This is a genomic window from Vibrio cortegadensis (assembly GCF_024347395.1).
GTDB lineage: Bacteria > Pseudomonadota > Gammaproteobacteria > Enterobacterales > Vibrionaceae > Vibrio > Vibrio cortegadensis.
Genome location: NZ_AP025472.1, coordinates 1,952,941 through 2,068,283, shown reverse-complemented (window position 1 = coordinate 2,068,283; position 115,343 = coordinate 1,952,941). Strand labels below are relative to the sequence as shown.

Genomic DNA, 115,343 nt, shown 5'->3' with positions numbered 1-115,343 from the left:
AATTTGTGAATTAATGGTTCAGTCAAAGTTCTGTCAATAAGTTACAAACATTCAAGACATAGTGACAAAGCCTATCTATAATTACGCTCATTACAATATATATCCTGAATTCAATACGTTAAGAGAGTATTCATGAAAAAGGCACTTTTACTTGTTATATCTGTTATCTTCGGTGGCGCATTATTTGGCTGTCAGACTTCGCCACAACCTGAGTTAGAAACCAGTGCCGTACAAACGATTACTGGTAGTGTGGCATATCGTGAGCGTATTGCATTACAACCGGGTGCGTTAGTGACCGTTATTTTAGAAGATATTTCATTAGCTGATGCGCCTGCTAAAGTGATAGCGAAACATCGCTTTGAAACAAACAGCAAGCAAATTCCTTTAGATTTCCAGCTCGATTATGACAGCAGAAAAATTCAAAGTAATCATACTTACAATGTTCGTGCAAAAATTGAAGTGGACGGTAAGTTACGTTTTATTACCGATACGGTTACCCCTGTAATCACTGATAATAACCAAACACAACACGTTGCTTTAATGCTTAAAGGTATTCGTAACTAAAGTTAGAACGCAATTTGTTCGACATTAATCGATTCATTTTCATCAATGGCAGCCAATCAAGGCTGCCATTTGTATAATCTTAGCTTTATTTTTCCTATCGAGCTCACCTCAATTCCTTCCGCTTGCAATTGGCTTTTTTGCCGTTCAAACGCTTCACCCTTCAATGAGATTTCTCCTTTACTGTTTATGACCCTAAACCAAGGTAATTTACTGCCTTCAGGAAGATTCCCGAGTGCTTTACCTACATGCCGAGCATAGCCAGGGAAACCAGCAAAACGGGCCACTTCTCCATAAGTGGTGACTTTCCCAAAGGGAATTTGGTGAATTACAGCAAAGACTTGCGGTAAAAAATGATCCATAATAAAAATTCCTAGTTCAAGTTGCCACGGATTGGTAGAAGGAGGAGCTATGGTATTTTCAACAATTCAGTTCTTGATCACAACAATATTAGCGATTGTTTGTGCGCTTGCCATTAGCTTAAGCGCTGGAGACATTCCTGTTATCGCTTTAATTATCCCTGCTTTATGGGTTTTACCTCAAGGTGGAGTCGCAGGGGTAGTATTTCTCGCCGCGATGACGATTTACGGGCTCACACTTCCAATGCAGTCAATTACACTTTCTGTCAGTGTTTGGGTCCTGTTCCCTCTATTAATGGTGGCATTTTCGAAGCGAAGTTCGTTGGGAATATTACTGACGGCAAGTTTGGTGGTGTTGACTCTTCAAGTCGGGATCATGGTGACACAAAATGCAGGCAAGCTGGACGGAACACCGTGGGTTACGATCATCCAAACACTCGTCGTTGTTGCCATATGGTGGGTAGCGAATTATTGGAAAAGTGAAAACCGAAAAATTGTCAGTCGGCACAGCTGGTGGTCTTTGGGGTTAATTATTCCGTTGTGGGCGGCGGGTTTATCTCATGCCGCATTGGTTTCCCTCTGTATTGTGGGGATCATTGCCTCAATGGAAATGCTGACAAAAGCAACAAAATTCAAGTGGAACCAACTTCTCTGCTGGACGCTACCGACGGTCGGTTTTGCTGCATTAATTATCTCCCCGAATGTGGATGTCCCTAATCCGGTATTTGTTGTCTGGTTATGCTTACTAGGAACCGCTTGGATGACCGATTATATTATTCGTTCAGATGAAGAGCCTAGCGAGCTTTGATCTCGTCACGCCTTGATTTTGGCAGGGTACGGGTCTAGAAAAAGAAGTAATTAAAGCTTGAGCCATAAAGTTCTAATTACTTAGAAAGCTTTAATTACCTAGAAACTGGATTTATTGAGAGATTGGAAACAGTAGAGATTAAATAGTCTAGACGTATACATATCTTCAATATATGGTTAAGTGCATAAGATACCATATGAGTATTCAGTATGGTGTCATCAAAACTATCTTTAGGGTATGTTTAGTGGCGAATATATTTCGAAATCTGCGACCAATCTTATGGTTCGTCGTTTGGGTCTCCATCGGCTTTAGTGGTGTATTTCATGCTACGGCTAGCGAAAGTGTTCCACAAAGCAAAATGCATTACTCCGTGGCAACCGAAGCGGATGATATTGTCACACGTATTCTGTTTGACGCCCTCGCTGAAGAGTTTGAACTCTCTATTCAATATGTCGATTACCCAAGCTTTGATTCAATTTTACGAGCGGTAGAAGTGGGGGAGAGTGACTTCGCCGCGAATATTACTCACACAAAATCTCGTTCGCTACGTTTCGATTTTTCCCGCCCTACCAATATAGAATATACTTTTCTTTATAGTCGGCTAGATACAGAGTTGGCCGACATTTCAAAGCTTGGAGTGCCTAAAAATACAATTTATGGCGATCTGATTCAGGTTAACTACCCACAAATAGAGTTGATTGAGTATGACGGCACCCATCAAGCGTTGGCGTTGCTGAATAACCATTCGGTGGCGGGGGTTGTGGATGCGATAAATCAATTGGAGCCAATGCTGAGTCGTGGGTTCGATGCAAAAATGTTGAACGATAAGATCTCGATTAAGCCTGTGTCTATCGTTTCGATGAAAGGCACTCATGCATCCGAGCTTTCCTATTTTGTCGATTACTTACACTCAGAGAAAATACAGAAACGTTTAAGAGAGAAGGTTGAGCAGTATCAGTTCGATTTACGCCAACAGGCACTAAGGCGCGAAGTCTTCAATAGTGGATTAGATCTTCGTAAACCTTTACTTGTTAAACTAGAAAATATGACTCCTTTTGCTATATACCAACCTGATGGTTCAGCGAAAGGCAACAGTGCGGACGCAATTTTCCAAGCATGCGATATTTTAGGGTTTCAATGCCAACTGGTCAGTTCCGCAGAAGAGACATGGGAAAGCATGTACCAAGATTTACTGATGAATCGAATTGATGTGCTTGCTCCACTGAATATCTCTGAACCACGTAAAGCTTTAGTTAATTTTAGTACTCCGCACTACACAGCAGAATCCCTGCTAGTCAAGCGTATAGGTTACAAACCAGATGTTTACCGAAACGCATCAGAGCTGATTACCGAAAACATTGGAGTCATAAAAGGTGATTTTTTCGATGAATTATTGACTCAACTTTTACCTCAAAAATATCTGTTTCGCTATCGCAACGATGGAGAATTAGTGGATGCATTACTTGATGCCGAGGTTGACTATATTGCGCTTAATAACGCTACGTTAAGCGCTTTATTGAAAGAAAAAAGTTTGCTTCCGATCACAAGAGATCACTCAATCGACAAACTCTTCCGTTCCGATGTTGCTCTCGGTTTCCCAAAAACGGATAGAGGTGAGAAATTAGCGTTTTTCTTCTCAAGAGCGTTACAGGTTATTGATACTGATAGACTGAATAGATTCTATGATCAGGCTCCAGATTGGCGAAGTACTCATGAAGCGGAGCAGAAACTGGCTAGTCGAACGCAAAGTGTTTTTATCGTCCTACTTTGCTTTATGTTTTTGGTGGCGATTTATTTACACACCCAATCGAATACAGATAGCTTAACCAAACTTGGAAATCGGCGCAGTTTACGCCATCGCTACCGAAGAGGATTAAAGCCATCTCAAACATTGGTGTATTTAGACATTAATAAGTTTAAGCAGATTAATGATACTTATGGCCACCATGTCGGGGATCTTATCCTTCAAGAGTACGCTCAGCTGATTAAAAGAGAGTGGCAAGGACGTTGTTTCCGAATTGGTGGCGATGAATTTATTTTGGTTGGAGAAGTTCCCGAACATAAGCTATTCGAATTGCTCAATCGCTTAGGTAGTTTTAACTTTCAACGGCCAAAAGAACAGATTGAATTTGCAGTAAAAGTTTCTATGGGGATCTACTTGCCTAGAGAAGGCGAATGCAGTTTAAGAGAAGCGCTGAGGAAAACAGACCGCTCAATGTATGATGCTAAAAATAGCGAAGGTACTGAATTTATGTTTGTTAACCCTAGAATTGTGGTGAACGATGAGGGCGGAATGGCTTCGAATGTATAGTGATTATACTAAGCGATGTTTTATTGCGCACTTGAACTAAAAAGTTGGCTTTCGTACCTTGTGGGGCTTGCATTAGTGTCAGGGATGCTTGATAATCCTCTCACTCTTTGACGAGACGCTCGTTTAAGAAAAAGAATCTATGGAGGCCCTGGTCCTCCCGCAACACTAACTTGTGAACTCGGTCAGATCCGGAAGGAAGCAGCCGCAGCAGGCGACGTGTGTGCCGGGATGTGGCTGGGGCTTCCACCCATTAGAAAAGCCGCTTTTTATGAGCGGCTTTTTGCTATCTGTCGTTTGTCAAATAACATAGTAGGTGTTTTCGTATCCTTGTACATGATCGTCAACAACACCCCCAATGCGTGCACTCTCACTTCAAATATTAAATACTTTTTCCGTGACAGAATTATTTGGTGCTCACAATGAGCGTAGATATTCTGTAACTCGGAAATGCCCCAAAACGTGTTTAGATGGTACTGAGGCTTTCTTTACCCAATACTGTTATATTGTGTAAAAGAGAGTAACTCCCTTCAACATCAGCATGCTTGAATGTGATATTACCATCAGTATTGACTTCAAATTCTAGCTCACAATAAGACACGTACTCTAAATCAAGTTTATAGGCTGCTACGTTTCCTACATCTTTCTTCTTATCTGCAAAGGCTACAGAATGGCAGTGGACTTCTGCACCTATGGCTACAAAGTCATCACTGAATGACAAAATACTGAACTCTTTGATCCTAGCATCAGGTGTGTGATGAACATCCACATTATAGTAACCGCTAAAATCCAATAACTGCTCTAAAACTTCAGCGAGTTGATTGTTCAGATAACCGTTAAGGTTCATCTTGAAAATGTAGTCTTGAAGAATCTCCCTAACTTTTACTTCACCACTATTATAAGCATCCAGTACATCCTTCAATGATCGTGTATGAAGTAACCCATGATTAGTTTCATTACAGAAGTTCTCTAGGTCACGGTCTTGGGAAACAACATAACAATGGGGAATAGCATTCAAGTCCATATGTTGGATTAGGTTATGCAAGTTAATGGCGTCAGGAAACTCGTTTTTTTTGTGTTTTTTACCAAACGGCGCTGAACCTTTGAAGTAGCTATCTAGCAATACTGAGACATTAATACGATTAATGTCTATGATTTCAGTGTGACAGTCATCTAGGTACTGTTCAAATTCTTTAAATGCAACTTCCTTCAGTCGTTGCTCATACTCATCTAGAGATTGCCCCGTAGACAATATATCTTTTCTTAGAAAAGGACTTTTTCTTAGGTTTGAAACATCATCTTGAGCTTGCTTTTCTATCCATGATTTTACTTCATTAATGACAACATCAGTTGTGATATTATCAAAATTACCTTCTTCACAAAGCTCTTTAAATGCAGAAAACATCGTATTTTCAAGACTGAGCTTACCTTGTATATAACACTGAGAATCAATAAATACGTACCTTGGGATATCCATGGGAAGGCTCTTGGTAAGACTAAATTAAGTACATATTACAATGATTTAAACCTGAATCCACTACAAATTGAATCTATTTTAGTTAAACCGCGCATTTGATTTTTCTAACACGTTTCTGTCCAGAAGTATGCTGCAGGTGGCTTCAGGTAATTTTCCCACTAGCTCTAATAGAGGTTGTGGGAAAGATCTCCTAGGGGGATGATGAGCCTACTGCCATTATGCCCCAGATTTTGCTCTCTTCTCGACAGAGCGACACTTGCCTTTATCCTAGGTTTACCAATCTCATTACTAACAATATACCTCTACACATTCTTGTAATTTCTCTCGTTAAGGTTCAAAATATAACTGTATAAATAAACAGTGATATTTTATGAATGTTATCCCTATTTCTGCGAGTGCAGGCATTACTGGTTTTGAAAGCCCGGCTTCGGAATACACTCAACTGGCTTGTGATTTAGATGAACTATTAGTGGATCATCCAAGCGCGACCTTTATAGGCAAAGCGTGTGGTGATTCGATGGAAGGTGTCGGTATTTTTGACGGGGATCTATTGATTGTCGATAGGTTTGTTACGGCTGTCGATCAAGATGTCATCGTTGCGAATTTGAATGGTGAATTCGTATGTAAACTGCTTGATACCAGTAGAAGGTTACTTGTATCAGCAAAAGAAAAAATACAGCCAGTGCCTATTAATGATTACGATACTTTTAGCATTGAAGGCGTAGTCGTTCGCTCTATACGCTGCCACAGGCCAAGTTATTTATTGAGGGAAAGATAGTGTTTGCGCTTGTTGATGCAAATTCATTTTATTGCAGTGCAGAACAGGTGTTTCGTCCGGATTGGCGTGGAAAGCCGATTATCGTTTTATCCAATAATGATGGTTGTATTGTTGCGGCAAATCGACAAGCGAAAGAGGCGGGTATCCCCAAGTTTGCTCCCTATTTTAAAGTCAGAGAGATGTGTGAGCAGAAAGGCGTGATTGCTCTCTCTTCTAACTATGAATTATATGCCGATCTCTCTAGTAAAATGATGGAGGTAGTCGGCCGTTTTGCCCCAGATCAACACATCTATTCTATCGATGAATCATTTCTCTCTTTCGAACGAAGTCACCTTGCTATCCCTTGTTTAAGAACGCATGGTTTACAGCTCAGAAGATCGGTTTGGAAAGAGTGTCGATTAGCGGTGAGTGTCGGGATGGGCACCACACTCACCTTAGCCAAAATCGCTAACCATGCCGCGAAAAAAATTGAGGGTTATCATGGTGTTTGTGTTCTTGATAATGAACAGGAACGAAAAGCGGTGCTTGCTCAACTTGATGTCGGTGATGTATGGGGAATAGGGCGTAAGTTAACCCAGAAACTGAAACTCGTTAATATTCATACAGCCCTCGATTTAGCCAAGTTTCCGGTGGGTTTAGCCAGAAAAGATTTCAACATTGACGTTGAACGAACCGTGAGAGAGCTAAACGGGCAACAGTGCAAAGGGTGGGATAGTGCAAGGGCAGACAAAAAACAGATTTACTCTACAAGAAGCGTGGGTGAACGTATTGTGGATCTTGAATCTTTGCAGCAAGCACTGAGTAAACATGCCGCCATTGCTTCCCAAAAAGCGCGTAAGCAGGGATCGCTATGTAAAGTGATGCTCTGTTTTGCGGCAAGCTCTCCTTTTGACAATAACCCCGCCAGTTTTCGTGCGATTCATCGCTTTCCATATGCGACATCTGATGTGACTCAAATTACCCACGCGGCAAATCAGTTGGCGATTGAGCTTTATTCTGAGGGGGTTCAATACTACAAGCTAGGCGTTGGATTGATCGAGTTAGTGGATGGCCGTCATGAGCAGAAAGATCTGTTTAACCCGAATCCTAATAATGATCCGTTAATGGCAGTGTTTGATAATGTAAACCAAAAATATGGGAGTGATACTCTGTTTTTAGGCGCTCAAGGTATTGATCAGAAGTGGGGAATGCGTCGTGAAATGCTGACGCCGCAATACACCACAAAATGGCGAGACTTACCAAAAGTTAGATGCTAGCCATGATGGTATTCTGGCAGAATACATGAGACGCGTTGTTATAAATAATGGATGGAATCCGAATGATTGAATCTTTATCACTTGATCAAGCTAGGAAGCTGGTTTTACACGCTCAGAAAATCCCCCCAAGAAAGCAGAAAGTCAGCGGATTAGAGGCGACGTTATCCGTGATAGAGCACTTGGGCTATATTCAGATTGATACTATCTCTGTGGTGCAAAGAGCCCATCATCACACGCTTTGGAATCGCAGTCCGCGATACCAACCTGCACATTTAGATCAGCTATTATCAGACAAGAAAGTGTTTGAGTATTGGTCTCATGCCGCTGCTTATTTGCCGATGAGTCAATATCGTTTTAGTCTATTGAGAAAGAAAGCATTTGCCTCCGGAGAGCAGAGTCATTGGTATAAATGTGACTATCAGTTAATGGATTCAGTGCGACAACGAATTGCGGATGAAGGGCCGTTGATGGCGAAAGACTTTGACGGTGCAGATAAAAGCAGCGACGGGTGGGGAAGTAAGCCAGCGAAACGAGCATTAGAAAACTTGTTCATGAAAGGTGAACTCATGGTGCCAGAGCGGAGAAATTTTCATAAAGTCTATGACCTGACAGAAAGAGTGTTACCGACGGAGGTAGATACCAGTGTGCCAAGTAAAGAGGAGTACGCACGCTTTTTAATTTTGTCGTACATTGCTGCTAATGGGCTTGGGACGGCATCCGAGATGACGTATCTTCTTAAAAATATTAAGCCGCTCCTTAATGCAACCATTAAAGAGATGACAAGCAATGGTGACATTATTGCCGTTGATGTTGGAAAGCAGCGCTATTATACGACTTCAGAATCGCTTGAACTGCTTAATCAACCTCTTAATCGTAGCCAAGTTAAAATCCTTTCACCATTTGATAATCTGCTCATTCAGCGTAAACGAATGAAAGCGCTATTCGAATTTGATTATCTTTTAGAGTGCTATGTTCCTGAGCCAAAGCGTCAATATGGCTATTTTAGTTTGCCAATTCTCTGGGATGGTAAACTTGTCGCCCGGATGGACTGTAAGAAAGACAAAAAATTATCAGTGTTGAATGTTTTGCACTTATCTATTGAGCCTAGCATCCAGAAAAAAGATCAATTCCTCTCAAAGCTATCCCTAGAGCTCACTAATTTTGCTCACTTCAATGGGTGCAAAGCGTTCAAAATCCATCGAACTACTTCATGATCGTAGAAAAGAGAGCGGAGAACTCTTCAATCTTCTTGCGGTTAATGCGATAGCACATTCTAGGTGGGAAAGGTTTTGCAGATATAAACTCGGCCTGCTTCAGAATGCGTAGATGTTCCGAAACTGTAGATTGTGCCAACCCTAGTTCAGAAACGAGATCACTGTTTAAACAGCCCCCTAAGTTATCTAAATTTAAGAGAATTTTTAGGATCCTTACGCGAGCAGGATGAGAAAGTGCTTTCGATAACACAGCAAAATGTTTTTCTTGTTCAAGATCTTGCTCTGTAACAGAGAAAGCTTGAGCGGTTGCTTCTATGCAGCTCATACCCATTATTGTGACTCAAAGTTTATCGTCGAATTGCGATTGAATATACCTATCAAGCGCTGAACGATCAAGTATTGGTTAGATTGATTAGGCGATATCGTGTTTAAGATTAATTTGATATTGAGGTTTGTATCAGCGAAGAAATGCGAAGTAAGGCATTGTTGTTATAAATAGAGTCGCTATCAAAAATAATGAAATACGCCACTTTTTTCTCGAATATTATATTCACTACGTTTTATTTTATTTATTAAAATGAAAATATACAGATATTAAGATTCCATTAACATTTAAATATAATTCTAGTCATTTTTGTCTTGTTTGATGTAAGAATTCATTCTCATTCGTGTTTATCTGGTTGCCTATTGGATACTATTGGGCGTTAAAGTGACTTTCTTTGTTTCCAAAATAAGCTTAATTACCTTTTCGATAAAGTTATAAAAATCACTAACTAACTGTTTTTATTTGCATTGTTGTATTTCCCGTATGTTTTGAGTGGTTTAATGTCACAAATGATACTGCTTTGTTAATTGTTATGAGTATTTAGAGGTAGTCAGACGGTTTTAAATGTCTAGAATATATTTCACAAGAGTGATTATTGAAATGAATTCTTGGTAATAAAAATATTACTAACAGCAAAAAAACAATAACTATTAGTGAACAATATCATGTTAAATTTGATTATCTCTACAATACCGATTGTCCTTTTAATTTGGATGATGACCAAGAAAAATGCATTACCATCCCATTTTGCACTGCCTATCACTGCATTACTGGTCGGAATATTTCAACTGTTTTACTTTGGCGCAAACCTGACGGACCTTAGCGCGAACATCATTGCTGGTAGCCTTTCGGCTATCACTCCAATCTCAATTATCGCAGGGGCTATTTTACTAAACAGAACGATTGCACTGTCAGGGGCGGAGACCGTTATTCGCCACTGGCTAGAGAGCATCAGCCGTAACCAAATCGCGCAACTGATGATTATTGGCTGGGCATTTGCCTTCATGATCGAAGGGGCATCCGGTTTTGGAACCCCTGCGGCCATTGCGGCGCCTATCCTTGTCGGTTTAGGTTTTCCTCCACTAAGAGTGGCAATGCTAGCACTTATCATGAACTCGGTTCCGGTTTCGTTTGGTGCGGTAGGAACTCCGACATGGTTTGGTTTCGGTGGCCTGAATTTAGATGAAGCATCACTGCTCACTATTGGTCAATATTCTGCGTTTCTACATACCGTGGCTGCGACCGTTATTCCTGTGATAGCTCTGAGCTTTGTCGTCGATTGGCGTGCGATTGCTAGGAACTTTATCTTTGTCCAATTGAGTATTTTTTCATGCACAGTGCCATATTTGCTGTTCGCTCAGTGGAACTATGAATTCCCAGCATTAGTCGGTGGAGCCATTGGTCTATCTATCTCAATTTTGCTTGCTCGATTCAATATAGGGATGGAAAAGCAGGACGCGAGTGATGAAGCGCCTGCCAAAAAGATTCCATTTGCTCAAGTTATTAAAGCCATGAGCCCGACATTATTGCTGATTGCTATCTTGATTGTGACTCGAATTCAGCAGCTAGGAATCAAAGCCTTGCTGGTGGATGCCACACCAATGCTGCATTTCAACCTAGGTTGGTTTGGCGAGTTCAGTGTAAGCCATGCGTTGATCATTAAGTTTGCCCATATTCTCGGAACCGACACCAGTTGGGCATATAAAACGCTGTATGTCCCTGCTCTAATCCCATTCTTTCTTGTGGTGATGATTTCAGCTGTCATTTTTGGCATGTCGAAATCACAGATGAAGCAAGTGTTTACCGAAACTGGTAGCCGAATCAAAGTGCCATTTATCGCGCTTGTTGGAGCGTTGATTATGGTTAAGTTCATGATGATGGGGGGCGAAAACTCTCCGATTATGACAACAGGTCGTGCGTTCTCTGATCTTATGGGCACAAACTGGCAATTCTTTGCTTCATATCTTGGTGCTTTAGGGGCTTTCTTCTCTGGGTCTGCAACGGTATCTAACCTGACTTTCGGGGGCATTCAACAGAGTATTGCGCAAAACGTGGGCTTATCGGAACACCTGATTTTAGCGTTGCAATCGGTCGGTGGCTCAATGGGTAACATGGTCTGCATTAATAACATTATTGCGGTATCAACCATCTTGGGTATCTCCAATAAAGAAGGTTACATCATCAAGCGGACTGTCGTTCCTATGATTTTATACGGCGTAATCGTGGCTGTGGTGAGCTTAGCAATCTAAACCAATTTGGCTCACCCACCTGTAGTAGGGGCTTTGGAAACAGAGCGCGAGGGTGAGCTTACTTCTATATTTGTTAAAGAAACAATTTGCTAAAGAAACAATTTATTAAAGAAAAAATCTATTAAGAAAATGGATCTTTTAACTGGAGCAATACTATGAAGGTTAACTTTTTTGTTACTTGTCTTTGTGACACGGTAAAAGCAGATGTCGCGAAAAAAACAGTCCTTTTACTTGAAGATCTTGGCTGTGAAATCATTTTTCCAAAGCAACAGAGCTGCTGTGGTCAACCTTCTATCAATAGTGGTTACATTGATCAGAGCAAGCCGGGAATGAAAAACCTAATTACGGCATTTGAAAGTAACGACTATCCAATTGTGACTCCAGCGGGCTCTTGCGCGGCATCGATAAAAAAATACCCTGAGTACTTGGCTGATGAGCCTGAGTGGGCAGAAAGAGCGCAAAAAGTAGCGGACCGTTTTTTTGAATTAACGCAATTCATTGTTAACCATCTTGGTGTGACGAACGTTGGTGCTCGCTTGAAAGGACGTGGTGTCTATCATCCATCGTGCAGCCTTATTCGTAAATTGGGGGTAAGGGAGGAGCCACTTAAGCTCTTGGCAAATGTGGAAGGCTTGGAGATGGTCCCAATTAAAAACCAAGAGACATGCTGTGGATTTGGCGGAACATTTTCGGTCAAGATGTCTGAAATTTCAGGTGAAATGGTAAAAGAGAAAGTCCAGCATATTAGTGCCGTAGAGCCTGAATATCTTATCGGGGCGGACATTAGTTGCTTGATCAATATTGGTGGCCGTATGACTCGTGAAGGGCAGCCAATTAAAGTAATGCACATTGTCGATGTTCTGTTAAGCCGATAGGAGTTAAGAACCATGTCTATGAAAACCAGTGACGTTAAGTTCAAGCAACGAATTGACGTACAGATGAAAGATGACTTCATGCGTAAGTCTGTCGCGAATGCGCAAGAACGTATGTTTACTAATCGCCAAATTGCCGCAGATAAACTGGGTAACTGGGACCAATGGCGTGAGATGGGGATGGACGTCCGTAATCATGTGCTCGAAAATTTAGATTACTATTTGCATCAACTCAGCGAGAAAGTACTCGATAATGGTGGGCATGTTCATTTTGCGAAGACAGCGCAAGAAGCGACGGATTACATTGAACAGATCATCAAAGATAAAAACGCTCAAAAAGTCGTGAAATCAAAATCGATGGTGACTGAAGAGATCGGCTTGAATCAGATGATCGAACGTAATAACTGCGAAGTGATCGAGACGGATTTAGGCGAATATATTTTGCAAGTGGATGATTGCGATCCACCCTCGCACATCGTGGTGCCAGCGCTGCATAAAAACAGAACTCAAATTAAAGATATTTTCAAAGATAAACTGAATTATCAAGGCAGTAATGATCCTGAAGAGATGACGCGCTTTGTTCGCGACCATATTCGTCACGATTTCTTAGAAGCGGATATTGGCATTACGGGTTGTAACTTTGCGGTCGCAGAGTCAGGCACTGTCGCCTTGGTGACCAATGAAGGCAATGCTCGCTTAGCGACAAGTTTGCCGAAAACTCATATTGCCGTGATGGGCATGGAGCGAATTGTTCCAACATTTGAAGAGTTAGATATTGTTATCAGCTTACTGTGCCGCAGTGCGGTTGGTATCCCTCTGACGGGGTATGTGACTGCACTTACAGGGCCAAGAGAAGATGAGCAGTGCGATGGGCCAGAAGAGTTTCATCTGGTGATTGTCGATAACGGTCGCTCGGATATTTTAGGTTCTGAGTTTAAAGATATTCTACGCTGCGTTCGATGTGCGGCATGTGTGAATACGTGCCCTGCTTATCGCCATATTGGTGGTCAATCTTATGGTTCGATCTATTCAGGCCCAATTGGAGCGGTGTTGTCTCCTCTGCTGGGTGGATACGATGATTTCAAAGATCTTCCTTACGCATGTAGCTTGTGTAAAGCCTGTCATGACGTGTGTCCGGTAAAAATTCCGCTTTCCGATCTGCTGATGAAGCACCGTGAAAAAATGGCGGAGCAGGGCATCACACCATTAAGTGAACGAGCGGTAGTTCGTGGATTCAATATACTAAATGCTACCCCGATGTTGTGGAATACCGGGGTGAAAATTGGAGCCTCGGTAGCCGGTAAAATTATCAAAAACGGAAAAATGCCGCTGAACGTTGGTGCTATTGGTAAGTGGGCACAAACCCGTGATCTACCAGAGCCGGATGGACAATCATTCCGAAGCTGGTTTGAAACAAGAAATAAGAAGTAGGAGCGGTGGTTATGTCATGTGATAAAACAGTAGATAGAGAACAACGCCTCCATAATCGAGAGTCGTTTTTAAGCAATATTGCGAGCAAACTTGGTCGGGATAAGCCATTAGAGCAGGTCGAACGTCCAGAGTTAAAACATACTTGTCACAAAGAAGTGATGGCAACGTTAAGTCAAGATGAGCTGAAAACAGAATTACTGCATTACACTCAAACGGCTCTTGGTGCAAAAGCCATCGTAACAACGGCATCGCAACTAGAAGCGACTCTAAAAGAGGTCTGTTTGTCGTACTGCGAAGATGATCAAGGTGAACCAGTCGAAGGCGACACACTTTTTTCTGCATCTGAGCGTTTATTAGCGTTGATTTCACCTCAAGCGCTGGAGACCGATCGGCACCATGTTCATGTTTGGGACCAAAGCGCAGGCTATGATGCCAACATTTTGATTGCTGAACGCGCGAAAGTAGGGGTGGTGTTTGCTGAACAAGCGCTTGCTGAGTCTGGAACGATGGTGTTGTACAGCCATCCAGCGCAAGGCCGTGCGATAAGCTTGTTACCTGAAGCCTCGGTTTTTGTCGTACCGAAAAGTACGCTGGTGGCGCGGCTAACTCAAGCGACCGATGTGTTGCACGAAAAAGCCAAGCGTGGCGAACGCTTACCGTCATGCGTTAATTTTATCTCTGGACCAAGCTCAACGGCAGATATTGAACTGATTAAAGTGGTTGGGGTGCATGGGCCAATTTACGCCACTTATATCGTAATTGATGACATGTAATCGAATGGTCTGGCTCATGATTGCTTATTTGTAAGATGATCGATCCATTCGATGAGTAAGAATTTACCTTTCGGGAGCAGGGTAAGTGGGCACATTCACTAGAAAGAGAGAATGTGCCCTTTTTATTGGCCGAGATGAAGATTTCGTAATTTTTCGTGAAGCCAGAGTAAATCTTATGCGGGTATCGCATCGTCTAAAATGACAGAAATGTATATACTCAGTTCATCATTACAAAAGCTAGAGATACGTCAATGCCACAGATAGATGACCTTGTTTTGTTTACTCAAGTTGTTGAATTTGGTTCATTTAGCAAGGTTGCTGAAGCGAACAACATTACAAAATCAATGGTAAGTAAGCGGGTGAGTAAATTAGAGGCAGATCTAGGTACTCAACTTTTGTACCGTACTACAAGAAAACTTACATTAACTGAGGCGGGAGAGGTTCTCTATTATCGAGCGAAAGACATTAACTCCGCAGCGAAAGCGGCTTTTGATGCGATAACTGGGTATAACGAAAACTTATCTGGCCACATTCGCATGTCTGTTCCTACGATATCGGGTGAGTTATTGTTGGCGAAAGCGATCTCAGACTTTTGTCAGGAGCATCCAGGGCTAACCGTTGATATGTCGATGGATAATAATTTTGTCGATTTGGTGGCAGATAACTATGATCTCGTCATTCGAACGGGATACTTGGAAGATTCAAGCTTGATTGCCCGCTACATTTTTAATTCACACTGGATAATCTGCGCGTCTCCTGAATATATACAAGAGCATGGCACCCCTGAAACACCCAAAGATCTACGTCATCATAACTGTATTGGTTACACCCATGAAAGCAGCGGGACTTTTGATTGGCAATTCAAAAATAATAGCGATGTATACACATTAAAAGTGACGGGTAATTTCTCGTCTGACAACTCTGCGGCACTAAGGCAGTGTGCTCTTGCCAATAATGGGGTGGCGTACCTTCCAACCTGTTTGGTGTATGACGATATTCAGCAAGGAAAGTTGGTTGAAATATTAAAACCATACAGCAATAAAGTGGTTGGTATTTATGCGGTATACCCTTATACAAAAAAACCAGCTAAACGTATTCAGGCGCTCATTGAACACATTCGTCAGCGCTATATCGATATACAAGAGTGCTTTTAATTGATAAGTAACGACAAATACAGTGAATCATCAATCATCAATCATCAATCATCAACTATAGCCAAGTGATTAACCCCTAAAAGCCACACTATCGATTAACGCTTTAAATAAAGATTGAGCCGCAGGGCCTGTCTTTGCACCTTTCGGGAGAGTGAGATGTAAAGGGACTTGGTAGCGTTGTGCATTTTCTACATTGAGAATGACAACACTGTCATCGTTTTTGGATTTAATCACATGCTCAGGTAGGCGACAAAACCCTACGCCTTGTTGTACGGCTTGCCAAGCGTGATCGAAATTGTCTACGGTAATTCTCTGGCGTGCTTTTAACCATCCAACATCTTGCGCAGTATCTTCCCCTAAATCCCTTACAACAATTTGGCACGTGGTTGTGAAATCATTTAAGTTAAGCAGCTCCTTTTGGGCTAACGGGTGATGTTTTTCTATTACCGGCAGCATGGTCGCGATTCCAAAAGCTTCAGATGAATAGTTGGTGATAGGCAGAGTAATGATCGCAATATCGGCTTGTTGAGTCACCACCATCTCTGTTGTTTTGGATAGCGATGTTTCGACGACTTGAATAGAAGTACTGCTATTTTGTTCAAGGTAGCGCGAGAGCGGTTCATAAAGCCATTGCCGATCGCATAGGTGATCAATCGCAATGGTGATCTCCGATTCAATGCCCTGAGCCAATTGAGTGCTGATCTCTTCTAGCTCTCGTGCTTGCTCAAGCATTGAACCAGCCCGACGTAATAAAGACTTTCCACTATCCGTGAGCACGGCTTTTCGTCCTACGATTTGAACAAGGGATACCCCAAGCTGATCCTCAAGTTTACGTAATGCATAAATCAGGGTGGTGTGGCTTTTATTGAGTTGCGCCGCCGCTGCTTGAATACTTCCAGCACGGTCAATCTCATATAAGGTTAGCCACTGATCTAAGGTGGTTTTTAATCTCATCGGTCTAATTTATCCACAGTAATGTGCAGTTTTATGAACTTTAATGTTTAATTTATACAGGTATTATTGTTGCACACCGAGTCAATCAACGGATGAAAAATATTCTGATTGGGCGGTTTTGTTCAGTATTGATATTAAATTTGGAGACACATGATGAATAAATTACTACAAGTTGATTTTGATTACTCAGGCCCATTTGGTGAAGAGATGGCGACAATGCTAGTCGGGCTTGCTGAATCCATCAACCATGAACCAGGAATGATTTGGAAAATCTGGACTGAAAGTGAAGTGCTACAATTAGGCGGCGGTATCTACCTGTTTGAAGATGAAGCAAGCGCAAAAAATTATTTGGAAATGCACAGTGCTCGTTTAGGCGAAATGGGTATCACAAATATCGTTGGTAAAATTTTCGACGTAAACGAAACGCTTTCCTTGATCAATAAAGGCCCAATTAGCGCGCGTTCATAAATGTGCTGGTTGAGGTAAAAAGGTTGATGTGAGGAAGAGGAGTAACAGATGAATAATAAAATGTTTTTAACAGTGCACGGTGCTATCTATACTGTATTTGCAATCGCACTGTTCGTGGTCCCTAGCATAATGTGGCCAATGTATGGCTTGGAAATTAATGATCAATACGCCTATTTTCTTTCCCAACATACGTCGATATTTCTGGGTGGGATTGGTGCAATAAGTCTATTACTACGAGATATTGAAGTCGGAAAATTGGCGAGGAATCTGTTTCTTGCTCTGACTATTCTCAACCTGTTAGGCGTTGCGATTACTTTGTACGCTGGCATTATCGGCATTTTCACCGGTTTTGGTTGGAGTGATCCAGCATTTTTTAGTCTGTTATCGCTATTTAGCTATCTCCAATTTAAAAAGCAGTAATGAAGAGTAGGCACCTAGAATGCAAAAGAGGGTGAGAGTAGATGATACTCTCACCCTCTTTTTGTATGTGTCATATACAAAGAGAACTGTTTTTGCTTTTAAATATGACAGATACAAAAAAGGCCGCTCAATGAGCGACCTTTTGAAATTCTTTACTTAAAGTAAGAATTACTCAGCAACAACGTTTGCTGCTTGAAGACCTTTAGGGCCTTGCTCTACTTCAAAAGACACTTTTTGGCCTTCAGCAAGAGTTTTGAAACCTTCAGAAGCGATTGCACGGAAGTGTACGAATACGTCAGCGCCGCCGTTGTCTTGAGTTAGGAAACCGAAACCTTTAGTTTCGTTGAACCATTTTACGCTACCAGTTGTTTTAGACATATTATGTCCCTTATATAAATTCGTTGAGGAAAAAAATCGCCAATGCGATTTGCTGAGATTCGAATTATCGATGTTACGATGAAGCCAAGGGAAACTCTTAAAACACAAACGGTTACGCAAATGAATCTAGGTCTTTCTTTACTTACTTGTTTCATTAATAACTCTGAACTACAGAGTGAGCGCTATCATATAGAGTTTTCGAACCGTGTAAAGCTTTTTGGTAAGTTTTTTCAAAAGATACGCAGTAAAAAAGCGAATAAATCAGTGACTCTTTGTATTTGCTCAGTTTATAAAATTAAGGGTTGAACAAATTCGTCTAAAAATATTCAACCCATTTCAATCGACTAGCGGACTTGTGCTGCAATCACTGAAATTTCGACCAGCAGTTCTTCTCTTGCCATACTCGCTTCTACACAAGCACGAGCAGGAGCATGACCTTCTGGTACCCAAGCATCCCATACTGCGTTCATTTCAGCAAAGTCAGCCATTGTTTTCACATAGATAGTGGCAGAAAGCATACTTTCACGGTTTGAACCGTAGTTCGTTAGCAATTCATCCACTTTGTCCAACATGGTTTGAGTTTGCTCTGTAATGTCTTTTGTTGAGTCTTTCGCTACTTGCCCACAAAGGTAGATCACTCCGTTATGCACAACGGCACGGCTCATACGCTGTTTGGTTTCGTTTCTTTCAATTTTTGTATTTAGTTCTGACATCATTTATTCCTATGCATAGCGTTTGAATTGAACGTAGATGAATGGCACAAACTTTCAATTCCACTCAATCGGCGCAATCATCCCTGTTTACTATGGGAGATTCAAGTGGCTTAAAATCAAATTGATTCCTTTGTGATAATAAGTTGTTTGAGTGAGCTTTTCGCCATAGCATGTTGTGATAACTGGGTACTTAGATCGTAGAGGAAAGGATGAGCATAATTTTAGAGTGCATACGAGCGGTTGGTCGAGGTGAGCGAGGGAGAAAACCTCTCTCATTTGAGCAAGCGTATCAAGTCATGGATGAATACCTTGATGGCCAAGTGGGCGATGACCAAATGGCGATGCTCCTTATGCTGATTAGAGTGCAGAATGAGACCAATGCTGAAATTGCTGGTTTTGTTAAAGCGTTTCAATCAAGAGTGCCAAACATGGGTGTCGATATTGATTGGCCATGTTATGCCGGTAAGCGTAATGATAAAAGCAGTGCGAAACCTTGGCATCTGTTGGCTGCTAATATCCTTGCTCATAATGGCTTCAGGGTCTTAATGCATGGTTATATGGATAAACCGAGTGGGCGTGAACACGCTGAGAGCTATCTACATTTGTTTAATATTGTCCCTGCTGAATCGGTAGAACAAGCACAAGAGCATCTGAGCCAATCCAATATTGCTTATTTACCTTTAGACAGTTTTGCTCCACAAGCGAAAACAATGTTAGGTTGGAAAAACCGCTATGGCCTACGTACGCCAATTAACACAGTCGTAAGAGCACTGAACCCAGGCGGGGGGCGTTTGGGGCTTCGTGGTAGCTTTCATCCCGGTTTTCAACAGCTTCATGCAGAAGTTGAGCATGTGATTGGGATTAAGTCACACTCAGTTATCTCTTTTAAAGGTCAGTCCGGTGAATCTGAATATAACCCTAAAGTGAGTCAAACGGTGTGGATGAGCACGCCTGAAGGTGTTGAATCGTACTACTGGCCAGAAATGATGTCAGAGGATATCCCACTGCCGTCTTCATGCATTTTAGGGACGCCTGACAGCGAGTTGGTATTAATGGCGAATGCCGTGGTTGATACGATGAGTGCGGTTTTGTTTGCAGATCTGCACGATAGAGAATTGGCCTATAAACAGGCTCTTGAATATTGGCAGTCATATTGCCAATCAAACGGATAAGACTTTGAGCTGATTATCCACATTGCACTTATTTTTAAGTTAGTAAGTAAATAAGCAAGTGCAATGTGCCTACCTACTTTACTCGCATAAGTTGGTGGTGTTGATCGCCAAATTGGAAGGAATTCACCTGCGATATTGTCATTTTTTCTACTTGTTCTAACATTTCGACAGAATAATTACGCTGTTTCATCCACTGTAGAGATTCACTAAAACTATCTTCATTAATAATGAATGACTGATCTTTAAATGTACTTTCAGTAATACGGATAACCCAGATCCTAGATTGAAAGTCTAAAGCGTCCATAATGTGGTGAGATATCCCTTGGTAGAGCTTAGTGAAATAGTGTTTCATGGTATTAGTCAACTTTCTTAGTTTCGTCGTGGAAGGCGTCACATTGTTCATTCAAACGTTTGTCACCATACTTACTCTTATTGGCAAATACAATTAATGCACCAATGCCATTGAGCATGAGTGACACCAGTTAGCCGTTTACAAACAAATGGAGAAGACTATGCCGAAAGTGCTATATAAGCGGGCGTTTATCATTGCTTTGGTGGTAGGCAGCATTTTGAATGTAATCAATCAGTATGATGCAATTTGGGGACTAGGGGTTTTTAGTTGGACCAAAGCGCTGTTAACTTACTGTGTGCCCTTTATTGTTTCACTCGTGAGCGCAGTGTTCACCATGCGAGATGTAGAAAAAACACGATGAGAAAAAAATAAATTTCTCTATTAACCCTCCTCAAGCCCTTTTATTTCAACGTTCTTGCTAGTGATAGGTTTTGCCTATTAATAAAATTGTTGTAATCCATTTAGTAAAATCAAGAAATTAGACAACAATTACTCTATAGGCAGCATAATGTGGCTGTATAAGGAGATAGATATGGAATCATTGAGAGTTCGAGATTATATGACTCAGCGCGCGGTAACATTCACCGTTGATATGCCTTTAAGTGCCGCTTTAGACAAAGTCATGAAAACGGACCATTTAGGCGGCCCTGTTATTAATGATGCCGAAGAGGTAATCGGTTTCTTATCCGAGCAAGATTTACTCGATAAATTGGTGAAGGTGAGCTATTTCTGTCAAGACACGCATATTGTTGGTGACTGTATGCATGCAGAGGTTTTGTCTGTGAGCCCTGATATGACTATTATCGATTTAGCGGGGATGATGAAAGTAGGAAAGCCGAAAGTGTACCCAGTGATTGATAATAAAAAACTGGTTGGCATTATTACTCGTCGTGATGTTCTAAGAGCGATAGGTAAAAATCTCGAAGAGTGTTTCAAGCACCCAGTGTGATGGATTTATTCTGTAGAGAAATAGAGAAATAGAGAAATAGAGAAATAGAGAAATAAGCAAGGGGCGCCAAGAGCGCCTTTTGTTGTTCAAGCGATATAATGATAGTGATAAAAACGATGAAGACGGAGAGTCAATGACCACACAGAACGCTAAGTTTGTTGAAGGCTCAACAATGAAACACATTCTAGTAATGACAGGGTCAGGCTCTATCGGCTTGATGGCGCTGTTCGTGGTTGATCTATTAGATATGCTGTTCATTAGTATGTTGGGACAAGTGGAGTTAGCGGCTGCGGTTGGTTTTGCTGGAACATTGACCTTTTTTACCACCTCCGTTTCAATCGGGACTTCAATTGCGATGGGGGCGTTGGTTTCAAAGTCCATCGGAGCAAAACAGGCACAGACCGCTAGGCAATTAAGCGTCAGTATATTGATTACTGCATTTTTTATTAGTGTCTTAGTGACAAGTGTGATGTTCACTTATATACCTGAGCTGTTGTCTGCAATAGGCGCAAAAGGTCTTGCGGCTGAAAGAGCAGAAGCGTATTTGCGTATTTTATTACCAAGCAGTCCTTTTATTGCATTAGCGATGGCGGCAGGAGCAGGGCTAAGAGCGGCAGGCGATGCCAAGCGGTCAATGTGGGCGACGCTGTCTGGCGGTATTGTTAATGCGATCCTTGACCCCATTTTTATTTTTGGTTTTGGTTGGAACGTTGAAGGTGCAGCATTGGCATCTGTATTTGCAAGAGCAACGGTTCTCTTCTTTTCCCTATACCCTCTTATTCGTGTTCATAACTTAGTCGCGGTCCCCAATTTTTCAGCATGGCAACTGCATATCAGGAATATTCTGGCCATCGCATTGCCCGCCATTCTGACTAATACCGCGACACCTATTGGTAATGCCATAGTGACCTCAGCCATCGCACAATTTGGAGAAGACTTTGTGGCTGGCTACGCGGTTGTCGGGCGTCTGACTCCTGTCTGCTTTGCGGTGATATTTGCACTGTCTGGTGCTGTTGGACCGATCATTGGTCAAAACTTTGGTGCCGATAAAATCACGCGAGTGAAGGAAACATTGAGTAACTCTTTGGTGGTGACCACTGTTTATACGATGGTGGTTTGTAGCGTTCTTTATTTGGTGCAAGATTTCATTGTGGCAGCGTTTAGTTTGCAAGGGGATGCCGCTGTCATGTTAAAGGCCTTTTGTACATACGTTGCGATCACTTTTGTGTTTAATGGGGCACTGTTTGTTGCGAATACGTCATTTAATAACTTGGGCAAACCCATCTATTCAACGGTTTTAAATTTGGGGAAAGCGACATTAGGCACGCTACCATTCGTTACTCTTGGAGCGTATTGGCACGGAGCCCTTGGTGTACTATATGGTCAAGCGATAGGGAATGTTCTATTTGGTTTAATTGCGATATGGGCCTTGCGTCATCACATTGCTGAAATAATGAAAAACAGTGACGTTCCTGATGAAGACGACGATGATCCCGCCATCATTTGTATCAATACACAGCCATTTTGTTCACATGATGCCATTTTGATTGATGAAGTTGCGATTGATGAAGACGAAATCGAAAAAACGAATGTAGCACGATAGTTTTTCTTGACCTTGGAGCTAACTCCAAGGTGTATGATTTATTCATACTTTAATAAGGATAACTATATGTGTACTAAACATGATGCGTGCTGTTCAAGCAAAACAGGTGTTAATCCCCCTAGCAAGGGAAGTTGTTCAAGCCCAACCATTACGACGATTTCTGCTGAAGGCACGGCACAAACGGCAGGTTGCTGTGAAACAGAAAGTGGTGGTTCAAGTTGCTGTGGTACAGACCCCGCGGAAGAGGACAGTCAGCCCTTAACATCAAATAGTCACTACTCTCAAAGCTGGAAAGTTTCAGGGATGGATTGCCCATCTTGTGCTCGAAAGATTGAAACGGCGATTCAGAACGTTGAAGGTGTCGTTAACGCTAAAGTCTTATTTGCTACAGAAAAACTGGTCGTCAACTTTGATGATCCATCGCTTGCCGAACATATCGAAAAAGTGGCGAAAAAAACGGGCTTTCCTCTGCGGTCAACAACCGCTCCCAGTTCCGAACCTCAAACTTCTGGTTGGCAGTCTGTATTAAAGGCCAATGCTCAAATTATTGCGATAGCCTCAGCGATGGCAATAGGTGCTTTGATCAAACCTATTGCTCCAGAATTTAGCCAGTGGGTCTTTATCCTTACCTGCTTACTCGGCTTGTTCCCCGTAACAAAGAAAGCGATCACTTTAGCCAAGTCAGGCACGCCATTTGCGATTGAAACCTTAATGAGTGTTGCAGCGCTTGGTGCACTCTATCTTGGTGAAACCGTTGAAGCGGCAATGGTACTGCTACTATTCCTTATCGGAGAACGACTTGAAGCCTTTGCCGCTTCGAGGGCGCGTAGTGGTGTACAAGCATTAATGGCATTAGTGCCAGAGTCGGCAGTGAAAATTGTTAACGGTGAGCGAGTTGAAGTCTCAGCTAGTGAACTAACACCAGGTGATGTCATCGAAGTTTCTCCAGGCTCGCGTTTACCCGCAGATGGTCAGTTACAAGACAGTAACGCCAGCTTTGATGAGAGTGCATTAACAGGTGAGTCGATCCCTGTTGAGCGTTTTAAAGGCGAAGGTGTGATGGCAGGTGCCGTAGTAGTCGATAAAGTGGTGCGCTTTTCTATCACTTCCAAGCAGGGCGAAAACGCGATAGATCGAATTCTGCACCTAATAGAAGAGGCGGAATCTCGTAAAGCACCTCTTGCGCGATTTTTAGATAAGTTCAGTCGTTGGTATACGCCACTCATGATGTTGGTCTCACTGCTGGTTATCATTACGCCGCCACTATTGTTTGCTCAACCTTGGGAAACTTGGGTTTATCGCGGTTTAGCATTGTTATTGATTGCATGTCCTTGTGCACTAGTGATTTCAACACCGGCGGCGATTACTTCAGGGCTAGCGGCAGGGGCGAGACGAGGTGCTTTAATTAAAGGTGGCGCGGCGCTGGAACAGCTAGGAAAAATTGAAACGATTGCTTTCGATAAAACCGGTACTTTAACGAAAGGCAAACCAGAAGTAACCGATGTGATCACTCTGAATGGCTGGCAAGAGGAGGCTTTTTTACGGGTGGTTTCGGCAATTGAAGTCGGTTCAAGTCACCCGCTTGCAATCTCTTTAGTTAGAAAAGCGGAGATCTTGGGGATTGATATTCCTGAAGCCATCAATAAGCAGGCTTTGGTTGGAAGTGGCGTTCGAGGAGAACTCGATGGGGCGGAATATTATATTTTAGCGCCAACGAAAGTGAACGTTGAGCTAGAGAGTGATGTTCTAGATAGGATCCACCAGCTTGAAGAGCAGGGTAAAACCGTTGTTGTCGCCAGTTCAGATACCGCGGCGATTGGTATTATTGCGTGGCAAGATACTCTTCGTGAAGATGCTCATCAAGCTATTGAAGCACTGAAAAAATTGGGTATTAACTCCGTTATGTTGACAGGAGATAATCCGCGTAGTGCTGCAGCCATTAGTCAGAAAATCGGGATTGATTTTAAAGCAAGCCTACTGCCTAAGGATAAAGTGACCTATGTGGATAAGCTATCGGCAGACTCTGTCGTTGGTATGGTCGGTGATGGGATTAATGATGCTCCAGCAATGAAAGCCGCGAGCGTCGGTATTGCGATGGGCGGGGGGACTGATGTCGCCCTGGAAACGGCAGACTCAGCCTTGACTCATAATCGACTGATTGAGCTTGCAGGTATGATTGAGTTATCACGTGCGACACTCAATAATATTCGTCAAAATGTCATTTTGGCGCTGGGCTTAAAGAGCGTATTTCTGGTCACAAGCCTGTTAGGTATAACAGGGTTATGGGTTGCAGTATTGGCAGACAGTGGCGCAACGGCTTTGGTGACACTTAATGCTTTACGTCTTCTTAAATTTAAATCGAAAATAGATGAATAAAATAAAACTACGGTTTTGAACTTACTGAAAGTATAACTCAATCATAGTTATTCAAAGGTGTTGAACTTCTTGGGTTCAACACCTTTTTTATGTTCGACGATAAATGCCTAGGAAAATAAATAGATAAGCAGATAAAAGAGGCTTTTTGTCATATTCAGTGCCTATACTTTGTTCGGTTTAATGTTTTTCTATCTCAAATTTATGCAACCTAGTTTTCTTTGTATGATAAAAGTGTGATGCCAACCGATTTTATGTGAAAGCGCATGTTACATCTTGCTATTGGTTGTGATGTATATCACTCTTTATTCTTCTAAGGTTGGTTAGAGTTGTTGTGTACCCCAACCAATTTAATACGTGCTTAGCCAGCGAAGCGAAGAACTCGTTAACTAAGCCATAAAGGAGTGACTTATGTCTCAAGCTGTTTTCCACCTAGGTATTACTGAAGCTGATCTAAATGGCGCTACTCTTGCTATCATCCCTGGCGATCCGGCTCGTGTACAAAAGATTGCTGAAGAAATGGAGAACCCAGTTTTCCTAGCTAGCCACCGTGAATATACTCTTTACCGTGCAGAGCTTGATGGCAAGTCTGTTGTTGTATGTTCAACTGGTATCGGTGGTCCTTCAACTTCTATTGCTGTAGAAGAACTAGCACAGCTTGGTGTTCGTACTTTCTTACGTGTTGGTACTACTGGTGCGATTCAATCTCACGTAAACGTAGGTGACATGATCGTTACTACTGGTTCTGTTCGTTTAGACGGTGCAAGCTTGCATTTCGCTCCTATGGAATTCCCAGCTGTGGCTGATTTCGAAATCGCAACTGCAATGAAAGCTGCCGTTGAAGAGTCTGGCGCAGCCGTTCACATGGGTGTAACTGCTTCAAGTGATACTTTCTACCCAGGTCAAGAGCGTTACGATACGTTCTCTGGTCGTGTAGTTAAGCGTTTCCAAGGTTCAATGCAAGAATGGCAAGATATGGGCGTTCTTAACTTTGAAATGGAATCAGCAACATTACTTACAATGTGTGCAAGCTCAGGTCTTAAAGCGGGTTGTGTGGCGGGTGTTATCATTAACCGTACACAAAAAGAAATCCCAGATCACGCAACGTTGAAAGAGACAGAAGCGCGCTCTATTAAAGTCGTTGTAGCAGCGGCTCGTAAAATGCTTTAATTTTCTGTCCTCCGATAGATAAATAAACACGAAAAGAGCAAAGGGAAACCTTTGCTCTTTTTGTATTTTTGGACCAAATGTAAATAACTTTTAAAACAATAACTTACATTGATTATTTTATAAATTTGAACTGCCTCGAAAGTTTATTATAACTACAGATTATAAGTTAATAGCAATTGGAATATGAATCGCTTGAAGTGATGTGAGTAATTATGCTGATAAGGTGGGTTTATTTTTCTTGTGAGGTTTTCTGATTACTTGTTATTACTGGATTGGTTAATGTTATGGGTTCTTTTTTCTGACTAAAATGTGAGTAGTAATGTGTTTTTTATGTGCTGCTAGAAAATTAAAGGTATGCGAGTCATTTAACTGTTTTTATTGAGTTTTCTGATTAATCATTCTGAAAGAGTCATTTGTGACTGAAATTAATTCCTGTTAGCTTTTCCCGGCGCAGCTAGGACGGCGTGCGCTATTAAGGATAATAAAGTCACAGGACAGTAAAATGAAAAAAACACTTCTAGCAGTAATCATCCCTTCTCTTTTCGTCGCTGGTGCCGTATCAGCCGCAGAAATCTATAAATCAGATGAGGGCAAAGCTGAATTTTATGGTCAGCTTCGTACAGAATTAAAGAAAAACCCAGATAAAGACATCACTCTTGGTGCCGGTTCATCAAGAGCGGGTGTAAAAGCAGAGTACCAGTTGGTTGAGGGGATTAATGTTTTTGGTAAAGTTGAATTTGGTCTGCAAGGTAAAGGCGACTATACAATGAAAAACCGCCTGCATTATGCGGGTGTGAGTGGCGATTTCGGTAAAATTACCGTAGGTCGTCAGTGGGTTGTATCGGATGACACTTGGGGCGCGGATTACTCGTACTTCTTTGGTGGCACTGGTTTACGCCATGCGACACTTTCAGGTGCCCGTCATGACTCGTTGATTAAGTATAACTATGAAAGCGATAGCTTCTGGGTAGCGGCGAACCACGGTTTAGATCAAGACGATACCAACCAAGAGCTGACAGAACTTTATGCTGGAACATCAGCGGGTGATCTATCTCTACACTTTGGTGGTGGTACCAATACATCAAAAGGTCATGTAGTCGGAGATAACTCAGGTACAGATATCGTTGCTGATTTAAAAAATACTTTCTTCGAAGGTACGGTCGAATACACAATGGGTGATGCGCTTGTCGGTTTCACTTATTACAACGCACAGCTTGAGGATCTTAACTCATCTGGGAAAATTAAGGAAAATGCATTCAGCTTAGGTGGTACATATGCCTTTACAAAGAAAACGAGTGCTTATTCTGGTGTTGAGTATGTAGAGCAAAAAGCTGGCCGCTTAGAAGGCGACGGAAAAAATGCTTACTTAGGTGCGGTACACAAGTTTAATAGCTGGTCACGCATTTATGCAGAAATGGGTTATAGCAAAGGTACAACCACAGGTTACACCAATCAAGGATCTGACGTTTTCGTTGGTCCAACGAAGAATGATGGTGAAAGTCGCTTTGCTATTGGTGCCCGTGTTTACTGGTAAAAACGTTTAAAAGATTATGCCTTTTCTTTTGCCCAACCATGATTGATGGTTGGGCTTTTTTCTGTGACTGGCTATTGTGACCAGGCTTTGTGATTAGCTATTGTGACGCGTTACTGCAAATCATCGTATCCGCCAGCTTCTTTAAACCAAGCGGTCAGATAATGTTTTAAGTTTTTAAGTTCATCAGGGCCGATCAGCGCAAGTCCTAAATCTTCTGCACGAGTGATATCGTTATGGCGTAAAGGGCGGAAACTGACAAGCATTGCACGAGCTTGCAGGCCGCCGAGGAGATCGCGTAATGATTCAAGTTTGTAGAGGGTGTCATCCCCATCATCTCGCATGCCCTTGGTTTTACACTCGATAATATGCAGTTTGTTATTGACCACTGAGGCAACGTCTAATTCATTGCGAACTTCGCGCTCACCAAGGTTGCGATAAACTTGAACATTTAACGAACGGTCTTGGATTGTAGGCATTTCATCTTGGATCTGTTTCACCGTGCTATGAACTAGAGTTTCTAGCCATTCACCATTTGAGAAACGACGCGCATCCTCATTGGCAAAGGTAAGAATACCATTTTCATAGGTCGCGATATTGGCATCCACTAAGTCAGTCAGAAGCATGTTGAGCTCACGATAGCCTTGTTGCTTTTCCGATAGTGGCACATCAAGCTTCTGTTCTTTACGACAGGTTGTCGCTAAATAATTAAGCGTCGCTAATCCTGGGCCTAGCTCTAACGCATTTCCCGCCCAACGTTCACCAAGTTCGTAAAGTTTTTGATCAAGCTGCGGAGGCAGTTCGTGAGAGTTAAATTCACCACGAGCACCGAAAACAGTCAGGTAGTCATCAATGGTGATTCTATCTTGAACTTGTGCTTCTTCTTTTCCATCAGGGTAGAGCCAGCATAGCTTGTCGCTGTTTGGTTCAACAACAAAAATCGGCCAGTGATAAGAACGGAAAACTTCATAGACAGAAAGCAGGCGATGGCGTAGGCCACAACTCGCGTTGAGTTTCACTTCTCCGCCACGGGCTTTTAGATTTTGAGCCAGTGTTTGAATTGAGGCTTTAATGGCAGATGTATCGACTGCGGTCGGTATCTCAAAAAATTCAGAAGTGATCGAACGTTTCTCTAGAACGGCGTTTAGTCGATCATAGATATGTCTTTGATCATCATCTCCAATGAACACAATGTGAGTACTGATCGTTCGGTTATCAAGAAGCGGAGTGAGCAAGCGAATAGGGTCTTGATCGATGATGCCAACATGGACAGCCATAGGTATTCCTTAATGTCATATGGCCTGCCTAGAGTGAGGTATCAAAAGAAATTCGCAAGCCTTAGTAGACATATAATGCCGCAGCGTAAAAAAAACAAGGGCGACTTCATAGAAAAGTCGCCCTTAGTCAATAATTTACAGAACCTTTACAGACTTTATGTTTTTAATCGAACAATTGGTTCATACCAGTTACATTGAGCCCATTGTCGATTGATTCTCTATTACAGCTTAAATCGGTGCACTAATTCACCTTGTTGGTTGGCAAGCCCTGCTAGATTTTCACTGGCTTGGGCTATCGATGACATCGCTTGGTAGCTGGCATCGGCGATGTGATTAATATCTTCAATGTTTCTTGCAATGTCAGATGTCGTCTCATTTTGCTCTACCGCCGCTTGTGAGATATGAGTACTCATTTGGCTAATTTCCATAATCAGAGCTTGGATCTCTTCCATCGCACTATTAGCATTTGAAGCCTGTTCGACAGACATATCCATATCGTTCATACAGCCTTCAATCACCTTACCAGCAGATTTTGACGATGACTGAAGATTGCTGATCATCGTTTCAATCTCAGACGTAGATTCCGTTGTACGTTGCGCAAGTACCCGAACCTCATCCGCAACAACTGCAAAACCGCGTCCTTGTTCGCCCGCTCGAGCGGCTTCAATCGCGGCATTTAGAGCCAGAAGGTTGGTCTGTTCTGCAATGTTACGGATCACATCCAAAATAGAGCCAATTTGACTGCTCATTTTTTGCAATTCGCCAACAGCTTCTACAGACTCATTAAGGCGAGATTCTAATTGGTTAATAGTGGTGATGTTGTCGTTCATGATTTGACGGCCAGATTCAGATGCCGTTTCAACTTGTTGAACCATCTGTAAAGAGCTTTGCGCACTGCTCGCCACTTCTTGTACCGAGTGCGCCATTTCTGTCATCGCAGTGGCAACATTCGCTGTCTGTTCTCGCTGGTTGTTGAGCTGTTGCTGGGCATTCGTCGATGTTGTTTGGTTGGTTCCTGCCGTGTCGGTGAGGTTATCAGAGGCATCATTAAGCTTAACCAGAATATCGTGCAGGCTATCAGCAAGAGTATTAATGTGGCCGCTGACACGACTAAACTCTAGGCTGAATTTACCATCAATACGTTTGGTCATGTCACCTTCAGTGAGGCATTCCAGTACACTTAAAATGCTATTCAATGGAGTGCGAACGCTATGTGAAATATGGTAGCCAATTGCCGCAGCAAAGATGGTAACCAGAACACCAATACTGATGGCCTTTATTACACCTTGGTCATAAACGTCGCCTGCTTCAGCTAATGATGAATTCAGTTTTTCTGAAGCCGTGACATTGAATGAATCTAAAATCAGCATGGCATTATCAATTTCAGCCGCGAGATTAGCGATATTTTCATAAAGAGCCTGCTTTGCAAGAAGGTAGTTATTGTGCTGATCAAGCACCCCACCTTTTTGGCCGACATCGCGTGTGAACTGCTTTACCGATTCATCAAAGGCATCTTTAAGTGATGGAAGCTGCGCGGTTAAACCACGGTATGCGTAATTAAGGTGAGTCACTGCTTTTTTGTTTTTCGTTACCGCCTTTTGAACAAATGCAGTATCTGAACTTGCTAAAGCATCTGAGGTGATCACTTCTGCATCTTTCAATTTAATGAAATAGCTCTTCGCCATCACTTTAACTGAGATGCTGGTTTGGTCGCTCACATACTCTTTCATACCGACACTCAGTTCTGAATGTAGACGCTGGAAGTTGCGCGAAGACTTTTGCACTTTTTCTTGAGCAGAGAACATCGATTCATAATTGTTCATAGCATCAGCGGCTTCAGCGAAGTAGCGCAATTCCATTTCTCGTAATTGCGTGATTCGCTCTGTTAATGAAGGATCTTTGTTACTTGCGGCCTCTAATTGGGAGAGAACCTGAGAGAATTGATCTTTTGCCGTAGCGAACTCACCGCGAATGACGGTCATACGCTCATCACTTTGAGTCGTTAAGAAATCCTTAAAAGATTTATCTGCAGAAAGTAACTGCACACTGGTTTGATTAGATAACGAAACTAAGGGTAATGCTGTTTTCGATACAGTTTGAAAATTGGAATGAATCTGACTCATGCCATCCATCATTATCGCAATAGTAATGGCTAACATGAGGATTATCAGTGCAAAACCAGCGTACATTCGCTTTATCACTGAGCCTTTCATAAAACTCTCCCTAGAAATACAAAAAATAAAAAAGACCAACAGTCTTCAAAATAACAAAATTGTTAGCATTGTATTGATAGTGAGACACACGTTCTTTGACGCACACGTCAAAAATATCCTCGCACTATTGATGTGATAGCGATTATTATAAATGAACAGTGTTTTCTATTGAGATTTATTAATGCTTGGCGCATACTAACTAAGAGCAAATAGCATACTAATTGCGTAATAAACTTAAATATCTTGGAGAGCTTCAATGGCGGAAGAAACCATTTTCAGTAAAATCATTCGTAAAGAAATCCCGACAGATTTGTTGTACCAAGATGATCTCGTTACCGCATTTCGTGATATCAACCCACGTGCGCCAAGTCACATTCTGATCATCCCTAATAAACTCATCCCTACAACTAATGACGTCGAAGTCGAAGATGAAGCGATGATGGGGCGTATGTTTACGGTAGCAAAAAAACTCGCAAAAGAAGAAGGCATTGATGAAAAAGGTTACCGCTTGATCGTCAACTGCAACTCTCATGGTGGACAAGAGGTATACCATATTCACATGCATTTAGTGGGTGGTCGCCCATTGGGTCCGTTGTTGATGAGTTAATTTTTTAATGGTTGCCTAACTTTTTTGTTTTTTGACGGTCTCAACAAATCATCAGTCAACATAAACAATTGGCAACTATTATTCTTTAATGACCATACGAATAGAACTACAAATACAAATACAAATAGAGCTACAAATACAAACAGAACAATGGCGTGATAAGCCGGTAATTTGGAGAAGTAAGTGAGACGACAGATTCGACTATTAGCAGTTTCGACAATGTCGATCATGATTTCAGCTTGTTCGACCTTGTCGGCTGGTAATCTTTTTAGTCATTACAGCGCTCAAAATAATGCGGTTCATCAAGCTGTCGCGACCGGACAGTATCAAAAAGCTGAAGACGCATTACCTGACTATGCCGCAGGTGACATTTTGGATAATTTTGAGAGAGGGCGAGTGCTCTTTCTTAATGAACAATTTCCAGAAAGTAAATCGAGTTTAGAGCTAAGTGATCGAGCGGTAAGAGTTCAGCAAGATAAAGCGGTGATATCGGTGAGCGATTCGGTCACGAGTGTCGGTGCATTAGCGGTTAATGATAATTTGACGGAGTACACCCCAGCAGATTATGAGTTGGGCTTTCTACATCTCTATCTTGGTTTGAACTATTTGAAAGAGAATAGCTTAGAAGGCGCATTGGTTGAAATGCGTCGCGCAAACCAAGTGCAAGAGCAAGCAAAAAAAATACGAGAAAAAGAGCTACAGTCGGCACAAAGCGATATTAGATCTAAAGGTTTGTCACCAAATTTAGGCAGTGTGCTGTCTAATTACCCAGACGCAGGGAAAAAGTTGCAAGCGGTGCAAAACGGTTATTTGCTGTTTTTGTCAGGCCTTCTTTACGAAGCGTCAAATGACCCCAATGCCGCCTATGTCGATTATCGACGAGCATTGGCCGTAATGCCTGAAAACACCGAAATTATTAATAATACGATTCGTTTAGCAAAGCGCCTAGGTATGAATCAAGACCTGGCTAAATTAACGAAGCGTTACGACTCAGTTACGAAGTTAACCAGTAATCAAGGGCGAGTTATTGTCATTGAAGAGCAAGGCGTTGTTGATGCGATGCAAAGTTGGCGTTTAGATTTACCCATTTATGACAGTCGAAGTAATGGGGCGATCTACTCTTTAGCCTTGCCTTATTATCCTAAGCAAGCGTCAGAGCGATTTTCTGCCATGCATTTGGATAACAATCGCGTAAATACTAGCCAATTAGCTAATATTAACTTAATGGCGCAAAACGATCTTTCTGAAAGGCTGCCGAGCATCGTGATTCGCCAAGCACTCCGAGTAGTAGCTAAAGATAGGATCCGCAAAGAAGCTGCAAAAGGTGATGATGTTGGGAATTTATTGTTCAATGTTTGGAATGCGTTAACAGAGCAGCCAGATACGCGAAGCTGGCAAACTCTGCCAGCCGAAGTGAATAGTGCAAGCCAAATTGTTGCGGCAGGTGAGCACTCACTACAGGTTGATGGGCAGAGCTATCAGTTTAATGTACCTAAAGGTCAAACGACTTTGGTATGGGTATCTCGCCAAGGTGGAAATGCCATTATGTGGCATAAACAACTAGGGAGATTAAAATGAAGAGATGGTTATTGGGCATGCTAACAGCACTCATGTTAGTGGGCTGTGCGGATAATACTGCTGGGTTGCGAGTGGATGGCTTAACGCAGAAAGTGCTGTTTAGCGATCATGTACTGGGTGGTCGTTTGATTATCGATGATATTGCAACGACACAAGTTGATGGGCACACGCGAGGTGTCGTAAAACTCAGCAGTCAGTATAAAGGCGATCAGCATATTTTGTACCGCTTCTATTGGTATGACGATTCAGGGCTTGAAGTCAATTTGAAACAAGGTCCTTGGCGTCAGGCTGTTGTTCGAGGCTTTGAAAGCTTTTCGATTTCAGAGGTTTCTGTCAACCCAAATGGCACCCAATATCGAGTTCAAATTCGAGCTTCAAACGACTAAATGTTTAAGGCGTTACCTTTAAATGTAACGCTTTAAGCCGTAATTATTTAGATAAATGAGTACCCTTGGTGGATAAAGGAACCAATATGAAAAAAAGTGTGATTGCATTACTAGGTTTGGCCGTAATTCTTGGTGGCTGTTCAAATAAAGTTAGCTACGGTGATGCGCAGGCTACTGAAACAACAACCATTGATTTTGGTTCTACTGATTTACAAAAAATTGCCGGAGAAATGGTTGATAGCATGATGACGGCTGGTTCTGTCGCGGTTATTACACGTGACCAACGTCCAATCGTTTTTGTTGAGCGTATTAAGAACAAGACTAGTGAACATATTGATACTGAATCGATTACCGATACCATCAGCACCAAAATGCTAAATTCAGGTAAATTCCGTTTTGTTGATATGGACCGTGTTGAGTCGGTACGCGAACAGTTGAATTTCCAAAACAACGATGAACTTGTGAATCAAAGCAATGCGATTCAGTTTGGTAAAATGGTTGGTGCGCAGTACATGATGTACGGAAACCTATCGAGCATTGTTAAAAATGCAGGTAGCGATAAAGATGTTTACTACAAGATGACCATGCGTCTGATGGATCTAGAAACCGGTCTTATCGAATGGGCAGATGAAACTGAAATCCGTAAGCAAGAATCAAAAAGCTTACTGGGATTATAGTTAGAGATAATTCAAGTTAGATCCTACCTAAAGGAAGACATCTAGTGGCTAGATTTGCGTGGATTGAAGCTAAACAGCTCGATAATACCTTACAGTCACTTGATGACTTCTTTGTTACTCCGCCAGTGACGGTTCATACCTTAACTGGCGGATTGACGAATCGCTGCTGGAAGCTGATTACAGAGTCTGATCAGTCTTACGTGTGGCGTCCTCATACCTCCATTTCTCAAGCATTCTCTATTTCTCGTCATCAAGAGTTCCAAGTTCTTAGTGCTATTGAATCGACGCATTTAGGTCCAAAGCCTGTTCTAGTGAATGAGCAAGGGTTATTGGTCTCATTTGTTGAAGGCGAATGCATGTCTGCAGGCGCTTCGTTTGATTCCATTTTAAAAACGGCGGCAAGTATTCATCGATTTGATACTTCGGCACTGCCTCTGATTCCATTTAGTTTTACCGCAAGAGTGGATCACTACTGGATGCAACTTAGCCAAAATTTCAGAACGCCAGAGTTTGAGTCCGTCTATCAGCAGTGGCGCGGTGCACCGAATATTCCTGCTATCGAGCTTTCACTTTGCCATTTTGATTTAGGCTGCTACAACCTAGTTAAAACAGTAGAGGGAATAAAGGTTATTGACTGGGAGTATGCGACGATCTCAGATCCGAGGTTAGATTTAATGCTGACGATTGAAGCGGCGGAAGAGCCTGTGCTTGAGAGCGTTTATCGCTATTGTCTATTTAGGCAAATAGCGGATGTAGATGGCTGGGTAGAAGGAGTTCAAGCTTGGCAGCCCCGAGTAAAAATGATGGGAATGCTATGGTACTTGCTTGCTCATCAGTTATGGGGAGATGAGCATTATTTGCACCAAGCTAATAAGTTAAGGCAAACATTCTGTAGTTAGGATCACTTTTCGAGATACTTATAGAGTAATTATTTAAGCTATCCCTTTAAAACCCTAGCTTTCATGGTAGATTGATATGAAGTGTACCAATATGGAACGGGAGAGGTACTATGATTATTTACCTACATGGCTTTGACTCAACAAGCCCAGGTAACCACGAGAAAGTGTTGCAGCTACAATTCATTGATGAAGATGTTCGTTTTATTAATTACAGCACGCAACATCCAAAACATGACATGCAACATCTGTTGAAAGAAGTGCATAAAGTCATTGAACAATCAGACGATCCACATCCTATTATTTGTGGGGTAGGGCTTGGTGGCTTTTGGTCTGAACGCATCGGTTTTCTCTGCGGGATCAAACAGGTTATTTTTAACCCTAACCTGCACCCAGAGAGAAATATGGTTGGTCGCATTGACCGCCCAGAAGAGTATGAAGATATTGCGACAAAATGCGTTGAGCAATATCGGATGAAAAACAAAGATCGTTGCTTAGTTATTTTGACCAGTGAAGATGACGTACACGATAATAAGCAGACTGAAGCTGAGCTTAAAGATTACTACTCAATCATTTGGGACGAAACTCAAACGCATAAGTTTAAGAAAATCTCTCAACATCTACAAGCGATGAAAGCGTTCAAAGAAGCTTAGTTTAAGTTCTTAGGCTTGAAGCTTGGATTGTCCGTTTAGCTTTTAGCAAACAGAGAAGCCAGCGATATACAAATAGAACCTCAGATAAAGCGGTGCTTAACGGGCATCGCTTTTTTATTAGCCAAAACCATGCAAATAATAATGAAATACAGTTAATCACTGGTTGCGATGAAAATTTGGCTCTATATAATGTCTAAACTATAAATATTTTGATAAATATCAAAAAAAGTTGAGAGTAAGTAAAAAACTTACCCATTTATTGTTCTTACCCCTTATTTTGGGTGTGAGAACCTTTGAAACCCAAACGTGAACAGTTTAAGAACAACCTCTAAACCCATTTCTGTGTGACAGAAAGACAAATAAAGAATTTATCGGTTGGAGTAATCGAGCCGAACACCATTTATTCATTTTTGTAGAGGATTATATCGTGACTCGAATTATCGTTGTTGGCGGTGGCGCTGGTGGTCTTGAATTGGCGACCAAATTGGGCCGAACTTTAGGCCGTAAAAATCGTGCTCAAATCACCCTTGTTGATCGCAAAGCAAGCCATTTGTGGAAACCGTTATTGCATGAAGTTGCAACAGGTTCACTTGATGCAGGTGTTGATGCTTTAAGCTATCGCGCACATGCAAAGAATCACCATTTCGACTTCCAAATGGGTAGCCTCGCGGATATTAATCGTGAGCGTAAAGTGATTGTATTAAGCGAACTCACCGACGAACATGGCGAACTATTAATGCCAAGCCGTGAAATTGAATATGACATTTTGGTGATGGCGATTGGCTCAACATCAAATGATTTCAATACACCAGGTGTTCGTGATAACTGTATTTTTCTTGATAGCCCAGAACAAGCACACCGTTTCCGTACCGAAATGAACAATCAGTTCCTAAAATTGCATGCTAAAAACGGTCAAGGCACGGTAGATATTGCTATTGTCGGTGCTGGTGCTACTGGGGTTGAACTGAGTGCTGAGCTTCATAACGCAGTCAAAGAGCTAAGAACATATGGTTTTGGCGATCTTGATTCAAGTAAACTAAACGTCAATTTAGTGGAAGCGGGCGAGCGCATTCTGCCAGCATTACCGCCACGAATCTCATCGGCGGCACACCAAGAGCTTGTTAATCTCGGCGTGACAGTGCGCACCGCAACTATGGTGACTGAAGCTGATGCAACAGGCTTAACAACCAAAGATGGCGATAAAATCTCGGCACAGATAATGGTTTGGGCTGCTGGTATCAAAGCACCTGATTTTATTAAAGATATTGGCGGGCTTGAAACCAACCGCATTAATCAGCTAGTAGTAAAAAATACCCTACAAACGACTCGAGATGACAACATTTTTGTTATTGGCGACTTGGCTCAGTGTACCCAGCAAGATGGTAAGTTTGTGCCACCTAGAGCGCAAGCGGCTCACCAAATGGCAAGTATGGCATTTACGAATATCGTCGCTAAGTTAAATGGAAAAGATCTTAAAGACTACGTTTATAACGATCATGGTTCGCTTGTATCGTTAAGCCGATTCTCAACGGTTGGCAGCTTAATGGGAAATTTAACCAAAGGTTCTATGATGGTTGAAGGACGCATTGCGCGAGTGGTTTATATCTCACTGTATCGGATGCACCAAGTGGCATTGCACGGATTTGTTAAAACTGGATTAATGATGCTAGTAGGTCGAATTAATCGAGTGTTACGTCCTAACTTAAAGCTGCATTAAGCGGTTGATCAAACTGGATCTTAATTGAATGAAGAGCTCTCTTGTGAGCTCTTTTTTTATTTTTATATTTTCAGCTGAAGTGACCTTAAATATGTAACGAACTTACCTATCTCTCGGGTATGAGTGAGTATACAACGCCAGCTTTAGGTTTGCCGTTAAAGAGGAAGCGGTTTCTAGCGACTCCTTCTTTTATTCCACCACATTGCTCAATTAATGCTTGGCTAGGCATATTATCTGGATCACACACTATCTCTAAGCGGGTAAGCATTAATTTTGCAAAGCAGAACTCTGTTAGTGCGTTTAATGCTTCTTTCGCGTAGCCATAGCGCTGGTGTTTATCGAGAACCCAATAACCCATACTCGCCATATTAAAGGTGTGGTAGAACTCATTAATGGCAACCATACCGATAAGCGCTTGATCGGACTTTCGAAAGATACCAAACCCAAAAGAGGTCGCTTTCGCCCAGTTTAATCGTGTTGCCAGTAAAAATTGTCGGCTATCTTCGACTGAAAAGTGAGGAGTACACCAATCAATCCATTGATGTAGGGAGGGGGAGTGGGCAACCTCGGTAGCAAAAATTTCTTCTTCCGAGTGATCGATTAACCTTAAACATAACCTTTGGGTAATGATCTGAAAGTCAGGGCTCATACCTCTCCTTTTAAAAACAAATGGTCAAAAGGTATCGCCCTCAAAGTGTGAGGGCGATAGCGGAATACTTAAGTTTGGCTTGAGTCGAAATGTGGTGCCTATCTACGAGTCTGTTTGCGCCACTTTTCTTACTTGAATAATCACGCCTAATAATGGGTTGTCTAAATAGTGAGTTTCACTGCTACGCATGCGACGTTTTTGCTTCATACGGTAGCTTTTCAAGAACTCCTCAACTTCAATCGTAGGTGAGATATTCTCTAAATTGCCAATTTGAACATTTGACTCTACTTCTAATGGGTCATCCGAAGTGAGGTCAACTTGTTTAGCTTCAATCGTAACCTCTCTGACACTCGGTGCTTTTAGATCTAAGGTTGTATCGGCATACAAGTAATGCTGCACATAAACTTGCAGCTTTCCATCAAGCTCATAGAGTGGTTGGTCAATGGTCTCTTCAGTTATGCTGTCAGAAGACAAGCTTTGATCAACAAAAGCGATTTTTTCAGACCCATCGGTATTAAATTTAGCAGAGTAATCTTTGCCACCTTGAATATGGAAAACAGGGGCTGCAGATTTGCCTTCATCACCTTGTCGCCAAGCGGTATGCAGCAATACTTTAAAGCCCGCATGTTTTTTCAATGCGTTACGTTGGTCGGTGAGTTGATATTCACTCGCTGGCAGCATGGTTACGCCTTTTTTGCTGCGGTACTCCGAATTTTGGAAATCGCCAACGTTATCCATTTTGATTGAGGGTAGTTGATTTGGCCAAGATTCATTGACCTGTTCAGCATCTACCGCACGTTTAAAAATGATCACTTCTATGTCAAATTGTCTCTGAGCCAAACTTGGCAAAGAGACAAAAAGAAGCAGTAGTGGGATCAGTATTCTCATTTTGACTCCAGTCATAGATACATACTCTCTACGTATCTCGTTTCAATAGTTTAATTACCGTGAGGCTTGCCGCTCTCGAATCACGATAAGCGCAAGCCTCTGGATTGCAAGCCATTAACTTAAGCTGGTATTGACTTAAGCTGGCATTAAATTTTGCCGAAATTCATTTAACAGATCTGCGATGAACTGAATTCGTTTACGTCTATCAACCAATGGTATCGTAAACTTCAGTTTAGTGGGTCCTTCCATTGCAAATTTTTGTGGTTGAGACTGCAATAGTTTAACCAAATACATTGGATTTATGTCAGCGTCTGGATAGAACTCAATGTATCCACCTTTGTCGTGGGCTTCAATTTTCTTCACTTTAATTGGGGCCGCTGCGACTTTTAGTTCAGAAACTGAAAGCAGGTTCTTCGTGGCATCAGGAAGCAGTCCGAATCGGTCGATCAGTTCGACTTTAAGCTCTGAAAGATCGGAGGCAGACGACACACTTGCGATTCGTTTATACATCGAAAGACGAGTATTCACATCGGGAATATACTCATCAGGTAATAAGGCCGGAATCCGCATCTCCACTTCTGTTTGTTCACGAAGCAGATCATCGAGTGATGGCTCTTTCCCCTCTTTTAATGCTTCAACCGCTTGTTCAAGCATTTCCATATATAAACTAAACCCAATGGATTGAATTTGACCACTTTGCTCATCACCGAGGAGTTCACCTGCGCCACGTATCTCTAAATCGTGAGTTGCCAGAGTAAAACCAGCCCCGAGATCTTCAAGAGAGGCGATGGCATCTAAACGCTTAATGGCATCTTTTGTCATCGCTTTAGGGTGAGGAGTGAGCATATAAGCATAAGCTTGGTGATGTGAACGCCCAACACGACCACGAAGTTGGTGCAATTGAGCTAAACCTAAGCTATCAGCACGATCCATGATGATGGTGTTCGCGGTGGGAACGTCGATTCCAGTTTCAATGATCGTTGTACAGACCAATAAGTTGAATCGTTGGTGGTAAAAATCATTCATGATCTTTTCCAATTCACGTTCACGCATCTGCCCATGAGCCACGGTTACGCGTGCTTCAGGGATTAACTTCTCTAAATCGGCCGCCACTTTCTCAATGGTGTCGACTTGGTTGTGCAGGAAGTAAACTTGACCACCGCGCATTATTTCACGCAAAACCGCTTCACGAATCACGGTGTCGTCGCTTTCACGAACAAAGGTCTTAATGGCGAGACGCCTTGCGGGTGGTGTCGCGATGATGGATAGGTCACGCATCCCACTCATTGCCATATTCAGCGTTCTAGGGATTGGCGTTGCGGTGAGTGTTAAAATATCCACATCAGCACGCATCGCTTTGACTTTTTCTTTTTGTCTTACACCAAACCTGTGCTCTTCATCGACGACCAACAAGCCTAAATCTTGGAATGAGATACTGCTTGAAAGTAATTTATGAGTGCCGATCAAAATGTCGACTTTACCTTCTGCGGTATCCGCGAGAATTTGTTTCTGTTCTTTAGCACTTTTGAATCGAGATAATACTTCAACTCGAATCGGTTGGTTAGCAAAACGGTCCCGGAAATTTTCGAAATGTTGCTGAGCAAGCAGGGTTGTAGGAACTAATACTGCGACTTGCTTGTTGTTGTCTGTGCATACAAAAGCTGCACGCATGGCGACTTCTGTTTTACCAAAACCTACATCACCACAGACTAGACGATCCATTGCTTTGGCTTGGCACATATCAGACATCACAGCGTTAATCGCCATCGCTTGATCTTCGGTTTCATCAAATGGGAAACCAGCTTTGAATGTGGCGTACTGGCCTCGATCTAATGCAAATTTGTGACCGGGTTTAAGTTCTCTTTTTGCGTATACATCAAGAAGCTCAGCGGCAACATCTCGCACTTTTTCGGCGGCACGTTTTCGAGCCTTAACCCAAGCATCACCACCTAACTTATGCAGTGGCGCGGTCTCTTCTGCACCGCCTGAGTATCGCCCAATCAGATTAAGTGAGGCGACAGGTACATATAGCTTGGCATCATTTTGGTACTCCAGTGTTACGTACTCGGTGAGCATTCCGCCCGCTTCAAGAGTTTGGAGGCCAATAAATCGGCCGATACCGTGATCAATATGAACGACGGGTTGGCCTGCTTTGAGCTCGGCTAAATGACGAATGACCGTATCGCTATTGACCGCTTTTTTATCTTTTTTGCGTCGTTGAATGACTCGGTCACCCAGTAAGTCACTTTCGCAAATAAAGGCAGTGTTCTTTTCTGGTTGAGTGTCGTCACGGTAGGAGAAACCATGTTCAGCCGAGCCTAATACTAAATTGAACTTATCTTTTGAGGCCAGCGCGTGAGCAAAGCTTTCTGTGGCAATCGGACGTAACTTTATCTGCTGCAATAACTCGGTAAGCGCTTCTCGTCGACCTTCCGATTCAACGGAAAAAATAATCTTACCTTGATAGGTCTCACTGAATTTACGTAAAGCCGCTAGAGGTTCTTTGTTGTTGTGCTGCACGGCTAAATCGGGAAGTGATTCAATTGGCAGGTTGATACGACCCTGTTTAGCTGTGATTTCATCAATGTGAAGCTGAGCTTGAGGATGAAGTTTAAAGCGGCTGAAAAGCTCATCTTTCTTCATCCACAGCTGGGAAGGTTCAAGCAACGGTCTTAGCGGATCTATTTTCCGTTGATCATAACGGTGATCAACATCCGCTAAGAAAGTATCAATGGACGTTTCAAGATCGCCGATAGTGATGAGTTGACTGCCTTCGGCAATGTAATCAAATAAGGTTTCTGTCTCATCGAAGAAGAGTGGTTGCCAATACTCGATGCCCGCTGGCCATGTTCCTTTTGATACTTGCATATAAATGGATTCAGGTTCACGACGGGTTTCAAACTGTTGACGCCAGCGAATACGAAAATCTTCGATGGCCGTTTCAGTGGTCGGAAACTCGTGCGCTGGCAGCAGTCTTATTTCGCTGATGTCCTCTTTTGAACGCTGGTTTTCTGGGTCAAACGTTCTAATCGTGTCTATTTCATCATCGAAGAAATCGATTCTGTAAGGGTCGTGACTGCCCATAGGAAACAGATCGATGATCGAACCTCTGTTTGCGTACTCACCGGGACCGAAAACTTGATCAACGTGGCGATAACCAGATTTCTCAAGCTGTAAGCGCAATTTTTCAAGAGAAAACAGATCGCCGGCTTTCACCATCAAGGTGTGCTGCATTAAGAAATCACGCGGAGATTGTCGCTGAAGTAATGTGCTGATTGGCACTATGGTGATACCAGACGTTTGGGTCGGTAACTGATACAGGTGCGCAATGCGGTCTGAAATTATCTCTTGATGCGGTGAAAAATTGTCGTAAGGAAGCGTTTCCCAATCAGGAAAAAGAGATACTTGCGCAGAGGTGAACTGCTCAATTTCAGCGAGTAATTTAAGTGCGATTTGGGGATCGGGCACCGCAAGCAAAGTATGGCTATCGTGTTGCTCTGCAAGCTCCGCAATGGCAAGGGCGAGTGCGGAACCTTGTAGGTTGCCTATGTGTTTTTTATCGCCCATCCCTTTCGGGTTAATGAGAGAAAGAAGTGCTGATTTTGTCATGATGCTGGATACTTATTTGTTTTCTCGATCTAAAGAACGTTGGCGCAGCAATTTTTGCTGTTGATATAGTGCAGCTTTGATGAGTAAGTCCTGATCTGAATCTCTAAGTAGATCATATTTCATCTGAATTTCATGGGTACCATTGTCTGCCTCTTTTACGCTGGTGACACTAGCATAACAGTAGATTGCAGCAGGAGGGTGTTCAAGAAAGAGTTTTGCTCGGACCACTTGACCAACCGCAAGAGGCTGCTGTGCTAAATAGGTGAACTGACTGGCTCCAAAGCTTAATGTTTGACCACGAAATTCTGCTTGGTCTTGCTGAGACAACATAAATGTCAGGAGCAAGTTGAGTTTGGTATTTTGTGTATCAAGCAAATTGATTACATGCTTAAAGTCGTTATTTTTTAGTTCAGAACGTGCATTCTCAGTTAGCTGATCAAGCTGGCTAAATTCACTCGCAACAATAAATGGTGCGGGAATTTCTGCAACAAACTGCGTCATTGATGGCAGAGTATAATCCGCAGCCAGTGGCTCTATATTGACCGTCAAGCTGTGATGAACAGTAAAAAAATCGTTTTGTGTCATACTCTACTTCCTTCTAGTTAACCTATTGATTATCGTCATGTAGGCTAACTAATCAAGATAAGTTACATTTATCAGCTCGATATGAGTCGTTTTGATAAGAAGTTAACAAATTAGAGCTACACTCATCGAGCGTTTACCGTTACATTATCTCGCATAACTTATTGTTGGTTTTGACTATGTTTCACCCCATTTCCCTATTTATCGGCTTGCGTTATTTAAGAGGTCGATCTGGAGACAGATTTAGCCGTTTTGTCTCTTATATGTCTACTGCGGGTATCACCATTGGTGTGATGTCTTTAGTGACGGTACTTTCCGTTATGAATGGTTTCGAAGCTCAGCTCAAAGAACGAATTTTAGGGGTTCTGCCACAGGCTGTAATTTCCCAAACAGATGGAAAAACGCCGCGCTTGGATGAGTCTCCTGAGTTTATTCGCCAGTTATCTAAGGATAAGCATGTTGAGCCGATTGTTCGCAGTGAAGCGGTTATTCAGAGTTCATCTCAGCTTTCTGCGGGTATGTTGATTGGTATTGAACCGACGGATAATGATCCGATTCAAGACTATTTGATTGCAGGCCGGTTAAGTAACCTGAAAGCGGGCGAGTATCGAGTCTTCGTTGGTCATACTTTGGCGCGTTCGCTCAATGTGTCGGTAGGAGACAGAGTTCGTTTGATGGTGACAAGCGCAAGTCAGTTTACGCCTTTAGGTCGGATGCCGAGTCAACGTAACTTTACGGTTGCGGGTATATTCAATACAGGATCTGATGTTGATGCTCAACTAATGGTTTCGCATATACAAGATGCGGGTCGATTGATGAAGTTTAAGCGTGACACGATCTCAGGCTGGCGTCTGTTTTTTGATGACCCATTCTCAGTTTCAGCGCTTTCCAATACGCCATTGCCTGACGGTTGGGTGTGGAGTGATTGGCGTGAACAACGTGGTGAGCTATTTCAAGCGGTTCGGATGGAAAAAAACATGATGGGCTTAATGCTCGGGCTGATCATCGGTGTCGCAGCGTTTAATATTATTTCTGCGTTAATTATGGTCGTTATGGAAAAACAAGCCGAGGTCGCGATTTTAAAAACCCAGGGTATGACCAATGGCCAGATTCTGTCGATATTTATGGTGCAAGGTGCGAGTAGTGGTGTCATCGGTGCATTAACCGGGGGGGCCTTAGGTGTCTTGCTTGCTGATAACTTGAACCCACTGCTGGAAGGTATGGGTGTGGCTCTATTTACATTTGGTGGGCAGTTACCCGTTCTTATTAATCCTGTTCAAATTATGATTGTAGTGGTGCTTGCGATTGTACTCAGTCTGCTTGCGACGCTTTTCCCATCTTATCGTGCATCTTCTGTTAAACCTGCTGAGGCCCTCAGATATGAATAATCTTTTACAATGTCGTGCTGTTCGTAAAACCTATCGTGAGGGTTCGTTAGATACAGAGGTTCTTAAAGGGGTCAGTTTTGATATCGAAAAAGGGGAATTAGTCTCTATTATTGGTACATCCGGCTCTGGAAAAAGTACGTTGTTGCATGTCTTAGGGGCTCTAGATGATGCGACTGAAGGCAAGGTGACTTTTCTGGATCATGACCTCGCGACGTTAAGCTCGAATAAGCAAGCGAAAGTGCGAAATCGTCATTTGGGGTTTGTTTATCAATTTCATCACCTTCTTTCTGATTTCTCTGCGTTAGAAAATGTGGCGATGCCGTTATTAATTGGTGGCATGAAGTCGTCAGAAGCTAAAGCGGCGGCGCAACAACTGCTGGAGAAAGTAGGATTAAGCCATCGTGTTGATCACCGTCCATCAGAGCTCTCTGGCGGTGAACGTCAGCGTGTTGCGATTGCCAGAGCATTAGTGAATAAACCTGATTTAGTCTTGGCAGACGAACCTACGGGTAATTTGGATCACAACACGGCGTTGGCGATTTATGATTTGATGCGAGAGTTGAATAAAGAGTCGGGGACGGCTTTTCTTGTCGTGACTCATGATGGCGAATTAGCCGGAAAAATGGATCGCCAACTTCATATGCGTGACGGCCTTTTGGTTGACGTAAATCAGGAGGCGCAATAGGTGTTTCCTTCTTTATCGTTACTGATTGGCGGTCGATTTAGCCGCGCCAAACAACGTAATAAACTTGTGTCATTTATTTCTCTCTCTTCAACCATTGGAATTGCGGTGGGTGTCGCGGTGATCATCATTGGTTTATCGGCGATGAATGGTTTTGAAAGAGAGTTGCAATCTCGCGTGCTGTCAGTGATCGCCCATGGTGAGCTGGAAGGTGTAAATAAGCCCATTGGTGAGTGGCAAAATGTCATTAAACAGGCGACGAGCCACGACAAAGTGCAAGCGGCAGCACCATACATTCGTTTAACGGCTCTGGCTGAAAAAGGGCAACAGTTAAAAGCGATTGAAGTGCGGGGTATTGACCCTCAAATGGAACAAGCCGTTTCAAGTTTACCGCAATTTATCGAACCACAAGCATGGGCTCATTTTGTTGCGGGAGAGCAGCAAACTATTTTAGGTAAAGGAGTGGCTGATAAGCTGGGTGTTAAGGTTGGAGATTACCTGACTTTGCTGATCCCTACGGCTAACGGTTCGATAAAGGTGCAAGCGCCAAAACGTGTGCGAGTAAAAGTGACAGGATTACTTTCACTTAATGGTCAAATTGATCATAACTTAGCCTTAGTGCCACTTTCCGACGCACAGCAATATGCAAGCCTTGGGAAGGGCGTAACGGGTGTGTCTTTAAAAGTCAGTGATGTACTTAATGCGGCTTCGATTGTGCGTCAAGTCGGCGGGTCTCTTGATGTCTACGTTTATCTACGCAGTTGGCAGCAGAAATATGGATTTCTTTATCGTGATATCCAGTTAGTGCGAACCATTATGTATTTAGTGATGGTATTAGTGATTGGTGTTGCCTGCTTTAATATTGTGTCTACATTGATGATGGCAGTTAAAGATCGAGCAGCAGAGATTGCCATTTTAAGGACAATGGGGGCAACAGATGGCTTGGTTAAACGAATTTTTGTTTGGCAGGGCGTCTTTTCCGGCGTTTTCGGTAGTCTGATAGGAAGCGTGGTTGGTGTGATTGTCGCGTTGAATTTAACGCCACTGATCAAAGGGCTAGAGTCACTTGTGGGGCATCAATTTTTGTCTGGTGATATCTACTTTGTGGATTTTTTGCCATCCCAGTTAGTTTTCCAAGACGTACTATTAGTGTCAGGTACTGCGATTGTGCTTAGTTTACTGGCAACTTGGTATCCGGCATCGCGAGCGAACAAATTGAATCCTGCGTCTGTATTAAGCGCGAAGTAAGCCTTGTATACCGAGCTCAATTATAATGCTCTTAACTGGTATGCCTTTACTTGGTATGCCTTTACTTTTTATGAACAAAGGCATTAGAAGCGAAAAGTCGTCGATCAAAAAAGGACCTAAATAGGTCCTTTTTTCATTTCGGTTAGACAGTGGCTTTCATTTGTATATCTAGATGTCTCGCATTTCTAACACTTCATTGGTTTTAAATACGATGTCAGCCTGAGTTGATACATGAATAGCTTTATAGTTGGCTTATCTTGCTTGGCGTTTGCGCCAACTTCTGACAACAGAATAGCGCCATAAACCGCGAATACCAAAGTAACCAGCCATAGCAGATAAGACACCACATACCATGCAGCCAAGTAAGAATGGAGGACCGATAGTATGCATCTGTGCAATGATGAAGTCCCACGATAGCTCAAAATGAAACGCTTGTGGCGGTACGTGCATTAAAAATGCTCCGAGCTTGTAAGCGAAATAGAATAGAACTGGCATCGTTATTGGGTTACTGATCCAAACGAGAGCAACAGCGAGTGGAAGATTCACTCCACACAAAATCGCGAGCCCAGCCGACATGATCATTTGGCTTGGTAATGGTACAAACGCCATGAAAAGTCCTACAGCAAATGCACCAGCAGCAGAGCGTCGGTTCAGACACCACAGATTTGGGTTATACAGAACGTTACCAAAAATTTTTAGCGCTTTCTGGCGTTTAATCACCTCATGATTTGGCATAAAACGCTTAATGAATTTTCTTGGCATAAGGGAAAATGACTCTCTTTCAATATAGTTGGATTCTATTTTCATTTTCGGCAACGGCAGTTTCAGCGGTTCTTTGGCTTGAGATACCCGCTTGGATCTGGCTTGTTCCGAGCATCATTGCCATCTTAAGCATACGCTTTAAGTATAGGCAGTGGTGGTTCGTTATCGGTATCTTATTAGGGGTAATATTAATCATACTCCATGGAAATGCCCTAAAGTTGCAGACAAATGTGCTTTTCCAAAGCAGCGAGAATATTACCATAAAAGGGCAAGTTGACAGCTCTTTTAAGCAAATAAGTTATGGTTATGAAGGTTCCTTTGTAGTCAGATCAATTAATGGTCAAACTTTAAACTATTTGCAGCGGCCTACTATCCGTATTCTGACGCCCATTAAGCTTCAACTTGATGATGTCGCTAAGTTTCAGGTCACGATAAAGCCTATTTACGGCCAGTTGAATGAGGCTGGGTTTGATCAAGAGTCGTACTACGTGAGTCAGCGTTTAGTTGCAAAAGCCGTAGTTAAAGCAAACAGCGTTTATATGGTTCATTCACAGACATCGATGAGAAGTTGGCTGCTTCAACGGGTTGAAAGTCAAATCGAGCGTTTGCCTAACTTTTCTCTAATCATGGCTTTAGCATTTGGCGAACGAGACGATATCTCCAATGATTTATGGGAAAAATTAAAAAATAGCGGCTTAATTCATTTAGTGGCGATTTCAGGGCTTCATATCGGAATTGCTTATTCAATAGGGTACTTTGTCGGCAAAGTGTGCCGACTGTTTCATTCTCGGTGGTTGTGGCTCCCAGTATTTATGGCTATCAACTTTGCATATTGTTATGCGTGGCTCGCGGGTTTTACACTCCCGACTCAAAGAGCTTTTCTGATGTGTCTTATCCTGAGCTTATGTTTGTTGAGCCGAGTGCAATTTTCCTCATGGCTGTTGTTACTTACAACTTTAGCGATTGTGCTTACAGTGAATCCATTTGCGGCATTGTCCAATAGTTTTTGGATGTCTTTTGGGGCAGTCATTGCTATCTATTTGGCGTTATCTAAGCGCCCTACCCAGAGCAATGTCATTATCACTCTTATCTTTGCTCAGCTGTATTTATTGATATTTATGACACCCATAACCATTTTCTTCTTTGGCGGTATGAGTGTGAGCAGTGCGCTATATAACCTCTTTTTTGTACCTTGGTTTAGCTTGGTCGTTGTTCCGCTGTTGTTCGCTTGCTTGATGCTAACGGTTGTCGCGCCATCTTTCAGTGATGAAGCATGGTGGGCTGTTGATAAAGCATTAGAATTGATGATTTGGGCCATTCAATACGCAGATCTTACTTGGTTATCTGTTTCGCGAGAAGTGGCTCAATTGATACTGTATTTAACGCTACTGTTTACGTGTTCAACGCTATTTTCGGGTCGGGTTAACGTTCTATTATTGGCAGTATATCTATCATGGGTTAGCTTCAATGATGATGATTTACGCTGGCGGATGGACATTTTAGATGTGGGCCATGGGTTAGCCATTGTTATTGAAAAAGAGGGCAAAGCTATTCTTTACGATACTGGAAAGGCGTGGATAGGTGGCAGTATTGTTGAGTCTGTTGTTCACCCCGTTCTGACGTCTCGGGGCATTTCAGGTATTGATGGGTTAATACTCAGTCATTTAGATTCTGATCATGCTGGTGGCCGATATCAGGTTGAGTCAAAGCTGTCTCCGCTCTGGCGTCGAGCAAGCCAAAATATAGAGGGTTATCAGAGTTGTAAGAAGGGGGATCATTGGCAATGGCAGGGTTTGATGTTTGACGTTGTCTGGCCTCCGAAACAAGTGAGCCGATCATTCAATCCTCACTCTTGTGTGATTAGAATCTCAGATGAAAGAAGTGGCGTTAAAGTGTTACTCACTGGTGATGTGGATGCTGTGAGCGAATGGATATTGCGGCGTAACCCCGATCTACTTGCCAGTGATATTATGATTGTCCCACATCATGGCAGTATCACATCATCGACAATGGGCTTTTTGAATGCAATTAAACCTCAACTAGCGGTGGCATCCCTAGATAAAGGAAGTCGATGGAAAATGCCAGCCGATCAAGTACTAGCCAACTACCAAAAAATAGGGAGCGACTGGCTCGATACTGGACATTCAGGGCAAGTATCGCTGTTTTTTTATTCAAACGGATGGAAAGTCAGGAGTTTAAGAGGGGAAGGTAACCAAGCATGGTATAGGCAGATGCTGCGTAAGGGAGTAGAATAGAAGGAATATTCTCAGTAAATAAAGTATATCCATGTCTGAACTACAAGATGAAAACACTTGGCACACCTTTAAACGACTTTGGGCTTATATTCGTCAATATAAGACAGGGCTTGCTGCGGCCGTTGTCGCGCTTGTTATAAGTGCCGTTGCGGATACCTACATGATTTCACTGCTCAAACCTTTACTTGATGAAGGGTTTGGTAACGCTGAATCTGATTTCTTGAAAATATTACCTTTTATTATTTTCGCGATGATGTTTATTCGTGGTTTAAGTGGGTTTGTCTCAACATACTGTTTGAGTTGGGTTTCGGGCAATGTGGTCATGCTTATTCGCCGTAAGGTTTTTAATCATTTCATGCATATGCCTGTGAGCTTTTTTGATAAAGAATCAACAGGCGGTTTGCTTTCCAGAATTACTTACGATACCGAGCAAGTCGCTGGAGCCACGAGCCGTGCATTGGTGAGTATTGTTCGCGAAGGCGCGAGTATTATTGGTTTATTGGTTTTGATGTTTTGGAATAGCTGGCAGTTATCTTTAGTTCTGTTAGTCGTTGCGCCTATTGTTGCTTGGGGAATTGGATATGTCTCAAAACGTTTCCGTAGGATCTCAAAAAATATGCAAACAGCGATGGGTGAAGTGACATCTTCAGCAGAACAGATGCTAAAAGGCCATAAAGTTGTTTTGAGCTATGGTGGCCAAAATATAGAGAAAGAGCGTTTCGATGCGGTGAGTAATCAGATGCGCCAACAATCGATGAAGCTTGTTGCCGCCCAAGCCGTTGCAAACCCAGTTATTCAGATGATTGCTTCTATTGCTTTAGTGAGCGTACTGTTTCTTGCCAGTGTCGATTCGATTAAAGACGAACTCACGGCGGGTACCTTTACCGTTATCTTCTCGGCAATGTTTGGTTTGATGCGTCCGTTAAAAGCGTTGACCAACGTAACGTCAATGTTCCAACGCGGTATGGCTGCGTGCCAAACACTGTTTTCTTTGATGGATTTAGAAACTGAAAAAGATGACGGGAAATTGGTTGTCGATAAGCCTAAAGGGATTGTTGAAGTTAAGAATATTGACTTTACATACCAAGGAAACGAAAAACCGGCGTTATCAAATGTAAGCTTTGTTATCCCACAAGGGAAAACCGTAGCATTGGTCGGACGTTCTGGTTCTGGTAAAAGTACAATTGCGAATTTGTTTACCCGTTTTTATGATGTCGACTCTGGTTCAATCTGTTTGGACGAACACGATATTCGAGATTATAGCTTGAAGAATTTGCGTGAGCACTTTGCTTTGGTATCACAAAACGTACACCTGTTTAACGACACGATAGCTAATAATATTACTTATGCCGCTGATGTAGAGTATTCACGTGAGCAGATAGAACATGCTGCTAAGCAAGCTCATGCAATGGAGTTTATTGATGGTATGGAACTCGGACTAGATACCATTATTGGTGAAAATGGTGCAAGTTTGTCTGGTGGGCAGCGACAACGTATTGCCATCGCCCGTGCATTGCTGCGTGATGCTCCGGTTCTTATTCTTGATGAAGCAACGTCGGCATTGGATACGGAATCTGAACGTGCGATTCAAGCGGCGCTAGAAGAGTTACAGAAAAACAAAACCGTGTTGGTGATTGCTCACCGATTGTCGACGATTGAAAGCGCGGATGAAATTCTTGTCGTGGATGAGGGTGAAGTTATCGAACGTGGTTCGCACCATGATCTGATTAGCAAAGATGGTGCTTATGCACAATTACACCGCATTCAGTTTGGTGATTAACAGCAATGGCGCAAAATGTGATTGAAAAGGTATGGTTTGAAAATCATCCACTCAAATATCTGTTATGGCCTTTGCTATGGCCTCTGAGTCTTGTATTCAAAACGATTAGCTCAGCACGTCGGAAAGAATTTTCAGACGGTAAAAAGCAATCCTATAAAGCGCCTATCCCTGTTATTGTGGTTGGAAATATCACGGCTGGTGGGAATGGAAAAACACCAGTTGTCATTTGGTTAGTTGAGCAACTTCAACAGCTAGGTTATAAGCCCGGCGTCGTTTCTAGAGGTTATGGGGGTAAGGCTCCAAGTTACCCTTTAACTGTTGAAGGTTCTACCCCGGCAGAGCATAGTGGCGATGAGCCTCGATTGATCTACCGACGCACAGGTGCTCCTGTTGCCGTTGCGCCAATTCGGTCTGATGCTGTGAAAGCATTGTTACCGCTCGATGTGAATGTCATTGTCACCGATGATGGATTACAGCACTATGCGTTGGAGCGAGACATCGAGTTTGTAATTGTCGACGGTATGCGACGATTTGGTAATCAGCAGTTAATCCCATTAGGTCCGTTGCGTGAAGGTATTGAGCGGTTAGATGAGGTTGATTTTGTCGTTACGAATGGTGGTTCAGCTCAAGAAAGTGAAATGGCAATGACCTTAACACCTAGCTTGGCTGTTAATTTAGTTACTGGGCAAAAAATGCCAGTTAGTCAGCTTAAGAAGTTAGTGGCGTTTGCTGGAATTGGTCATCCCCCTCGTTTTTTCGCCACTCTTAAAACTCTGGGTGCAGATTTATGTCACACCCAAGGTTTTGCTGATCACCAAGATTTTAAAATTTCAGAATTAGAAGCCCTAGATAGAATGGGTTTGAACGTTATAATGACAGAAAAAGATGCTGTGAAATGTGATACTTTTGCGAAAGAAAACTGGTGGTACTTACCGGTTTCTGCGCAATTTAAAACTCATGATGAACAGCGTATTTTGAACAAAATAGAAGAGGTAATGGAACACTATGGATCATCGTCTGCTTGAGATTGTGGCTTGCCCTGTTTGTAAAGGTAAACTCACTTTTGATAAAGAAAACCAAGAATTGGTCTGTAAAGTTGACCGTTTGGCTTATCCGATTAAAGAAGGGATTCCGGTTCTATTAGAGCCTGAAGCTCGTACCATGTCTATGGATGAGGGGCGTTAATGTCGTTTACCGTTGTAATACCAGCTCGTTACCAATCATCTCGCTTACCGGGAAAACCGTTAGCTGATATTGGTGGGAAGCCGATGATTCAGTGGGTGTATGAGCAGTCAATCCAAGCTGGTGCAGATCGCGTGATTATCGCGACGGATGATGCGCGAGTGGAAGCCGCAGTCAACCAGTTTGGTGGCGTGGTGTGCATGACCTCACCAGATCATGAGTCGGGCACTGAGCGCTTAGCGGAAGTTGTTCAACGAATGGCTATCCCTGATGATCACATTATTGTGAATGTGCAAGGTGATGAACCTCTGATCCCACCAAGTATTATTACTCAAGTTGCGAATAATCTGGCAAACAGCACGGCACCAATGGCAACCTTAGGTGTTGAAATCACTGAGGAAGCGGAAGTTTTTAATCCAAACGCAGTAAAAGTGGTAACGGATAAAGATGGCTACGCGCTATATTTTAGCCGAGCAACGATCCCATGGGATCGTGATAACTTTGCTGACAGCGAAAATCAGACGATCGCACAACCATTATTACGACATATTGGTATTTATGCGTACCGTGCAGGGTTTATTAACACTTACATTAACTGGCAGCCTAGCGCACTAGAGAAAGTTGAGTGTTTAGAGCAATTACGTGTGCTTTGGTATGGAGAGAAAATCCACGTTGAAGTCGCAAAAGAAGCACCAGCAGCGGGCGTTGATACGCCCGAAGATTTAGATGCAGTAAGAGCTATTATCGCAAACCGATAATTTTCGCTTCGTTCTTTTTGATTGAAATATTTGAATAGCGAAAAAACCTCGGCAGTTATGATCAACTGTCGAGGTTTTTTGTTTCATTACTTTAATAAGTTAATGGGGAAAATCCTTTACATTAAATTGCAACGAGCAGGCAAAAAAAAGAGCACAAACAGTGCTCGAAAATTGTAAGGAGAGGGTGGTTTTAGTTATTGTTATTATTGAACTCCGAACGAGGAGGGCAGGTTGCTAATATCTCTCGTCTACCCGTATCTTTCACTTCTTCTAGAATGACATCAAACCCCCATAATCGGTGAAGGTGCTTCAATACCTCTTCATACCCTTTATCAAGAGGAATACGTTGGTGAGGGACATGTTGAATCGTCATCGACCGATTACCGCGGACATCAACATTAAATACTTGCAGGTTAGGCTCTAAGTTGCTCAGGTTATATTGAGAAGCTAAGCGCTCCCTGATGGTTTTATAGCCGGACTCATCATGAATGGCGCTCACTTCAATGAAGTTTTTTCTATCGTCATCAAGTACTGCAAATAATTTAAAATCACGCATCAACTTGGGCGATAAGTACTGACTAATAAAGCTTTCATCTTTAAAGTTATGCATCGCAAAATGAACGGCATCGAGCCAATCACTTCCCGCCAAATCAGGGAACCATTCGCGATCTTCATCGGTTGGCTCTTCACATATACGGCGAATATCTCTGAACATTGCAAAACCAAGCGCATAAGGATTGATCCCACTGAAGTAGGGACTGTTGTAGGCCGGTTGTGCAACCACACTGGTGTGACTATGTAAGAATTCTAGAATGAATTTATCCGAGACTAACCCTTCATCATAGAGATGATTCAAAATGGTGTAATGCCAGAAAGTTGCCCACCCTTCGTTCATCACTTGAGTCTGTTTTTGTGGATAAAAGTATTGACTGATTTTACGAACAATTCGCACACATTCTCGCTGCCAAGGCTCTAAAAGCGGGGCATGCTTTTCGATGAAATAGAGAATGTTTTCTTGAGGCTCCGTTGGAAAGCGTATTTTATTGATCTCCTCTTTTTCCTCTGTTTTCGGAACCGTTTTCCATAGCTCATTAACTTGGGATTGCAGGTACGCCTCACGCTCTTCTTGCCTTGCGGTTTCTTCCGCGATGGAGATTTTTTCAGGGCGTTTGTATCGATCAACGCCGTAGTTCATTAGAGCATGACAAGAGTCGAGTAGCGTTTCTACTTCAGATACCCCATATTTTTGCTCACAATCCATGATGTAGTTTTTGGCAAAAAGGAGGTAATCGATGATAGAGCTTGCATCGGTCCATGTCTGAAATAAGTAGTTTCCTTTGAAAAAAGAGTTATGCCCATAGCAAGCATGAGCCATAACGAGAGCTTGCATTGTGACGGTATTCTCTTCCATCAAGTAAGCAATACATGGATCAGAGTTAATGACTATTTCATAAGCCAGGCCCATCTGCCCGTGCTTATAATTCTGTTCGGTTTGGATGAACTTTTTACCAAATGACCAGTGATTGTAATTAATCGGCATCCCGATACTAGAATACGCATCCATCATCTGTTCCGAAGTGATGACTTCGATCTGATTTGGGTAGGTGTCAAGTCGGTAATGCTGAGCGACACGCTTAATCTCAACATGGTATTTTTCTAATAAATCGAAAGTCCAATCAGGGCCGTCAGGCAGTTGTTTGGTCTTTGTCGATGCTTGATTATCAGTTTTAGTCGTCATGGCTTACCTCCCTAAGCTGTCTCTTTGTGAAACAATTCCCTAAATACGGGGAAGATGTCATCGACGGTACGAATATTTTTCATCGCAAAGTTATCAAAACTCTGTTCCAATTTTTCATATTCATGCCATAACGTTTGATGCGAACGACGAGTGATTTCGATGTAAGAGTAATACTGACAAGTTGGAAGCAGTTTATTGACCAGTAACTCTTTACATCTAGGTGAATCATCAGCCCAGTTGTCCCCATCAGAAGCTTGAGCGGCATAAATGTTCCACTCCGCTGCAGGGTAGCGTTTTTCTACGATTTCATTCATCAGTTTTAGAGCACTAGACACAATGGTGCCGCCCGTTTCCTGAGAGTAGAAAAACTCATGCTCGTCTACCTCTTTGGCTTGAGTATGATGTCGGATAAAGACGACCTCGACATTCTCATAGGTACGAGTTAAGAAGAGATAAAGCAGTACATAGAAGCGTTTTGCAATGTCTTTCGTTGCCTGATCCATTGAACCCGATACATCCATTAAGCAAAACATAACCGCTTGGCTGGAGGGGATAGGACGGCGTTCATAGTTTTTAAAACGCAGATCGAAGGTGTCGATATAAGGAACACTTTCAATCCTTTTACGTAAATCGGCAATCTCCTGTTTTACGCGCAGTTCTTCAAATGGTTGAGCGGGTTCTTGGTTATGAATGCGCTCCAACTCTTCTTCTAACTCATTGAGCATGCGACGTTTACCCGCAGTCATTGCGGTTCTACGAGCAAGGGACTGTTGTAGTGAGCGAACAATCGCAATGTTGGAAGGCACTCCGGCTGTTTTGAAACCTGAACGGTGCGTTTTCCATTCAGTGATTTTATTTACTTGGTTTTTTTCTAAATTCGGCAGTTCAAGATCTTCGAAAAGAATATCCAAGTATTCATCTTTGGATATTTGAAATACGAATTCATCTTGTCCTTCACCATCAGGGCTTGCGTCACCTTCGCCAGAGCCACCACCTTGACCGCCACCTTTAGGGCGCTCAATTTTGTCTCCCGTAATGAATTGATCATTACCAGGATGAACTCGTTCTCGGCTACCACCTTGCCCCTGATGAAAACTTGGCTCTTTAATATCTTTATGTGGAATAGAGATATCTTCACCAGTTTCAGTATTGGTAATAGAACGACGGTTAACCGCGTCAGCAACCGACTCTTTTATCTGCTCCTTATGGCGTTTTAAAAAGCGCTGTCTATTCACTGCGCTCTTGTTTTTGCCATTGAGCCTCCTATCAATAAATTGTGCCATGAGTTACCTCCTATAAACTTCACGTCACCTGACACGTTGCTACAGCTACAGTATTGCTTAACTGTAACAACGTGTGGCTTATCACTGCTATATCGTTGGTCTCTGAATAGACAGCTAATCAGGCTTGATTGGTTTCTTTTATATTAAGAGGACTTACGCACTCGTAAATACCACTCAGACAGCAATCGTACTTGTTTTTCTGTGTAGCCTTTCTCCATCATACGGGCCACAAAGTCGTCATGTTTCTTCTGATCATCAGATGAAGTTTTCGCATTAAATGAGATGACAGGTAGTAGCTCTTCTGTGTTCGAGAACATTTTCTTCTCAATGACGGTGCGGAGTTTTTCGTAACTCGTCCACACTGGATTTTTGCCGTTATTATTTGCCTTAGCACGTAAGACGAAATTAACGATTTCATTACGGAAATCTTTAGGGTTGCTGATACCCGCAGTTTTCTCGATTTTTTCGAGTTCACCATTGAGCGATGAACGATCAAATAGTTGTCCAGTTTCTGGATCTCGGTACTCTTGATCTTGGATCCAGAAATCAGCGTAGGTAACGTAACGGTCAAAAATATTCTGACCGTATTCAGAGTAAGATTCCAAATATGCGGTTTGAATTTCTTTACCAATGAACTCTACATAACGAGGTACTAGATACCCTTTTAAAAATTCAAGATAACGTTCTGCCTGCTCTTGAGGGAATTGCTCTCGTTCGATTTGTTGCTCAATGACATAGAACAAGTGCACGGGGTTAGCAGCCACTTCGGCTTGGTCAAAGTTAAATACACGAGATAGAATCTTGAATGCAAAACGAGTAGATAATCCAGACATGCCTTCGTCTACACCTGCATAGTCACGGTATTCTTGATAACTTTTTGCTTTTGGATCGGTGTCTTTAAGTGTCTCACCATCATAGACTCGCATTTTAGAGAATAGAGATGAGTTTTCTGGCACTTTTAAACGTGACAAAATGCTGAACTGTGAAAGTAAATCTAAGGTACTTGGTGAACAGGGTGCTTTGGATAGTTCACTGTGATCAAGCAGCTTTTGGTAAATCTTAACCTCTTCGGATACTCGTAAGCAGTATGGTACTTTTACGATATAAACCCGATCGAGGAAAGCTTCATTGTTTTTGTTGTTACGGAAAGTTTGCCACTCTGACTCATTGGAGTGCGCGAGGATCATGCCGTCAAATGGCAATGCTGATAATCCTTCAGTACCGTTGAAGTTACCTTCTTGAGTCGCCGTTAGAAGAGGGTGAAGCACTTTAATTGGAGCTTTGAACATCTCCACAAATTCCATCAAGCCTTGGTTGGCTTTACATAATGCGCCCGAGTAGCTATAAGCATCGGGGTCATCTTGAGAGAAGTGCTCAAGTTGACGAATATCAACCTTACCGACCAGTGAGGAAATGTCTTGGTTGTTTTCATCACCCGGCTCAGTTTTAGCGATGGCAACTTGATCTAGTATTGAAGGACGAACTTTCACAACGCTGAATTTAGTAATATCGCCACCAAATTCATGCAATCGTTTTGCGGCCCAAGGGGACATAACAGAACGAACATAGCGTTTCTCTATACCATATTCTTTTTTCAGTAAGTCACCATCTTCAGTGACGTCAAAAAGGCAGAAAGGGTGATCGTTTACAGGGCTGCGTTCACCATTTGCTGACAGCACATAAATAGGCATCTGTTGCATTAGCGCTTTAAGCTTTTCAGCTAGAGAGGATTTACCACCCCCAACAGGCCCTAAAAGGTACAGTATCTGTTTGCGTTCTTCTAAGCCTTGAGCAGCATGTTTAAGGTATGAAACGATCTGTTCAATGGCTTCCTCCATACCATAGAAGTCTTCAAAAGTTTTGTATCGTGAAATCACTCGGTTTGAAAAAATTCGGCTTAGTCTTGGATCTTGTGCGGTGTCAATGATCTCTGGTTCACCAATCGCGAGTAAAAGTCGCTCTGCCGCATTTGCGTAGGCGCTCTTATTGTCTTTACATAGACCGAGAAAATCTTGGATGGATAACTCTTCATCTTTCGCGGCTTCGTAGCGCGCCTGATAATGATCAAAAATACTCATAGTAAATTCCCCTCTCAATCTGTCACCCATGAATGACAGCAAAATGTACAGCTTCCTTACAACATAAAGCCTAGACCTAAACTTGGTATTTTGCTTAACAATTATGTATTTATTTGTAAAAAATGAGCAAAATACGCTTTGAATTCGTGGATCAAATAGGTTTAGATTTAGCTATATCTAATATGAATCATAATTTATATAATTAACGAGCTTTGCCAATCAACGAAAGCCGTGGTGGAGGGGGGCTATGAAAAAAGCAATGCTAGGTTATTCGTAAAATTAATAAAATGACCACCTAAATAACAGGAGATTATAGATTTAACATAAAGCAGCTTGAATGATGGTACGCCGTGCTATATCATGGCGACAAATATTAAATAGATAATGAACTAGTAAGGTTTTAACGTGAAAAAGTTGTCTACATTGATGCTAGCTAGTGCGCTTATTGCTGCGCCATCGTTAGCGTTTGCAAAAGCTGGATCGTGGTCACTTGGTGCGGCCGTCTCTTATTCTCCTGCGGTATATAAAGATACTCCTTCGAATGTAGTGGCGATTCCAATGGTTGGCTATGAAGGTGAGCATCTTTTCCTACGTGGTTTTACGGGTGGTTACCGTCTGTTTCCTGCTGGCTCAACACAGAATGTTATTTTCCGTTTTGCATACGATGCTCGTTCATTAGATCCTTCAGATTCTGATGATGAAAATATTAAAAAATACATTGATGAACGTAAAGCCGCAGTGTTAGGTGGCGTGAGTTACCAACTAGTGACTTTAGCCGGCGTTTTTGAAGCGACTGCGGGTAGCGATATTGGCTCTACGCATAATGGTTTGTACGCTGAAGCGGCTTGGCGTTTACCGATTAACCGTGGCGTGTGGGGTATTACACCTTCAATTGGTTACGCTTATAACAGCGATAAGTTGAATAACCACTTATACGGTGTATCGTCTAGCGAAGTCGCGAAAGCAACGGCTGGTGGTGGTACGTTGACTGAATTTGATGCCGATTGGGATGGACAATACTTCGTGGGTCTTTCTGGTTACATGCACCTAACTCGAAGCATTCGTGTAACTGGTGGTATTCGTTACACTAACTTGGAAGGTGATATTGAAGGTAGCCCAATACTTGAAAGTGGGGTGAATACAACAGCTAATGTGGGCATAGTATACGTGTTCTAACTATCTGAACTGATTCAGAAAAGGGGTTGATGCATTACATCAATCCCTTTTTTATTTTAGCTGAGATAGCATGGGGTTAAGCATTAAAAATTTGGGTGAACTCAGCGGCAGATAAATGGTATTGACGTGGACATTTACCCCAAGTTACTAGCATTCTACGGTACTTCTCTAACATTGGCATTTGGCTGTTAAAGTGATGGTCGTTCTTTTCGAATTGAGGATAAAGTCCTTCAGATTCAGTAAGGAAGCGAACATAATGTACAACTTGCGCTTCGGTCGCAATATCAAAGCCTAAGAACTGTAGGCGGCGTTGATCGACATCTTTACGCTCAGCTTCAGAAAGCATTTTGTTTGACTCTTGCATCGCATGATACATTTCCATAATGGCAATCACTTCACGGCACTCTTCTTCCGTTAAGCAGCCAAACTCTTTATTCAGTTCGTTCATTTGCAAAGCGTATCCGCGCTCTACAATGGTCTGCAAACGTTGGTACTTTGCAGCGTTGTCTGGGTTCATTTGCGACATTAGGTAGTATTGATTTGAAAGGATCAAACGTTGAGCGTTTGTCATATCCATTGGAGCCTCACTAGATTTAATTTGATTTTATTGTTGAAACTAGATTAACAGTGTTTATTCATATTGAAACATGATCTCAACACCGATTTAATATCATTCGTCGATTTTTTCATCATAGTCGTTCTCTCTATTTTTAAGAATAAACGAACGGGAAAAGGATGAAAAAAATACCAGCGTTTAAGCTGGTATTATCATCAAATGTACAAGAGATACTATTGAGTTTAGTATTTTACATTATCATTATACTGGCTAAGGATGCTGACCATTTTATCCATCGTCTCTTTCGATGGTGGATTTGTCCCTTCCAGCGGATAATCGTAACCGAGCGCTTCCCATTTATGAGCGCCTAGCTTGTGATAAGGCAGCAACTCAACCTTTTCGATATTGTCCATATCTTTGATAAATTCGCCAAGCATGTGAGCTGACTCTTCATCATCCGTATACCCTGGAACAATCACATAACGGATCCACGTTTTTTGACCAAGTTTGTGTAAGTAACGAGCAAAGTCGAGCGTTCGCTTATTTGATACACCAATAAAATCATGATGGATTTCATCTTTCATGTGTTTTAGATCTAGCATTACCAGATCGGTAGCGTCTAAAACTTCATCAACGACATCAGTGTGCTTACGAATATAGCCATTGGTATCAAGGCAGGTGTGGATACCTTCAGCTTGTGCCGCTCGGAAGAAATCACGAACGAATTCTGGCTGCAACATGGCTTCACCACCAGAACAAGTAATACCTCCACCAGAAGCTTTCATAAAGTGGCGGTAAGATTTCGCTTCTTTGATAATTTCTTCAACAGTGACTTCTCGGCCATCATTAACATCCCAAGTATCACGGTTATGACAATACATACAACGCATTAAACAGCCTTGTAAGAACACAATAAAACGGATTCCAGGGCCATCGACGGTGCCACATGACTCGAATGAGTGAATACGACCAGATGTTGACATAAGCTCATCTCAAATAGGTAATTTAATGACTATTTTATTACAAATAGTAAGGGATATATAGCCCTACTTCAGTGCTAGAGCTGTGTATTTGTAAGGAAATAGGTAAGAAATCATAGATACGAATTTGAGGTAAAATTTTGTTTGAGTGATAAGGAAAAAGAGTATAAAAAATCCACTGTGGAATACCATCAGTGGATTTTTAAAATAAGGCATATTAACTCTCTAGAGTACATTGCATAAGTTTAGAAGAAGCCAAAGAGCGTCAGTGCGCCTACCCCATAGGCTGACGTCTCATCTTCCTTGAAATCAGACGTTTTAGCTGAGAATGTGAAAGATGCGCCCAGCGTTTGATTATACCAAACAGCGCCTAAGCTTGCGGTGGCTTGAGTATTTTGTAAAGTCACTGGATAAACTTCATCAGGAACTGGCCCATCGATAGTGATGTCATTAAAACGGTAGCGGCCTTCTATGCCAGCGAACAGGTAAGCACTACTTGAACCTTGCATGATCATACCGGGCAGAAATGAGTTTTCCATTGAAACCCTTGCGGCACCAATACTGCTATCTAAACCTGAGCCCCAACGCCACATCATCCCAGTTGCGATTTCACTACGGTAATTACCCGCCATCACTCTAGAGATGTTTTTTATCTCGTGTTGAGTACCGCCACTTGATCGGCTACGAAACAGGGCATTATGAGTTTCAAACTCAAAGTTGCCTAGCATTTGATCTTCGACTTGATAATCCCAGCCTTCAGGTTGAGTTGACCCTGTAATGCTGTGAATGAAATCTTGAGCGACATCGGCTAAAGAGTTTGGACCTGTGGAGCCAACCAAGAAGCCGTACCGATCAGCTCTATAGGCTGAAATATTAGCAATATCCGTTTGGAAAAAAAGTACACCAGCATAAGGGCGCTGATCGACTTGAGGTGTGGACTCTTCAATTTTCTTTGGAGTATAAATGGTTTGCCCAAGCGTAAAACCTACTTTATGGGCCGCACCACCAAAGGTTCCAAATGAGCTAGTGATAGGAGTCAGAACAGGTGAAAGGCTAACCTCATCGGAAAAATAAGAAAGGAATAGACCATTGGTGTAGTCTTTATCGACACCGAATATGCCATCATTATCTAGGCTAAAGGTGAAAGTCCCCGCATGAGTAAGAGGAGTAGACAAAGAGAGTAAGGCTAACAAAAGCGATTTTTTTAAATTCATCGTAATAACAGCTTAATATTATTTTGAACCTATCGTACCTGAGATTAAAAAAAAACCCACTCCTAAGAGTGGGTTTCGATACCAAATCTATAATAAATTATAGAGATTCAGTGAAAGTACGTGCGATTACGTCTTGTTGTTGCTCAGTCGTTAGAGAGTTGAAACGCACAGCGTAACCCGATACACGGATAGTTAGCTGAGGGTAGTTCTCTGGGTGCTTAACTGCGTCTTCTAGAGTTTCACGGTTAAGAACGTTCACGTTAAGGTGTTGACCACCTTCAATACCAGTTTCGTGGTGGAAGTAACCATCCATAAGACCAGCAAGGTTAGAACGTTGGCTATCTTCTTCTTTACCTAGTGCATTTGGCACGATAGAGAAAGTGTAAGAGATACCATCTTGAGCATCAGCAAACGGTAGTTTACCTACAGAAGTAAGTGAAGCTACAGCGCCTTTTTCGTCACGACCGTGCATTGGGTTTGCACCAGGAGCGAAAGGAGCACCAGCGCGACGACCATCTGGAGTGTTACCCGTTTTCTTACCGTACACAACGTTAGAAGTGATAGTAAGGATAGACTGAGTAGGGATCGCATTGCGGTACATAGTCAGTTTACGGATTTTGCCCATGAATGTAGAAACAAGTTCACATGCGATGTCATCTACGCGTGAATCGTTGTTACCAAATTTAGGGTAGTCACCTTCGATAGCGAAGTCAGTAGCAATACCATCTTCATCACGGATAGGAGAAACTTTAGCGTATTTGATTGCAGATAGTGAGTCAGCAGCAACTGACAGACCAGCAATACCACAAGCCATAGTACGACGAACGTCACGGTCATGAAGAGCCATTAGAGACGCTTCGTAGCTGTATTTGTCGTGCATGTAGTGGATGCTGTTTAGCGCAGTCACGTATTGCTTAGCTAGCCAATCCATGAAGTGATCTAGACGATCCATTACTTTATCGTAATCAAGAACTGCATCAGTCATTGGCGCTTCTTTAGGGCCGACTTGCATTTTCAGCTTCTCGTCCATGCCGCCATTGATTGAGTAAAGCATTGTCTTAGCAAGGTTTGCACGAGCACCGAAGAACTGCATTTGTTTACCAACAATCATTGGAGAAACACAACATGCAATTGCGTAGTCGTCAGAACCAAGGTCAGGACGCATTAGATCATCGTTTTCGTACTGGATAGAAGAAGTATCGATAGATACTTTTGCACAGAAACGTTTGAAGCCGTCAGGTAGTTGCTCAGACCAAAGAACAGTGATGTTTGGCTCTGGAGAAGGACCCATAGTGTATAGGCTGTTTAGGAAACGGAAGTTTGAACGCGTAACTAGAGTACGACCATCAACACCCATACCACCCATAGATTCTGTAGCCCAGATAGGGTCGCCAGAGAACAGCTCATCGTATTCAGGAGTACGTAGGAAACGAACCATACGTAGCTTCATTACGAAGTGGTCAATCATTTCTTGAGCTTGAACTTCAGTGATGATGCCAGCAGCGATATCACGTTCGATGTAGATGTCTAGGAAAGTCGAAGTACGACCTAGAGACATTGCAGCACCGTTTTGAGATTTAACTGCAGCTAGGTAGCCGAAGTAAGTCCATTGGATAGCTTCTTGAGCAGTTTGAGCTGGCTCAGAAATATCACAGCCGTATTTCGCAGCCATAACTTTAATTTGGCCTAGAGCGCGGTGTTGCTCAGCAATTTCTTCACGAAGTTGCATTGTAGCTGCTAGGTCTTCGCCATTTTCAAAACGCTCTTGTAGAGAAGCGAATTGAGCTAGCTTGTCTTTCATTAGGTAATCAATACCGTAAAGTGCAACACGACGGTAGTCACCGATGATACGACCACGGCCGTAAGCATCAGGAAGACCAGTCAAAACACCAGACTTACGACATTTTAGGATATCAGGAGTGTAAATATCGAAAACGCCAGCGTTGTGTGTTTTGCGGTATTCTGAGTAGATTTTTGAAACCATAGGGTCAAGAGTTTCGCCGTATGCTTTACAAGAACCTTCAACCATACGCACACCACCGTTAGGGATGATTGCACGTTTTAGCGGTTTTTCAGTTTGAAGACCAACAATAGTTTCTAGGTCTTTTTCAATGTAGCCTGCATCGTGAGCAGTGATGGTAGAGATAACAGAAGTATCAAAATCAACAGGAGCTTTTGTTGCGTTTTCCTGTTTGATACCTTCCATTACCGAAGCCCAAAGCTTGTTAGTTGCTTCAGTACCTTCAGAAACTAGGAAAGATTCGTCACCTTCATACGGTGCGTAGTTCTTCTGGATAAAATCGCGAACGTTAACTTCGTTTTGCCATTCACCTTCAACAAAACTTTCCCAAGCTTTAGCAAATTGCTCTGCCATGACATACCTACCTTTTTAGTAGTAAAAACACGTACCGATTCACTGTAGAGACAGTTATCCCAGAAACGGGAAAGGTACACTCTTATTAAATAACAATATCTATATTTACGTGAACTAGTCACATAACGATATATATTGTCACTATTCAACATATGGTGACTTACTAAGTTGAAATCAATAGTACACTAAAATTTTTTTGCAAACCTTAAACTAAATCAATAAATGCTAAAAAAATTTGAAACAGCTAAATAAAATTTGAGTGACGGGTTGCGTCACTCAAATTTACTTTACTGGTTCTTACTCAATTATAAGAAACCAGGGATGCCGTATTGACCTTCAAGCATACCAACTGCAAGCATGGCAATTAGACAGATAACAAGAACGCCACCAGGGATCACGATACGGTCAACAAAAGAAAGTTTTGCTGCACGAGTCTTATCACCAATTAGGCCATTGTTATCTAACAGCATTGTTAGAGCCCAAGCTAGAACAGGGTTCACTACTGCAGAAGCAAAGATACAAATACCAGCAGATTGTGAATCCTTAGTGTCCTTAACCATTTGCATGCCCGCTTCAAGTAGAGGTAAGAAAACACCTACTAGAAGAGCGATACGCATTACAGGTGGCCATACTGCTACATCCATTGGGAAACCAAGAATAGCAATAGTCATAACTAATAGACCAAGAATGATGGCACCGCCAGGAATTGGACGTTTTGCAATCGCAGCTGGGATCATGTAAGTACCCCAAGATGAAGTGATGTTACCACCACCAACCGCTGTACCAACGATTTGACGGATAGAACACATAGTCATCGTGTCATCAACGTCCATTAGAACTTTTTCAGTTTTACGTGGGTAGTTTAGCTCTTGGAAGATACGGTGACCTAGGAAGTCAGGAGACCACATCGCAACCGCTAGAATAGCAAACGGTAGAGAAGCAATGAAGTGCTCAAGGTTAGGAAGACCTAGCATCCAACCTTCACTTGTAGAGCCCCACCAGTAAACAGGGTTTAGATTTGGAAGACCCATTTGAGTTTCAAATTGAAGATCGAAACCAGTACCGAAAATTAGTGCAACAATAAGACCTGTTACCGCACAAGCTGGAATCGCTAACCAACGTTTGTTGATACGAGCAAGGAAAGCATAAAGAACAATGTTAACCGCTAAAACAACAAGACCGACGTAGCCCATGCTGCCTTTTACGACTTCAGCTGACTCTAGGCCAGTTGCCCAATTTTGGATTTGTCCAATTTGGCTCATTGCACCGGTAAAACCGAGGAAAACTAAGAGACCACCAGCCACCCCTTCACCAGTCAAATTAACCAGTTTGGAGCCACCTTTAAAGTAACTAAGCAGAAGACCAAAGACACCCAGAAGGATTGCAAGAGCAAGAGGGTGAGCACCGGCAAGCGCGATTGTGCCGATTAATGGGATCATTGGACCGTGGTTACCCGCAAGGTTTGCTCGAGGGTTAATAAAGCCAGAAGCTAACACACAGAATAGAAGTGCAGGAATAAGCATTTCAACACGTGCCACTTCGATTGCAAACTCTTTACCAAGATTAACGTGGTCCCAAGCCGCAGTTAGGCCATCTGCCCAAGACATCATTACCGCAGAGTACATCGCGATGATACCGATAGTACCAGCAAGAGCAGGAACTAAATCTTCAAGTTCAAAGCGGAAGTCACGACCGGGTAAGTTTAAACCAAAACGACGTGGCTTCATGATTTGAAGTTCGTGGTCAAGATATTCAGAACGGCTTGCAAACTCAGACGCCGGACGGTGTAGCTCTTGATAGCTCTTCTCGTCCACTTCTGAGTGCTCTTTGTTTACGTCTGACATAGATTCCTCATATTTTTAAAAGTTAGTAATTCTATTTTGAATTCTATAAACCCGCGTCCTGCGGTAATTCCTTGTGCTAAGGCATATAATGTAACACGTCTATTATGTGCCTGTGCATAGCCAATGAAAATTTGTAAAGCCTTAAACCGCGCTTTATCTTTGTCGCGAGTCTACCAATCTTACCCTTTTGGGTGATTGATCTTGATCACTTTAAATTATGGATGTGAAAGAAAACAACAAAAAGTATCATCTATGGTTATTGCCGAGGATATTGCGTGTAATTTGATTACATAAAGTGAACAAAGCTAGATGTGCTGTTTGGTCTCACACTTGTGTGATGAACCGTTTACAAGCTCATGTTTTTACCATGCAAAATTGATTTCTGGCGCTAAACTTGCTTAAGATTCAGCAATGACTTTTAAATGGCGATCACTTGCCGCTTCAGGATAATAAAATGAAAAATAACAAAGTATTGCCGTTAGTGGCGTTAATATCTGGCTTATTAGTAGGTTGTGGCGGTGGAGGCGGCGGCGGTGGCGGCGGAGCTCCGGCAAAAACAGAGCTGGAGTTCAACTTTGTTAAAGCTGAGCAGCAGGACATCGGAACTAGCACGGCGAGTTCGTGCAAAATATATGATCGTGAAAGGACTAAGACTTCTAATAACGGTGTAGAGACCACGAATACTAAAATTTTGATCGCTAAGCCTATTAAAGACTCTTTGAATAGTTTTTTATCGATTGTCTATTCAGATAAAAATGGCGTAGTTCAGCCTGATTCAGAAACTTATGTCAGTAATGGTAAAGTTAAGTTTTACTTAGAAGATATCCCTGATGGTGGCTATTTAAGCATTAAAGAGCTATTCGGAGTGAACAATACGTATGTAACCTCTTTTTCGAAAGAGTTACTAGAAGCACATAAAAATGAGCTTGATGACATCGTACTAACAGCAGTAACAGCAGTCCCTGGCCTGTCGTGTACGGCTGCGGGATCGTCAAATCTTGTAGAACAGACGAAATCAGGAATTCGTTATCTTAATACTAAAGATGATACGCAAGGCGACTCTGCTGTACTGCCATTCTTTTTTACGTCGAATATAGAACAAGAGCAGTCTAATGATTCGGAAATCACGAGTGGTACAGGCGGAACTAATTTCCAATCATTGAGCAATGATATCACTTTGGTTACTCAATACCGCCAAGCAAATAGCTCTGCATCATTATTTCAGTATGGCTTTGATGATTGGGCTTCAGGGAATATTGAAATGAGCTACACAGGTGATAACCAAGCAATTTTACGACCTTCAACTATCCCATTTACCGACACGGAAATTGGCATTGTATACAAAGAGACAAGTAAAATAATTTCAACAATACCTAATTCTGATAATCAATATTTCCACCCTTCTACTCTCAGAAATGGCGAACAATGGTTTGCTCAGACTGCTGGAGTCCCACAAACACATTGGACTTCAAGCTTCACAAAACCGATTGATGATTCTTGGAATCTTAACTTAGATGAGTCGGATTTATTTAATGTTAGCTCACTTTCAACGCCTGAAGTGACATTAACAAATAACAGTAGTGGAGCTCTTCAAATAGATCTATCTGATAATATATCTATTCAAGAAAGCGAAAATGGAATACAGAGAATCAGTATCACACCAAATACGAACTTATCTGCAATTCAGCTCCATACAATGTATTCATTTGTAGATGAAACAGTGATTTTACCTAACATTGCAGCCACTGATGCTAGTGATTTAACTGCCTTTGGTTTGCAGCAAAATTACTGGTTCTCAAAAAATGATGATGATGTGAGTGTTCTATTTGTTATGGATGGGTTTAATTCTACGGCCGCAACTGACGAATCTGTGGATTCACATGGTGCTATGATCACAGAAGCAGAAAGAGACCGTATTTATGCACAAAGCAATACCGTTGAACATTTATCACTTCAACGTAGACAATAACTAAGTTTGTTTCTATTTGTTAACATTTAAAAGCCCCTTAATAGGGGCTTTTTTACGGCTTCTATTCACCATAAAAAGATGAAAATGCCATTTTATGCATATTAATTTGGATAAAATGACTAGTTATTTGTCGTTTTATAAGTTAATAATTTGTTGCATGTTTTTTCGTTGAGTGCTAATTTGTATTGCAATTAAAGGTCGGAGTACCTTAGCAGTAATAATAAATTAGGGAGCAACAGCGCATGAATGAAGTACCAGCGCTTGATATAAAAGAACTGCACAAGACATTTGGTCAAAACGAAGTCTTAAAAGGCATCTCATTATCTGCACACAAAGGAGATGTTGTGTCTATCATCGGCTCTTCCGGTTCAGGCAAGAGTACCTTTCTACGCTGCGTCAATTTACTCGAAACCCCAACCGCGGGTGAAATTTGGGTGAATGGTGAACTTATTCAAATGAAAAACAACCGCGCAGGAGAGGCTGTTCCTGCCAATGAGAAGCAGGTTCAACGTATCCGCTCTCGTTTGGCGATGGTATTTCAAGGTTTCAATTTATGGTCTCACATGACGGTATTGGAAAATATCATTGAAGCACCTGTTCATGTCCTCGGCGTTCCAAAAGCTCAAGCATTAGAAAATGCAGAACTTCTGCTGCAAAAAGTAGGGTTATACGAGCGAAAAGATTACTACCCTGGCCACTTATCTGGTGGGCAGCAACAGCGAGCAGCAATAGCAAGAGCCTTAGCGGTTGATCCTGAAGTGATGCTATTTGACGAACCAACCTCAGCACTTGACCCTGAATTGGTTGGTGAAGTATTAGGCGTTATGCGTGATTTGGCAGAGGAAGGCCGAACCATGCTAGTGGTGACTCACGAAATGGCTTTTGCTCGCGATGTATCTAATCACGTGATGTTTCTACACCAAGGCTTAGTTGAAGAGCAAGGTAACCCTGCGCAACTCTTTACTAATCCAGAATCTGAACGCTTACAACAGTTTATTTCGTCAATTTACTAACCGTTATTAACGTTCAATAAAGGTTAATTCGTGGCGATGAAAAGTAAAACACAACACAACGAAAGCAACATAAAATAAGTAACAATCCACAGGAGTATGGAAATGAAAAAGTGGTTATTAGTGGCAGCGATTGCTGCAACAGCAGCAACTGGAATGGCACAGGCTAAGGAATGGAAAACAGTACGTTTTGGTATTGAAGGTGCTTATCCTCCATTTAGTTGGACAGAAGCGGACGGCTCGCTTAAAGGCTTTGATGTTGACATGGCAAATGCGCTTTGTACTGAGATGAAAGTGAAATGTAAGATCGTCCCTCAAGATTGGGATGGTATTATTCCGTCACTTCTTGCTCGTAAGTACGATGCAATCATTGCGGCAATGTCGATTACTGAAGAGCGTAAGAAAAAAATTGATTTCACAGGCAAGTACGCACTAATCCCAAATAAATTCATCTCGAAAAAAGGTGCAAACTTAGACTTCTCTAAAGAAGGGCTAAAAGGTGTGAAAATTGGTGTTCAACGTGCAACAACTCATGATAAATACCTAACAGATAACTATGGCGATGCCGTTGAGATCGTTCGTTACGGTTCATTTGATGAAGCATATTTAGATCTCGCTAATGGTCGTATTGTGTCAGTACTTGGTGATGCATCAGCGCTAGAAGAAGGCGTATTGAACAAAGCTGGTGGTGAAGCTTATGAGTTTGTAGGTCCATCATTGACAGATCCAAAATGGTTCGGTGAAGGTTTTGGTATCGCTCTACGCAAACAAGATAAAGCACTAACTAAAAAGCTAGATGCGGCTATTTTATCTTTGCGCGACAAAGGTATCTACCAAGATATTGCAGCGAAATACTTCAACTACGACGTATACGGTCAATAATCTTCATGCGAGAGGCTGTTATTTAACATAACAGTCTCTTACCTACCGTTAGACACTTTCATTCCACAAGCGACTTACTCAATTATTACAGGTGAATACCTGTTGTGGTGGTAACCATATAAACCTAGCCGTTTGTTGAATGATGGTATTCCTGACTAGCCGTTTTTGCTGGGAATTATTATGCTGGATTTACAAGGATACGAAGCCTCAATATTTAATGGGGCCATACTGACGATACAAGTGGCGATACTGTCACTGATTCTTGCCATGATACTAGGGATGTTAGGTGCACTTGCAAAACTGGCTCCTTATCGCTGGGCTAGAGCTATCGCGACTCTTTATACAACTGTTATTCGCGGGATCCCTGATTTAGTTTTAATGATGCTGATCTTCTTCGGTGGTCAGATCTTATTGAATAACAGTTTATATGCCATCAATGAGTGGCTGAATGAGTGGTTTACTTCAAGTGATCCAAGCCATGAGTGGGTAGATTATCTGCCAGATTATATCGATGTTAGCCCATTTATTGCGGGTGTTTTAACCATTGGCTTTATATTTGGTGCTTACATGGCTGAAACTTTCCGTGGAGCGATTATGGCGGTTGACCGTGGCGAAATGGAAGCGGCAAAAGCGTATGGAATGAGCACAGCTTTGGCATTTAGACGTATTTTGCTTCCTCAAATGATCCGTCACGCATTGCCTGGTTTTGGTAACAATTGGTTAGTTCTTCTGAAAACAACGGCATTGGTATCGATCATTGGCTTAGATGATATGGTTCGAGTTAGTTCATTGGCTGCCGGTTCAACCAAGATGCCATTTACCTTCTACATGTCTGTAGCATTGATCTTCTTATTCTTTACCAGCGTTTCGACAGGCTTGCTTAAAGTGGTCGAACGTAAATTTAGTATTCACGCGAGGTAATTATGGATTTTTCATTAGTGATTGAAAGCTTGCCCATATACCTTGATGGATTATGGACGACCGTTTGGATGGTGCTATGTGCCCTAATCATTGGATTGACGGTTGCGATTCCGCTGGCTGTTGCACGAAATAGTCATAATTATGCGTTCAGTGGACCCGCTTGGACATTTATATATTTTTTCCGTGGTACGCCATTACTGGTTCAGTTGTATTTGATTTATTACGGAATGGATCAATTCTTTCCTGTAAAAGGGACGCTTTGGGAGCATGCTTGGTTCTGTGCATTGATTGCATTTGTACTCAACACTTCCGCATATACAGCAGAAATCATCCGTGGTGCGATTAACGGCTTACCGAAAGGGGAAGTGGAAGCGGCAAAAGCTTACGGCATGAGCACGTGGAAAACTTACCGCAGAATCATATTGCCGAGTGCTCTAAGACGCGCATTGCCAGCATACAGTAATGAGGTGATCTTCATGCTTCATGGTTCAGCTGTAGCGGGTATTGTGACCATCATGGATCTCACTGGCGCAGCACGATTAGTCAACTCACGTTACTACGCACCATTTGAGTCATTTTTAACTGCTGGGCTATTTTATATGTGCTTAACGTTTATCATCATTGCTTGCTTTAAGTTTGCAGAGAAACGCTTCTTAGCTTATATGAGACCGTTAAGCTAGAGTTAAAAACTTGGTTATTCGAACAAACGAAAGAGGGAGGCCAAATTGCATCCCTCTTTTTATGGATCGTGTCTTTATTTGTATCGACTTGAGTTGTTTTGACTACTTAAAAGTAGACCAAATTGGTGCATGATCTGATGGCTTTTCAATGCCACGTAATTCATAGTCAATACCGGCATCGGTACATTGGCTCGCTAAACTTGGGGTTGCGAGAACCACATCAATACGTAGGCCACGGTTATCAACGAAACCTTTCGAACGATAGTCGAACCATGAGTACTGATCAGTGACTTCTGGGTGCAGTTTCCGGAACGTATCTTCAAAGCCCCAATCCATCAAGGTTTTCAGCCATTCACGTTCAATCGGCTGAAATGAGCATTTTCCTGTTTTTAGCCAGCGTTTTGCATTAGGAGCGCCAATCCCGATATCGGCATCAATTGGGCTGATGTTAATGTCACCCATAACGATGATTTGCTCATCATTACTGTGGTGATCATTTAAGTAAGACATCAAATCTTTGTAGAACTGTTCTTTATACGGGAACTTTGTTTCGTGGCTAACATTGTCGCCTTGAGGGAAATAACCATTAAGTACCGTTACTTTCTCTCCATTCTCATCTTTAAAAGTGCCGATAATCATTCGTTTTTGATGTTCATCGTTATCGGTTGGGAAACCTTTCTGGATAGACAGCGGCTCTTGCTTACATAGCATTGCGACGCCGTAATGGGCTTTTTGGCCATGAAAGTAAACTTTGTAGCCCATCGCTTCAACATCTTCGATCGGAAATGCTTCATCATGAACTTTAATTTCTTGGAGTCCGATAACATCAGGCTGATGCTTGTCAATGATAGCTTGAAGCTGATGTAGGCGAGCTCTTAGGCCATTGATATTAAAGCTGATAACTTTCATTGGGTATCCTTTAAATGAGATGGATTATCTTTCAAGAATGTTACCACTATCATAATAGAGAACAAGTAAAATAGGGAATAAGTAAAATAGAGAGTAAGCGCCAAGTCGCTCTGAATGCTTGGTGAAATGCGCGGTGAAAGAATGTCACTAAGAGGTGTAAAAATCTTATGACAACACATTGTTAACATTTACTCTAACTTTCGATTGATATCTAAGGTAATTATGGTGTAATTGATAACTAAGCTATTCACATGGTAGTGAAAAAGTTTTTGGCTTAAATATAAGGAAGTATCATGCGAACCCTATCTGTTCAGTGGAAGATAACTTTATTAGCAGGATGCTGCTTGTTGGTTACTTCTCTATCCCTTATCGGCTTTTCGGTCTATAACGCTGTCAACAATCAGAAAATCATTAAATCTCAAAGTTCAGAGTCTGTGATCAATAAATCTCAGCAACTTCTGGAGAACCGTGCTCAATTAAATGCGACAGAAGTTCAGGCCTATTTAGTTGAAGCGGTGCATCGTGCTGAAATGCTCGCGTCTACCGCCTTGTTTCTAAAGCGTAATGCAGAAGATAACTTTACAGCGAGTGAGGAGCTTCGAACGGCACTCGACGAGATGGTTCGTCAATCGGTCTCGGAGTTTGACGCCATTCAGGGAGCTTATTTGGTCTTTAACCCCGACTCATTAGATGGTGAGGACTCTAATTACACCGATGCTGATTACGTTGGATCAAATGATATTGGCCGCTTTGCCCCATATTGGATCGTTTCAGAAAATGGGGAGAATATTTTAGCTAATGTCCTTAGTGAACAGACATTAAAAGAGCCAAGTAATAGTGAACGCTTTTTTTGCCCGGTAGCAAGTGGTGAAACGTGCGTGACCACGCCACGGTTTGTTAAGAAAGATAACGGCCAATTTCTGACATCTTCTATTTCTGTTCCGATTAAAGTTGATGGTGAATCGATAGGTTTCATGGGGATTGATTTAAAGCTCGATGGTCTTGCCAATGTTGCAACCGCTTCAGATTCAAGCCTATTTAATGGAAGCGGGAAAGTCTCAATTATTAGCCTTGATGGAAGTGTCATCGCTTCAGATGATCGAACGGTAAATGTTGGTTCTATTTTTGAAAATGAAAACCTCTCACGTGATGACGTAACCGATCTGCTATTTAGTGAGAAAGTTCAAACGAAATGGAGCACTTCAGGTGAGCAACTGATTGTCTTCTCCCCAGTTAAAGTTGCCAACCAAACGTGGGGTGTGGTTTTTGAAATGCCACGGGATAGCGTATTAGCCGATGCGGATCTGCTTGACCAAGTGATCACAGAACAAGTGGAACAAGGTGTAAAAACGGAATTGTTTGCTGGCGCTCTTTTTGTCATTTTTGGATTGGTGGTGATTGCGCTGGCGTCGTTAAGCATTGTTAAGCCAATTAGGCTGATGGTGGCAAGGTTGCAAGACATCGCGTCGGGAGAAGGGGATCTGACTCAGAGGATCCCAGTGTCAACAAAGGATGAAATAGGGCAATTAGCCGAAGGTTTCAATCTGTTTTTAGATAAGCTTCAGAATACGATAAAGCAAGTGGTGCAAACGACCAGCCAAATTGTGGGTACGACCGATCAGGCGAAACTGGCTGCGACCGAAACTCGCGGAAGCAGTGACGCTCAATTTAGAGAGGTTGATCTTGTTGCAACTGCATCTGAAGAGATGACTCAAACCGCAAGTTTAGTGGTTCAAAATGCAGAAACAGCAGTGAAAGCCGCGCATTTGGCCAATGAGTCTGCAAGTAAAGGGCAGCAAGTGATCGAACTCTCCTCTTCTGAGATGGTTAAGTTAGTTGATCGAATGACAAGCGCTGTGCCTGTGGTAGAAGAGTTGGCTAAAAATAATAGTAACATTACAGAAATTCTCGCTGTGATCGAGGGAATATCAGAGCAGACTAACTTGCTTGCGCTTAATGCCGCTATTGAAGCCGCTAGAGCAGGTGAACAGGGAAGAGGCTTTGCTGTAGTTGCAGACGAAGTGCGTAATCTGGCCAGTAGAACACAAGCATCGGTAGGCGAAATTCGTGGTGTGATTCAAAAAGTCCAGCAGGGAACTGAAGATGTGGTTGAAGCGATTCAAGAAGGTAACGACTTAGCGAATGGTACTGCGCTTCATGTACAAGAAGCAGTGGCTGAGTTAAGTGCTATATTTGAGTCTATCGCAGCAATTAGTGATATGAATAGCCAAATAGTTCGAGCAGCAGAAGAGCAGCAGTCTGTGTCTGGCGAAGTTAACCAAAATGTGTCTAATATTCGTGATTTAAGTGCAAGAATTTTAGAGCAAGCTGAAGCCTCGGAAAGAGTGGCAAATCAAATCAGTGACTTTTCTTCAACCCAGCAAACGCTGGTGGACCAGTTTAAAGTGTGATCTTATTTTGATCCTTAAGAGCAATGATTGAACAAAAGGAGCTGAATTCAGCTCCTTTTTTAATGGTTTAAATATTGAGTATTCTCGTTAATACCAACGCGAGAATTACCTATGGCTGGTTAAGGTTACTCATAACTGCTGAGAATTACTCTTCGATGAACCAGTAACCTTTATTGACCAGTTCACAGATGAGCGCCACGTTCGCAGAGCTGATTTCTTGGCCGAGATTCTCTATTGCTAACCAATCTTGATCGCAAAGCAGCGTTATGATCGCTTTATCTTGCTCGGCAACTTTGATCACTTCGCCATTGATGTAAGCAATACCGCTGTCTTGCTCATGATATAACGCGCGTAAGCCTGCTACTCGGTTAATGACACCACCATTCATGATGTGCAGTTGCACTTCTTCCGCTGTCCATAATTGCTCTGGAGCGACAATATCAAGTTGATGGCGAGATTGGCTTAACATACAGCCCATAAAATCTTGAATGATCTCTGGGTTTTGCAAGCTAGAGTTCAACATAGTCGTTAAATGCTGTAAATCAGACGTTTGGATCTTTCCGTTTCCATCTTGCGTCGTCAGAGCGGGGTTATGCATATGCACATCGCCCATATCATGTGCTAATACGTAATCGGCAAAATTACTAATCAGCTCTTGTTCCTTTGGTGAACGGAAGCCGACAGAGTAGCTCATTGATGGCTCTAGTGCATAACCATCATGTGGGAAGCCTGGTGGAATATAGAGGATGTCGCCAGGTTCTAGAATATCATCAATAATGGGCTCAAAGCCCTCAATTTGTCTCAGTGCAACGTGGCGACTGGTCTCCTTGTATTGACCTTCGTCAAGTGCTCCAACACGCCAGTGACGCTGACCGCTCCCCTGAATGATAAAGACATCGTATTGGTCGATATGTGGGCCGACACCGCCATCTTTTACTGAGTAGCTGATCATTAAATCATCGAACAACCAATTAGGCATGCCTAGAAAAGGTTCGACTAACTGAGCCGCGCCTGAGTGCCAATGATTGGCTGCTTGTATAATGAAAGACCAATTGGTTTCGCCTAACGATTCGAATTTATCAGCGGAAAACGGGCCATGCTCGGCTACCCACTGGTCGTTTAAGTTGGAAACAAAGCGTGAATCAACGTCCTCTTCCATGGCTAACCCTGCAATCTCATCGGGGCTAATTGGGTCTTCAAAGTTTTTGAATCCCCCCTTGATGATGATTGGTTTTTTCTGCCAATATTCGGCAAGAAACTCATCGAGAGACACAGTCAGTTGGTACATTTTACAGCCTTGATTTAATGATATAGGGGGAGGGTTAAGCTTTCTTTAATTTGGCTTCACAGTCAGATTTGACAATTTTAAGCGCTTCAATAGCAACCTGAGGGTCGATGTCATTTTGTTCGAGTAAACAGATGAGGTCGACGGCCAATTTAACTTCTTCAGGTGCTTGTTCAAGTGTTTGTTGAGTCATAATTATTGATTCTTTTCACGAAACGTAATTTGTTTTTCAATTTTTAACATTGCTTCTTCACAGCGCTTTAAACGTTGCTCAGTCGCCAATAAGGTTTTTTGGGTTTGCTGTTGATAAAAAGAGGGGGCATTTTTCAATTCTTGCTCTTTTTCTATCACCATTTCTTTGAGGCGGCGAGTCCACTCTTGATGTTGTGCCAGCTCTTGATACAGCTCATTAATGGGCTTTCGATAATAGCTGCTGTGTTTGATCTCGCCTTTCCGAATTTTTTGAGTGGAAAGCTCACGCTGAATCGCGCCAATTTGAGCTAATAATAGCTCGGTAAGATATTCTGCGCGTGCTGGTGTTAATCGGTTGTGTTTCTTTTCTCTAACGATGCTCTCATAAGTACTTTTTGCTTCTTGTACACAGGGTACGATCAAGCGAGCTTTGCCATGAAATAGATGCTCATCAAATAGAGGGAGATGATGCTCGCCTCTGCGACGATCAAGCTGCGCAGCCTGTTTGGATAAATCATCAAGAATAGTGGCTAATTGAGAGAAATTGTTCATAGATTCACGAACCACGCATTGTAAGCCAGCTTAACCGCTAATACGCTCACGACTGTGATGAACACAGGACGAATGAATTTAGCGCCGAATCGAATGGCAGAGTGAGCCCCCACGAATGCTCCGGCCATCAGACAAACACCCATGGTTAAGCCAAGTACCCAATCGATATGTCCAAGTATAGCGAAAGTGACCAGAGAGGTAATATTGCTGGTAAAGTTCATCGCTTTTGCAAGACCAGAAGCCAGCAAAATATTCAGTTTGTATAGCGCCATTGAACTCACCGTCCAAAAAGCACCTGTACCAGGCCCAGCGACTCCATCATAAAACCCTAGTGTTAAGCCTTGAAATACCTGTTTCTTTTTTAGTTTAGAGCATGGTGTCGGAGTGACATTCTGGCTGGCAGTCGGTGTTTTTTGGAAAATAGTATAGATAGCCGTAGCTAAAATAATCAGTGGCAGCACTTTCTCCAACCATTCTGTGCTGATCGCATCAACGACTAACGTACCAATAATGGCTCCAATAAGAGTTGAGATGAACGCATTCCGCCAGCATTCTGGTTTAAATAGTCGTTTTTTGTAATACGTTACCGCAGCCGTAAAAGAAGCAAACGTTGCGGCTAATTTATTTGTGCCTAATACAATATGAGGTGGTAAGCCAATGGATAGCAAAGCCGGAACGGTTAACATCCCGCCGCCACCAGCAACCGCATCGATAAATCCCGCAACGAAAGCCACAAGTGCTAAAACAACCAACATCGTCGGTTCAACAAATTCCATATAATTCCTAATGAGGCACTTTAATACTCACTAAACCTAATGGCTCATGTGCGTATATTGCTTGCCGTTCTAATATTTAATCGTTCTTTTAAAAGGTGGAAGCGAATCCAAAAGTGATTTGCCGTAGCGTTTGGTCACGATACGACGATCAAGGATGACGACTTTACCAGAATCTCTCTCTTTACGCAGCAAACGTCCTACAGATTGGATGAGCTTTTTACTCGCCTCAGGAACGGTAATTTGCATGAATGGGTTACCACCTCGGGACTGAATATATTCAGAATGAGCTTGCTCAACAGGTGATGTTGGTACACCAAATGGTATTTTAGTGATGATTAAGTTCTCAAGTAAATCTCCCGGCAGGTCTAATCCTTCAGAAAAGCTACCAGTGCCAAACAGAATGCTTGTTTTCTGACATTGAACGAGTGTTTTATGTTTTTTTAGAATTTCCCCGCGTGAGCTATCACCTTGAATTTGCAGTGCCCAACCTCTTTTAACGAAATCTGTGGATAGAGCTTCGGCTACTTGATTCATCTGCCAGTAGGACGAAAACAAAATTAAGTTCGCTTTTTTATCTTCAATCAAATCAGGCAAAATTTCGATTAAGTGATCGGTAAACTGAGGCGCTTGAGGTTCATATTTGACCGCTGGCACAATGAGTTCCGCCTGGTTTTCATAATCAAAAGGCGAAGCTAATGCGAGGAACTGTGTTCCATTCTCAGCTTTTTCGCTGATCCCGGCTTGATGGCAGAAAAAGGTAAAAGAGTTGAGTGCTCTCATGGTCGCAGAGACTAAAACGGCACCAATACAACGACTCCAAATCTGTTGGTCGAGTTGCCAGCCGACTTCTAAAGGGGAAACATTGACGATAAAGTCGCCCTCTCTATCTGGGCTAAGTTCTAACCAGCGGGCGAGAGGAGCTCCTTTCTCTCGTTTTGGTTCAGCCATCAGGTTCCACACTTGAGCTAAGTTTTCCATTCTTTGAACGTAGAAACCTAATTCAGCAAGAGCAGGTTCCGCAAGGCGAGAGGATATTTCACCATCTTTAACGCGCTCTGCTATAAGATCGGCAATCTTAGCAACCGCTACGCTTCCCTTCTTGCTGATCGTTTTTAGCTCTTTAGATTGATTTTCTAACCATTCAGGCAGTTCACCATGTTCAAATCGGTAGCGCTTATCTTCAAAATGCGATGCATCAAATTGCTGGCATAGTTGACTCAAGCTTGGAACCAGTTGCTGTACTGAGTCTTGCAGTTCATTTCTAAAGCGGCTGACTCGTTTCTCTTCTGCAAGAGCAGAGAACTTAGAAATAGATTGATTTAACTTCTCTAGCCAGCTAGCAGCACCTTTTAGGCTAGTGGCAGCGGATGAGTGATCTCGTGCAACATGTGGAAGGTGATGAGCCTCATCGAAAATATAAATGGTATCTTCAGGTTCTGGGAGTATGACACCGCCACCTAAATCTGCATCAGCCATAACCAGACTGTGATTAGCGATGATGACGTCCGCTTTATCTAACTCAGAACGTGCTTTTTGAAAAGGACAGTCACGGTGTGAAGGCATGCTGTTATTGCAACTGTGCTTATCACTAACAATAAGTTGCCAGATGTCGTCTTTGAAAGATTTAGGCCATGAGTCTCGATCCCCATCCCATTTTCCTTGAGTCAGGCTTTTATGCATGGTTTGTAAAAGTTCGATATCTTTTTTTTGTGGTTTAGTCTCAAACATCGCCACCTGACCTTCATCTGCCCCACAAGCCGCAGCAAGCTTCTCTGCACAGCAGTAGCGTTGACGACCTTTCGCCAATATAAAAGAGAACTCGCGATCGGTGATCCTTCTATATAGAGGTAGGTCTTTATTCACGAGCTGTTCTTGCAGTGCAACCGTCGCTGTTGATATCACTATTTTCCGATTATTGACTACGGCAACAGGAATGGCCGCCATTAGATAGGCGAGCGATTTACCAATACCAGTCCCTGCTTCGGCAACAATAAGACGGTTTTTTTTATGGTATTGCCCACAAAGCGTTTTTGTTATTTCCGCAACGAGATAATTTTGAGCGCGGCGAGGGACAAAGTTTTCCAGTTGAAATTGGAGGTTTTGATAACTCTTGCGAATGGATTGTTGGATTTTACTAGTAGACATATTGTGACCTGCTTAACGGGAAATGGATGGTAGCACATCTTGCTAAGCTTTTCTTTTTTACCAAAATGGTCTGCTTTTTAGGCAAAGATGGATCTTGTTCACAAAAAAAAACTGAACCTTTAGGAAACTGACATTAATTCATATGGTGAAATATATAAAGCCTTAAATTGGTGCTTTATGTGGTTTTATGTTCTGTTTGGCTGTGTTTTTTAGTTAATTTGTAGTCTTTAATTTCAAATTGTTGTTATTTTATTTATTTTGATTTTTTATGTTTTTGGTGAGATATTAGTCGGAAATGTGAATATAAAACCATAAGGCATTGATTTTTAAGGGTTTGCTTGAGGTGTTAATATTTTTTTATGTTATTTGACACGCAGAATAATCTTTTGCAATCTAGACCTCGAAATTTAGAGGTGCTGATAAGTTTTCAACATAGAAAACGTCAGTGCTATCAAACTAAGGGAACCGGGCAAGGATTTCCCAATTATAGAAAAGGCAGTGGATTATTATGAAAAAGACTCTATTAGCATTAGCTGTAGTAGCAGCGGCTGGTTCAGTAAACGCGGCAGAAATTTACTCTGGCGATAACTCTAAAGTTTCTCTTAAAGGTGAAGTTGATATTCTTTTAACAACTTCTGAGCAAGATAATTTTAATGGTTCTACTTCTAAAGCAGATGCTGACATTTCTACTTGGGGTAAAATACAATTAGATGCTGAGCATAAAATTAATGACTCACTAACATCTTTTGCATCTTTTGAAATTGAAACAACTAAAATTGCTGACAAAGAAAACGTTGCACGATTTGATGATGTTCTAGTTGGTGTTAAAACTGATGTTTGGGGTGTAGCGTTTGGTGAAGTTGGTGACTTAGCAGAGTCTATGGATGCAATCCAAAAAGACGATATCACTAACGAAGGTAACTACATGGGCTCAACTGGTGGTAACCATAAAGAGTCTGATGGTCACGGTGCTGTATTCAAAATTAAAGCTGCTGAAGGCCTAGTTCTTGTTGCAGATGTTAACACTGATGCTGACGAAAACGTTGATAACACTTACGGTGTATCTGCTGATTACACAATGGGTGATTACTCAATTGGTGCTTCTTACCTAACTGGTGATGCTGCTGCTGATATTGATTACTCAGTAATGGGTGTATCTGGTTCTGCTCAATTTGGTGACCTATTCTTAGCGCTTACTTATGCAGAATATGAAGGTAATGACGGTTACGGTTACTGGGATTCAGCTGACAAAATGTCTGGTGATACTTTAGGTTTCGCTGCTGCTTACCAAATCGAGAAGCTACGTCTATATACAACTTACTCACTAGCAAAAGCTGATGAAATTACAGCTACAGGTGCTGACGTTGATGTAGAATCAACTAACCTTGTTGTTGGTGCTGATTACGAAGTACTTAGCAATGTTACTGGTTTCCTTGAGTACCAAACAGCTGATTACGATAACAATGTTAAAACATATGATGCTGATACAGTAACTGCTGGTGTTTACTACACGTTCTAATTAGCGTTTACATGTTATAGTCAAAAGCCAGCGTGGATACGCTGGCTTTTTTAATTCTAGGGGAGTTCAATGAATAAGTTCATTATTGCGTGCATTACGTTGCTATCCAGTAGTTTAGCTTTTTCTGCTACGATCAATTTAGATTCGGGGATTGATTTATTGGTTGTAAATGGCGAAAAAGTTGAAGATGTAGACAATATTTCACTGATCGGCGGTGAGAATCAACTTGTGGTTGAGTTTGCTGGGCGATTAAGTGAAAAAGGTAAGCGCGAGTATTTTAGTTCAGTACCATATATTGCAGTGGTAAAAGCTGAACAAAACAGTGATATCACTATACAGTTATTATCGAAAACTTTTAGCGAGACAAAGCAACGCGTTGAAGATAAGCAGCCAATTTTTGAATTCATCATTGATGGTGCGTCTACACAGGGTGAGCAAGTTGTGCTTCCTCCCATAAGTGATGTATTCCCGTACTCTAATGTTCCGGCCTTAGTCAAAAGTTATAACCAAACGCATGGTTTAATTTTTGAATCAGGTAAGATTCGCTCACTGAAAAAAGAGCTTGAGCAGGTACAGCTACAAGAGTCAACGACTGTTAAACCTGAAACAGTTGCAGTAGAAACTGAAACAAGCCTTCAAATGAAGCTTTGGTATTCAAGAGCGACACCTGAAGAGCGTAAAACGTTTAGAAAATGGCTAATCGACCAAGAATAACATGAATTCGTTCAAGCCCATCAAACCTTAAATGGGCTTGAACAACCTCTTGGTACCTTTTAATTACAGCTCTTTCCATTCACCTGGCTTCAAATCTCCCACATTCATGTCACCCATCGAATAGCGTATCAGACGCAGTGTCGGAAATCCGATATTAGCCGTCATGCGACGCACCTGTCGGTTTCGGCCTTCAATGATAGTAATAGCTAGCCAAGTCGTTGGTATTGCCGCTCTAAAGCGCACTGGTGGCGTTCTGTCCCACACTGAAGGTTCTTGCATCACTTCAACTTGAGCGGGTAGTGTCATACCATCTTTTAGCTCTACACCTCTTCTCAATTTTTCTAAATCTTCCTCAAGCGGCGCACCTTCAACCTGAACCCAATAGGTTTTTGGCGATTTAGAGGATGGCTGAGTGAGTTGCGCTTGATAAATACCGTCGTTGGTCAACACCAGTAAACCTTCGCTGTCACGGTCTAATCGACCAGCAGCATAGACATCTTTAATGGGGATGAAATCCGCAAGTGTCTTGCGTCCATCACCATCAGTAAACTGACTTAAGGCATCAAATGGCTTATTAAATAAGATGACTTTTCTATCTTCAATTGCGATTCTAGGTTTCTTGTCTGCTCTATGAGATTTTGATGGTCGCTTTTTGAATGGCTTAGATGTCGCGCCATTTACTGCTTTATGTTTGAAATGAGAAGGTTTATCTGAAGTGCGATTATTATTATTTGCGCTTCTAGAACGAGAAGACATGTTAAGTACCTTGCAAAAATGTAAATGGACTGTATTCAAAAGTTTTCCCGAGAAGGGATTTGAGATATCATTTGCGCGCCTAAATGACACAACAACGAACAAGATAATAGACTATTCGTCATGTTTTGTTTAATTATAAGTGGTATACCAATCTACATATATGTTTATTGACTTGAATATCGAGTTATTAAGACTGGTACTGCCAATGCACTCATGGATTTGAACAAGCATTGCTCAGGCGGAGAATGCTTCGTTTAAAAAATATAAAGAGTGCAATTATGCGAGTAGGTTAGTGTTTCGCTAGCTTAGGAGCGCAATTCACATTGCTCTAATGTTACTAGAGCTTGTTAGAACTATAGGGAAATTTCATGCCTACAGAAAAACCAACCATTATCTATACCATCACAGATGAAGCACCGGCTTTGGCGACGTACTCTTTACTGCCAATCATTCAATCTTTTACGGCTTCATCAGGAATCAATGTAGATACCCGCGATATTTCATTGGCTGGGCGTATTATTGCTAACTTCCCAGAGCATTTAAAAGAAGACCAACGTATCTCTGATGCCCTTGCTGAGTTAGGTGAATTAGCGAAAACGCCAGAAGCGAATATCATTAAGCTTCCCAACGTATCCGCATCGGTACCACAGTTAAAAGCGGCGATTGCTGAACTTCAAGCGAAAGGTTACGCACTACCTAACTACCCTGAAGAGCCAAATACATACGATGAAAAGGCGATTCAAGCGACTTACGACAAAATTAAAGGCAGCGCAGTAAACCCAGTATTACGTGAAGGTAACTCGGATCGCCGAGCGCCACTTTCTGTTAAGAATTACGCGAAGAAAAACCCTCATTCAATGGGCGCGTGGTCTGCAGATTCTAAATCTCATGTTGCGAGCATGGATGATAAAGATTTCTTTGGTAGTGAAAAATCAGTCACTATCTCTGGTGAAACACAAGCTCGCATTGAATTTGTAGCCCAAGATGGAACGACTAAAGTACTTAAAGATGCACTAGCACTTCAAGATAAAGAGATTATTGATGCGTCGGTTTTGAATCAATCAGCTCTCGTTTCATTCTTTGAGAAAGAGATTGAAGACGCGAAAAAACAAGATGTTCTACTTTCGCTGCACATGAAAGCAACCATGATGAAAGTGTCAGATCCGGTTATTTTTGGTCACGCTGTTAAAGTGTACTACAAAGATGTGTTTGCTAAATATGGCGACCTATTTGAAGAGCTAGGTGTTGATGTTAATAATGGATTAGGGGACGTTTACGCAAAAATCGCGTCATTACCACAAGCTCAAAAAGAAGAGATTGAAGCGGCAATTCTCGCGGTTTACGAGACTCAACCAGCACTGGCAATGGTTGACTCAGACCGAGGTATCACAAACTTGCACGTACCAAGCGATATCATCGTTGATGCTTCAATGCCTGCAATGCTTCGCTCTTCTGGTCAAATGTGGGGCCCAGACGGTAAACAAAAAGATACTAAAGCACTGATCCCAGATCGCTGCTATGCAGGTGTTTACCAATCGGTTATCGATTTCTGTAAAGAGAATGGGGCATTTGATCCAACCACCATGGGCAGTGTTCCAAATGTTGGCTTGATGGCTCAAAAAGCGGAAGAGTATGGCTCGCATGATAAAACATTCATCTTAGATGCTGCTGGTACCGTTCGTGTTGTTGATGCTGAAGGTTCTGTTTTGATCGAACAAATCGTCGAACAGGGTGATATTTTCCGCATGTGCCAAGTGAAAGATGCGCCAATTCAAGATTGGGTGAAACTTGCGGTTACTCGTGCCAAAGCATCGAATGTGCCTGCAATTTTTTGGTTAGATTCACAACGCGCACACGATGCAGAGTTGATTAAGAAAGTTGAAACTTATCTAGCAGATTACGACTTGTCAGGCTTAGAGATTAAAATCCTATCTCCTGTAGAAGCAACAGAATATTCGCTGGTTAGAATCTTAGAGGGCCTAGATACGATCTCTGTAACAGGTAACGTATTGCGTGACTACCTAACCGATCTGTTCCCAATTTTGGAGCTGGGTACTTCTGCGAAGATGTTATCCATTGTTCCATTAATGAACGGTGGCGGCCTGTTTGAAACAGGGGCGGGTGGTTCTGCGCCTAAGCACGTACAACAAGTTGAAAAAGAGAACCATCTACGTTGGGATTCTTTAGGTGAGTTCTTAGCACTAGCGGCTTCTCTGGAGCATTTAAGTGTTGTTTCGGGTAATGCGAAAGCTCAGGTTCTAGCGGATGCTTTAGATAAAGCGACAGGTGACTTTTTAGATAATAACAAATCGCCATCTCGTAAAGTGGGTGAGCTTGATAACCGTGGTAGCCACTATTATCTTGCGACATACTGGGCTCAAGCACTAGCAGATCAGAGTGTCGACGCTGATCTGGCTGCTGAGTTTGCGCCTATTGCTAAGCAGTTAGCAGACAACGAGAGTGCTATTGTGGCTGAATTGAACGATGCGCAAGGTGTTGTTGGTGACCTTGGTGGTTACTACTTCATTGATGATGCGAAAACATCAGCGTTAATGCGCCCAAGCTCGACGCTGAATAGCATTATTGAAGACTAGTGTTATTGAAGAAAAGCGCCATTGACAGACTTGCGCTATTGAACGTTAATTGTTGCTAATGCGTTGTCCAGTAAAAAACCCGCTAATGAATAGCGGGTTTTTTTATGTAACCATTTAGCTGTCGAGTAAGCATTGTTGAGATGGGTTGCTTACATTACGTATTTTTGGCTATTTTGTTGCTTCAATGGGCATGACGGAGCTGGCGTGTGAGCCTTTTGGCCCTTTTTCAACTTCGTACGCGACTTGTTGCCCGGCCTTTAAAGTGCGGTAACCATCCATTTGAATAGTGGAGTAATGTGCGAAAATATCCCCTTCTTCATCCTCCGGACTAATAAAACCAAACCCTTTAGCGTTGTTAAACCATTTTACTGTACCTGTAGCCATGCTATACGTCCTTAATGCATTTTATTACTGATATTGTTGTGGTGTAGATGAGTGTTTCTTTTCCCTAACACTCAATGAATTACCAACTGGTAAAAAATTGACCACTACGCACCAATGTAGCCAATGATTTCATCTAGTCAATAGTTCGATAGTATAAATAACAACATATTGGTAATTAAATCACCTTGCAATTAACTTGGCTGTAACTTTTTTGCAAACTGATATACTGTTAAGGCGAGATGGGAAATTTTTACTTGCTGTCTTTTTAATCAACAAGATACCGAATTAGTAGCAATCGCAATCTTTTATTTGCAGCGTTACCAATGGTGCATTAGTCTTTAGATGTGAAATGTTTTTTATAAGGATGTTTTGCAGTGTGCAAGTTCAAAGATTTATACGTCATTTTGTGAAATGATAAGTTTAGAAGTCCTACAAACATTGATGGCCATGAGTAAAAATTTTGAATGGGTAACTCCAGACTCAAACCTACTGGAGAAAGAGCGGACACAGATAAAACCGCCGGCAATGTATAACGTTATATTAAACAACGATGATTACACCCCGATGGATTTTGTCATCGAGATCCTAGAACGTTTTTTTTCATTGGATATTGATAAAGCAACACAAGTTATGCTTAAGGTTCATTATGATGGAAAAGCAGTTTGCGGTACATTCAGTGCTGAGATTGCTGAAACAAAAGTAGCCCAAGTAACGATGTACTCAAAAGAAAATGAGCATCCGCTACTATGTACAATGGAGCAAGCGTAGTCGGCTTGCTTGAGCAACCAAAGTTGTTCCTATAGGAGGTACATATGCTGAATAAAGAATTAGAGTCGAGTCTCAACGGTGCATTTGCTCGCGCGCGCGACAAACGGCACGAATTTATGACTGTTGAACACCTCCTACTTGCGTTATTAGAAAATGATGCAGCTAAGGATGCGTTGCTTGCCTGCCAAGCAGAATTAGACGCCCTTCGTCAAGAGCTCGATATTTTTATCGATCAAACCACCCCGCTTATCCCAGAAAATGACGAATCGCGTGAAACGCAGCCAACACTTAGCTTTCAGCGAGTGCTGCAGCGTGCTGTGTTCCATGTTCAATCGTCTGGTCGCAGTGAAGTCACAGGGGCAAATGTACTCGTTGCCATTTTTAGTGAACAAGAGTCCCATGCCGCGTACCTGCTTAAAAAGAATGATATTAGCCGTTTAGATATTGTGAATTTCATCTCTCATGGTATTAGCAAAGCCGCGGATTCCCATGAAGACTCTTCTTCTGAGTCATTTGGAAGTGAGGGCGCTGAAGAGGCGAATTCGGATGAACGCTTAGAAAGTTTCGCGACCAATCTCAATGAAGTGGCGAAAAAAGGCCAAATCGACCCGCTTATCGGACGTGATAAAGAGTTAGAAAGAACCATTCAAGTATTGTGTCGTCGCCGTAAAAATAACCCTCTATTAGTCGGCGAAGCTGGTGTCGGCAAAACGGCTATCGCAGAAGGTTTAGCGTGGCGCATTGTTGAAGGGCAAGTTCCTGAAGTCATTCAAGACAGCATTATCTACTCGTTAGATATTGGCTCACTTTTGGCAGGCACTAAATACCGTGGTGACTTTGAAAAACGCTTTAAAGGTATTTTGAAGCAGCTAGAAAAAGAAGATGATGCGATCTTATTCATTGATGAAATCCATACAATCATTGGTGCAGGTGCCGCGTCGGGTGGGCAAGTGGATGCTGCAAACTTGATCAAACCGCTATTGAGTAGTGGTAAGTTACGCTGTATTGGTTCAACTACCTACCAGGAGTACAGCACTGTTTTTGAAAAAGAACGCGCACTTTCTCGTCGTTTCCAAAAGATTGATGTGGTTGAACCTTCGATCGATGACACGACTAAAATTCTTATCGGGTTGAAGCCTAAATATGAAGCGCACCACGATGTTCGTTATACCAATAAGGCATTGCGAGCAGCGGTAGAACTTTCTGCCAAATACATTAATGAACGTCATCTGCCAGATAAAGCGATTGATGTGATCGATGAAGCAGGGGCTCGTAGTCGCTTGGCTCCCGTTAGCCGTCGTAAGAAAACCGTAAGCGTTGCCGATATCGAGTCGATGGTAGCAAAAATGGCTCGTATCCCCGAAAAATCGGTCTCTTCTTCTGATAAAGATATTTTGCAGAAGCTCGATGACAAAATGAAAATGCTGGTGTTTGGACAAGATCCTGCGATCGACGTTCTTAGCGAGGCGATTAAATTGACTCGTGCTGGCTTAGGCGCTGATAACAAACCTGTCGGTTCATTCCTGTTTGCTGGCCCTACAGGGGTGGGTAAAACGGAAGTGACAGTGCAATTATCTAAATTGATGGGTATTGAGCTGTTGCGATTTGATATGTCTGAGTACGGTGAACGCCATTCAGTCAGTCGTTTGATTGGTGCTCCTCCTGGTTATGTTGGGTATGACCAAGGCGGGCTATTAACGGACGCGGTGATTAAGCATCCACATGCTGTCGTCTTGCTTGATGAGATTGAAAAAGCGCACCCAGATATTTTTAACTTGCTTTTACAAGTGATGGATAACGGTACATTGACGGATAACAATGGCCGAAAAGCTGATTTCCGAAACGTGATATTGGTGATGACAACCAATGCTGGTGTGGCAGAAACTGAGAAAAAATCAATGGGGCTTATTCAGCAAGATCATAGCCCTGATGCGATGGCCGAAATCAAGAAAGTATTTACGCCAGAGTTCCGTAACCGTTTAGATAACATCATTTGGTTCAATAGTCTTGATGAGAGTGTGATCCATCAAGTGGTGGATAAATTCATCGTTGAACTTCAAGTACAGTTAGATGCGCGTGGCGTGTCGCTTGAAGTTTCAGAGGATGCTCGCCACTGGTTAGCTCATAAAGGCTATGACAAAACGATGGGGGCAAGACCAATGGGGCGTGTGATTCAAGAGCGTCTGAAAAAGCCTCTTGCTAATGAGTTGCTGTTTGGGTCATTAGTTGATGGCGGTACGGTGAAGGTGACACTTGAAGATGAAGAGCTTAAGTTCAAGTACATTGGAACAAAAGAGAAAGCGATTCATTGATGAAGGTGACGTTTAGCGGCTTAAAAATTAAAGACTAACGCTGAACGTTTATAGTATAAAAATAAAATACCCACTAGACATAGTGGGTATTTTTTTAATCGTAAAACATAAAAAACAGAGCAATTAGGCTCTGTTTTTTATTGCAGTCGTAAATTAGATATTAACGAGCGCGGAAGACGATGCGGCCTTTGGATAGGTCGTATGGAGTCATCTCTACAGTTACTTTGTCACCAGTAAGAATACGGATGTAGTTCTTACGCATTTTACCTGAGATATGAGCTGTAACTACGTGACCATTTTCTAGTTCAACACGAAACATTGTGTTTGGTAGAGTATCAAGTACAGTGCCTTGCATCTCAATTACGTCTTCTTTAGCCATTTAATCCTCTTTAGAAACTTGGCATCCTTTAGCGGCTAAGTGTCGCCACTAAAATCTAGATATGTAAACTTGTCGCGTATTCTACCCTTGCCATCGCTGATTTACTAGCCTTTGATGAGGTTGAAAGCGTACTTTATAGTTCATCGCTGAACAATCGTCGATTTGATAACCTAAATATAGCCATTGTTTGTTAAGTTTTTGGCAATATTGAATTTGGTATAGCACTGCTAACGTCCCAATGGAAAGATCAACATCAGGATCGAAAAAGGTGTAGAAAGCACTGGCGCAATTATTTAAGTCATCAGTGACCGCAATCGCTACCAGCGTTTCTTGATCGTAGATGTGTAAAAATCGACAATTTAGCCACTTCGCTTGAGAAAATTGGAAAAACTCTTTCTGCTTTGGTGGGTACATAGTGCCATGCTTGTGGCGAGCATTAATGTAACGGCTATAAAGTTCAAACCACTGCTCATCCATGCTGCTTTTGAGCTCCCATCGAAGGTGGTTCGCTTTATTTAACACTCTTTTCTGACTTTTCGATGGTTTGAAATTAGGAATGTCGACACGTAAAGCTGTGCAGGCTTGGCATTTGTCGCAATGAGGCCTGTATATCGTATCGCCACTGCGACGAAAGCCATTCGCAAGTAAAATTTCATAGCTTGCCGCGGTTTGCATTTCATTATCAAGTGCAACCGCAACGCGTTCTTGTCTATCGGCCAAATAGCTACACGGGTGATTATCGGTCAATCCAATTTTTATTTGTTGCAAATCTGAACTCATTATTCATTTCCCTCAATAGGCCAAGTTAACCACTGAGTTTTAAAGCAATTCATTGAAACGGGCTTGTCTCTATAGGATAGCAGTCTCTGTAAGAAATCGTCTCGTTCAATCTCAACTGCGCCTAGAGAAGCTAAGTGAGGATTCATGACCTGACAGTCGATTAATTGGCCGGAGTACGTTGAAAAATGGTTACAAAAATACCACAGAGCGATTTTAGAGGCGTTGGGCTCAATACTGAACATGGACTCGCCACAGAATATTTTCCCTCTTAATATCCCATATAACCCGCCAATGAGCTCATCATCCTGCCATACTTCGACCGAGTGACAATGCCCTTGCTCTGCTAAAGTTATATAGGCAGCTCTCATCTCTTCGTTTAGCCATGTCTCTTCTGCAGGTCGCAACTGGGCACACAACTGAATCACTTGAGAGGTAGCTCGATTGATGCTGATGCTATAGCGATGTTTTTTTTGAAACTTTTTTACACTTTTCGATGGTTTGAAGGTCTTAGGGTTAAAGACGGCTCGCGGTGAGGGGCTCCACCAAAGAATAGGTTCTCCGGGACCATACCAAGGAAAGATACCGTTACTATAAGCAGTTAGAATGCGTTGTGGATGTAAATCACCTCCGAATGCGAGCAAGCCGTTAGGTTCTTCTAGGGCTTCGTACGGGGAAGGAAACCGATTATTGTCGCTTTCTAACTCAGTGAGATATAGGGTCATAAATACTTAATGTGAAAGATGGAGAAATAAAATGAAACGCTGGTTATTAATCTTACTTGTTTTACCCATGTTCGCCAATGCAGGATACCAACGAAATCAAGCACGTCCAGTAAACTCTGTCGTGTATGGAAAAGTTGATTCCGTTCGATATATCACTGAACAGCAGATTGTACAGTCGCAGGCTAACGGATGGGAGACATTGTTAGGCGGTGTCGTTGGTGGGCTGATTGGCAACCAGTTCGGTGGCGGATCAGGAAAAGAGGTCGCGACAGCGGTTGGGGCAATAGCTGGGGCTGGTGTCGCACGAAATCGAGCAACTAGCCAATATAAAATTGAATATAAGCTGGTGGAGATTTTAATTAAGACTGATTCTGGAAAGCTTGTCGATGTGATCCAAGATGTTGATAGCACTATGCTGCTCAATCGTGGTGATTCTGTTCGTATTCTCTATTTTGATGATGGGGTGCGTGTCGATTTGGTTTACTGATGCTGCCATTGAATGACTAAATATCCTTTAATTTGAATTAGATTAGCTCTGGAGTTCAGGATTAATTTTAGATAGTCTGACTAGACGAACAATTTTACATAGTTGGTTGCTGAATATGACAGCGAGTACAACTCAAGGACAGATTATCTCAATGGAAAGCCTAACGTTACAACCCATACAAAAAGTGAATGGTGAAGTGAATTTACCAGGCTCGAAAAGTGTTTCGAATCGAGCCCTGCTATTGGCTGCTCTCGCGACAGGAACAACACGTTTAACGAACTTGCTCGATAGCGATGATATTAGACATATGCTTAATGCTCTTACATTGCTGGGTGTGAAGTATCAATTATCGAATGATAAGACCGTATGTGAAGTTGAAGGGTTAGGGAAAGCGTTTGATAGCTCTCAATCGGTAGAGCTATTTTTAGGCAATGCAGGTACCGCGATGCGACCTCTTGCGGCAGCGCTTTGTCTTGGCAGTGGTGAGTACGTACTTACTGGTGAACCAAGGATGAAAGAGCGCCCAATTGGCCATCTAGTGAATGCTTTGCGTGAAGCCGGAGCTCAGATTGAATATTTAGAGAATGAAAACTACCCACCTTTGAAGATTGCAGCGCAAGGGCTCAAGTCGGGCACTGTTTCTATTGATGGATCTATTTCAAGCCAGTTTTTAACCGCTTTTCTAATGTCTGCGCCTCTAGCTGATGGAGAAGTGCGGATTAAGATTATTGGCGATTTAGTATCCAAACCGTATATCGATATCACTCTTCATATCATGGCGCAATTTGGTGTTAAGGTGGAAAATCTTAACTACCAAGAATTTGTGATTCCAGCGGGTCAATCTTATCATTCTCCAGGTGACTTTTTAGTTGAAGGAGATGCTTCTTCTGCCTCATATTTTCTTGCGGCAGCCGCGATTAAAGGTGGTGAAATAAAAGTCACCGGTATTGGAAAAAATAGCATTCAAGGCGATATTCAATTTGCGGATGCGCTTGAAAAAATGGGCGCGGAAATTGAGTGGGGCGACGATTATGTCATTGCTCGCCGCGGTGAACTGAAAGGCGTAGACCTTGACTACAATCATATTCCAGATGCGGCGATGACCATTGCAACAACTGCGCTATTTGCTAAGGGCACTACAGCCATTAGAAATGTCTATAATTGGCGAGTAAAAGAGACCGATCGTCTATCGGCAATGGCGACAGAATTACGCAAAGTAGGTGCAGAGGTGGAAGAGGGTGAGGATTACATCATTGTTAAGCCATGCTCGGAAATTCAACATGCTGCAATTGATACCTACGACGATCATCGTATGGCAATGTGTTTCTCTCTCGTTGCGTTGAGCAATACCCCGGTGACGATTAATGATCCGAAATGTACGTCAAAAACGTTTCCAGATTACTTCGAACAGCTGCAACGTTTGAGTCAATAAGTGTTCAACTAGGCCCTTGAGGTTAAGGGCCTTAATTCGCAATATGTTGATTTATTTTTCTAAAGTGAACTCTTTAGATAAGTTTATGGCAAGGTATTTAAACATATTAAAAACGGCAGTTGTGTTCTGGGTTGGAAGCCCATTGTCATCTAAAAAATATTCACCTTTAAATACTAAAACTTCTTCTTTTTCTTCTACTGAATCAGCGCGCATTCCTTCGATGTAATCATCGTGTTCTTGAATGATTTGATTGGCAATGAGTAGAAGGTCAAATGAAGAAATAGATTTTTTAGTGGTCATGATTTTTGTCCAATTAAATAGCCAGTACCGAGTAAACAGAGAGTTGTTGAGAAACGAACGCCTGTACTTACAGGGCAAATTGAATCGACAGTGTATGTACCTTGTGGTGAATTTCAATAGTTTTGCTAACTTAACTGATGCCGACAACAAAAAGATCGTGGTTATTCTGTGATTTATGGCAAAAAACGCTTAAGTCCGTTAGGTATTAGCAATATCACATGTTTACTATATGCCGCGTTTGCTTGGGGTCACTGATTTAAAGGATAATAGTTATTGTTCATCTTTTACTGTAAATGAATTAGTAAGTGTCATAGTCGATGATTTGTCGAGCAATCAGAGTCAAATTTAAAAAAACAGGTTGATCTTCTTGTAATCTCGCTCAATAGTAAAAAAAGAAGCAATAATTTCGAACATCATGCGAAATCGCGAAAGATGCTAATTAAGATGCAATAGTTGTTATCTGATTCAGCTCTCTTTTTCCAATCGCGTCGTGATTAAGGACGTTAGAGTCAATTATGGGTAAATCGCTCGTTATAGTGGAATCGCCAGCCAAGGCAAAAACCATTAATAAATATCTTGGTAAAGATTTCATCGTGAAGTCTAGTGTGGGTCACGTACGTGATCTTCCTACTGCCGGTCAAAGTACGGGTAAAAAAGCCGCTGCTATTTCTACCAAAGGAATGAGCGTCGAAGAAAAAGCTCGTATCAAGAAAGAGAAAGATCGCAAAGCACTTATCAAGAAAATGGGTATTAACCCTTATCAAGATTGGGAAGCCAATTATCAAATTTTGCCGGGCAAAGAAAAGGTCGTGGCGGAATTACAGAAACTAGCAGAAGACGCTGATTTCGTCTATCTCGCAACCGATTTGGACCGCGAAGGAGAAGCTATCGCATGGCACCTTCGTGAGATCATCGGCGGCGATGAAGAGCGATACAAACGCGTTGTGTTTAACGAAATTACCAAAAACGCAATCCAACAGGCATTTGAAACGCCTGGTGAACTCAATATGGATGGCGTTAATGCTCAACAAGCGCGTCGTTTCATGGACCGCGTTGTTGGTTTCATGGTTTCACCGCTGTTATGGAAAAAAGTGGCGCGTGGTTTGTCTGCGGGCCGTGTTCAGTCTGTGGCAGTTAAACTTCTGGTGGAGCGTGAACGTGAAATCAATGCGTTTATTCCAGAAGAGTTTTGGGATATCCACGCAGATACACACACTAAGGATTCTACTGATTTCCGCTTGATGGTCGCTCAAAAAGCAGGTGTTGCATTTAAACCTGTCAATGAAGCTGAAGCGAATAGTGCGTTGTCTGTGCTGCAAAAATCGCAGTATGAAGTGTGTAAACGTGAAGATCGTCCAACGAAGAGTAAACCTTCAGCTCCTTATATTACATCGACGCTGCAACAAGCGGCGAGTACACGCTTAGGCTATGGCGTGAAGAAGACGATGATGTTAGCTCAACGCTTGTATGAAGCGGGTTACATTACCTATATGCGTACTGACTCAACAAACTTGAGCTCAGAAGCCGTGGATGCTGCTCGTGAGTTTATCGGTAGCGAGTATGGTCAGAATTACCTTCCCGAAAAACCATTAGTGTATGGCAGCAAGGAAGGCGCACAAGAGGCGCATGAAGCGATTCGACCTTCAAGTGTTGAAGTGAAAACAGATGACCTAAATGGTGTTGATGCTGATGCACATAAACTATATTCACTGATTTGGAATCAATTCGTTGCGTGTCAGATGACACCAGCGCAATACGATTCAACAACCGTGAGTGTGAAAGCCGACGAGTACACATTGAAAGCGAAAGGCCGTATTCTAAAATTTGATGGTTGGACACGTGTTCAGCGTCCAATGGGTAAAAATGAAGATACCATCCTTCCTGCGGTTCAAATTGGCGATAAGCTGAGCCTTGTTAAACTGGATCCTAAACAGCACTTTACTAAGCCACCAGCTCGATTTACTGAAGCTGCATTAGTTAAAGAGCTCGAAAAACGTGGTATTGGCCGTCCATCTACTTACGCTTCTATTATCTCGACGATTCAAGATCGTGGGTACGTAAAAGTTGAACAGCGCCGTTTCTATGCTGAAAAAATGGGTGAAATTGTTACTGATCGATTAGACGGCAGTTTCAATGACCTGATGAACTATGATTTTACCGCGCGCATGGAACAGAAATTGGACCAAGTCGCTGAAGGTGAAACGAGCTGGAAAGGTGTGCTAGATAACTTCTTTACTGATTTTACCGGTGATTTAGAAACCGCTGATCTCGATGAAGATGCTGGTGGTATGAAGCCTAACCACATTGTAGAGACCGATATTAAGTGTCCTACATGTGAACGTCCGATGGGTATTCGCACCGCTTCTACTGGTGTGTTCCTTGGCTGTTCTGGCTATGCACTGCCACCGAAAGAGCGCTGCAAAACGACCATTAACTTAGGCGATGAAGATGGCGTAGTAAACGTGCTGGAAGAAGACGTTGAAACCGCGGCATTGCGAGCTAAAAAACGTTGTCCAATTTGTGAAACGGCAATGGACGCGTACTTAATTGATGAAACGCGCAAAATGCATGTTTGTGGTAATAACCCGAACTGTGAAGGCTACATTGTTGAGCATGGCGAATTCAAAGTGAAAGGCTATGACGGACCGCTTGTTGAGTGTGACAAGTGTGGTTCTGATATGGTTCTTAAAAATGGTCGTTTCGGCAAATATATGGATTGTACGAGTGAAGAGTGTAAAAACACGCGTAAAATATTGAAAAATGGTGAAGTCGCGCCACCGAAAGAAGATCCAGTTCATTTACCTGAACTTCCTTGTAGCAATTCGGATGCTTACTTTGTACTACGCGATGGTGCTTCAGGTCTGTTTATGGCTGCGAGTAACTTCCCTAAATCGCGTGAAACAAGAGCACCTTTAGTCGAAGAGTTGGTTCGCTTTAAAGATCGAATTTCACCAAAATTCCAATACTTGGCGTCTGCTCCTGTTGCTGATCCAGATGGATTACCAACGGTGGTTCGTTTTAGTCGTAAATCGAAAGAGAACTACGTTCGTTCGGAAATTGATGGAAAGCCATCAGGATGGACAGCACTTTATATCGATGGGAAATGGGAAGTTACGGATAAACGTAAGAAGCCCAAAAAAGAGACAAAATAAATTTAAAAGCAGCTTTCGAGCTGCTTTTTTTATACAAGCATTAAATCAATCCGATATCTATATTTGTCAAATTTGTTAATAAATCAACACTGGCCCTTTTCTCTCTTTGATAATTGAATCCGTTTTATTGATTCATTTAATTAGTGTGGTGTTTTGTAAATATAAGCAAAATCGCCGAAATAATATCCAGCCATGAAATAATAAAATATGCCGAAGTCAATAAAATAGGTAGTTTGAGCTCAGGGGCTAACTATGCAATTCATTCGTGAAGTGATTGTAAATTCATATAACTGTCACCTGAGATTATTATACTGCTCAAGGTGAACAAATTGCGTGTGTGGTTTATGTTGATTGCATGTTGATTTATTGTTTGGTCTTGGCGGTGTAATGTGACCGAACCTACGACTTGCGCACACAAAATGTATAGTGTCGAAGAATAGGATTTTTTAAATTGGTATTCTCTTCTAAAAAAGATAAGTTATAAGAAACAAAGTGCAATAAATATAGCACTCAACCTGCGCGAGGCTTAATAAATAAGTACACCATACTGGGATCTTAATTGGTGTATTGATGCGCATAAAGTATACAGAATCGATGTTTGCTTCCCCCGAAGTATTTCTTCACAAGTAAATATCGAGCATTCTTATAAGCTATATATGGAGAATAAAATGGCTGGTGTATTGGGTATGATTCTTGCTGGCGGTGAAGGTTCTCGTTTAAGGCCTTTAACCGAATCTCGTAGTAAGCCTGCAGTTCCGTTCGGTGGAAGTTATCGCTTAATAGATTTCGCATTGAACAATTTTGTTAATGCAGATCTGATGAAAATTTACGTGTTAACTCAATTTAAATCTCAATCGTTATTTCACCACATGAAAAAGGGCTGGAATATTAGTGGGATCACGGACCGATTTATAGATCCGATTCCTGCTCAAATGAGAACAGGTAAGCGTTGGTATGAAGGCACAGCAGATGCTATCTACCAAAACTTACGTTTTATGGAATTAGAAGAGCCAGAACACGTTTGCATTTTTGGTTCTGATCATATTTATAAAATGGACATTAAGCAGATGCTTGATTTCCACCAGAAGAAAGAAGCGTCTCTAACGGTTTCAGCTCTTCGCATGCCTGTTGCCGAAGCAAGTGAATTTGGTGTTATTGAAGTGGATGAAGAGGGCCGCATGATAGGTTTCGAAGAGAAGCCAAGCAACCCTAAATCGATTCCGGGTGACCCTGAATTCGCACTTGTATCAATGGGTAACTATGTATTTGAAGCTCAGAATCTGTTTGCTGAATTGAACGCCGATGCTGAGAAAGAAGATTCTAGCCATGATTTTGGTAAAGACATCATTCCTAATATGTACCCACGTGGTGATGTATTTGTTTATGACTTTAGTACAAATAAGATCACTGGCGAAAAAGAGGAAGTGTATTGGCGCGATGTAGGTACGATTGATGCGTACTGGCAGGCTCATATGGATCTTCTTGCTGAAGATGCTCCTTTCTCACTTTATAACCGCAAGTGGCCCCTACATACTTACTACCCACCACTACCGCCAGCAACTTTCACTGATTCAGTGAATGGTCGAGTACAGATTATTGATAGCTTGGTATGTAACGGTAGTTTTGTTCGTGGTTCGCGTATTGAGAAATCAGTACTTGGATTTAGAAGTAATATCGCTTCGACGTGTGACATTAGCGAAAGTATTCTACTTGGTGATGTGAAGATCGGTGAAGGGTGTGTATTACGTCGAGTTATTGTCGATAAAGATGTCGATATTGCACCTGACACACAGATTGGCGTAAACCTCCAAGAAGATAAAAAGCATTATCATGTATCGGATGAAGGCATTGTTGTTATCCCTAAAGGAGCGCGCATTGGCTACTAAAACTCTTTCTATTCTGTTTGTTGCATCAGAGGTCGAAGGGTTAATTAAAAGCGGTGGCTTGGCAGATGTTGCCAAGGCACTGCCTTTAGCGTTAAAAAACCTAGAGCAAGATGTACGAATCACACTTCCAGCGTACAGAAAAATTCCAGGTGTTACAGAAGCAAAAGTTCTATTAGATACACAACTTGAGCATTGGCCTCATACGCCATATATGGTGCGAGAGTTAACGTTAGAAGGTACATCGGTGTACGCCATTGACTGTCCTCAGTTTTTTGACCGTGCTGAAATGTACGCAGAAAATAACCAAGCGTATGCTGACAATGGTGAACGTTTTGCTTTCTTTAGTGCTGCTTGTCTCGATATGCTGCCGAAGTTATCGTTTCAACCAAATATCGTTCATGCTAATGATTGGCATACTGGGTTTGTCCCATACTTTTTGAAACACCGTTATGCGAAAGAGGAATTTTACGCTCAAATGAAGAGTGTCATTTCGGTGCATAACGCGGTATTCAAAGGTGTGTTCAGTTACGATGAGCTGCAAAGTAGCGTACACGAATTTCATGTTCGGTATGCCCCAGATGCTGCCGTAAGTGAAACTCATATCACCATGCTTAAAGCCGGTGTCCTGAATGCAGACAAGATCAATGCAGTAAGCCCTAGCTACGCGAAAGAGTTACTCACTGAGTTAGGTAGCCACGGTATGGCTGCTGAATTTCAACAGCGTAGTGATGATCTGTATGGGATACTAAATGGTTGTGACTACGGGGCATGGAACCCGGAGAAGGACACTTTAATCCTTAAACAGTATAAAGCCTCTCATCAGAGTATGGTTCGCGGCAAGAAAGTGTGTAAGCAACAACTCCAATCTGAAGTGGGGTTACCAGAGAAATCGGTTGCAGTTTACGGCATGGTTTGCCGGTTAACTCATCAGAAAGGCGTGCACTACTTATTACCAATTCTGTCTGAATTTTTGAAAAATGATCTACAGGTTGTGGTGGTTGGAACAGGGGATCCTGTCCTAGCAGAACAACTGAAAGAGATCATGTCACTGCATTCCGATAAGTTTGCTTTTGTAGAAGCGTACGACAACACATTGGCTCATTTAGTTGAGGCGGGCTCTGACTTCTTCTTAATGCCATCTGAATTTGAGCCTTGTGGCCTCAATCAGATATACAGTATGGCTTATGGAACGCTGCCGATTGTTCGTTCAGTTGGTGGGTTGAAAGATAGCGTTGTTGATTACGATAGTTCTCCATTTGACGCAACAGGATTTAGTTTCAGTGAGCCAAGCTCGAATGCATTGCTGCTTGTGATGCTACGATCTCTGCTGGTTTATACACAACAGCCTGCGGAAATTAAACGTGTTCAGTTACAAGCCATGAAACAAGAGTTCTCTTGGAGTGAAGCGGCGAAAACCTATCTCGCTATGTATCGAGACGCTCTATAAATAAAGGTGAAGGCGTGATGGCGTCTTCACTTTATTTCTATAATGTGGTGCTTATCGATAGTAATATCATTAAATTAGCTTATAAGACCGCTAATCTCACACTTTTTTACCCTAATAGCTAATATCTGACATTAGCTAAACTCCAATCCGCTTGATCTGTGTTAATCTTCCATTCCACTTTTAAATCCCATTGATATATAGCGAACCTCCTAATTTATGACTGAGTCTCTTTTATTCCATAAAACTTATACTCATCCCACAAGTGAAGAATGGGTGGTGTTTGTGCATGGTGCGGGCGGAAGTTCATCCATTTGGTTTAAACAAATCAAAGCGTATAAAGCTCATTTTAATCTTTTACTGATTGATTTGAGAGGACACGGAAAATCGAATCAACTTCTGAAAGAGCTGATCAGTAATCGGTATACTTTTAAAACGGTGACTATGGACATCCTTAGAGTATTAGATCACCTTAAGATCCGTTCAGCACATTTTGTTGGCATGTCGCTAGGGACGATTATTGTTCGAAATATCGCGGAACTTGCCACCCATCGTGTTCGTTCTATGGTGTTGGGTGGTGCCGTTACTCGTCTTAATACTCGATCGCAAGTACTGGTGAAGCTCGGTAACATGAGCAAGCACATTATCCCTTACATGTGGCTGTATAGCCTTTTCGCTTACATTGTTATGCCGCAGCGAAATCAGAAAGAGTCGCGCAACCTCTTTATCCGAGAAGCTAAGAAATTATGCCAGAAAGAATTTAAACGCTGGTTTATGTTGACCTCTGAAGTTAACCCTTTGATGCGCTATTTTAAAGACAGTGAATTACCCATCCCTACACTTTATTTAATGGGTGAGAAAGACTACATGTTTATCCAACCGGTAAAAGAGATGATTGCAGTGCATGAGTCGAGCGAGTTGTGTGAGATTCCCGATTGTGGGCATGTATGTAATGTCGAGCGACCTGAGGAGTTTAATAAGCACTCTATAGAGTTTATTCAAAAACAAATTAACGAGTAGATTATCGGGGAAGAGTACTACTCGTTAACGGTGCGAGTTATATTTATAGAGCTATCATTGCTTAGTAGTTAAATATCGCGGCTATGACTACAACTCCAGCAAACTCCAAATTGCGGTTCATTCTCATTATTACAGTGCTGACAGTGCCATGAATGTTGTTGGTGACTACTGCATTGTTGCTGGTAGTCATCAATAATGGCTTTCGCTTTTAGTGCTTGTTCAGGGTTGTGTAACCAAATATAAGCATCTGTATCATCATTTAGTGGTAACTCGCCACGAAGACCAAACAACCCCTCACCTCGAACTTCACAGTCGATGCGTTCGCTCTTCAACCATTCACACACGATATGCGCTTCAGTTGGTGTGCTCGCAATAAATGCTTTCATGATTCATTCTCTGCATGAGTTGTCGGTTTAAATTTTGCCATTAACCATTTTGCGATGATAGGAAATAGACCGAGTAGTGCAAATGACGCCAATACGGAGGGTGAAACAATGCCAGAAAGCGAGTCTATTTCGGCAAGCTGTGTGCCTGCATTTAGGTAGACCATGGTACCAGCGAGCATACCTAATTGACTAGTTAGGTAGAATTTTAAGGTGGTGATTGGAGTTAGGCCCATCAATAGATTAATTAAGAAAAATGGGAAAACAGGGATCAAGCGTAATGAGAAGAGATAAAACGCCCCATCTTTTTCAACACCATTATTAATCGCCTCTAGTTTGTCTCCAAACTTACTTTGCACCCAATCTCTTAATAGGAAGCGACTGCTCAAAAACGCTAACGTTGCTCCAATTGTGCTAGCAAAAGAGACCAAGAACAGGCTAAACCAGAATCCAAAAAGAGCAGCGCCTAAAAGTGTGACGACAGCGGCTCCCGGAATTGAAAACGCGGTGATCAATACGTAAGCAAGGAAGTAAATTAGGCCAGCAACGACGAAGTTGTTTTGGATATATTCGTTGAGTACGGCTTGTTGGGCTTTTGCGTTTTCAAGGGTTAGGTATTGACCAAAGTTAACGCCTAAAAAAAGAACAACAGCGACTAAAAGGATACCAATGATTAGTTTTTTACTCATGGAAGAAGCTCCTTGCAAACGTTTATGGGAACAAGTTTATGGAAACAATATGACAAATGTTTTATCGACTTACAAAGATAAGACAGGGAAGCGAGGAGAAATATTTCATATAAATCAAAGAATATAAAAAAACCGCAGCAGAAACGCGGCGGTTTTTTTGATGTGTCGACTAGTTTAGGTCGCTGATTAACTCATTTCGCCTTTCTTGCGGAACGACTGACCAATGAGTGCCATTTATTGCGCCCTCAAGAGCCCATAACAGCTCAACGCTGACAGATGATGAGTGAGTTTGTCTAATTGCTTGGAAAGCGGTTAGAGAGCCTTTGCTGTGCAATTCTTCAACTGTTGCGATACCCGCTTTTTTAAGCATGCGCTCGGTAGCAAGTCTAAGATTAGGTAAATCTTTTAATCGATTTGGCTTAGCCGATGATTGCTGGCTTTTTTCTTGCTGTGCGAATTCTAATGAAGCAACTGCAGTTTTTAAGATTTGCTCAGGTGTATCCCAGCAATTTTCAGGCAAAGCAAAATACTTAGTAACAACGGGGAAACCACGCTTTTTGTAAATGTATGGCTGATAACCTTGTTCTTGGAATTGCTTAGTTGAATCTTTATCAGCACGAATATGTAGTTGATCATTAACTACTAGTGCGAACATTGTGTCATTGGCAAAAATACCAAATCCACCAAACATTGAGCGGGACTTGATAGCGCCAAGTTGCTCAAATAACTTCATAGAGTCTTTTAATACTGGTTTATCCATGCTGTATAGTCTCGGTGTAAAGGATTACGCCACCAAATTTCAGGTCCGAGATAATAGCTAAGTGATGCAAATGTACTGTCAACGAAACGTTAAACTTTGTTTGCATACTTGCCATCGGTAACCCCGCTACCTACCAAATGGTTTAGGCCGGAGGCTTTGCGTCCTATTTTTTCAAATAGTTTGCCCTGTGCGTGACACTCATAGCATATAGGAAAATATTGAATAGGTATCACATTTTAGGTTTTAAAATGAGACATTGGTCCAATAATTCATGAGCTTGATGTGGGTTGAGTTGCAGTTTAGGTGTTGTGAATGCGCACTGATTAATACGCATTCATTTGAGTATTTTAATTAAATAAGTTTTTTTACCGTATCCCGAACTACGATTTCAGGGTGCATTTCAAAGATGCGTTTATCGTGCTCTTTGTCTTTGATTCGTTCCAATAAAATCTCAAATGCAGTTTTACCAACACGTCTTTTTGGTTGGTGGACTGTAGTTAGTGGTGGAGAGAAATATTCTGCTAATTCAATGTTGTCGTAACCAATAACAGAGATGTCGTCAGGGATTCTAATCCCTTTCTGCTGCAAGCGGCTCATCAATCCTAAAGCCATTGTGTCATTGAAACAGAAGACAGCCGTTGGGCGATTTTCCATATTCACAATTTTATCAGCAGCAAGTACTGCAGTATCACATTCAAAATTGCCTTCGATGATCCAATCTTCATTCACATCAATATCGGCACCCTTGAGAGCTCGTCGATAGCCTAAAATTCGCTCTTTACATGCAACCTTATCGAAATGACCACTTAAGCATGCAATATCGGTATGACCGTTATCAAGCAAGTACTTAGTCGCAAGGTAAGCGCCTTCTTCAGAATTATCGATGATCTTATCGGCTTGCGAACTTTCAGGGCCCCAGTCCATGATCACTTTAGGGATATCAGAGTGACGATCTAACATCTCTTTTAGCTCTTCAGTTAAATCTGAACACATGACTAACATGCCATCAACACGCTTTTCGGCAAGCATGCGGATATAATCACGCTGCTTTTCGTAAATTCCACCAGTATTACAAAGAATCAGCGTGTAGCCCTGTCGATAACAGTAACTCTCAACGCCATCAATTACTTCTGAAAAGAATAAATTGGTAGATTGAGTCACGAGCATACCAATGGTGCGTGTGGTATTACATTTTAAACTTCTCGCAACGGCACTTGGAGCATAGTTTAATTCGTCTACCGCTTTCATTACCTTTTCTTGAGTCGTTTCAGCAACAAATCGAGTTTTGTTGATGACGTGAGAAACGGTAGTTGTGGATACGCCTGCTAAGCGTGCGACATCTTTTATTGTAGCCATGGTGTTATCCTGTCGAGGTGCTACTTAATACAGTGGTTAACTCATATAATAGTCAACCAAGTAGCGTAAATACTATCTCTTAATAGCAATTGCCGATTCACGTTACTTCACATCGTGAATCATCGAGAGATAGCAAGGTATTAAGAAACACAAAAACCGCCTTATATCAGCGGTTTGCATTTGTAATCATATTTTATCGTTTGCGGTCACAATTTTAGACCGCAAACGCTTCACTGGCAATGGATATTGGACCAGTTTAGTGGGTGTTGTCACATTTAATTATAAGAGGGTCAATACAAAACTACCAAGTGAAGTGAACCTAGTCTCACTTGATAGTTTAAAATGTGATAAATAACCACGAATTACCGATGGGAATTATAAATTTGAGAGGTTATTCGCCTGTTAGGTATTGGCAATCTAATTGGCAGAAGGCGACTAATACTTGAGCTACGCTTGCATAAAAACCAAACTCATCATATTGATCGCATTTAGCACTAAACTGTGGGATCCAAGAAAGGATATGAGTTTGAATGAAAGATTCTTGCTCAATTAATGCATCATCAAGGTGTTTCTCTTGCTCAAGCTCATTTGAACGAATAATTAAATTACCTAAAAAGTCGAGTTCAATGGCAATGTGGTCTGCTGGTTCATTCAATGATTCACTCACTGCAATGCCGTGCTTTGACATTAATGCTGCCATCTCTTGAGCCGGAACATCATTCAATAAACCTTGCTTTCCAATGTACATAGAAGCGTATGGAAGAGCGGCGTTCTTATCTGATTTTAAAAATAGATCACAATAGTCAGCGGAAAGCTCTAATTGAGCGTCTTCACGGTTTTGTAAGCGATTAAGGGCGTCAACTAACTTGTCTATTGAAGGTTTAAGTGTTTCGTTTTCACCTAAGCCAGTCAGAAAAGTGCGAATCTCTTGAGAGTTATAGCTGTCTAACTCTTGTTGAGTTAACTCTTTTGCGAAAAGGCTAGATAGCCACCAGTAAATCTCTGCACGCTTTTCATTGAATGCTTTTGTTTCGATCATCGTTATTGCTCCGAGTATTATTCTCACTATAGTCTAACCAATAAAAATGAATAACAGTAACTACATTAAATAAGAAAAGTGACTGAATATGACTAAATATTAACGCGTGAGCTATGCTTGTCTTGAATCAAGAAAAAATGATCTTTCCTGATTTTAAACCATCTATTGCTAGAAATATTACTATTTATGAATAGAATAGTAAGCATAGACGAAATAACTAAAAGAAAAGGGTGTAGATGAGCTATCACGTATTGGTCGTTGAAGACGATGTAGTAACCCGTAGTAAACTTGTTGGTTACTTCCAGAATGAAGGGTATGCCGTAAGCGAAGCAGAAAATGGCGCTCAAATGAGAGAAGTACTACAGAGCAATCTTGTAGATTTGATTATGTTAGATATCAATCTACCTGGAGAAGATGGCTTAATGCTAACTCGTGAATTACGCAGCCAATCGGATATAGGCATTATTTTAGTTACTGGACGCACGGATAGCATCGATAAAATTGTAGGCCTTGAAATGGGGGCTGATGATTACGTGACTAAACCCTTTGAACTTAGAGAGCTTTTAGTTCGAGTTAAAAATTTATTATGGCGAATTTCGGCAGCGCGTAACGCATCTAGCGTGGCGGTGGCTGAGTGCGAAAATGAAAACTTAGTTCGTTTTGGTGAATGGACGTTTGACATACAACGTCGCGCATTAAGCAAAAATGGCGAGCCTGTAAAACTGACGAAAGCAGAATACGAACTGTTAGTTGCGCTGTCCTCATACCCTAACCAAGTATTGAGCCGTGAGCGTATCCTGAATATGATTAGCCATCGGGTTGATGCTCCAAACGATCGAACTATTGATGTTCTTATTCGTCGAATGCGTGCCAAAATGGAATTTGATCCTAAGAACCCGCAAATTTTTGTAACGGTTCACGGTGAAGGTTATATGTTCGCTGGCGACTGATATTACTCACAGTAACAGATTGATATAAAAGAGCCGAAGGTATTCCCTTCGGCTTTTTTGTTGAGGTCTATTTTGGAAAGGGACGCTAGCATAGCGTTTAGAAGATTAATGTAAGGTTTATCGCCTCTAGAGTGATTGAACGGGTTTCGGTTCCATCTCTTTATAGTCCCCGTCAATCAAATCTCGAGCTTTTTGCCAAAGTTGTCCCATCGTTTCATGCCAATAGCGCTCTGTTTGTTCCAAGTATTTGGCTTTAGGGGCGTATTTTTCCCAAGGTTGGTTAATGTTGTCATAAGCAAGGTAATTAGTTGGAGCTGGAAAAGGGGTGATACCTGCTTGATTAAATTCATACAAGGCACGCTTCATATGGCTTGCAGACGTCACTAAAACCATTTTCTTCACCCGAACAAAAGCCGCCGCTTGTCTTGCTTCTTCCCACGTATCTTTTGCTGTTTCTAACAGAATGATATCGGGTTTAGCGACACCTAATGCCAGCGCGACTTTTGCCATCATCCGGGCATTACTAAATTCAGACCCACCGGCATAACCAGAAAGAATCAATTTCGAGCCAGGGTATAGGCGCATAATTCGAATGCCTTCATTAAGACGCATTAACGCGGTGCGGCTTAATTCTGATGTCGGAGGTATGTCGCTATCCACGACATGGCCACTCCCTAGTACCATGACATAATCAATGGACTCATCAACAGGAAGAAACCCGCTGAATTCTCTCTCCATAGGCATTAATAGACGTGTAGAAACTGGTTGGAAGGATATAAGGAAAATACCACATAGCGAAAATAGGATAATCAGAGATCCTGTCTTCCTACGGGCGGTAAACATAATTAACAATAACCCCAAAAAACCTAGGATTAGCATTGCCGGTAGCGGCATTAACAACGATGAAACTACTTTTTTCAGTTCAAACATACATAAATAGCCCGAAAAAACATCACTTGATAATAAAAAAGGCATAAGCTTCTTTATTCCTGCATTCCATGTGACAGAATAGCAGCACGATTTACTATGATAACCTAACCTGCCGTGACTGAAGATCGCAATTTCGACGATATTGCCCACAAATTTGCAAAAAACATTTATGGTTCTGACAAAGGCGATATTCGTCAGAGCATTTTGTGGGAAGACTTAGAGCTCGCATTATCAACCTTTGATGAGCAACAGAGATCACTTAGCATTCTTGATGCTGGTGGCGGTCTTGCTCAAATGTCGCAAAAGATTGCTGAACTCGGACATCAAGTCACATTATGTGATCTATCTTCTGAAATGCTGCAACTTGCTAAGGTTGATATTGCAAAAAACGGTTTGCTTGAGCAGTATCGGCTGATTCATTCTCCGATACAGGCAATCGGCAGTCATCTTGATGACAAAGTCGATGTTGCTATGTTCCATGCTGTAATGGAGTGGTTGGCCGATCCGAAAACAGCGTTAGATATCGTTCTCGATCAGGTTAAGCCTGGTGGAGTGGCCTCTATCATGTTTTATAATCACCACGGTCTGGTTTTTAAGAATGTGATTTGTGGCAATATCCCTCACGTGCTTGACGGTATGCCACATAGGAAAAGATTTAAATTACAGCCACAAAAAGGGTTGAAGCCAGAAGAGGTGTATCAATGGATAGAAGATGCTGGCTTTGATATTTGTGGTAAGTCAGGTATTCGCTCATTTAGTGACTATATCGGAAATATGGAATATATGGGCGATTACCAATTTGAAGATGTGTTAGCACTAGAAAAACAGTTGTGCAGACAAGAGCCATACCTTTCATTAGGCCGTTACATTCATGTGTGGGCTAGAAAAAATGTATGAGCTAGCAAGCAAAAACAGGACTAACAATGAGTGAGATGACTCAAACTGCAGAAGATCAATCAATTGATGAATTGGTTGGCTGGGTAAAGCAGCATGACTTCTCATTGAATCTTTCCCCTGAGCGATTGGCATTTCTGATTGCTATCGCGGTACTAAGTAATGAAAGATTTGATGAAGAGTTAGGTGAGGGTGAATTGCACGATGCATTTACCATTGTCACTCGAATGTTTGAAGAAACAGGTGATGCATCCGCTTTTCGCGCAAACAATGCAATTAATGAAATGGTTAAACAGAAATTAATTAGCCGTTTCACAAGTGAAATAAATGATGGTGCGAGTATTTATCGTTTATCGCCACTTGCTATCGGGATTTCTGATTATTACCTACGTCATCGTCAGTTTTCAAAGCTAAAACTATCGATCCAGCTGTCAATGGTAGCAGGGGAGATGGCAAGAGCGATTGAAGCGGCACAAAAAGGTGGTACTCCGGGTCATTGGAAAAAAAATGTTTATGGGGTCTTGAAGTATTCTGTTGGTGAAATATTTGATCAAATAGATTTAAACCAACGAGTGATGGATGAGCAGCAACAGTCGGTCAAACAAAAGATTGCCGATTTGTTGAATAACGATTGGCGAGAAGCGATCAATAACTGTGAATCATTACTGTCCGAGACATCCGATACATTAAAAGAGCTGCAAGACACATTGCAAGCCGCTGGTGATGAACTACAGACTCAAATTCTAGACATTCAAGAAATCGTTTATGGCGATGATGAATTAGAGTTTGTCGGCGAAATTTTGTTTGGCTTACAGATGAAGCTAGACAGAATAACCAGTTGGGGACAGCAAGCTATCGATCTCTGGATTGGCTACGACAGGCATGTCCATAAATTCATCCGTACCGCTATCGATATGGATAAAAACCGCGCGTTTAGTCAGCGTTTACGTCAATCTGTTACAGATTACTTTGATGCCCCTTGGTTTCTTACACATGCGGATGCGGAGCGTTTAAGCGACCTTCGAGATGAAGCGCTGGTCTTGCGTGACGATGAAGTGATGGGACAAGTGCCACTTGAAGTGGAATACGAAGAATTTAAACAAGTAAATGATGAACTCTCTGAGCGAATTGGTTCAATGTTGCAAATTCATAAGCAGCAAGGGACACCAATTGATTTGGGAATTGTACTACGCGATTACCTGACTGCTCATCCAAGAACTCATCATTTCGATTTAGCTCGAATTGTGGTCGACCAAGCCGTTCGCTTGGGTTATTCCGAATCTGATTATCAGGCAATTCAACCTGATTGGCAGGCGATCAACGATTTTGGCGCAAAGGTACAAGCAAATGTCATCAACAAATACTGACGATTACATGCCAGAGAATCTGGTTAAAGCCATCTCCAATCCACTATTTCCGGCTTTAGATAGCGTATTACGCTCAGGTCGACATATCTCTAGTGAAGATCTCGATAATCACGCGCTATTGTGTGATTTTGAGATGGAATTGGCGCACTTCTATCAGCGTTACAACACGGAATTAGTGAAAGCACCTGAAGGCTTTTTCTATTTACGTCCTCGCTCTACCTCTCTTATTGGTCGTAGCGTACTTTCAGAGCTCGACATGCTGGTGGGGAAAGTACTTTGCTTCTTATACCTCAGCCCAGAACGTTTAGCGCATGAAGGGATCTTCACTAACCAAGAGTTATACGAAGAGCTCCTCTCTCTGGCTGATGAAAAAAAATTAATGAAGCTGGCAACAAACCGCGCTTCTGGCTCTGATTTAGACAAAGAAAAACTGTTCGATAAAGTTCGTACGTCGCTACGCCGTTTACGTCGAATCGGCATGATCATCGCGATAGGTGAGACGGGTAAATTCCGTATTAGTGAAGCCGTATTCCGCTTCGGCGCCGATGTGCGTATTGGTGATGATGTTCGAGAAGCTCAATTGCGTCTGATCCGAGATGGCGAAGCGGTTGTTCATACTCAAGAGCCTAGCCAAGGCAGCCTGTTGAATATTGAAGAGAACAGCGAACAAGATAATGAACAAGAGCAAATAGAATTAGAGGGTGAAGCATGATTGAAAGAGGCAAGTATCAATCGCTGACCATGATCAACTGGAACGGTTTCTTTGCTCGTACTTTTGATATTGATGGATTGGTAACCACGCTTTCAGGTGGTAATGGTGCAGGTAAATCGACGACTATGGCGGCGTTTATCACAGCATTAATTCCAGACCAAAGCTTACTGCACTTCCGAAATACAACTGAAGCGGGTAGCTCGCAGTCATCTCGTGATAAAGGCTTGTACGGAAAATTACAACCAGGTGCATGTTATGCCGCGCTTGATGTGGTGAACTCCCGTAATCAACGCCTATTGTTTGCAGTAAAACTTCAGCAAGTAGCTGGACGCGATAAAAAAGTTGATATCAAACCATTCATGATCCAAGGCTTACCAAGCCATGTGAAACCTACGGATGTACTGATTGAAAGCGTATCAGACAACCATGCACGAGTGTGTCAGTTGAATGACGTAAAAGCTGCCGTTGCTCAACATGAAGGTGCACACTTTAAAGCATTTTCGTCGGTGGTCGAGTATCACTCGCAAATGTTTGAATTCGGTGTTGTACCTAAGAAATTGCGAAATAGTGGTGATCGTTCGAAATTTTACCGCCTGATCGAAGCCTCGCTTTATGGTGGTATTTCGAGTGCGATTACTCGTTCCTTACGTGATTACCTTCTGCCGCAAAATGGTGGTGTGAAAAAAGCGTTCCAAGATATGGAATCGGCGCTGCGTGAAAACCGCATGACGCTTGAAGCGATTAAAACTACTCAAACAGATCGTGATCTATTCAAACACTTAATCACTGAGTCTACAAACTATGTGGCTGCGGATTACATGCGTCATGCAAATGACCGCCGCAATAAGCTTGATAAAACGATGACTTTGCGTGGTGAGCTATTTGGTTCACGTACGACTCTGGTTGAACAGAATCAACTACTGACGAGAATTCAAGAAGAGTTAGAGATCTTAGTTGATCAAGAGTCTGCTCTTGAACAAGATCACCAAGCCGCTTCTGATCATCTGCAATTGGTTCAAAACGCACTTCGCCAACAAGAAAAAATTGCTCGTTACCAAGATGATTTGGAAGAGCTAAGTGAGCGTCTTGAAGAGCAGATGATGGTGGTGGAAGAGGCGCAAGAGCGTGTTCTAACGGCTGAAGAGCAATCGACGATTTCTGAAGAAGAAGTGGATAGCCTGAAAAGTCAGTTAGCAGACTACCAACAAGCATTAGATGTTCAACAAACCCGCGCGTTGCAATACCAGCAAGCGGTACAAGCACTGAATAAAGCGCAGCAACTGTTAAGTGATGACTCTATTACCGCAGAAAGTGCGCAGGCATTGCTTGCGGAATGTAAGACGAAAGAAGCGGCGAATACCACGGCTTTGCTCGCGTTAAAACATAAGCTGGATATGTCATCGGCTGCGGCTCAACAGTTCGAACAAGCATTTAGCTTAGTGAAACAAATTGTTGGTAAAATTGAGCGTTGCGATGCTTCTACTCAAGCTAAAGAGACTATTTCAAAAGGCCGTGATGCAAACCATATTGTTCAAAACGAACAACAGTGGCGTGCTCAACATCGTGATTTAGAGCGCAGCATTAGCCAACAGCGTCAAGCCCAACAGCTCGTCAGTGATTACCAAAAGCAACATAATGTGGTGTTATCTGACGAATTGGCATTAGAAGAAGAACGCGAACGTCATATCGCACAAGTTGAGTCTTTAGAGTTTTCTCATGAAGAGTTGCGAGATGCACGTAATGAGCAGCGTCGCGTAGAGCAAGATCAGCAAGCTGAAATTAAAAAGCTAGAGGCAATTGCGCCTTCATGGATCGCAGCTAATGATGTGCTGGAATCGTTGAAAGAGCAAAGCGGAGCGGATTTATACGACAGCCAAGCGGTTATGTCGCAAATGCAACTCGTGCTGGAAGATGAAAAAGCGCAATCGCTAGCGAAAGATAAACTCGCTGAGCGCAGAAATCAGCTTGAGCAAGAGATCGAACGTCTTGCGTCTCCAGGTGGTTCAAATGATCCTCGCTTAAAAGGGTTAGCTGACACATTAGGTGGTGTGCTTCTTTCTGAAATTTACGATGACATTACCATTGGTGACGCTCCATATTTCAGTGCGATGTATGGCCCTGCTCGTCACGCTATTGTGGTGTCAGACCTTGACGGCATAAAAGAGAAATTGGTTGAGCTAGACGATTGCCCTGAAGATTTATACATTCTTGAAGGTGACGTTGATGCGTTTGATGACAGCTCATTCAATGCCGATGAATTAGAGGGTGCTGTTTGCGTTCAACTTAATGATCGACAAATGCGCTACTCTCGTTTGCCAGAGATCCCACTGTTTGGTCGTGCCGCACGTGAACAGCGTTTAGAGCTATTACGTGAACAGCGTGAAGAAGTGGTTGAGCAACATGCGAAAGCGGCATTTGATTCACAAAAACTTCAGCGTCTATATCAAGCGTTCAATGGTTTTGTCGCGCAACATATTCAAATTGCATTTGAAGCCGATCCTGAGCAAGCATTACAAGTTTTACGTGATAAGCGTAATCAAGTGATGAGAGTGCTTGCTGAACTGGATGCAAAAGAGCAGCAACAACGTAGTCAATTGACGTTAAGTAAAGCAGCAATTAAATCGCTAGATAAGTTGGCTCCTACGATTCGCTTTGTTGAAGATGATTCATTAGTTGAGCGTTTTGAAGAGATTGAAATCAAACTTAACCAATTAAGTGAAGCCAAAGCATTCATCGCGAGCCACGGAAAATCCATTGCGCAGCTAGAGACGATCGCCAATGCACTAGAGGCGGATCCTGAGCAGTTTGATGCGCTTGAAGCGGATTACGCTCAAGCAGATAAAGAGCTACAGCAGCTAAAAACTCAAATGTTTGCACTGGCCGATCTTGTTGAACGTCGACACTACTTTAGCTATGCCGATTCGGTTGACTTGCTCAATAAGAGCAGTGAATTGAGTGAGCAGTTAAAAGCGAAGTTAGTGGAAGCAGAACGCGCTAGGATCCGTGGACGTGAGGCTCTGAAACAAGCTCAAGAGCAGATGAACCAATACAATCAGGTTCTTGCATCGTTGAAGAGTTCGCATCAAGCTAAACTTGAAACCGTTCAAGAGTTTAAACAAGAGCTTCAAGAGTTTGGCGTTAATGCTGACGAAGGTGCAGAAGAGCGAGCTCAGCGTCGTCGTGATGAGCTACATGAACGTTTGCATACGTCTCGTAGTCGTAAGAGCGAATACGAACGTACCATTACGTCAACTGAACTGGAAATGAAAGGCTTAGCAAAACGCCTGAAGAAGGTTCAGAAAGAGTACATCGAGTTGCGAACGTTTGTTGTCGCGGCAAAAGCGGGTTGGTGCTCAGTGCTACGTCTTGCTCGTGAAAATGATGTCGAGCGTCGTTTACATCGTCGTGAGTTAGCTTATTTGTCTGCGGGCGAGCTTCGTTCAATGTCTGATAAATCATTAGGTGCTTTACGTTTAGCCGTTGCCGATAGTGACGATCTTCGTGATGCGCTGCGTTTGTCTGAAGATAATTCGAAGCCGGAACGTAAAGTGCTATTTTACATTGCCGTCTATCAGCATCTTCGTGAACGTATTCGTCAAGATATTATCCGCACCGACGACCCAGTAGAAGCCATTGAAGAGATGGAAGTTGAACTAGGGCGTCTAACGGAAGAGCTGACTCAACGTGAAAACCGCCTTGCTATTAGCTCTGAGTCGGTTGCGAGTATCATTCAGAAAACGATTCAACGTGAGCAGAACCGAATTCGTATGCTGAACCAAGGTTTGTCTAACATCTACTTCGGTCAAGTGAAGGGTGTTCGATTAAACGTTAAGATCCGTGAAAGTCATGAAGTTCTACTTTCTGGGTTAGCGTCTCAGCAAGATCAACACAAAGATCTATTTGAGAGCACGCGCTTTACCTTCTCGGAAGCGATGGCGAAACTGTTCCAGCGTGTGAACCCGCACATTGATATGGGGCAGCGTTCACCGCAGATCCTTGGTGAAGAGTTACTTGATTATCGTAACTACCTTGAGTTAAGCGTTGAAGTTAACCGTGGTTCTGATGGCTGGTTACAAGCTGAATCTGGCGCGTTATCGACGGGTGAGGCTATTGGTACTGGTCAATCAATTCTGTTGATGGTGGTACAGAGTTGGGAAGAAGAGTCACGCCGCTTACGTAGTAAAGATATTGTTCCTTGTCGTCTATTGTTCTTGGATGAAGCAGCACGTCTTGATAGTAAGTCAATTAATACACTGTTTGAACTGTGTGATCGTTTGGATATGCAATTATTGATTGCAGCACCTGAGAACATCAGCCCAGAGCAGGGCACAACGTACAAGTTGGTTCGTAAGGTATTCAAAGATCATGAGCATGTACATGTTGTAGGGTTACGAGGCTTTGCAAGCTTAGAAAAAAAGGCTTCAAGCGGAGATGTTCAAGATGAATTACCGGAATTAGTCGGCGAAATATAATTTATCTTGAAAGAACCTAGTTCTCTATAAACCTCTCTAAAACATAGCCCTTACGTTATCGTGGGGGCTTTTTTATTGATGGTAGCTAGCTTGGTCAAACTAGGTCTGAAAGTTGAGCAGGATCAAAAAAGCTCAGCATAGAATAGCTGAGCTTTTTAGCTTTTTGTCGAATACTAGCTTTTTGTCGAGTTTTAACTATTCACTGAGTTTTAATTATTTGGCGATAACCAACACTGTTCATAAAAAATAGGCAAGCACGGTAGGAGACTCATTTCTTTATTAAATCCCAGTACCGAATTGCTTAGCAGCATAGGCGACACGCTCTGCTGGCTTAGGGTATTCAGCGGGTGTTCCTAAATTTTCAATGTGGTGCAGTCTTGGTAGTAGGCCAGACCCATTAGCAATTTGGATAGCTAACCCCGGACGGGCATTTAGCTCCAATACCATCGGCCCCTCTTCTTGGTCTAGAACCATGTCAGTGCCCATATAACCAAGCCCTGTCATCTCCCAAGCACTGGATGCCAGAGTGAGAAGTTTTTCCCAATGAGGCACAACCAGTTCGCTTAAGCGTTTACCTGTGTCAGGGTGTAACTCGATGGGTTGGTCGAACTGCACTGCACGTACCGCTTTACCTGTTGCGATATCAAGCCCGACGCCAACTGCGCCTTGGTGTAGGTTCGCCTTTCCATCAGAAGCCGATGTTGATAAACGCATCATTGCCATCACAGGATA

Annotated in this window: 99 protein-coding genes, 1 other RNA gene and 1 riboswitch (1 of these 101 running past the window's edge); of the genes, 59 read left to right on the top strand and 41 right to left on the bottom strand. The window is 42.2% G+C overall.

All coding sequences use genetic code 11. The annotated features are described in order from the left end of the window. Positions 1 to 132: 132 nt before the first annotated feature. Positions 133 to 564, top strand: coding sequence for a YbaY family lipoprotein (locus OCV39_RS09715; protein WP_017052698.1), 432 nt, complete (start codon positions 133 to 135; stop codon positions 562 to 564). A gap of 56 nt (positions 565 to 620) precedes the next feature. On the opposite strand, the gene OCV39_RS09710 is transcribed toward OCV39_RS09715, so the two are convergent. Then, entirely contained in the window at positions 621 to 923 is a 303-nt protein-coding gene (locus OCV39_RS09710; RefSeq protein WP_113797634.1) for an MGMT family protein, read from the bottom strand. A gap of 49 nt (positions 924 to 972) precedes the next feature. Between OCV39_RS09710 and OCV39_RS09705 the strand changes: the two genes are divergently transcribed. The 3 genes from OCV39_RS09705 (at position 973) to ffs (ending at position 4,282) form a co-directional block, all read left to right on the top strand. Continuing rightward, complete coding sequence (locus tag OCV39_RS09705; RefSeq protein WP_261888381.1) at positions 973 to 1,728, top strand: VP0952 family biofilm-associated protein; 756 nt, start codon at positions 973 to 975, stop codon at positions 1,726 to 1,728. A 358-nt stretch (positions 1,729 to 2,086) separates the two neighbouring features. Then, positions 2,087 to 4,039 (top strand): diguanylate cyclase domain-containing protein, encoded by a 1,953-nt coding sequence (locus tag OCV39_RS09700; protein ID WP_390903248.1) that lies wholly within the window; start codon positions 2,087 to 2,089, stop codon positions 4,037 to 4,039. A 146-nt stretch (positions 4,040 to 4,185) separates the two neighbouring features. Further along, positions 4,186 to 4,282: signal recognition particle sRNA small type (gene ffs, locus OCV39_RS09695), an RNA gene on the top strand. 220 nt (positions 4,283 to 4,502) lie between these two features. Here the strand turns inward: ffs and OCV39_RS09690 are convergent. After that, positions 4,503 to 5,513 carry a PIN domain-containing protein gene (locus OCV39_RS09690; RefSeq protein WP_261888379.1) on the bottom strand — a complete coding sequence of 337 codons (1,011 nt, stop codon included), beginning with the start codon at positions 5,511 to 5,513 and terminating at the stop codon, positions 4,503 to 4,505. 370 nt (positions 5,514 to 5,883) lie between these two features. On the opposite strand from OCV39_RS09690, the gene OCV39_RS09685 reads away from it, so the two are divergent. The 3 genes from OCV39_RS09685 to OCV39_RS09675 all read left to right on the top strand — a co-directional run bounded on the left by OCV39_RS09685 (position 5,884) and on the right by OCV39_RS09675 (position 8,761). Continuing rightward, complete coding sequence (locus OCV39_RS09685; protein ID WP_017052693.1) at positions 5,884 to 6,291, top strand: S24 family peptidase; 408 nt, start codon at positions 5,884 to 5,886, stop codon at positions 6,289 to 6,291. Then, a complete protein-coding gene (locus OCV39_RS09680; protein ID WP_261888378.1) occupies positions 6,291 to 7,547 on the top strand; it encodes a Y-family DNA polymerase in 1,257 nt (418 codons plus the stop codon). The genes OCV39_RS09685 and OCV39_RS09680 overlap by 1 nt, the downstream gene beginning before the upstream one ends. 65 nt (positions 7,548 to 7,612) lie before the next feature. Next, a complete protein-coding gene (locus tag OCV39_RS09675; protein ID WP_261889505.1) occupies positions 7,613 to 8,761 on the top strand; it encodes a winged helix-turn-helix domain-containing protein in 1,149 nt (382 codons plus the stop codon). Here the strand turns inward: OCV39_RS09675 and OCV39_RS09670 are convergent. Then, entirely contained in the window at positions 8,751 to 9,092 is a 342-nt protein-coding gene (locus OCV39_RS09670; RefSeq protein WP_017052690.1) for an ArsR/SmtB family transcription factor, read from the bottom strand. The two genes, OCV39_RS09675 and OCV39_RS09670, sit on opposite strands and share 11 nt — an antisense overlap. Before the next feature lie 659 nt (positions 9,093 to 9,751). Here OCV39_RS09670 and OCV39_RS09665 point away from each other — a divergent pair. The 5 genes from OCV39_RS09665 (at position 9,752) to OCV39_RS09645 (ending at position 15,565) form a co-directional block, all read left to right on the top strand. After that, the gene (locus OCV39_RS09665) at positions 9,752 to 11,335 is read left to right on the top strand and encodes an L-lactate permease (RefSeq protein WP_171756607.1); all 1,584 of its coding nucleotides are present in this window, start codon (positions 9,752 to 9,754) and stop codon (positions 11,333 to 11,335) included. A gap of 155 nt (positions 11,336 to 11,490) precedes the next feature. Further along, positions 11,491 to 12,210: a (Fe-S)-binding protein gene (locus tag OCV39_RS09660; protein WP_017052688.1), complete on the top strand. Its 720-nt coding sequence runs from the start codon at positions 11,491 to 11,493 to the stop codon at positions 12,208 to 12,210. Between the two features lie 12 nt (positions 12,211 to 12,222). Continuing rightward, positions 12,223 to 13,638, top strand: a complete 1,416-nt coding sequence (locus OCV39_RS09655) for a LutB/LldF family L-lactate oxidation iron-sulfur protein (RefSeq protein WP_113797573.1) — start codon at positions 12,223 to 12,225, stop codon at positions 13,636 to 13,638. 11 nt (positions 13,639 to 13,649) lie between these two features. After that, positions 13,650 to 14,411: a LutC/YkgG family protein gene (locus tag OCV39_RS09650; protein ID WP_261888377.1), complete on the top strand. Its 762-nt coding sequence runs from the start codon at positions 13,650 to 13,652 to the stop codon at positions 14,409 to 14,411. A gap of 251 nt (positions 14,412 to 14,662) precedes the next feature. Continuing rightward, positions 14,663 to 15,565 carry a LysR family transcriptional regulator gene (locus tag OCV39_RS09645; RefSeq protein ID WP_261888376.1) on the top strand — a complete coding sequence of 301 codons (903 nt, stop codon included), beginning with the start codon at positions 14,663 to 14,665 and terminating at the stop codon, positions 15,563 to 15,565. A gap of 69 nt (positions 15,566 to 15,634) precedes the next feature. Here OCV39_RS09645 and OCV39_RS09640 read toward each other — a convergent pair whose 3' ends face one another. Continuing rightward, positions 15,635 to 16,519, bottom strand: coding sequence for a LysR family transcriptional regulator (locus OCV39_RS09640; RefSeq protein WP_261888375.1), 885 nt, complete (start codon positions 16,517 to 16,519; stop codon positions 15,635 to 15,637). 153 nt (positions 16,520 to 16,672) lie between these two features. Here OCV39_RS09640 and OCV39_RS09635 point away from each other — a divergent pair, with 153 nt between their 5' ends. Together OCV39_RS09635 and OCV39_RS09630 are read left to right on the top strand one after the other, a co-directional pair. Further along, positions 16,673 to 16,987 (top strand): monooxygenase, encoded by a 315-nt coding sequence (locus OCV39_RS09635; protein WP_113797569.1) that lies wholly within the window; start codon positions 16,673 to 16,675, stop codon positions 16,985 to 16,987. Between the two features lie 48 nt (positions 16,988 to 17,035). After that, positions 17,036 to 17,407 carry a hypothetical protein gene (locus OCV39_RS09630; protein ID WP_113797567.1) on the top strand — a complete coding sequence of 124 codons (372 nt, stop codon included), beginning with the start codon at positions 17,036 to 17,038 and terminating at the stop codon, positions 17,405 to 17,407. Between the two features lie 168 nt (positions 17,408 to 17,575). On the opposite strand, the gene cspE is transcribed toward OCV39_RS09630, so the two are convergent. Further along, on the bottom strand, positions 17,576 to 17,785 hold the full coding sequence (gene cspE / locus OCV39_RS09625) for a transcription antiterminator/RNA stability regulator CspE (RefSeq protein ID WP_017052680.1): 210 nt from the start codon (positions 17,783 to 17,785) through the stop codon (positions 17,576 to 17,578). 344 nt (positions 17,786 to 18,129) lie between these two features. Further along, complete coding sequence (locus OCV39_RS09620; RefSeq protein WP_017052678.1) at positions 18,130 to 18,498, bottom strand: RidA family protein; 369 nt, start codon at positions 18,496 to 18,498, stop codon at positions 18,130 to 18,132. Positions 18,499 to 18,707: 209 nt separating this feature from the next. Between OCV39_RS09620 and OCV39_RS09615 the strand changes: the two genes are divergently transcribed. After that, on the top strand, positions 18,708 to 19,670 hold the full coding sequence (locus OCV39_RS09615) for a glycosyl transferase family protein (protein ID WP_113797563.1): 963 nt from the start codon (positions 18,708 to 18,710) through the stop codon (positions 19,668 to 19,670). A 73-nt stretch (positions 19,671 to 19,743) separates the two neighbouring features. Here the strand turns inward: OCV39_RS09615 and OCV39_RS09610 are convergent, their stop codons facing one another. Next, entirely contained in the window at positions 19,744 to 20,022 is a 279-nt protein-coding gene (locus OCV39_RS09610; RefSeq protein WP_261888374.1) for a hypothetical protein, read from the bottom strand. 160 nt (positions 20,023 to 20,182) lie between these two features. Between OCV39_RS09610 and nrtS the strand changes: the two genes are divergently transcribed. The 6 genes from nrtS (at position 20,183) to OCV39_RS09580 (ending at position 27,651) form a co-directional block, all read left to right on the top strand. Continuing rightward, the gene (nrtS, locus tag OCV39_RS09605; protein ID WP_017052675.1) at positions 20,183 to 20,383 is read left to right on the top strand and encodes a nitrate/nitrite transporter NrtS; all 201 of its coding nucleotides are present in this window, start codon (positions 20,183 to 20,185) and stop codon (positions 20,381 to 20,383) included. Positions 20,384 to 20,554: 171 nt separating this feature from the next. After that, the gene (locus OCV39_RS09600; RefSeq protein WP_017052674.1) at positions 20,555 to 20,971 is read left to right on the top strand and encodes a CBS domain-containing protein; all 417 of its coding nucleotides are present in this window, start codon (positions 20,555 to 20,557) and stop codon (positions 20,969 to 20,971) included. A 133-nt stretch (positions 20,972 to 21,104) separates the two neighbouring features. Further along, positions 21,105 to 22,574: an MATE family efflux transporter gene (locus tag OCV39_RS09595; RefSeq protein ID WP_261888373.1), complete on the top strand. Its 1,470-nt coding sequence runs from the start codon at positions 21,105 to 21,107 to the stop codon at positions 22,572 to 22,574. A 66-nt stretch (positions 22,575 to 22,640) separates the two neighbouring features. Beyond that, positions 22,641 to 24,950: a zinc/cadmium/mercury/lead-transporting ATPase gene (locus OCV39_RS09590; RefSeq protein WP_261888372.1), complete on the top strand. Its 2,310-nt coding sequence runs from the start codon at positions 22,641 to 22,643 to the stop codon at positions 24,948 to 24,950. A 408-nt stretch (positions 24,951 to 25,358) separates the two neighbouring features. Beyond that, positions 25,359 to 26,117, top strand: a complete 759-nt coding sequence (udp, locus tag OCV39_RS09585; protein ID WP_017052671.1) for a uridine phosphorylase — start codon at positions 25,359 to 25,361, stop codon at positions 26,115 to 26,117. A 502-nt stretch (positions 26,118 to 26,619) separates the two neighbouring features. Continuing rightward, on the top strand, positions 26,620 to 27,651 hold the full coding sequence (locus tag OCV39_RS09580) for a porin (protein WP_261888371.1): 1,032 nt from the start codon (positions 26,620 to 26,622) through the stop codon (positions 27,649 to 27,651). Between the two features lie 110 nt (positions 27,652 to 27,761). On the opposite strand, the gene OCV39_RS09575 is transcribed toward OCV39_RS09580, so the two are convergent. Together OCV39_RS09575 and OCV39_RS09570 are read right to left on the bottom strand one after the other, a co-directional pair. Further along, positions 27,762 to 28,925 carry a DUF1887 family protein gene (locus tag OCV39_RS09575; RefSeq protein WP_171756601.1) on the bottom strand — a complete coding sequence of 388 codons (1,164 nt, stop codon included), beginning with the start codon at positions 28,923 to 28,925 and terminating at the stop codon, positions 27,762 to 27,764. A 221-nt stretch (positions 28,926 to 29,146) separates the two neighbouring features. Next, a complete protein-coding gene (locus tag OCV39_RS09570) occupies positions 29,147 to 31,138 on the bottom strand; it encodes a methyl-accepting chemotaxis protein (RefSeq protein WP_113797553.1) in 1,992 nt (663 codons plus the stop codon). Between the two features lie 256 nt (positions 31,139 to 31,394). On the opposite strand from OCV39_RS09570, the gene hinT reads away from it, so the two are divergent. The 7 genes from hinT to OCV39_RS09535 all read left to right on the top strand — a co-directional run bounded on the left by hinT (position 31,395) and on the right by OCV39_RS09535 (position 37,652). Beyond that, complete coding sequence (hinT, locus tag OCV39_RS09565; RefSeq protein ID WP_017054478.1) at positions 31,395 to 31,745, top strand: purine nucleoside phosphoramidase; 351 nt, start codon at positions 31,395 to 31,397, stop codon at positions 31,743 to 31,745. Positions 31,746 to 31,994: 249 nt separating this feature from the next. Then, positions 31,995 to 33,323 carry a COG3014 family protein gene (locus OCV39_RS09560; RefSeq protein ID WP_390903247.1) on the top strand — a complete coding sequence of 443 codons (1,329 nt, stop codon included), beginning with the start codon at positions 31,995 to 31,997 and terminating at the stop codon, positions 33,321 to 33,323. Next, positions 33,320 to 33,709 carry a YcfL family protein gene (locus OCV39_RS09555; protein WP_136993718.1) on the top strand — a complete coding sequence of 130 codons (390 nt, stop codon included), beginning with the start codon at positions 33,320 to 33,322 and terminating at the stop codon, positions 33,707 to 33,709. The genes OCV39_RS09560 and OCV39_RS09555 overlap by 4 nt, the downstream gene beginning before the upstream one ends. An 86-nt stretch (positions 33,710 to 33,795) precedes the next feature. After that, positions 33,796 to 34,386, top strand: a complete 591-nt coding sequence (gene lpoB, locus OCV39_RS09550; RefSeq protein ID WP_017054475.1) for a penicillin-binding protein activator LpoB — start codon at positions 33,796 to 33,798, stop codon at positions 34,384 to 34,386. 44 nt (positions 34,387 to 34,430) lie between these two features. Continuing rightward, a complete protein-coding gene (locus OCV39_RS09545; RefSeq protein ID WP_113797549.1) occupies positions 34,431 to 35,285 on the top strand; it encodes a phosphotransferase in 855 nt (284 codons plus the stop codon). Positions 35,286 to 35,395: 110 nt separating this feature from the next. Next, a complete protein-coding gene (ycfP, locus tag OCV39_RS09540; RefSeq protein WP_113797547.1) occupies positions 35,396 to 35,935 on the top strand; it encodes an alpha/beta hydrolase YcfP in 540 nt (179 codons plus the stop codon). A gap of 427 nt (positions 35,936 to 36,362) precedes the next feature. Continuing rightward, a complete protein-coding gene (locus OCV39_RS09535; protein WP_261888369.1) occupies positions 36,363 to 37,652 on the top strand; it encodes an NAD(P)/FAD-dependent oxidoreductase in 1,290 nt (429 codons plus the stop codon). Between the two features lie 106 nt (positions 37,653 to 37,758). On the opposite strand, the gene OCV39_RS09530 is transcribed toward OCV39_RS09535, so the two are convergent. The 4 genes from OCV39_RS09530 to OCV39_RS09515 all read right to left on the bottom strand — a co-directional run bounded on the left by OCV39_RS09530 (position 37,759) and on the right by OCV39_RS09515 (position 43,383). After that, entirely contained in the window at positions 37,759 to 38,301 is a 543-nt protein-coding gene (locus tag OCV39_RS09530) for a GNAT family N-acetyltransferase (RefSeq protein WP_261888368.1), read from the bottom strand. Between the two features lie 102 nt (positions 38,302 to 38,403). Beyond that, positions 38,404 to 39,189 (bottom strand): peptidoglycan binding protein CsiV, encoded by a 786-nt coding sequence (locus tag OCV39_RS09525; protein WP_017054272.1) that lies wholly within the window; start codon positions 39,187 to 39,189, stop codon positions 38,404 to 38,406. Positions 39,190 to 39,324: 135 nt separating this feature from the next. Further along, positions 39,325 to 42,798 (bottom strand): transcription-repair coupling factor, encoded by a 3,474-nt coding sequence (gene mfd, locus OCV39_RS09520; RefSeq protein ID WP_261888367.1) that lies wholly within the window; start codon positions 42,796 to 42,798, stop codon positions 39,325 to 39,327. A gap of 12 nt (positions 42,799 to 42,810) precedes the next feature. Further along, positions 42,811 to 43,383 carry a hypothetical protein gene (locus OCV39_RS09515; protein WP_017054274.1) on the bottom strand — a complete coding sequence of 191 codons (573 nt, stop codon included), beginning with the start codon at positions 43,381 to 43,383 and terminating at the stop codon, positions 42,811 to 42,813. 176 nt (positions 43,384 to 43,559) lie between these two features. Between OCV39_RS09515 and lolC the strand changes: the two genes are divergently transcribed. The 3 genes from lolC to lolE are packed head-to-tail and all read left to right on the top strand — an operon-like array spanning position 43,560 to position 46,698. Then, a complete protein-coding gene (gene lolC / locus OCV39_RS09510) occupies positions 43,560 to 44,768 on the top strand; it encodes a lipoprotein-releasing ABC transporter permease subunit LolC (protein WP_113797540.1) in 1,209 nt (402 codons plus the stop codon). Next, positions 44,761 to 45,453: a lipoprotein-releasing ABC transporter ATP-binding protein LolD gene (gene lolD / locus OCV39_RS09505; RefSeq protein WP_261888366.1), complete on the top strand. Its 693-nt coding sequence runs from the start codon at positions 44,761 to 44,763 to the stop codon at positions 45,451 to 45,453. Before lolC ends, lolD begins: the two co-directional genes overlap by 8 nt. Continuing rightward, the gene (gene lolE, locus OCV39_RS09500; RefSeq protein WP_261888365.1) at positions 45,454 to 46,698 is read left to right on the top strand and encodes a lipoprotein-releasing ABC transporter permease subunit LolE; all 1,245 of its coding nucleotides are present in this window, start codon (positions 45,454 to 45,456) and stop codon (positions 46,696 to 46,698) included. A gap of 252 nt (positions 46,699 to 46,950) precedes the next feature. Here lolE and OCV39_RS09495 read toward each other — a convergent pair whose 3' ends face one another. After that, on the bottom strand, positions 46,951 to 47,460 hold the full coding sequence (locus OCV39_RS09495) for a DUF2062 domain-containing protein (RefSeq protein WP_017054278.1): 510 nt from the start codon (positions 47,458 to 47,460) through the stop codon (positions 46,951 to 46,953). Positions 47,461 to 47,468: 8 nt separating this feature from the next. Between OCV39_RS09495 and OCV39_RS09490 the strand changes: the two genes are divergently transcribed. The 5 genes from OCV39_RS09490 to kdsB are packed head-to-tail and all read left to right on the top strand — an operon-like array spanning position 47,469 to position 53,435. After that, a complete protein-coding gene (locus OCV39_RS09490; protein ID WP_261888364.1) occupies positions 47,469 to 49,715 on the top strand; it encodes a DNA internalization-related competence protein ComEC/Rec2 in 2,247 nt (748 codons plus the stop codon). A gap of 31 nt (positions 49,716 to 49,746) precedes the next feature. Beyond that, on the top strand, positions 49,747 to 51,495 hold the full coding sequence (gene msbA / locus OCV39_RS09485) for a lipid A ABC transporter ATP-binding protein/permease MsbA (protein WP_261888363.1): 1,749 nt from the start codon (positions 49,747 to 49,749) through the stop codon (positions 51,493 to 51,495). A 17-nt stretch (positions 51,496 to 51,512) separates the two neighbouring features. After that, positions 51,513 to 52,520 (top strand): tetraacyldisaccharide 4'-kinase, encoded by a 1,008-nt coding sequence (gene lpxK, locus OCV39_RS09480; RefSeq protein WP_261889504.1) that lies wholly within the window; start codon positions 51,513 to 51,515, stop codon positions 52,518 to 52,520. Continuing rightward, a complete protein-coding gene (locus tag OCV39_RS09475; protein ID WP_017054282.1) occupies positions 52,501 to 52,680 on the top strand; it encodes a Trm112 family protein in 180 nt (59 codons plus the stop codon). Before lpxK ends, OCV39_RS09475 begins: the two co-directional genes overlap by 20 nt. Then, positions 52,680 to 53,435 (top strand): 3-deoxy-manno-octulosonate cytidylyltransferase, encoded by a 756-nt coding sequence (kdsB, locus tag OCV39_RS09470; protein ID WP_261888362.1) that lies wholly within the window; start codon positions 52,680 to 52,682, stop codon positions 53,433 to 53,435. The genes OCV39_RS09475 and kdsB overlap by 1 nt, the downstream gene beginning before the upstream one ends. Positions 53,436 to 53,625: 190 nt before the next feature. Here kdsB and OCV39_RS09465 read toward each other — a convergent pair whose 3' ends face one another. From OCV39_RS09465 to OCV39_RS09455, 3 genes are all read right to left on the bottom strand, one after another. Then, positions 53,626 to 55,173 carry a SpoVR family protein gene (locus tag OCV39_RS09465; RefSeq protein WP_017054284.1) on the bottom strand — a complete coding sequence of 516 codons (1,548 nt, stop codon included), beginning with the start codon at positions 55,171 to 55,173 and terminating at the stop codon, positions 53,626 to 53,628. Between the two features lie 11 nt (positions 55,174 to 55,184). Beyond that, the gene (locus tag OCV39_RS09460) at positions 55,185 to 56,456 is read right to left on the bottom strand and encodes a YeaH/YhbH family protein (RefSeq protein WP_017054285.1); all 1,272 of its coding nucleotides are present in this window, start codon (positions 56,454 to 56,456) and stop codon (positions 55,185 to 55,187) included. A gap of 143 nt (positions 56,457 to 56,599) precedes the next feature. Next, entirely contained in the window at positions 56,600 to 58,534 is a 1,935-nt protein-coding gene (locus OCV39_RS09455; protein ID WP_017054286.1) for a PrkA family serine protein kinase, read from the bottom strand. A gap of 426 nt (positions 58,535 to 58,960) precedes the next feature. Here OCV39_RS09455 and OCV39_RS09450 point away from each other — a divergent pair, with 426 nt between their 5' ends. Continuing rightward, positions 58,961 to 59,710, top strand: a complete 750-nt coding sequence (locus OCV39_RS09450; protein WP_261889503.1) for a MipA/OmpV family protein — start codon at positions 58,961 to 58,963, stop codon at positions 59,708 to 59,710. Positions 59,711 to 59,786: 76 nt separating this feature from the next. Here the strand turns inward: OCV39_RS09450 and OCV39_RS09445 are convergent, their stop codons facing one another. From OCV39_RS09445 to OCV39_RS09425, 5 genes are all read right to left on the bottom strand, one after another. Beyond that, positions 59,787 to 60,287, bottom strand: a complete 501-nt coding sequence (locus OCV39_RS09445; protein WP_136993731.1) for a YfbU family protein — start codon at positions 60,285 to 60,287, stop codon at positions 59,787 to 59,789. 221 nt (positions 60,288 to 60,508) lie between these two features. Then, the gene (pflA, locus tag OCV39_RS09440) at positions 60,509 to 61,249 is read right to left on the bottom strand and encodes a pyruvate formate lyase 1-activating protein (protein ID WP_017054289.1); all 741 of its coding nucleotides are present in this window, start codon (positions 61,247 to 61,249) and stop codon (positions 60,509 to 60,511) included. A gap of 242 nt (positions 61,250 to 61,491) precedes the next feature. After that, positions 61,492 to 62,460, bottom strand: coding sequence for a lipid A deacylase LpxR family protein (locus tag OCV39_RS09435; RefSeq protein ID WP_261888361.1), 969 nt, complete (start codon positions 62,458 to 62,460; stop codon positions 61,492 to 61,494). A 97-nt stretch (positions 62,461 to 62,557) separates the two neighbouring features. Further along, a complete protein-coding gene (gene pflB, locus OCV39_RS09430; protein ID WP_261888360.1) occupies positions 62,558 to 64,834 on the bottom strand; it encodes a formate C-acetyltransferase in 2,277 nt (758 codons plus the stop codon). Positions 64,835 to 65,139: 305 nt separating this feature from the next. After that, a complete protein-coding gene (locus OCV39_RS09425; protein WP_113797521.1) occupies positions 65,140 to 66,678 on the bottom strand; it encodes a DUF3360 family protein in 1,539 nt (512 codons plus the stop codon). Between the two features lie 454 nt (positions 66,679 to 67,132). Between OCV39_RS09425 and OCV39_RS09420 the strand changes: the two genes are divergently transcribed. The 5 genes from OCV39_RS09420 to OCV39_RS09400 all read left to right on the top strand — a co-directional run bounded on the left by OCV39_RS09420 (position 67,133) and on the right by OCV39_RS09400 (position 72,140). Beyond that, complete coding sequence (locus tag OCV39_RS09420; protein WP_261888359.1) at positions 67,133 to 68,647, top strand: hypothetical protein; 1,515 nt, start codon at positions 67,133 to 67,135, stop codon at positions 68,645 to 68,647. Between the two features lie 242 nt (positions 68,648 to 68,889). Beyond that, positions 68,890 to 69,660 carry an ABC transporter ATP-binding protein gene (locus OCV39_RS09415; RefSeq protein ID WP_113797517.1) on the top strand — a complete coding sequence of 257 codons (771 nt, stop codon included), beginning with the start codon at positions 68,890 to 68,892 and terminating at the stop codon, positions 69,658 to 69,660. Between the two features lie 102 nt (positions 69,661 to 69,762). Next, the gene (locus OCV39_RS09410; protein WP_017051925.1) at positions 69,763 to 70,539 is read left to right on the top strand and encodes an ABC transporter substrate-binding protein; all 777 of its coding nucleotides are present in this window, start codon (positions 69,763 to 69,765) and stop codon (positions 70,537 to 70,539) included. A 180-nt stretch (positions 70,540 to 70,719) separates the two neighbouring features. Next, positions 70,720 to 71,460 carry an ABC transporter permease gene (locus tag OCV39_RS09405; protein ID WP_113797515.1) on the top strand — a complete coding sequence of 247 codons (741 nt, stop codon included), beginning with the start codon at positions 70,720 to 70,722 and terminating at the stop codon, positions 71,458 to 71,460. Between the two features lie 2 nt (positions 71,461 to 71,462). Beyond that, positions 71,463 to 72,140: an ABC transporter permease gene (locus OCV39_RS09400; RefSeq protein ID WP_113797514.1), complete on the top strand. Its 678-nt coding sequence runs from the start codon at positions 71,463 to 71,465 to the stop codon at positions 72,138 to 72,140. Between the two features lie 102 nt (positions 72,141 to 72,242). Here OCV39_RS09400 and xthA read toward each other — a convergent pair whose 3' ends face one another. Continuing rightward, positions 72,243 to 73,049 (bottom strand): exodeoxyribonuclease III, encoded by an 807-nt coding sequence (gene xthA, locus OCV39_RS09395; RefSeq protein ID WP_171756587.1) that lies wholly within the window; start codon positions 73,047 to 73,049, stop codon positions 72,243 to 72,245. Between the two features lie 293 nt (positions 73,050 to 73,342). Between xthA and OCV39_RS09390 the strand changes: the two genes are divergently transcribed. After that, complete coding sequence (locus OCV39_RS09390; RefSeq protein WP_261888358.1) at positions 73,343 to 75,460, top strand: methyl-accepting chemotaxis protein; 2,118 nt, start codon at positions 73,343 to 73,345, stop codon at positions 75,458 to 75,460. Positions 75,461 to 75,605: 145 nt separating this feature from the next. Here OCV39_RS09390 and OCV39_RS09385 read toward each other — a convergent pair whose 3' ends face one another. The 5 genes from OCV39_RS09385 to dinG form a co-directional block, all read right to left on the bottom strand. Next, positions 75,606 to 76,748 (bottom strand): ribosomal protein uL16 3-hydroxylase, encoded by a 1,143-nt coding sequence (locus OCV39_RS09385; RefSeq protein WP_261888357.1) that lies wholly within the window; start codon positions 76,746 to 76,748, stop codon positions 75,606 to 75,608. 34 nt (positions 76,749 to 76,782) lie between these two features. Then, positions 76,783 to 76,938 carry a pleiotropic regulatory protein RsmS gene (gene rsmS, locus OCV39_RS09380; RefSeq protein WP_017051931.1) on the bottom strand — a complete coding sequence of 52 codons (156 nt, stop codon included), beginning with the start codon at positions 76,936 to 76,938 and terminating at the stop codon, positions 76,783 to 76,785. 2 nt (positions 76,939 to 76,940) lie between these two features. Beyond that, positions 76,941 to 77,489: a primosomal replication protein gene (locus tag OCV39_RS09375; protein WP_017051932.1), complete on the bottom strand. Its 549-nt coding sequence runs from the start codon at positions 77,487 to 77,489 to the stop codon at positions 76,941 to 76,943. Beyond that, positions 77,486 to 78,265 (bottom strand): sulfite exporter TauE/SafE family protein, encoded by a 780-nt coding sequence (locus tag OCV39_RS09370; RefSeq protein WP_261888356.1) that lies wholly within the window; start codon positions 78,263 to 78,265, stop codon positions 77,486 to 77,488. Before OCV39_RS09370 ends, OCV39_RS09375 begins: the two co-directional genes overlap by 4 nt. A 69-nt stretch (positions 78,266 to 78,334) precedes the next feature. Continuing rightward, the gene (gene dinG, locus OCV39_RS09365; protein WP_017051934.1) at positions 78,335 to 80,410 is read right to left on the bottom strand and encodes an ATP-dependent DNA helicase DinG; all 2,076 of its coding nucleotides are present in this window, start codon (positions 80,408 to 80,410) and stop codon (positions 78,335 to 78,337) included. A gap of 508 nt (positions 80,411 to 80,918) precedes the next feature. Here dinG and OCV39_RS09360 point away from each other — a divergent pair. Beyond that, the gene (locus OCV39_RS09360; protein WP_261888355.1) at positions 80,919 to 81,929 is read left to right on the top strand and encodes a porin; all 1,011 of its coding nucleotides are present in this window, start codon (positions 80,919 to 80,921) and stop codon (positions 81,927 to 81,929) included. Positions 81,930 to 81,998: 69 nt separating this feature from the next. Next, positions 81,999 to 82,643 carry a DUF2057 family protein gene (locus OCV39_RS09355; protein WP_136993740.1) on the top strand — a complete coding sequence of 215 codons (645 nt, stop codon included), beginning with the start codon at positions 81,999 to 82,001 and terminating at the stop codon, positions 82,641 to 82,643. A 63-nt stretch (positions 82,644 to 82,706) separates the two neighbouring features. Here OCV39_RS09355 and OCV39_RS09350 read toward each other — a convergent pair whose 3' ends face one another. After that, positions 82,707 to 83,399: a pseudouridine synthase gene (locus OCV39_RS09350; RefSeq protein WP_261888354.1), complete on the bottom strand. Its 693-nt coding sequence runs from the start codon at positions 83,397 to 83,399 to the stop codon at positions 82,707 to 82,709. A gap of 368 nt (positions 83,400 to 83,767) precedes the next feature. Between OCV39_RS09350 and OCV39_RS09345 the strand changes: the two genes are divergently transcribed. Then, positions 83,768 to 85,993 (top strand): NADP-dependent isocitrate dehydrogenase, encoded by a 2,226-nt coding sequence (locus OCV39_RS09345; RefSeq protein WP_261888353.1) that lies wholly within the window; start codon positions 83,768 to 83,770, stop codon positions 85,991 to 85,993. A gap of 168 nt (positions 85,994 to 86,161) precedes the next feature. On the opposite strand, the gene cspD is transcribed toward OCV39_RS09345, so the two are convergent. Further along, entirely contained in the window at positions 86,162 to 86,377 is a 216-nt protein-coding gene (cspD, locus tag OCV39_RS09340; RefSeq protein ID WP_017051938.1) for a cold shock domain-containing protein CspD, read from the bottom strand. A 447-nt stretch (positions 86,378 to 86,824) separates the two neighbouring features. Between cspD and clpS the strand changes: the two genes are divergently transcribed. Both clpS and clpA read left to right on the top strand, forming a co-directional pair. Next, positions 86,825 to 87,145, top strand: a complete 321-nt coding sequence (gene clpS / locus OCV39_RS09335) for an ATP-dependent Clp protease adapter ClpS (protein WP_113797675.1) — start codon at positions 86,825 to 86,827, stop codon at positions 87,143 to 87,145. Between the two features lie 44 nt (positions 87,146 to 87,189). After that, the gene (gene clpA / locus OCV39_RS09330) at positions 87,190 to 89,457 is read left to right on the top strand and encodes an ATP-dependent Clp protease ATP-binding subunit ClpA (protein WP_136993743.1); all 2,268 of its coding nucleotides are present in this window, start codon (positions 87,190 to 87,192) and stop codon (positions 89,455 to 89,457) included. 160 nt (positions 89,458 to 89,617) lie between these two features. On the opposite strand, the gene infA is transcribed toward clpA, so the two are convergent. The 3 genes from infA to aat all read right to left on the bottom strand — a co-directional run bounded on the left by infA (position 89,618) and on the right by aat (position 91,338). Then, positions 89,618 to 89,836: a translation initiation factor IF-1 gene (infA, locus tag OCV39_RS09325; protein WP_001040192.1), complete on the bottom strand. Its 219-nt coding sequence runs from the start codon at positions 89,834 to 89,836 to the stop codon at positions 89,618 to 89,620. An 81-nt stretch (positions 89,837 to 89,917) separates the two neighbouring features. After that, positions 89,918 to 90,616 (bottom strand): arginyltransferase, encoded by a 699-nt coding sequence (locus OCV39_RS09320; protein ID WP_113797496.1) that lies wholly within the window; start codon positions 90,614 to 90,616, stop codon positions 89,918 to 89,920. Beyond that, complete coding sequence (gene aat / locus OCV39_RS09315; protein WP_261888352.1) at positions 90,616 to 91,338, bottom strand: leucyl/phenylalanyl-tRNA--protein transferase; 723 nt, start codon at positions 91,336 to 91,338, stop codon at positions 90,616 to 90,618. Before aat ends, OCV39_RS09320 begins: the two co-directional genes overlap by 1 nt. 31 nt (positions 91,339 to 91,369) lie before the next feature. Between aat and OCV39_RS09310 the strand changes: the two genes are divergently transcribed. Together OCV39_RS09310 and aroA are read left to right on the top strand one after the other, a co-directional pair. Then, a complete protein-coding gene (locus OCV39_RS09310) occupies positions 91,370 to 91,825 on the top strand; it encodes an outer membrane lipoprotein (RefSeq protein WP_017051943.1) in 456 nt (151 codons plus the stop codon). Positions 91,826 to 91,976: 151 nt separating this feature from the next. After that, on the top strand, positions 91,977 to 93,257 hold the full coding sequence (aroA, locus tag OCV39_RS09305; protein ID WP_261889502.1) for a 3-phosphoshikimate 1-carboxyvinyltransferase: 1,281 nt from the start codon (positions 91,977 to 91,979) through the stop codon (positions 93,255 to 93,257). Between the two features lie 51 nt (positions 93,258 to 93,308). Here aroA and OCV39_RS09300 read toward each other — a convergent pair whose 3' ends face one another. Continuing rightward, positions 93,309 to 93,557, bottom strand: coding sequence for a YciN family protein (locus tag OCV39_RS09300; protein ID WP_017051945.1), 249 nt, complete (start codon positions 93,555 to 93,557; stop codon positions 93,309 to 93,311). A gap of 515 nt (positions 93,558 to 94,072) precedes the next feature. Here OCV39_RS09300 and topA point away from each other — a divergent pair. The 4 genes from topA to OCV39_RS09280 all read left to right on the top strand — a co-directional run bounded on the left by topA (position 94,073) and on the right by OCV39_RS09280 (position 101,059). After that, on the top strand, positions 94,073 to 96,709 hold the full coding sequence (gene topA / locus OCV39_RS09295) for a type I DNA topoisomerase (protein WP_261888351.1): 2,637 nt from the start codon (positions 94,073 to 94,075) through the stop codon (positions 96,707 to 96,709). Positions 96,710 to 97,365: 656 nt separating this feature from the next. After that, on the top strand, positions 97,366 to 98,595 hold the full coding sequence (gene glgC / locus OCV39_RS09290) for a glucose-1-phosphate adenylyltransferase (RefSeq protein WP_084654806.1): 1,230 nt from the start codon (positions 97,366 to 97,368) through the stop codon (positions 98,593 to 98,595). Then, the gene (gene glgA, locus OCV39_RS09285) at positions 98,585 to 100,042 is read left to right on the top strand and encodes a glycogen synthase GlgA (RefSeq protein ID WP_261888350.1); all 1,458 of its coding nucleotides are present in this window, start codon (positions 98,585 to 98,587) and stop codon (positions 100,040 to 100,042) included. The genes glgC and glgA overlap by 11 nt, the downstream gene beginning before the upstream one ends. Positions 100,043 to 100,258: 216 nt before the next feature. Beyond that, a complete protein-coding gene (locus OCV39_RS09280; RefSeq protein ID WP_017051950.1) occupies positions 100,259 to 101,059 on the top strand; it encodes an alpha/beta fold hydrolase in 801 nt (266 codons plus the stop codon). Positions 101,060 to 101,127: 68 nt separating this feature from the next. Here the strand turns inward: OCV39_RS09280 and OCV39_RS09275 are convergent, their stop codons facing one another. The 5 genes from OCV39_RS09275 to torD form a co-directional block, all read right to left on the bottom strand. After that, positions 101,128 to 101,445: a DUF2007 domain-containing protein gene (locus tag OCV39_RS09275; RefSeq protein WP_171756577.1), complete on the bottom strand. Its 318-nt coding sequence runs from the start codon at positions 101,443 to 101,445 to the stop codon at positions 101,128 to 101,130. Beyond that, positions 101,442 to 102,131: a TVP38/TMEM64 family protein gene (locus OCV39_RS09270; RefSeq protein ID WP_017051952.1), complete on the bottom strand. Its 690-nt coding sequence runs from the start codon at positions 102,129 to 102,131 to the stop codon at positions 101,442 to 101,444. The genes OCV39_RS09275 and OCV39_RS09270 overlap by 4 nt, the downstream gene beginning before the upstream one ends. Positions 102,132 to 102,300: 169 nt before the next feature. Continuing rightward, positions 102,301 to 102,891, bottom strand: coding sequence for a TfoX/Sxy family DNA transformation protein (locus OCV39_RS09265; protein WP_261888349.1), 591 nt, complete (start codon positions 102,889 to 102,891; stop codon positions 102,301 to 102,303). A 113-nt stretch (positions 102,892 to 103,004) separates the two neighbouring features. Continuing rightward, positions 103,005 to 103,086, bottom strand: a riboswitch (cyclic di-GMP riboswitch). Positions 103,087 to 103,242: 156 nt separating this feature from the next. Beyond that, the gene (gene purR, locus OCV39_RS09260; protein ID WP_261888348.1) at positions 103,243 to 104,247 is read right to left on the bottom strand and encodes an HTH-type transcriptional repressor PurR; all 1,005 of its coding nucleotides are present in this window, start codon (positions 104,245 to 104,247) and stop codon (positions 103,243 to 103,245) included. A gap of 391 nt (positions 104,248 to 104,638) precedes the next feature. Further along, positions 104,639 to 105,286, bottom strand: a complete 648-nt coding sequence (gene torD / locus OCV39_RS09255; protein ID WP_261888347.1) for a molecular chaperone TorD — start codon at positions 105,284 to 105,286, stop codon at positions 104,639 to 104,641. 236 nt (positions 105,287 to 105,522) lie between these two features. Between torD and torR the strand changes: the two genes are divergently transcribed. Then, positions 105,523 to 106,236, top strand: coding sequence for a two-component system response regulator TorR (torR, locus tag OCV39_RS09250; protein WP_017051956.1), 714 nt, complete (start codon positions 105,523 to 105,525; stop codon positions 106,234 to 106,236). 126 nt (positions 106,237 to 106,362) lie between these two features. Here torR and elyC read toward each other — a convergent pair whose 3' ends face one another. After that, the gene (elyC, locus tag OCV39_RS09245; RefSeq protein ID WP_261888346.1) at positions 106,363 to 107,211 is read right to left on the bottom strand and encodes an envelope biogenesis factor ElyC; all 849 of its coding nucleotides are present in this window, start codon (positions 107,209 to 107,211) and stop codon (positions 106,363 to 106,365) included. A gap of 69 nt (positions 107,212 to 107,280) precedes the next feature. On the opposite strand from elyC, the gene cmoM reads away from it, so the two are divergent. Genes cmoM through mukB form a run of 4 tightly spaced genes read left to right on the top strand, consistent with a single transcriptional unit; the run spans position 107,281 to position 114,611 of the window. Further along, a complete protein-coding gene (gene cmoM, locus OCV39_RS09240; RefSeq protein WP_261888345.1) occupies positions 107,281 to 108,063 on the top strand; it encodes a tRNA uridine 5-oxyacetic acid(34) methyltransferase CmoM in 783 nt (260 codons plus the stop codon). Between the two features lie 26 nt (positions 108,064 to 108,089). After that, entirely contained in the window at positions 108,090 to 109,427 is a 1,338-nt protein-coding gene (gene mukF, locus OCV39_RS09235; RefSeq protein WP_171756573.1) for a chromosome partition protein MukF, read from the top strand. Further along, positions 109,408 to 110,139, top strand: a complete 732-nt coding sequence (gene mukE / locus OCV39_RS09230) for a chromosome partition protein MukE (protein ID WP_017051960.1) — start codon at positions 109,408 to 109,410, stop codon at positions 110,137 to 110,139. The genes mukF and mukE overlap by 20 nt, the downstream gene beginning before the upstream one ends. Then, complete coding sequence (gene mukB / locus OCV39_RS09225; RefSeq protein WP_261888344.1) at positions 110,136 to 114,611, top strand: chromosome partition protein MukB; 4,476 nt, start codon at positions 110,136 to 110,138, stop codon at positions 114,609 to 114,611. The genes mukE and mukB overlap by 4 nt, the downstream gene beginning before the upstream one ends. 279 nt (positions 114,612 to 114,890) lie before the next feature. Here the strand turns inward: mukB and OCV39_RS09220 are convergent, their stop codons facing one another. Further along, a protein-coding gene (locus OCV39_RS09220; RefSeq protein WP_017051962.1) for an alpha-L-glutamate ligase-like protein crosses the window boundary here: on the bottom strand, positions 114,891 to 115,343 show its end. The gene runs 510 nt beyond the window's last position; the window shows 453 of its 963 coding nt (coding positions 511-963); its start codon lies off the right edge, out of view; it ends in the stop codon at positions 114,891 to 114,893.

What these genes read in the sequence shown, in the direction of transcription:
- OCV39_RS09715 (WP_017052698.1), top strand. Translation starts at nt 133, where the DNA reads ATGAAAAAGGCACTTTTACTTGTTATATCTGTTATCTTCGGTGGCGCA.
- OCV39_RS09710 (WP_113797634.1), bottom strand. Translation starts at nt 923, where the DNA reads ATGGATCATTTTTTACCGCAAGTCTTTGCTGTAATTCACCAAATTCCC.
- OCV39_RS09705 (WP_261888381.1), top strand. Translation starts at nt 973, where the DNA reads ATGGTATTTTCAACAATTCAGTTCTTGATCACAACAATATTAGCGATT.
- OCV39_RS09700 (WP_390903248.1), top strand. Translation starts at nt 2,087, where the DNA reads ATGCATTACTCCGTGGCAACCGAAGCGGATGATATTGTCACACGTATT.
- OCV39_RS09690 (WP_261888379.1), bottom strand. Translation starts at nt 5,513, where the DNA reads ATGGATATCCCAAGGTACGTATTTATTGATTCTCAGTGTTATATACAA.
- OCV39_RS09685 (WP_017052693.1), top strand. Translation starts at nt 5,884, where the DNA reads ATGAATGTTATCCCTATTTCTGCGAGTGCAGGCATTACTGGTTTTGAA.
- OCV39_RS09670 (WP_017052690.1), bottom strand. Translation starts at nt 9,092, where the DNA reads ATGGGTATGAGCTGCATAGAAGCAACCGCTCAAGCTTTCTCTGTTACA.
- OCV39_RS09665 (WP_171756607.1), top strand. Translation starts at nt 9,752, where the DNA reads ATGTTAAATTTGATTATCTCTACAATACCGATTGTCCTTTTAATTTGG.
- OCV39_RS09660 (WP_017052688.1), top strand. Translation starts at nt 11,491, where the DNA reads ATGAAGGTTAACTTTTTTGTTACTTGTCTTTGTGACACGGTAAAAGCA.
- OCV39_RS09655 (WP_113797573.1), top strand. Translation starts at nt 12,223, where the DNA reads ATGTCTATGAAAACCAGTGACGTTAAGTTCAAGCAACGAATTGACGTA.
- OCV39_RS09650 (WP_261888377.1), top strand. Translation starts at nt 13,650, where the DNA reads ATGTCATGTGATAAAACAGTAGATAGAGAACAACGCCTCCATAATCGA.
- OCV39_RS09645 (WP_261888376.1), top strand. Translation starts at nt 14,663, where the DNA reads ATGCCACAGATAGATGACCTTGTTTTGTTTACTCAAGTTGTTGAATTT.
- OCV39_RS09640 (WP_261888375.1), bottom strand. Translation starts at nt 16,519, where the DNA reads ATGAGATTAAAAACCACCTTAGATCAGTGGCTAACCTTATATGAGATT.
- OCV39_RS09635 (WP_113797569.1), top strand. Translation starts at nt 16,673, where the DNA reads ATGAATAAATTACTACAAGTTGATTTTGATTACTCAGGCCCATTTGGT.
- OCV39_RS09630 (WP_113797567.1), top strand. Translation starts at nt 17,036, where the DNA reads ATGAATAATAAAATGTTTTTAACAGTGCACGGTGCTATCTATACTGTA.
- cspE (WP_017052680.1), bottom strand. Translation starts at nt 17,785, where the DNA reads ATGTCTAAAACAACTGGTAGCGTAAAATGGTTCAACGAAACTAAAGGT.
- OCV39_RS09620 (WP_017052678.1), bottom strand. Translation starts at nt 18,498, where the DNA reads ATGTCAGAACTAAATACAAAAATTGAAAGAAACGAAACCAAACAGCGT.
- OCV39_RS09615 (WP_113797563.1), top strand. Translation starts at nt 18,708, where the DNA reads ATGAGCATAATTTTAGAGTGCATACGAGCGGTTGGTCGAGGTGAGCGA.
- OCV39_RS09610 (WP_261888374.1), bottom strand. Translation starts at nt 20,022, where the DNA reads ATGAAACACTATTTCACTAAGCTCTACCAAGGGATATCTCACCACATT.
- nrtS (WP_017052675.1), top strand. Translation starts at nt 20,183, where the DNA reads ATGCCGAAAGTGCTATATAAGCGGGCGTTTATCATTGCTTTGGTGGTA.
- OCV39_RS09600 (WP_017052674.1), top strand. Translation starts at nt 20,555, where the DNA reads ATGGAATCATTGAGAGTTCGAGATTATATGACTCAGCGCGCGGTAACA.
- OCV39_RS09595 (WP_261888373.1), top strand. Translation starts at nt 21,105, where the DNA reads ATGACCACACAGAACGCTAAGTTTGTTGAAGGCTCAACAATGAAACAC.
- OCV39_RS09590 (WP_261888372.1), top strand. Translation starts at nt 22,641, where the DNA reads ATGTGTACTAAACATGATGCGTGCTGTTCAAGCAAAACAGGTGTTAAT.
- udp (WP_017052671.1), top strand. Translation starts at nt 25,359, where the DNA reads ATGTCTCAAGCTGTTTTCCACCTAGGTATTACTGAAGCTGATCTAAAT.
- OCV39_RS09580 (WP_261888371.1), top strand. Translation starts at nt 26,620, where the DNA reads ATGAAAAAAACACTTCTAGCAGTAATCATCCCTTCTCTTTTCGTCGCT.
- OCV39_RS09575 (WP_171756601.1), bottom strand. Translation starts at nt 28,925, where the DNA reads ATGGCTGTCCATGTTGGCATCATCGATCAAGACCCTATTCGCTTGCTC.
- OCV39_RS09570 (WP_113797553.1), bottom strand. Translation starts at nt 31,138, where the DNA reads ATGAAAGGCTCAGTGATAAAGCGAATGTACGCTGGTTTTGCACTGATA.
- hinT (WP_017054478.1), top strand. Translation starts at nt 31,395, where the DNA reads ATGGCGGAAGAAACCATTTTCAGTAAAATCATTCGTAAAGAAATCCCG.
- OCV39_RS09555 (WP_136993718.1), top strand. Translation starts at nt 33,320, where the DNA reads ATGAAGAGATGGTTATTGGGCATGCTAACAGCACTCATGTTAGTGGGC.
- lpoB (WP_017054475.1), top strand. Translation starts at nt 33,796, where the DNA reads ATGAAAAAAAGTGTGATTGCATTACTAGGTTTGGCCGTAATTCTTGGT.
- ycfP (WP_113797547.1), top strand. Translation starts at nt 35,396, where the DNA reads ATGATTATTTACCTACATGGCTTTGACTCAACAAGCCCAGGTAACCAC.
- OCV39_RS09530 (WP_261888368.1), bottom strand. Translation starts at nt 38,301, where the DNA reads ATGAGCCCTGACTTTCAGATCATTACCCAAAGGTTATGTTTAAGGTTA.
- OCV39_RS09525 (WP_017054272.1), bottom strand. Translation starts at nt 39,189, where the DNA reads ATGAGAATACTGATCCCACTACTGCTTCTTTTTGTCTCTTTGCCAAGT.
- mfd (WP_261888367.1), bottom strand. Translation starts at nt 42,798, where the DNA reads ATGACAAAATCAGCACTTCTTTCTCTCATTAACCCGAAAGGGATGGGC.
- OCV39_RS09515 (WP_017054274.1), bottom strand. Translation starts at nt 43,383, where the DNA reads ATGACACAAAACGATTTTTTTACTGTTCATCACAGCTTGACGGTCAAT.
- lolC (WP_113797540.1), top strand. Translation starts at nt 43,560, where the DNA reads ATGTTTCACCCCATTTCCCTATTTATCGGCTTGCGTTATTTAAGAGGT.
- lolD (WP_261888366.1), top strand. Translation starts at nt 44,761, where the DNA reads ATGAATAATCTTTTACAATGTCGTGCTGTTCGTAAAACCTATCGTGAG.
- OCV39_RS09495 (WP_017054278.1), bottom strand. Translation starts at nt 47,460, where the DNA reads ATGCCAAGAAAATTCATTAAGCGTTTTATGCCAAATCATGAGGTGATT.
- OCV39_RS09490 (WP_261888364.1), top strand. Translation starts at nt 47,469, where the DNA reads ATGACTCTCTTTCAATATAGTTGGATTCTATTTTCATTTTCGGCAACG.
- msbA (WP_261888363.1), top strand. Translation starts at nt 49,747, where the DNA reads ATGTCTGAACTACAAGATGAAAACACTTGGCACACCTTTAAACGACTT.
- OCV39_RS09475 (WP_017054282.1), top strand. Translation starts at nt 52,501, where the DNA reads ATGGATCATCGTCTGCTTGAGATTGTGGCTTGCCCTGTTTGTAAAGGT.
- kdsB (WP_261888362.1), top strand. Translation starts at nt 52,680, where the DNA reads ATGTCGTTTACCGTTGTAATACCAGCTCGTTACCAATCATCTCGCTTA.
- OCV39_RS09465 (WP_017054284.1), bottom strand. Translation starts at nt 55,173, where the DNA reads ATGACGACTAAAACTGATAATCAAGCATCGACAAAGACCAAACAACTG.
- OCV39_RS09460 (WP_017054285.1), bottom strand. Translation starts at nt 56,456, where the DNA reads ATGGCACAATTTATTGATAGGAGGCTCAATGGCAAAAACAAGAGCGCA.
- OCV39_RS09455 (WP_017054286.1), bottom strand. Translation starts at nt 58,534, where the DNA reads ATGAGTATTTTTGATCATTATCAGGCGCGCTACGAAGCCGCGAAAGAT.
- OCV39_RS09450 (WP_261889503.1), top strand. Translation starts at nt 58,961, where the DNA reads ATGCTAGCTAGTGCGCTTATTGCTGCGCCATCGTTAGCGTTTGCAAAA.
- OCV39_RS09445 (WP_136993731.1), bottom strand. Translation starts at nt 60,287, where the DNA reads ATGGATATGACAAACGCTCAACGTTTGATCCTTTCAAATCAATACTAC.
- pflA (WP_017054289.1), bottom strand. Translation starts at nt 61,249, where the DNA reads ATGTCAACATCTGGTCGTATTCACTCATTCGAGTCATGTGGCACCGTC.
- OCV39_RS09435 (WP_261888361.1), bottom strand. Translation starts at nt 62,460, where the DNA reads ATGAATTTAAAAAAATCGCTTTTGTTAGCCTTACTCTCTTTGTCTACT.
- pflB (WP_261888360.1), bottom strand. Translation starts at nt 64,834, where the DNA reads ATGGCAGAGCAATTTGCTAAAGCTTGGGAAAGTTTTGTTGAAGGTGAA.
- OCV39_RS09425 (WP_113797521.1), bottom strand. Translation starts at nt 66,678, where the DNA reads ATGTCAGACGTAAACAAAGAGCACTCAGAAGTGGACGAGAAGAGCTAT.
- OCV39_RS09420 (WP_261888359.1), top strand. Translation starts at nt 67,133, where the DNA reads ATGAAAAATAACAAAGTATTGCCGTTAGTGGCGTTAATATCTGGCTTA.
- OCV39_RS09415 (WP_113797517.1), top strand. Translation starts at nt 68,890, where the DNA reads ATGAATGAAGTACCAGCGCTTGATATAAAAGAACTGCACAAGACATTT.
- OCV39_RS09410 (WP_017051925.1), top strand. Translation starts at nt 69,763, where the DNA reads ATGAAAAAGTGGTTATTAGTGGCAGCGATTGCTGCAACAGCAGCAACT.
- OCV39_RS09405 (WP_113797515.1), top strand. Translation starts at nt 70,720, where the DNA reads ATGCTGGATTTACAAGGATACGAAGCCTCAATATTTAATGGGGCCATA.
- OCV39_RS09400 (WP_113797514.1), top strand. Translation starts at nt 71,463, where the DNA reads ATGGATTTTTCATTAGTGATTGAAAGCTTGCCCATATACCTTGATGGA.
- xthA (WP_171756587.1), bottom strand. Translation starts at nt 73,049, where the DNA reads ATGAAAGTTATCAGCTTTAATATCAATGGCCTAAGAGCTCGCCTACAT.
- OCV39_RS09390 (WP_261888358.1), top strand. Translation starts at nt 73,343, where the DNA reads ATGCGAACCCTATCTGTTCAGTGGAAGATAACTTTATTAGCAGGATGC.
- OCV39_RS09385 (WP_261888357.1), bottom strand. Translation starts at nt 76,748, where the DNA reads ATGTACCAACTGACTGTGTCTCTCGATGAGTTTCTTGCCGAATATTGG.
- rsmS (WP_017051931.1), bottom strand. Translation starts at nt 76,938, where the DNA reads ATGACTCAACAAACACTTGAACAAGCACCTGAAGAAGTTAAATTGGCC.
- OCV39_RS09375 (WP_017051932.1), bottom strand. Translation starts at nt 77,489, where the DNA reads ATGAACAATTTCTCTCAATTAGCCACTATTCTTGATGATTTATCCAAA.
- OCV39_RS09370 (WP_261888356.1), bottom strand. Translation starts at nt 78,265, where the DNA reads ATGGAATTTGTTGAACCGACGATGTTGGTTGTTTTAGCACTTGTGGCT.
- dinG (WP_017051934.1), bottom strand. Translation starts at nt 80,410, where the DNA reads ATGTCTACTAGTAAAATCCAACAATCCATTCGCAAGAGTTATCAAAAC.
- OCV39_RS09360 (WP_261888355.1), top strand. Translation starts at nt 80,919, where the DNA reads ATGAAAAAGACTCTATTAGCATTAGCTGTAGTAGCAGCGGCTGGTTCA.
- OCV39_RS09355 (WP_136993740.1), top strand. Translation starts at nt 81,999, where the DNA reads ATGAATAAGTTCATTATTGCGTGCATTACGTTGCTATCCAGTAGTTTA.
- OCV39_RS09350 (WP_261888354.1), bottom strand. Translation starts at nt 83,399, where the DNA reads ATGTCTTCTCGTTCTAGAAGCGCAAATAATAATAATCGCACTTCAGAT.
- OCV39_RS09345 (WP_261888353.1), top strand. Translation starts at nt 83,768, where the DNA reads ATGCCTACAGAAAAACCAACCATTATCTATACCATCACAGATGAAGCA.
- cspD (WP_017051938.1), bottom strand. Translation starts at nt 86,377, where the DNA reads ATGGCTACAGGTACAGTAAAATGGTTTAACAACGCTAAAGGGTTTGGT.
- clpS (WP_113797675.1), top strand. Translation starts at nt 86,825, where the DNA reads ATGAGTAAAAATTTTGAATGGGTAACTCCAGACTCAAACCTACTGGAG.
- clpA (WP_136993743.1), top strand. Translation starts at nt 87,190, where the DNA reads ATGCTGAATAAAGAATTAGAGTCGAGTCTCAACGGTGCATTTGCTCGC.
- infA (WP_001040192.1), bottom strand. Translation starts at nt 89,836, where the DNA reads ATGGCTAAAGAAGACGTAATTGAGATGCAAGGCACTGTACTTGATACT.
- OCV39_RS09320 (WP_113797496.1), bottom strand. Translation starts at nt 90,616, where the DNA reads ATGAGTTCAGATTTGCAACAAATAAAAATTGGATTGACCGATAATCAC.
- aat (WP_261888352.1), bottom strand. Translation starts at nt 91,338, where the DNA reads ATGACCCTATATCTCACTGAGTTAGAAAGCGACAATAATCGGTTTCCT.
- OCV39_RS09310 (WP_017051943.1), top strand. Translation starts at nt 91,370, where the DNA reads ATGAAACGCTGGTTATTAATCTTACTTGTTTTACCCATGTTCGCCAAT.
- aroA (WP_261889502.1), top strand. Translation starts at nt 91,977, where the DNA reads ATGGAAAGCCTAACGTTACAACCCATACAAAAAGTGAATGGTGAAGTG.
- OCV39_RS09300 (WP_017051945.1), bottom strand. Translation starts at nt 93,557, where the DNA reads ATGACCACTAAAAAATCTATTTCTTCATTTGACCTTCTACTCATTGCC.
- topA (WP_261888351.1), top strand. Translation starts at nt 94,073, where the DNA reads ATGGGTAAATCGCTCGTTATAGTGGAATCGCCAGCCAAGGCAAAAACC.
- glgC (WP_084654806.1), top strand. Translation starts at nt 97,366, where the DNA reads ATGGAGAATAAAATGGCTGGTGTATTGGGTATGATTCTTGCTGGCGGT.
- OCV39_RS09280 (WP_017051950.1), top strand. Translation starts at nt 100,259, where the DNA reads ATGACTGAGTCTCTTTTATTCCATAAAACTTATACTCATCCCACAAGT.
- OCV39_RS09275 (WP_171756577.1), bottom strand. Translation starts at nt 101,445, where the DNA reads ATGAAAGCATTTATTGCGAGCACACCAACTGAAGCGCATATCGTGTGT.
- OCV39_RS09270 (WP_017051952.1), bottom strand. Translation starts at nt 102,131, where the DNA reads ATGAGTAAAAAACTAATCATTGGTATCCTTTTAGTCGCTGTTGTTCTT.
- OCV39_RS09265 (WP_261888349.1), bottom strand. Translation starts at nt 102,891, where the DNA reads ATGGATAAACCAGTATTAAAAGACTCTATGAAGTTATTTGAGCAACTT.
- purR (WP_261888348.1), bottom strand. Translation starts at nt 104,247, where the DNA reads ATGGCTACAATAAAAGATGTCGCACGCTTAGCAGGCGTATCCACAACT.
- torD (WP_261888347.1), bottom strand. Translation starts at nt 105,286, where the DNA reads ATGATCGAAACAAAAGCATTCAATGAAAAGCGTGCAGAGATTTACTGG.
- torR (WP_017051956.1), top strand. Translation starts at nt 105,523, where the DNA reads ATGAGCTATCACGTATTGGTCGTTGAAGACGATGTAGTAACCCGTAGT.
- elyC (WP_261888346.1), bottom strand. Translation starts at nt 107,211, where the DNA reads ATGCCTTTTTTATTATCAAGTGATGTTTTTTCGGGCTATTTATGTATG.
- mukF (WP_171756573.1), top strand. Translation starts at nt 108,090, where the DNA reads ATGAGTGAGATGACTCAAACTGCAGAAGATCAATCAATTGATGAATTG.
- mukE (WP_017051960.1), top strand. Translation starts at nt 109,408, where the DNA reads ATGTCATCAACAAATACTGACGATTACATGCCAGAGAATCTGGTTAAA.
- mukB (WP_261888344.1), top strand. Translation starts at nt 110,136, where the DNA reads ATGATTGAAAGAGGCAAGTATCAATCGCTGACCATGATCAACTGGAAC.